This is a genomic window from Spirochaetia bacterium (genome assembly GCA_022482625.1).
GTDB lineage: Bacteria > Spirochaetota > Spirochaetia > Sphaerochaetales > Sphaerochaetaceae > Pleomorphochaeta.
In genome coordinates, this window is record JAKVOU010000001.1 from 922,747 (window position 1) to 1,038,089 (window position 115,343).

Consider the following 115,343-nt stretch of genomic DNA (forward strand, 5'->3'; position numbering starts at 1 on the left):
CAGCAGTGTATACAACTGCTCTTGTCTTTTGTTGTCCAGGCATGGGTAGGACAGACCACATAACAGGATCCACAATTGATGCAAAGTGTCTGTTTTTTTTCCGGCATATAGGGATCTTCCATAGGGGCAATGCCCTTACGGTAAGGCCTGTTACCTGGAATCTTACCGATTTCACCGCTTTTGCGACGCTCTTTGACTTTCTCTGCAAATTGTCTGATAACAGCCATATCAGCCGAAGAAGGACGATAGGTACCGACCTTGCTGGTAAAACTGTGTTCGGCAACTATTGCTATAGCCCCAATTACCCTGCCACCTTTTGCACTGACAAGATCAGATGCTTCAATCAACGCATCATCAAAGGCTCTGTTGCCATAGGTTGCCACAAGTGCCACATCAGCGCCTTTGAAATTTGCCTGTTCCTTCAGATATTCCGCAAAAACAGAGGGAACTCTCCCCGCATACACGGGAAACGAAACTACGGCAAGTTCCCTGTCAGTTGCAGAAAAGTTTTTTTTTCTTTCTTCGGGCAAAGTAACATTGAAGACTGATTCCTTGCAGATCAATGATGCCAAGTAAGAACCACAAAGCAGACTGGAACTTGTCGGCGAAAAAGAAAGATGTTTCACCGTACAATTCTTCTGATGTATCTGATCTACAAAGAATGCCTCAAATTTGGCAGCAGGCAGGGGTTTGGAAAAATAATAGCCCTGTGCATAAGGGCAACCGATCGAATTAAGATACTTTGCATCCTCCTCAAGCTCAACACCTTCCGCTATAACAGCTAGGTCAAGCTCCTTGGCAATGCCCATTATCAAGCGAAGAATAGCCCTTTTGCTCGTCCAGTTGGACCTGCGGTTGTTGACAAAAAGCATATCAAGTTTCAATGCATCCACAGGTACTTCACTGAGCATATTGAGGCTCGAATAGCCAGAGCCGAAATCATCCATTTCAATATAGAATCCCCGATGTCCAAGTTCATTTACGACTTCAATCAATTGGGTCTGGCTCTGCGTATAAGCTGATTCAGTGATTTCTATATGCAACATATCCGGATCAATCCCATACTGTTTGACCAATGCTGTCAATTGGTCACAAAGTCCTTCCTCATAGATGTCAAGCCTGGACATATTAACTGAAATCGGAACAACAGGAATTCCTGCTTTCTTCCATTGTGCCAACTGTCTGCAAGCTTCCTTCCAGACATATTTATCCAGTTCGATGATAAAACCATTTTTTTCGAACAATGGAATAAACATTGCAGGAGAAAGAAAACCTCTGGAAGGATTATCCCATCGGACCAAGGCTTCTGCACCGATGACAGTACCTGTCGAAAGTTCCCATTTGGGCTGATAGTATACAACAAACTGATGTTCTTTGAGTGCATTTTCCATCTGCAGGACAATTTCTTGTTCCTGGAGCATCTGTTCATACATTTCCGGAAGGAAGTGTGCAACATGCACATCATACTTGCCTTTGATTTCAGACAGTGCCATTTTTGCCAAACCGCACATGGTACTGATTTCCTGAGACACGTCATTGATTCCATAGATACCGAACTGTATATGCATTGGAATTGACAACAGCACCTTCTGATGACAAGTCTTTGCAATATCTTCCAAGATTTTTTCTATATTGCTGCAGTGTCGTATCAGAATAAAATAGCAATCTGCATATGACCGCGTCATGACAGCTGATGGCAGGTTTCGTTTCAGCAGTTCAGCCAGGCATTGCAATACATGGTCACCCGTATCTGTTCCATATATTTTATTTATCAGCTTGAACCTGACAATATCACAGTAAATCAAATCATAGGATCCGCTGGAATTGGCATCCAATTCTTTCCTTGCTTGCTGGTAAAATCCATCTTCATTGAGCAAACCGGTCAAAGCATCATGTTGCCCATCATTGACTGTCTTCTCATTTTCAGTAGCAGCGGTCAACATCGTCAAAGTTTCTGACAATGTATGCATATCGAGACAACGGTGAAACACATGCGTTTTTGTCAGATATTTTTCCAAATCCCCCACTGTCGATTCCAAAGTAGTCAGAGGGATAAAGGCGCCTACACCCTCTTTTTCCACTTTATCGAGGAATTCATAGACTTCAGAACAGGGACTCCGCAAGTCAAGCACTACGGCAGCAATATATTTCAAATGCCATTGAAGAAATGATAAAGACTCTTTTTCATACTGTACGACATGTGTCTGAAATATTTCCCCCAACACTTGTGACAGTTCGCGGCCTCTTTCAAGGTCATTGCTTACTATCAACACAAGATGTGCATTAGACAAAACCCCCCTCCTTGGTATCAACAATATCCTTGCTGCATGGAAAAAAATATCCAAACAGCAACCTTTTCCCTTACACTTCTTCCTTGATACCACAAGTTTGATTGTATATCAACTTAACATAAAATTACTTTTTAACCATTTGTTGATTATTTTGTAAGAAATCTGTGTTCTTGCACAAGGACGTACTTATATACTATCTTAGTAAATAAGGAGATATTTATGCAGATTACTACAGAAAACCTAGTCCATCCTCTAGACAGCCAAGCCCTTGAAGATTTAAAGTCACTTCCCAACTTCCGGGACTTCAGCTACGGCTTCTCCATGGAACTGAATGATGACATACTTCTGGCTTCTTCCCTGTCCAGTAAAATCAGACTTTCTGATTCTCAATTACCGACCCTTTATGTCATACTTAAGGATTTATGCAAACGCCTTGACATCAAGGTTCCTTATTTTTTCCTGGAGATCAGCACATTGCCATCCATCTATACCCTTGGCTTTGAACAACCTGCCATCACAATAACTTCAGGGCTGGTAGATCAATTGACTGAAGAGCAGACAGAAGCACTTCTAGCAAGGGAATGTGGACATATTCTCTGTGGTCATACCATGTACAAAACGATGGCACATTTCACATCTTCCTTGCTGGCCAGGCAATTCGGAACAAATATGCATCTGACTCCATCTCTTCTCAGAGCATTGAATTATTGGGATCACATAAGTGAAGCTACGGCTGACAGGGTTTGTGCGGTATTAATGAATGACCCCGAGCTGGTCCAACAATCCCTTGTAATCGAAGCTGGTGGCAACAAGGCAGGTGTCGTTACTGCAATTGATTATGACCAGTTGCAATACCAGGCAAAGGATTTTACCTCATTCATGCAACAGCGCCATGAAGAGCATAATTTCTCCCGTCTTGCCGAAGCAAATTCATTCCTGACCATCAGGTTGAAGTCACTTGCCGACTGGTGTGATACAACTGAATATAGACAGCTTGCGGAACGATGCTGTAAAAGATGAGTTACAACCCTGTAAACAGGAGTAAATCTTCCCTACCGCCGTTAACAACCAAATAGTTGTCTAAACCATAATACTCAGCATAACAGGAATCAAACTTGGCTGAGGTTGACGCATATAGGCTGTCAACGGTAATATCACCTCCGTCATTGGCGGGAATATCATCAGCAAGCCCTGTGAACGTCTTCCAATCCCAGCCGATTGCCTCATCCATGCTTCTGGTAAGGCATCCATGGGCAGGAGAGATATCCGTATCATCACCTGCTCTATGGGTTGAATTCGTGGCTGTCATAACGTATACATCATCATATTGCGTTGCCGTTGCCGACGAAAACAATTTGTCCCAGATTGATGAGCCATCATACTCATCATTCTGGGTATTGGTCGTATAGGTGTCTTCATCAACAGCAACGCCACTGAAGCAACTGTCAAGGATAATGAATTTCTTACCTGGAATAGATGATATACAATTAAGCAAGTCGCTACATTTTAAAAAATTATCTCTATATGAGTATCTATAATGTTCTGTAACAGAAACAAACTCCTGACATAAACAAAGTGAACCATCATCAGTGCCATGTCCGCTATAGTAGAAAATGACCAAATCGTCATCAGTTACAGTAATAGGCGTGTCCGTACCAACAGGTGTAAGATCAAGGGGAAAATCATCCAAATCTTCTGATGCATCACCTACAACATAACAATACTGAGAAATATCCGTACTATTCGAAACATTATCAAGCTTTTCAAGATTTCTTAATAGATTTTTAACATGCTTCTTCGTAGGGCTCAAAGCATCATTAATAATTGAATCATGTATGCCATCTCCGATTCCTTCACTCGTTTCTTCCAAAGTTTTTTGGTTCATAGGAATTATATACAAGGGTGTATTGTTCTTCGAAGCCAAAGCAGAAAAAGAATGTGCCACGTCTGCAGCATCATTCAATGGCCCTTCCAATGTTAGCCCATATTCCTCCACTCGTTGTGTGTTTAGATTACGAACAGGATAAACAATCTTATCATAATTCAGCGACACATCCACCAACACAATCTTTCCATAACCCTTATTTGTATCATGGGGAAGGATAAGGTCACAGGATGAAAGCATGAATACCAATATGGTAGCTAAGAATAACAGACAGTTGTTTGCTCCATGTTTCCTTTGACTTCGGTTATATCCATGCATATATGTATTCCCCTGATATCCAAAATCTTAGTTTTCGGATATATGCTAGCAGACATACATACATCGTAGCATGCATGTACTAACAAAAGCAATACGATAGGAAACGACTTTTATACCACAGTAAGCTTATCAATGATGGAAGTAAAGAATTCCTGCCCCCAAATTGAAAATTGATTTTGGTCTTTGACAAAAGGTCGGACATCTTCTACTGCCTGTTTGAAATCAACTTTCTCGAATTTCTCTCTAAGCATATGCTTCAGGTCCAATAGCCCAAAACTGTCTTTCCAATCTAGCTGTCCGGTTTGGATAAGACGGCACTGAAGATGAAAAAGATTTACTGGAATCCCTTGTGAAAGGTACCAAATGAAATCATAGTAATCACGACCTTTTACTCGATTTTGCCATCCTCGGCACAAAAGAGCATGTATTTTTCCTGCAAACAGTGACGGAGCATCATACAGACATACAGAATGTGATGAAGGCAGAAGTGTATATTTGTTTTCATAGGAAGCACCGTCTGGAGGATCTGTGTCTATTTCAAATTTAATTTTCAATTTCTCATTTGGAGCAATTCCTGAAATAGGAACCTCAGAAGGTATAATGTTAAGAATCTGTATCGAGGTAGTACCTTTGATAAAAGCAGAAGTAACTGCAGAAGATTTAGTTTTCTGTTTTGATTCCACAGTCATTGTGAATCCATTGGCAGTAAGTTCATCTTCTATGGAAGAAAAATAACGAGTCAAATCAAACGTACCGTCAGATTTCTTAAGTGAAAAATCCAAATCTTCTGAAAAACGATCCAGTCCATAAAAAATCCGCAATGCTGAGCCACCATAAAAAGCTGATCCATCAAAAAAATCTGTCCTACTTAACCCACACAAAGCTATTTCTTGGATAATTTCCTTCAAGGCATTACGATAATCAACAACATCCTTGCACTTATATTTCTTCAGCATTGTTGCTACAGCACTGGTCATATCAACTCTTTTCTCCTTCTTCAAGCAATTTCAAGAAAAGCATCAAGTTTCTCTTCCGATATCTGGGAGCCAAAAAATCAACATCTTTCCTGTTCAATGAAAGCACATTTTCTGGTTCCATACGCCAAGATATAAATAAAAGCGTCCTTAATTGTGCAACAGTCTGTACAGGCTGACTTTTATATAACATATCACAGAGTGCTTTTTCTGGCGTAGCCATTTGCCAGCTATAGCTGCCCCCTTCCAATATGGTAACATCACAAGGAAAAACAGTTTCAGGAATTGTACGATAGATGAATGTTCCAAATGGAGTCTGATAAGTCTTTATCTTGTTTTTCCTAAACACTGCCGAAGTGTATACATCTACACGCTCAGGGATAAGTCCATACCAAGCAAGTGCATATTCAAACGAAAGATAGGAGGGCCCGTAGATTGCAGATGCAAGGGCATAAGGAGGAGCATCCTTGTCAGTTTCAAAGAGACCCCGCCGAATTTGTACCAAATCCCCATGTTTGACCATCTGTGTCATTTTTGATTTCGGCGATTTGTAATCTTTTAATGAAGCTCTTATAATCCGTGTATCCTGTAACATTTTTTCTCCAGCAAGTATGATTATATCGTACTTTCTGGAGAAAATCAATTAAAGCATAAGGCAGAATCATTGAACAGCTATAATTGGGTAAACAAAAACCACAATTCTGCCATTGCTACTTCCTCCTTGAAATATGAGACTTGCAAGCCCCTATTGGAATTGCCAGCAAAGCCTCCGTGAGACTTTCACTCAAACTTGATAATACATATCTATACCCCTCATAAGAATAAGACAAACCGGAGCTTCTTCTGCAGAAGCTCCGGTAAACTAACGCGACCATGAAGGGAACACTATTTCTTTATTTTATACGCTTGGCACCTGCATCGAGCAGTTCCTTAAGCTTTGCACTTGGATTCTCGAACTTGGAAAGGAAAATCATTGCAGCAATAACGTAAGGCTTGTAGCTAGCCTGCTTGTAAAGAGGTACACGATACCTATCAAAGACAGAGGCATCGACCTCACCTTCCTTGCAGGAAACGCCGGAAATGTCAGCCGGAAGACAATGCAGATACAAGGCCTTGCCATCCTTTGTAGTCTTCATCAGTTCTTCTGAACAAGTCCAATCCTTGAACTTGGCATTGTTGGCCAGACACTTTTTCTCAAGGGTATCCAGTTCATCAAATTTTGCTTCATCAACAAGCTTGGTTCGCTCTTCCATGATGCTGAAAGGAGCCCAGCTCTTCGGATAGACGATGTCAGCATCCCTGAAGGCTTCTTCCATAGAATTGACCTTCTTGAAAGAACCACCGCTCTTCTTTGCATTTTCAGCTGCAATCTTCTCAACCTCAGGCATCACATCATAGCCTTCGGGATGAGCCAGGACAACATCCATGCCGAAACGGGTAAATAGACCGATGACTCCCTGAGGAACAGAAAGAGGCTTGCCATATGAAGGGCTATAAGCCCATGTCATTGCAACTTTCTTACCCTTCAGCTTGTCTTCACCACCGAAGTAATTGATTACGGAAAGGATATCAGCCATTGTCTGAGTCGGATGGTCTATATCACACTGAAGATTCACCAAGGTAGGTCTCTGCTCAAGTACGCCATCATCAAAGCCTTCCTGTACAGCATCTGCTACGGTCTTCTGATACGTATGTCCCTTGCCGATATACATATCATCACGGATACCGATGACATCAGCCATGAAGCTGATCATATTGGCGGTCTCACGGACTGTCTCACCATGGGCAATCTGACTTTTCTTTTCATCCAGATCCTGCACTTCAAGTCCCAGCAGATTGCAGGCACTGGAAAAGGAGAAACGAGTCCTGGTAGAATTATCCCTGAATATTGAGATTCCCAATCCACTGTCAAAGACCTTGGAAGAAATATTATTCTCCCTTAGACCGCGAAGAATCTCAGCTACCGTAAAGACAGCTTTAATCTCATCATCACTTTCCTTCCAAGTGTGATAGAAATCATTAAGATACATATTCTGCGTATCAAGGGACTTGAGCACCTTGATCAACTGCTCTATCGCAGCCTTGTCCTTCTTCATATACACTTTCTCCTCTACATAGGTACTATGGATACACGTATCATAGCATGAGCCGATATTCTTGTCTAGAAAGATGTTGCAGTATGTTGCAACATATTCTGTAGTTGTGTTTGTGCACGGTACATTCATCACTGGGACCGTACCTGTGGCACGGTCTCAGGAAACTTGATACTTTTTTATCACCTATACAATCTTACCCATGGCACGCAGAATCTTTTCACTGGTAAACGGCCACGAACGCATCCATACCCCTACTGCATCATGAATGGCAATGGCAATGGCTGGAGCAGCTCCGTTCGTAGCAATCTCACTGATTGACTTTGCACCGAAAGGCCCTTCCTCATCATTTACATCAATGAGCACTGCCTTGAAATCCTCAGGCATTTCACTGATCATCGGAGGACAATAATCGGTAAGGTTAGTGTTCAAAGGAACTCCTTCCTTGTTGAAGATCAAACCTTCATAAAGCGAATGACCGATTGCCTTGAGCGCAGCCGCATACATCTGGCATTGCGCCATCTCGGGATTGATAGGAGTCCCTGCATCCTGCAATGCATAGAACTTCATCACCTTTACTTCGCCTGTCTTGACATTGACAGCAACCTGGGCAAAGTGCGCCCCATAAGGAATGGAATTGACCATGGTAGTAAAGGATGCCTTGCCCATCAGCTGTCCATTGCCAGTACCACTGAGTGCAGTATGGCACAGTTCACCATAAGGCAATTCCTTGTTGCTCTTGGTACTGACTATCTTGCCGGGTAGTTCAAGAATGAGATCTTCTTCTTTCTCATTCATCTGAAAAGCAGCTTCCTTGAAAATTGCCTTCTTCAGATCTTCACAGGCAAGCCGTGATGCATTGCCGGAAAAATATGTACCGCTGGAAGCATAGGCCCCGGTATCAAAGGGACAGCTGTCTGAATCTCCGCTGATCACGGCAACCCTGTCCATCGGTACCCGAAGGATTTCACAGGCAAGCTTGCAGCTGATTGTGTCCAGCCCGGTTCCCAAATCGGCACCACCGGAAAACACCTGTACTGATCCGTCAGTCATCAGCTTTGCCCATGCATTGGCATGGTCCAGTCCGGGAAGTCCCGATCCTTGCTGAATCATAGCAAAGCCTTTCCCTATCTTCCAATCAGGGTCAGCAGACACCTCCTTCCTGCCCCATCCAATCATCTTGGCACCTTTTTCCAATGCCTCACCAAGCCCACAGGAACCGACAGGAACGACATTACCTTCCCTGCCTTCTCCCAAACCTCTGAGAATTTCAAGCATATATCCTTTGTGCACATGATTCTTCCGTGCTACTTCCAGATAATCGATACCGAGTTTCTCACTCAGTTCTGCCATGCAGGTCATCAGTGCAAAAGCACCTTTCGGAGCCCCATATCCCTGATAGGCACCTACAGAGGCTATATTGGAATAATAGGTAGTCACATCAAAACGCATATTGTCTACTGCAAGAAGCGGCAAAGTCTTGGAACAAGCATTCATCGGAACAGTCAGGCAATGATTGCCATAAGGCCCGGTATTTGCTCTGACATCCATGTCAACAGCAGTAATCTTGCCATCCTTATTCGCTCCCAGCTTGACCGTAATTCTCATTGGATGACGAGTCGCTGTCGTAATGAATTCCTCCGCCCTGGTATTCCTGTAATAAATAGGGAGTCCCGTCTTCCAGACAGCATAACCAACGACATCCTCTACCAGGATATCCTGCTTGGAGCCGTAGCCGCCGCCTACCCTTTCCTTGATGACATGGACTTTGTTTTCACTTACGGAACACAGACGGGCAACCACACGGCGTACATGGTAAGGTACCTGAGTCGAACAATGAAGCGTGAGCCGGCCCATCTCTATCAAGCCGAAGCACAAATGTGGTTCCAATGGTGTACATTGTATCTGATTGGTTCGATATGTCCGCTCGATTACGACATCAGATTGTGCAAAAGCCTTGTCGACATCTCCGATATGGCCCTTGGCTTCCGACGCAATGTTATGCCGTACATCCCCATGCAATGGAAATTGATAGATTACCTTACCATCCCTCTTGTCATAGTGCTTGTTGTATGCATCAAGGTCATCAGGAGCACCTACGACATACTCAACCAGACTGTCATGAATCAAAGGTGCGTCTTTTGCCATAGCATCCTCTACGGACATTACAGGCTTCAGTACTTCATATTCCACCTTGATTGCATCTCTGGCAGCAATGGCACTTTCCACATCAGTTGCAACTATTGCAGCAACCCTATCTCCGACGTGCCGGACCTTCTCATTGAACATTCTGCGGTCATGCGGAGATGGTTCCGGCGCACCTTGCCCGGCTTGGGTATAGTAGATATCAGGAGTATTCTTATAGGTCAGGATGATATCGACCCCGCTCATCTTTTCTGCCTTGCTGGTATCGAGTTTCTTGATATAGGCATGGGCATACGGAGAACGTAGGAAAATCATAATATGACTGTTCGCGGTTACCTTGTCTTCGACAAAGACCCTCTCTCCGGTGACCAAAGCCGGTCCGTCAATCTTTCCTTTCGGTTTTCCGACGAACTCCAGGTTCGGTCGGAAAGTCGGACTGATCGGCGTAACATAATGTCCTTCATCCCTCAGTTCACAGGCAAGCTGGACTGCCAGATAGTAGTTCTCGTATCCTGCGTCCCTGACGAATATGCCGCTGAGTATATCCTTGATTTCCTCCCGTTTAGGATGGGGTTTATGTTCAAGCAACCAGGTAAGCAGCAATGCCGCTGCAGGAGAATCATAGGCACTTTGGACAATACCGGCATCAATCATTGCCTGCTGTACATAGGAAAGATGGTTGCTGTCTCCCAAGCAACCAGGAGTTCTGATTACCGCCCCTTCAGCCTGATCTGCAAGCATCAATGTAGCAAGGACAGGTTTGTCGTTTATAAGTATGGTATCGGCTCCGATGAAACCTTCCCCATCATCCCCATCCCTGACGAAGTTAAAACCAGCAAGTACAAGGGCCTTCTGAAGCGTCATACCTTCTTCAAACTTCAGTATAGTGTTTTTTCCGTCTATGGTGCACTTGATGGTCTTCATTTGATCTCTCCCTTGGCCCTGCGATAGGCCTGTGCAACGGCAATTCCAGTAACATAGCGTTTATAGGCAGCCGAACCGAATTGGTCATCCACTGCACTGCATGCACTTGAAACAGCAAACTGCACGTCAGCGGCATCAGCATACGACTCGTTCTCAATGCCGTTTTCGATATCACCGAATCTCAAGATACCCGTACCTTTCACTGCTGCAAAAATCCTGACATCAGCAAATTTTCCGTCATTGACAGCAGCACCGAAGGAAACCGTAACTGCAGCATGGGCCTGGGCAGTCTTGGAAAAACGCGAAGAATCCACGAAACGATCTTCATCAGGAAGCAGAACGCCGACCAGCAGCGTAGAACTGAATTGCGAGTGATAGGCATGGTACTCCCGGATAGGAATATTGTCACTTGAATAGACTCCCTTCACTGGACAGTCCATAGGTAAGGAGCCTTGATTTTGAAGCAAGGAGTGTCGGCATAAGATAAGAATCATCTCGGCCAAGGGCAAGATTCCCACTGACTGTTGCCATATTCCTACGAGTCCTGGAAGCGCAGAAGTGTGCCGCCTTCTTAAGATAGTCAGGTACCAGCGGACTATCAATCAGTTGTTGAAATGTCACGCAACCACCGATCTTCACTTCACCGTTTACCTTTTCAATCTTATCGAGTCCGAGTTTACTCAGGCTGATGACACCTTCACACTGTATTGAAGAATCCAACCTGTTTATCTCAGTTCCTCCTGCCAAGAAGGCATAGGAAGGATTGTCCTTCATTTTTGACAAGGCATCCTTTACATCAGTTGCAATCAAATAATCTTTTTTCATGCTATCACCCCTGCTTCTTCGAGCAATCTCTGGCTGACAGCTCTTCCGTCAGCAGCAAGCTCATGTTCATCATATCCCACCAAATGGCCATCGTCCACGACGAGTTTGCCATCCACGATCGTATAACTCGCTTCATGATTTGTACCGCAGAATAACAAGGAAGCCACACTATCGCTATAGCTTCCGGCATACGGCAAGGCCGACACATCAAAGACGGCAAGATCAGCCTTCCAGCCTTCTTCCAGCTTGCCGACTTTTTCAAATCCGAGCATCTTGGCTCCGTTGATGGTTCCCATCGTAAATACTTCATCACTTGATAGTGCACAGGAACCATATCTGACTCTCTGAAGCAACAAAGCCATCCGCAGTTCACCCAGCATATCCGAACTGTCATTGCTTGCCGATCCATCAACGGCCATACCAACGGTTATGCCTCGGTCCAACATATCACGGACACGGCAGATGCCACTGCCAAGTCTCATGTTGCTGGAAGGGCAATGGGCAATCTGGCAACCGTTTTCGGCAAGCCTGTCCAATTCGGCATCATTGAAATGGATACCATGGGCAAAGAACACATCAGGTCCCAGCATGCCGCATTCTTCCATAAGGTCAAGAGGACGCATACCATAGGCCTGTTGGCAGAAATCAGCTTCGTCTTCGGTCTCACACAGATGTGTATGGAGTCTTACTCCATACTTACGGGCAAGCTCACTGGTCTGTTTCATCAAATCCTTGGTAACAGAAAAAGGAGAACAAGGGGCAAGGACAATCTTATGCATTGCATCTTCACCAGCCTGATGGTACTTGAGAATGCAGCGTTCGCTGTCTGCAAGGATTTCTTCCGTAGTCTGGACCACAGAATCGGGCGGAAGGCCTCCATCCTTCTTTGAAAGGCTCATTGAACCGCGTGTGGGAGAAAAACGGATACCAAGTCTGTCTGCCGCCTTGAATTGCAATCCCATAAGATCTCCATCAAAACCTCTCGGATAGAGATAGTGATGGTCAGTGGTACAAGTGCAACCGGTCTTAAGCAATTCACCGATAGCCATACAGCTGCTGATATACACCGACTGGGCATCGATGTGTTTCCAGATATCATAGAGATAGGTCAGCCAATCAAAAAGCTTGGCATCCTGTACAGCCGGAAGATTCCTAGTCAATGTCTGATAGAAATGATGATGGGTGTTTACCAATCCTGGTATGACAACTGAATTGCTGCAATCGATGACTCTGCAGCCATCCTCGGCTTTCAAGCCACCTTCCGGTGCTATTTTTACAACCTTTCCCTGTTCAATCAACAGGTCAGCACCTTCAAGCGGTTCTTCTTCAAAATTCTTTGCTAGACAGTGTATGTCTTTCAGTAAGACAGCATCCTTCACTTGGTTCTCCTCCTCTCCGTACATCAATCCATTCTACTTTCAAAAACAAAATGACTTTCTCTAGAACCATTCAGCCGCAGTTATTGCTAACTACGGCTGAACTACACGGCAGGTACAGATGTCCTTTTCGTAGACTTACTTTTCCAGCACGTATGGAAGCATTGCATAAAAAGCAGAACAGATCTCAAGATCCTTCACCCTTGTGATTTCATTAGGTGCATGAGCCTGAGCTTCATCTCCTGGACCAAATCCGATTGCAGGAATCTTATGGCGTCCGGTAGTCGCAACCATGTTGGTAGAGAAAGTCCACTTGTCAACGACAGGTTGTTTTCCAAACAAGTCTACGTAGTCCTTGATGCCAGCCTGTACCAACTTATGGCCTTCAGGAATCTTCCAAGTCGGAAAGTAAAGTTCCTGGGAATATTGTTTGTTGGTCCAACCGGTTTTCTCATAGTTAGGCATTTCAACGACAAAAGCATCAGGAGCATCGCCGGTAGCCTTGGAAACATATTCCCTTACCTGATTGAGGGCAAGTTCCTCATCTTCGCCCCAAGTCAAACGTCTGTCGCAGTAAAGCATTGCATAGTCTGCCACAGCACACTGGCTTGGTCCCTTGACATCCATCTGACTGACTGTGATGGTACCCTTGCCGAGGAAATGATCATCGTCAGGCTGGAGGTCCTTGTTGAGCTGCTCGATTGCAAGGGCTGCACGGCTTGCTTTGTAAGCTGCACTGACACCTCTTTCAGGGGCACTTCCATGGCAAGAAATTCCCTTGAGAATAATCCTGATTTCCATACGGCCACGATGGCCTCTGTAAATGCGGCAGGAAGTAGGTTCTGTAGATACGATGAAATCGGGCTTGAAATGTTCTTCTTCTATGAGATACTTCCAGCACATGCCGTCACAATCTTCTTCCATGACCGTAAAGGTAAAATAGCAGGTATAGGTACCGCCATAACCAAGTTCCTTCAGTATCCGGCCGGCTGTAATCATCGAAGCAGCTCCGCCCTTCTGGTCACTTGCCCCGCGTCCAAGAACCTTGCCGTCCTTGATTTCTCCGCTGAAAGGATCGAACGTCCAGTTGGCTATATTACCGACTTCAACGGTATCGATATGTGCATCAAATGCCAGTTTCTTAGGGCCATTGCCTACTCTTCCGACTACCGAGCCAAGGTCATCGATATACACTTCATCGAAACCAGCTTCCTTGCATAGTTTCACGATAAGGTTGCATACATCCTTTTCCTTGGAACTGTAGCTCTTGGTTTTGACCAGCTTTGAAAGATTCTCGGCCGTGTAATCCCTATACTCGGCTGCCTTTGCAGTAATTTGTTCCTTGATACTCATTCTATTCTCCATTGCCCTGAGGGCAGTATTCCAATTGATATTGCACCAGCTACGGTGCCAAGGTATCGACTTTGTCCCATACTTTCCGGGCAACTTCCGCAGCTTTCGCATAGATATAGTCTACGTCCAAACCAGGGAATCTACGGTCTATCATTACCATTTTTCCGTTTACCATTACCGACTGTACGCAGTTGCTGCTCATACCCCAGACAAAATGTCCTGCAACGTTGTCACTGACAAGTGGTGTCGGACAGTGATAGTCAAGAAGCGCAAGGTCAGCCTTATATCCTTCAGCCACCATGCCGAATTTTCCGGGGAAATACATCCCGATAAGATCATTGCCCCTGTTCATAGCTGCTACGAAGTCTGCCGGCCACCAAGGTCCCTTGGCATCACGGTGCTTGAAGAAAGCAATCTTGAGTTCTTCGAACATGTTGCCGCCGCACCCATCGGTACCCATCACCAGTTTTTCAATTTGGGGCAATTTGTCTGCATAGCCAACCTGGTTATTCATGTTGCTTCTCGGGTTATGGGCAAGGAAACAATGCCTGCGATTGATCAATTTGATCTCATCGTCATTGAGGTAGATTCCATGGACCATAAGTGCATTTTCCGTAAGCAAGCCATGCTCATCCAGCCGTCTGATTATATCCTTGCCATAGTGATGATGAGCATGGGCAACATCATAGTCTCCTTCAGCAACATGGACATGTACGCCACATCCGGTCTTTCTGACCGCTTCACCCATCATATCCAGGGCTTCATCAGGAAGTGTAAAAGATGCATGTCCGCCGATCATCGCCTTTACCATATCACTTGCACCGTCCATGGCAAAGTCGACATTCTCCTGTACGCCCTCCTCAACTTCCTGCATACCACGGTTTCTGTCCGTCACTTCATAACAGGTCATACCCCTGATTCCCACTTTCTCCATCCCGGAGGCAATGGTCCTTAGGGATCCCTTGATAAAGGAAGGACTGGCATGATGGTCAACCACACTGGTAGTACCGCTTGCTATGGCATCGATCGAGCAGATAAGTGACGAATAGTAGGTAGCCTCTTCGTCCAAGGCACGGTCCAGCCGCCACCACCATTCCCTGAGGATCTGAATAAGGTCCCGCTGTGGTCCAGCCTGTACCAACATACCTCGGGAAAGCCCACTGTAATAATGATGGTGAGCACAGACATTGCCGGGAATAAGTGTCTTGCCCCTTCCATCTATGATCTGTGCCCCTTCTGCTTCAATGCCTCTTGCAATCTTTGCAATCACATCACCGTGCACCAATACATCCATATCATCCTGAACGGTGAACGGAGGCCTGGTCTGCATGATCCTGACATGTCTGAACAGTGTATCCATCATTCCTCCACAGGTCCCAGCAGATAGCTATAGGACTGATAAACTTCTTCGATCAAGACCGCAGTTTCATCACTGACAGGACCGTCACCGTTAAGTATGCCGTCCCCATCCATATTTGCATGAATGATCTTACCGCCTTCCCTTATCGTAATGTCTCCACCTTCAGCAAAAAATCCTTGATTTTCACTGGATTCGAAATCTTCCATTGTAGAAAAGAGTGTAAACTTGTCTTTGTACGGTGCTCCTACATGAGGACAGAACGTAGCGCAGTTTCCGCATTCATTGCAGTAGGCATCCAGATGCAGGATCTGGAACGGATCCTCAAACATACCGGAATTCCTCATGTCAATGGCAACATTCGCACGATTCGGGCAAACTTCCACACACTTGTTGCACAGATAGGAACATTCAAGGCAACGCTTTGCCTCATTTGCGGCAAAGGCAGCTTCATCATCTTGAAGGGAAACCTGCAACCTTACCGTGTCTTTCTTGGAACGGATATCAGCAAAGTATGCATCCTCTTCTTCAGTCAGGTTTTCAGCTTCTTCATCGCTCAGTTCTTCTTCGTGTTCCTCGTGATCATCACAGCAGCAACATCCGTCATCATCGTCGTCGTCATCATCATCAGCAATGCCCTCTGCTTCATAAGTTGCATAGACCTTATCGATACAGGCATCTACCGCAGTTCTCGCAGAAGCAATGCACTTTACGACAGTCGATGGACCACTTGCCATATCACCGAGTATAAAGACATCTGAGACCTTGCTTTCAAGGGTCTTGCCATCGTGAAGCATGCGTCCCTTCTCGTCACAGGGAAGTCCATAGAAATTGACACTCTCAGCATCAACATGTGAAGCAATGGCAGCAATCACATGGTCACAAGGCAAGTCGTATGTCTCTCCTGTAGGCTCCGGACGCTTTCTGCCTGAAGCATCAAGCTCACCAAGTTTCATTTTCATGACTGTCAGCGTACCATCTGCACAACTCACCGGATTGGAAAGGAACCTGAAATTGATTCCCTCCGCTATAGCCAGTTCATATTCTTCTTTTTCTGCAGGCATTTCATTGATGCTCCTGCGATACACCACCGTAACATCGGTGACACCCGGTACCTTCATTGCAGACCTGGCCGTATCCATGGCAACGTCGCCGGCACCGACGACAATCACATGACCACTCAAAGCAGCAGATGCAGGGTTCTTCCTGAAGTTACGCAAGAAAGGTAAAGCGCCCTCTACGACGGCTTCTCCCCCTTTGAGCTTGAAGCTATTGTCTTTCTCCGTACCTATGCCATAGAAGATATAATCGAAGCCAGCAGCCTTGAGCACATCAATTTTCGTCGACTCCATGCTGCTGCCAAAGGCAAATTCCACGCCATTGGCCTTGATGAAATCGACATCGGCCTTGATAGCCTCTTCAGGAATACGGAACTGAGGGATTACATGGCGGACTACCCCACCGGCATCCTGTTCACGTTCAAAGACTTTCACCTTGAAACCTGCCCTTGCAAGCATCAGAGCCGCTGATAATCCGGCAGGTCCTGCTCCTATGACTGCAGCACTCTTGTCTGCAGGTTCTCCCGGTTTTTCCCATATTCACGTGATAAACTGTCTGTAGCCGTTTTCAGCCGCCAGTCGTTTCATCTCCCTGATCTGCACTGCACCTTCATAGTCCATACGGGTACAATGATACTGGCACTGATGGTCACAGATGTTGCCGGTAATATTGGGAAGAGGATTCTTTGAATAGATCAAGCCAAGCGCTTCTGCATACTGCCCTTCCCCGACCAATGCAATATAGTCAGGAATATCCTGATGAATCGGGCATGCTTCGATACAGGGTGCCACATAGCAGTCAAACAGTTCAAGCGGCGTATCCACCGATACGGTTTCTGTTCCTCTGAAAGACTTCTTCTGGAAATCACTTCCGGTACTTTTCCTTGCAAGTTCATCCAGCTTGGTTACATCAATCTTCTTCATATTCCAGGCACTTGAACGTTCCAAAAGCCTTGCCATCTGTGCGAGACGTCCATAACCACCTGGATGTAGCATATCCGTTGCCACTGTTATAGGACGGATGCCAGTTTCAAATATCTCAGTGATGTTCAGTGCATTGGCACCGCCGGAATAGGAAATGGGCAAATTCCCTTCAAATTCCTCAGAAAGCTTTGCGGCCACATTGATGCTGATCGGCATCAATGCCCTGCCGCTCATGTACATTTCCTCTCCAGGAAGCTGTCCCTGGTCATTGACAGACCCAAGGGTATTGGTCAATTTGACACCGAAACCTCTGCCGTTGGACTTTGCCAAGGCCAAAAGACGCCTAAGCATGGCAACGGCATCAGCATACTGCAGGTCTTTCTCAAAGCTTTCCCTTTTCAGATGCGTATAGTCATAGCCAAGTCCATCAAGGATGTCCCGTACCTTGTCATAGCCAAGCAACGTCGGGTTCAACTTGACGAAAGTATCGATTTTCTTTTCTGTAAGCATATAGCTGCAGATAGCCTCGATTTCCTTCGGAGGACATCCATGCATGGTAGACAGGGTGACACTCTTCACCATCTGCGGGGAAATCCGCTTTGAAAGTCCCGAGAGTCTTGCTTCTCGGCCTGCCCAAGGACTTCCTTCAAACAAATCACCCTCAGCAAGGAAACTGTCGAGTTCATCCAAGTATTCTGCAAAACGTCCGTCCTTGCGCCCGTCCATCATGGAATCGATAAACTGCTGCATCTTTTCTGTCTTGATACCTGCAAGGTCATAGCCGACGCTCATGTTGAAAATAAAATCAGGTTCCCCCTCTTTTTTCCCTTTATGCAAGGCCTCGAGCACATGGCAGATAATCCAAGCCTTTGCATACTCATCCCAGGCCTTGGAAAGCGTAAATTCAGTTGACCATTCAGTATTATATCCTTCATCCCTGGCGTCGATACATGGTTTTGCAATATCCAGATGATCCATTTGCTGGACAGTCTTCAATTCAATGAAACGTGCACCGGCAAGATAGCTGGTCACTATATTCTGTGCAAGCTGTGTATGTGGACCTGCAGCAGGACCGACACACGTTGTGGAAGTCTGTGAAAAAACCTTGCAACGGTGCTTGCTTTCATCTTGATAGAATTGATCCTCTGAAAAACCGAAGATTGAACGATGGTTACGGTATTCACCGATTATTCTGTTCAGCAATTCCCCGAACGGCACGGGACGCATGATATCTGACATGTTCTGCTCCTTGAAATATTTTCTTTCTGCCTAAGCGGTCCATCGCCATATTGTCAATTATATTGTAAAGAGTTTTTCCCTATTGTCAATATTATTCGCAACAAAATGCAACACTTATGGCCATAGTTACTATTTTCTAACAATATAATAAAAAGGTAAAAGTTAAAATCGGCATTGTGCAAACAATTTTGCTTTCGTGCTGTCAGTTTTGTTTCATGAAGGACCTTTCGTCAGTTTCTTCTTTCCAGCAAAACCTCAAAACCTTCAGAAGCAATCGACAGGAAAAGTAAAGTCTATATGGAAAATTTCCGAATATATAGACATAAACAGTAAGAAAAGGCAATATTGTAGACAATATTTGAGGCTGACGAACCTTATTTTTGATATTTGATACCATAGATTAATGTATATCACAATTATTTTGACTTAAAAATTAATTTACTGTAATTTTTGCTTTACATTTTTATCTTTTCAAATAATAATGAACTCTGAAATTACAGAAGAACCAATTTGGAGGAGCATATATGCTGATAAACTTACAAGTCAATCCGGAAATCAGAGAAAAGAACGCCAAAAGGTGCAAGGAAAAGGGAATCCTTCTACCGACGTTCAAGGAAATGATCAATCCTCAGCTGATCTCCGACGACATCAAGAAAAAACTTTCCACGACAGGCCTGTGGGATGTCAATCCGACAAACCTGTACAGGATAACATGGCACAATGAGCCCAAGGAAAAAGGCGGCCAGTACGGTGGAGTCAACTTCATTGAGGTTCCTCATGAAATCACCGGTACAAAAGCAAGGATATTTGCTTTGGTCGGCAAGTGGTTCCCCTGCGGTTGTCATAAGGTAGGTGCGACCTATGGATGCCTCGCTCCGGCTTTGGCTTGTGGCAATTTTGATGCAACCACACAACAAGCGGTATGGCCTTCTACCGGAAACTATTGCCGCGGCGGTGCTTACAATTCTGCACTCCTCAACTGCGATTCCATTGCAATCCTGCCGGAGGAAATGAGCCAGGAACGTTTCAATTGGCTGAAGACAGTTGCCGGAGAAGTCATTGCAACCCCAGGTTGTGAATCAAACGTAAAGGAAATCTTCGACAAGTGCCATGAGCTTGATGCTGAACGTGGCAAGCACATCGTCATTTTCAACCAGTTCGACCAGTTCGAAAACTATCTGTGGCATTATGAAGTAACAGGACAGGCAATCATTGAAGTCCTGCATAAGCTTGGCATCAAAGACAAGTCGTTCAGAGCTTATATTTCTGCAACCGGTTCAGGCGGCACACTCGCAGCAGGTGACCATCTCAAGAAGGAATATCCGCACATGAAGATTGTCGCAGCAGAAGCATTGCAGTGCCCCACTTTGCAGAGGAATGGTTTCGGCGGTCACAGGATTGAGGGTATCGGTGACAAGCATGTACCATGGATACATAACGTCAAGAATACAGACATGGTCGTTTCAGTCGATGATGAAGACTGCATGAACGTCTATAGACTGTTCAACGAAAAACTGGGAACTGAATATCTTGCAAGCAAAGGCGTAAGCAAGAAAGACATCGACAATCTTCCTCTCTTCGGCATCAGCGGCGTAGGCAACCTGTTGGCAGCCATCAAGACAGCCAAGTACTATGAAATGGATGAAGATGATGTACTCTTTACCGTACTGACCGATTCCAGTGCCATGTATACCTCCAGGATTGCTGAACTTGAGCAGAAGAAGGGAAAGTTCACCCATGATGATGCCGTAGCAATCTATAGCGGAGCATTGATGGCACAGGACATCGACAATGTTGCTGAGCTTTCCTATTATGATCGTCTGCGTATACACAACCTGAAGTATTATACTTGGGTCGAGCAGCAGGGCAAGACCTATGAGGAAATCAAACGGCAGTGGTATGATAAGGATTACTGGGAAGAGTTGCCAAGGCTCACTTCCGAAATAGACAAGAGAATCGAAGAATTCAACGACTTGATCCGTTCCATCTGATCTGAAGATGGATTCATGAGGGACATGCTACGGCATGTCCCGTTTTTACCTGCGGCAAAGGCTGCAGAAAGGACCAGACCATGCGATATACCTACAGATGCTGTGACTGTGGAAAAGAATTTGCCAGTGACGAGGTCGTGTACCAATGCCCTGACTGTTCCCAGCACCAGGACGAAGGCACATTTCCAAAGGGCAATCTGATCGTCGAACTCAACCAGGAAGATCTGGATGCACTGCGCAAAAAAGAACATGTTACGTTCTATGACTTCTTCCCCTTCCCCGTACCAGACAAAGACTGCTATCCTGTCGGAAATACACCGCTAGCACATCCACGGAGACTTGCAGAAAAGCTAGGGCTTCCTAACCTTACCTGCAAATTGGATACCCAGCTCCTGTCCGGTTCATTCAAGGACAGGGCTTCACAGCTAGTAGCTGCACAGGCACTCCACTATGGCACTAGAAAGATTGCACTTGCTTCAACAGGTAATGCGGGAGCAGCTATGAGTTGTGCGGGAGCAGCCTATGGGCTTGATATCATCCTGTTCGTCCCTGAAACAGCACCGATCAACAAACTGATGCAGAGTGTCCTGTACGGAGCTACGGTTGTCCCTGTCAAAGGGACCTATGATGATGCATTTGCCCTTTCCATTGCTTACACCAAGCATTTCGGAGGTATCAACAGAAACACTGCCTACAATCCGATGACTATCGAAGGCAAGAAATCAGTTTCCATTGAACTGTTTGAACAAATGGAAAGAAATGTACCCGATGTCATGTATGTACCGGTAGGAGATGGTTGTATCTTCGCTGGTGTGTTCAAAGGATTCTATGATTTGAAGAAAGCCGGATTGATTGATAGGATTCCACATTTGGTCGCTGTGCAGAGCAAGCAGAGCAATGCTATTGCAAAGGCTTGGAGAACACACGAAATGGAAGCCATAGAAAAAGCGTCGACCCGTGCAGATTCCATTAGTGTTGAAAATCCTGCCAATGGCAGGATGGCTGTAAAGTATATAGATGAAAGCAAAGGCTGGGCTGTTGAAGTCGAAGACAAAGATATCCTTGCTGCACAACTTGAACTGACCAGCAAAGCCGGTATCTTTGCAGAACCGGCAGCAGCCTGTGCTTGGGCAGGATTGGAAAAAGATGCTGAGTCCCTAAAGAAAAAATTCGGTGCAGATGTCAGCGTCTGTGTCCTGCTTACAGGAACAGGTTTCAAGGATATGGCGGTATTCCAAGGAAGAGCCACCATTCCTGCTGCCATTGAAAACAGTGAAGAAGCAGTCATTGCACGATTCTCCTAATAAATCGACAAGATGATTGCAGGGGATGGATGCCTGAGCATCCGTCCCTTTTTTCTGCCAAAAAGGAAATCTTTCAGCAACTGTTTCCAAATGTCTGCCTCTTCTATCAACATAGTAGCCCAAACGACCATCTGGAAACTCGAAACATTTTGACAGTAAAACAAAAATAAAGTACCTTAATGCTACGGAGGTCACCATGCAGAACTTCATCATCGGACTTGGTATCGGCATCGCAGTCGCTATCGTTACCTTGATTGCCATGGCCGTCAATAACCATAAAAAACTTTTGGAAAAGCAAACAGAAACAGATAAACTCAAGAACATGCTGAACGACAGGATGGATCTTGAAAATGAAGGCATACAGAAACTGAAAAAGGAAAATGAAACCCTGAAGAAACAGAATGAAAACCTGAGGATTACCGTAGCAACCTATTCTCAGAAACCAGGAAGGAAAGAAATCTCCAGACTGCATGTCTATCAGCTTGCAGCAGACCGTCTGATGCTCAACTCCCCTGGCTTCGGTGCCGCATGGCAGGCTTCTTTGAAGGAAAGTGAAGACGAGTTCCAAAAGACCTATATCGGCATCCAGCCGTTCATCAGGAAAATCATCCCTCTGAAGACAGATGCCACAGTCATAAACCAGATTCCGGAAGATCCAAACGGAAATTGAAAGAGCCTGCATACCTTCCAGACAAACAACGTACACACTTGTTTATGAGCAAAGGAAGATCCAGATTCGCCTGAATCCATTCAGTGACCTTTTTCCTTCAGGCAGATCCTTTCCAATAGTTACCGGTTCCTGGTCTATGGTGAATCCGATATACCAAAGAACATAAGAAAAGCCTTTTCCCTAGCGGGTAGACTGATATCGGATTGAGAAAAATAAGAACAGCTACCTGTCTGTACTGTCAAGCATCCTGCAACCATATACCACGGAAAACTGAAGATCAAATGCCTTGGAAAGAGCAAGTTTTCCTTCTGCATTGCTATAGCTATCGGAAAACAATAGGAAAAGATGCTCTTCCAGCGACGACTGATTTGGAAAGGAATACGCATGATGTATATAGCTTCTTAGAACTTTCTATTTCCCAAAATCAAGATTTTTTCAAAATTGGGAAATAGAAAACTGCAAATCCAAACAGGTCAATTTCTCTGAAAGAAAAATAATTGCTAGAAAAACAGGAATCCACACCATGTAACGGCATTCGGGCCAACAAATGTGTTACTACCAAACAGCTACATGTGCGGATGTGTTCTGATTTATGAATAGAAACCGAGGATCCAATCCGCCACATCCATGATTTTTATGCCTTCATATTGGTATTCCTCATGACCTGTACGGGCAATCAGCAATCGGGGGTAAGCATCCTTGATACTGAGAAGCGGAGCCACTTCCCTTTGAAAGGTATCCGCTTCCGCGATGGAATCAGAGACTTGGATGTAGAGCTTTTCGTTACGTTTGATGGCAACGAAATCAATCTCCTTCTTGTACAGTATCCCTGCATAAAGCTCATATCCCTGCCTCAGAAGTTCGATAGCAACAATGTTTTCTATGGCCCTTCCCCAATCCATGTTCTTTGTTCCAAGCTTTGCATAGCGAAAACTCTGGTCAACAAGATAATACTTGTCATCACTGGAAAGATATCGCTTGCCTCTGATGTCATACCGGCGTATCTTGTAAAAGGCATAGGCATTGCACAGATATTGTATGTACTTCCCCACGGTCCTGTGATTGACCTTGTAACCGCTCTTTCCAAGCGCATTCGCAATGCTTCTTGTAGAAGAAATATTAGAGATATTATCCAAAAGATAATCCACAAGCCGGTCCATCAAGGTCGTATTCCGAATATTGTATTTCTTCCTAAGGTCTCTCACAATAAGGATATCGAAAACATCCCTTACGTAGTCATATCGGTCCTCTGCTTCCTTATAAAGGTAAGAACCGGCCATTCCACCTTCCTTGATGTAGTTATCGAAAGCTTTCTAAGGATTATCATAGGAAAAATAGTCCATGTATTCACCAAAGGAAAATGGATATACCTTGATTTCGTGGGTACGACCAGTAAACAACGTAGCAAAATCAGAACTAAGTAAAAAGGCATTGGAACCGGTAATATAGACACAATCATCAAGGTTTTTACCAATATGAATGTGAACGAACTTCAACTCACAGGGTAAGCTCGGGTTCGAATCCGAGTTTCTTGAAATAGGCAAGGTCCTTCTTTCTTTTGTTGTCTATCCGCCATGTCTTGCCATGCTTCGATAGCTTCATGTACCTTGCGGCGATGATGGCGTCGAGGGTCGAGCAGGTCGTCCGTCCCGTTTTCTTGATTGCGGCCTTGAGGCTCTGATGCAGGAGCCCGACCACGAGCATGATGAAGGCAAAGCCCTGCTCCTGGTAATACCCCTCTATCCTGAGGTTCGTGAACCTCCTGTAATTCTTCACGTAGTCGTAATAGGTCTCTATCTTCCAGCGGTCCTTGTACCTGTCGTAGACCTCCTGCGCCGACAGCCCGGTGTCCGTGCGGAGCACCGAGACGCCCCACAGCTCCTTGTTCGCAGCAAGGCCTTCCTCCGTATATCCGCTTTTCCCTTCCTCCAGGCATCTGGTATAGTTGTACCGTGCCTTCCCGTTCTCCAGGAGGTCGCGGTAAACGAAAAGCCTCACACCGTCCTCCAGGTCGACCTGCCGGTACTGCACCATCGCGGTGACGGTCTTTCCCCGGGCACAGCAGAATTCGTCATCGAAGCAAAGGTTCGCGGTCGCCTTCCTGCATGCGGCCGTGTTCGATGGCTCCGGTGTGATGTAGGTGTTCCCATCCCGGGAAAAGAGGGAAAGGTTGTCCCGGGAGAAGAACCCCCTGTCGACGACGAAGAGCGTATCCCTGAACCGGTAGTCCCCCAGGAAATCCTTCACGCTCGCCTTGTCGACGCTCGATCCCCTGAAGACCCGGGTGCACAGCGGCCGCTCGCTGGCAAGGTCGAGGGCGACCAGCACGTTCACCTGGTCCGCCTTCAGTTCGCCGGCCTTGTACCCCGGTTCGGCGAGGCCGTTCCTTCCGGAACAGGAACGGATGACATGGCCGTCGATGCCGACGGTACCCGAACCCTTGGCGATCTGCGCACGTTCGAATGCCTCCACGCCGTTCCGCTTCCTCCCGAGCCCGTCCAGAAGAGAAGATATTGCGGCCTGCCCCATGCCGAAGGAGTAGTCCCTGTATGCGAGGGGGAGCCAGCTCTGGGCGTAGAGCATCCCCACCTGGTCCATGTGGGAGAACCCGTTCGCATAGAGGATCATCGAGTATGCCAGGATCTGTGCCGCCTTCCTGAGGGGGAACGCCGCCTTCAGGTCCGCGAAGGTTTCCCCGGCAAGCGACATGAGCAGCGCATACTGCCCGTATTCGAGGATGGTCAGCTCATCGTCATGGCAAGTCCCATAGTTCGCATTGGGGGCAAACCCCACGCCCGGTATGATCTTGCCGATGCACTTGCCGGTACTCGTCCCCCATTTCCCGTCCGCAAGCTTCCTGGCCTTGTAGGTGTACACATAGTACTTCCCGCCGATGGCCTTGACCACACTGTCGGAGGAGGGCTTCAGGCGCCGTATTTCCTCAGGAACCGCAAAACCGGGCATAATGGCCTCCATATCATATTGGTAATATACCTAATACAATACAGCTGATTCCTGCTTGTTGCAAGTACCCATCTTCAAAAATTACAAGTAATTACTGTATTTCCCTTTCTGTCATATTGGTAAAAACCTTGATGATTGTGTCTATACAACAGTACGAATGCTTCCGGCACGTTCACCGCACCATTGAAGCAATTTGCCTATGCCGGTGCCCTTTATGGCGACAGTACAGCCTATTTTCTTGGTTTTCCCTATGGCCCGGGAGCTTTCTTGACCCAGGCAATAATAACATATGAGAACAAGACACTAAAAACAAAGGCGATGCTTGGCATCCTGCTGAAGGACGAGGCATCAGTAGATGAGCCATATTCTTCTTCAAGCACGATGTCGGAATTTTCCTTGGCAGATTCGGATCTTCACATACTGCTCTCAGGAAAGGGTGAGCTCAAATTTACCGAAGCTGTCACTGCCACGGGACTTCTCCATGAAGACCTGAATCTTAACGACAGTACATCAGATTTTACTGCTTCGCTAGGTATCACCATTCACTTGTTCCAAGCAGCAAAGCAGTATTTGGAAACAGGCATCGGCAAGTAAATGACAAAAACACTGACAATCCATGACAAGGATAGCACATGAATAAATATTATATGTAGATATGTTTTGTTAGTATGAGCAAATCTATTCTCCATAAACTTGCCACATTTCTCCATTAAAAACCTATATTTCTTTTAAGTTTTCATATAGACAAAATCAATATTTTCATTATAAATGAGTATAGCTTTATTGATTCAAGAAAGGAGAATAAAATTTCTATGGCAAGGATACGCGGAATATTCGAAAGGATTTTCCTTTTTCCATGTCTCCTTTTGCTTTCTCTTACCGGCTGTTCCATGTCAACGACAAAATCACCTTCATATACTGTAACAGTCTCATGGAAATCCTATATGGCTGATACTGATTTGGAAACAGCTGGCACTACCACAGCATCAGGCAATACCGTCAGTTCATCAAGTCACTCAACTGCCGATGCTGCAAGTTCTGCCGTAGGATCCGTCACCACGTTCGTCACAGGTTCAAAATTCCCGGAAATACAGGATTCCACAAGATTCATCGTAGGCTATAGCCATGAAAATTCATCTTTTTCTGCTGACAGACTTGGCGACCTCCATACCATGGAAAACAAATTCCTGGACAATATGGGGATTACACGGTATACACGGCAACAACCAGAAAATACGATCCATCCGGCCCCGTTCGACCGTATGGAAGTTCCTACAGGAAAATTCAATTCAACCGAAGATATTGCGCAGGAAATGAACAAGAACTTCAAGGAACAAGGTGGTACGGGCACTGAGGTAGCTTATGTTGAACCTGATTATACCATACAGGCCTTTTCCACAGCACCAGATGATCCATCCTATGACATGCAATGGAACATGCAGGATAATTATATGGATATACCTGACCTGCATGAAATTACATCCGGAAGTTCCGACATCACCGTGGCAGTCATCGATACCGGTGTCTATGAAGACGGAGAAGACTTTTCATCTGACACCTTCGTCACTGGATATAACTTTTGCAGTACCACGCAATCTGATCATTCAGTTCCCGGCTCAGGGACCACGACAACAGACACCACGGACGACAATGGACATGGTACCCATGTAACTGGAACGATTGCAGAAGAAACTGATAACGGAGTCGGTGTTGCCTCCATAGCACCGGGAGTAAAGATCATGCCATTGAAAGCCTTGGATTCTGATGGTTCAGGCTACACTTCCGATATCTGTAATGCCATCGACTATGCTGTCAATAATGGAGCAGATATCATCAACCTTTCCCTCGGGAGCTCAAGCACTTCAAAGACACTCGAGACAGCCTGTGATAATGCCAGGGAAAACGGCGTACTTGTCGTCGCTGCAGCAGGCAATGACGATACAGAAGATGAAACATATCCAGCTGCGTATGATTCAGTCCTGGCTGTCGGTGCAGTAGGATATGATACTTCAGCAAAAGCAAGTTATTCCAACTATGGCGATTGGGTAGATGTCATGGCCTATGGCGGAGATGTCGATAGCGATGACACTATTCCTTATATTGAAGATGGCACTACAAGAAACGGTATCTACCAATGGACGATTGATCCAGATGCAACAGGAGAAAACGGGGGATACTATTACTATGTCGGTACTTCCATGGCAACCCCGCATGTAACAGCTCTGGCTGCATTGTTGCTTTCCAAGGATTCCTCAAGGACTCCTGATGAACTTTCATCTCTCATCTGTGATACAGCTACGGCAATGGACTGTTGCAAATACGGACTTATCGACCCAATGGCAGCAATAGAAAACGATGTCAATGACGTATCGGACACGGCAACCATATCATTTACCAGCGGAGAAAGCCAGTCGACCAGCTGGACGCTTTCTGCGGCGCCCGGTGATATTTCCGTTTCCGTTGATGTTGATGAGGAATACCTCAGCGATGTTTCCGTGACACTTTATGATGAGGATGATAATGAAGCCGCTGATGCAGATGCATCAGATGTTGCTGACGGGGCCATTTCCCTCTCTTATACCGTCGATGCTACCGATACAGGAACCTATACGCTGACTATTACTTACTCAGGTTCTTCTTCTTGATTCTGCCAAAGACATAGGTAGTCTCTTACTCATAATCGGATATTTCCCGAAAAGTTCCTTTACGCAATCTCTTACTAACTTCTGGTCCTGTGCTATCCTGGTTTACCTATTGCAATCCAAGGAAAAAACAATCCATATAATGATTTCCATTGTCTAAAAACAAACAGTCATTAACGATTTTGAAATAATTTATTATATTTTAGGAGTTACATAAAAGCTACATAAAGATGATGTACCTTTATAGAAAACAGATACGTCACCATCATGAACTATTTTCAGAGAGGAAAACATGAAAAGAAATTCAAAGAAATTTTTCCTATTGGCAATAGCACTTCTAAGTTTGACAAGCTGTAGGATCCTGTTGGTAAGTCCTGGGCCCGGACATCCTGGCAAACCTTTATCACAAAATATTGTCAAAATCCAAAGGGATAATGCAAACCCCCAGGACGACAACAAACCACCTGAAATACAAAAGGACAAAGATAAGAAACCTGGAGAACCGGTGCCGCCACCTGAGACTCCTTGATCATACCAGTCATACAGGCAAAAATTTCCTTAGCAGAAACATAGGAAAAGGGACCGTTGCATCTTTGATCTTGCAACGGTCCCTTATATCAAGAAAGATCAGTTAGACAAAGAGATTGACATCACAGCTACTGGCAGCTTCCATGTAGGTTGCTACGCCACCGACTTCGACTCCGTCAAGAAGTTCTGCTTCAGTCACTCCCATGATGTCCATTGACATCTGGCAAGCCACCATCCGGACGCCCTGTGCCTTGGCTTGTGCAAACATGGTCCTCAGCTGGTCGACTTGTTTCTTCTTCATCCTAGACTTCATCATCTTAGGTCCCATACCTGCGAAATTCATATGGGAAAGCTTCAGATGGTCCATGTCATCAGGAAGCATTGCCCCGAACATCTTGCCCATGAAATCCTTGCGGACTTTCTTGTTAGGTTTGCGTCGAAGTACTGACAATCCCCAGAACGTAAAGAACATGGTGACATCCTTGCCGCTTGCCGCTGCCCCATTGGCCAAGACAAATGCTGCAAGGGCTTTGTCAAAGTCATTGGAGAAGACAATCAAGGAAGCTCCGGATTTTGAAGAGACAATCTGTTGTGAATTCCCACTCACTTTGGCTCCTTTCTCAATGACTGCCTTGATGATGCCATCTTCCTTGTCAAGAGAGACAAGTTTACAACCGGTCATTTTGCACCAGGAAGCCACATCACGCTGGAAACCAGGATCCGTTGCCTTGACCTCAAGCAAATCTCCGTCAGACATGGTATCAATCTTTTTCTTGAGCTGTACGATCGGTCCAGGACACTGCAGCCCGCAGGCATCAAGCGTCAACGTTATTTTTTGTTTTTCAGTATGGTCTTGGTTCTCTGCTATTGGCTCACGCCGGGGAGCATCTCCATTATCAGCAGGCAATTGCTTGCTTGCTTCACGGTCAGCACGTACCGGTGCCCATGTCTTATAGCCACCCGTGACATTATAGACCTGGGTAAATCCACGTTGTCTGAGGATTCTGCCTCCTATATGGCCCCTCAGGCCTATCGCACACATAAGGACAATCGGCTTATCCTTCGGAAATTTGTCAAGATTTGCCCTGAATTGATCATGCGGAATATTAAGGCTGTTTTCGATATGCCCCAAATCATACTCATCCTTGGTTCTGACATCAACAAGTACGGCACCTTCCTTAATTTTCTTTTCCGCTTCATCGTACGTGACAAGTTCATCAAGTCCATCACGTTGGTTCTGGGCAATCATACCGACCATGTTGACCAGGTCCTTTGCGCTGTTGAACGGTGGGGCATAAGCCTGTTCAAATCCACTCAGGTCATCAACAGTTCCACCAAGTCCCATGACAGCAGAGATGACATCAAGCTTCTTGTCTACGCTCCTGCTGCCGACAGCCTGGGCACCGAGCACCTTGCCACTTTCTTTGTCATAGATAAGCTTGAGGGAAACCGGCAGGGCACCAGGATAGTAACCTGCATGGTCAACCCCATGGGTAATAGCAACGCCATAGCCTGTATTGCCGCTTTTCTTCAGCATTCTTTCACTGCAGCCGACACTGCCGCAGCTCAAGTCGAATACTTTTGCAATGCTGTTGCCGAAAGTTCCTTTGTAAGGCCTGCAGGTTCCAGTGACAATTGCATCGGCACAAAGCCTTGCCATCTTGTTGACAGGTCCTGCCAAGGCAATTGCATTGCTTCCCTCACCCATAGGAGAAGGATACTCAATGGCATCACCGATCGCAGAGATTGAAGGGTCACTTGTCCTGCACATCTGGTCAACGACGATATGTCCGCGTGGGCCGAGTTTCAACCCTGCATCTTTTGCCAGTTTGCTCTCAGGTCTGACACCTATTGAAAGGATGACCATATCCACGTTGGAAATGACTGCATCGGGAAGTTGCACAGCGACGGTAGTCCCTTTGCGTTCAATACCTTTGAGAGCCTGTGAAAGATATAATTTGATGCCGTTGGCCCTGAGAGTCTGATGTACGGGTGCCACCATATCGGTATCCAGTGTAAGCATCACCTGGTCAGCAGCCTCTACCAGAGAGACATCCAATCCCTTTTCCTTGAGATTCTCAGCCATTTCGATACCGATGAAACCACCGCCGACAACAACGGCCTTATGTGCTCCTGCGTCAAGAGCAGAAACGACTTTATCGATATCCGGAATGTTCCTGACTGTAAAGACAGCCTTGTCATCTACACCAGGAACAGGGGGCACAAACGGATTGCAACCGGGACTAAGGACAAGGTTGTCATATTTTTCCTTCCATGTCTTTCCGGTCTTCAGGTCCTTTACTTCCACGCTCTTGGCTTCCCGGTCTATGGACAGTACTTCCGTATTGCTCTTGACTTCGATACCAAAAGCATTGACGAATGTCGATTCGGGTGTGACAAGCAACCGATCCCTTTCTGCTATGGTACCGCCGGCATAGTATGGAAGACCACAGTTTGCAAAACTGACATAGGGTCCTCTCTCATACATCACGATCCTGGCATTTTCATCAAGTCTCCTCAGTCGGGCTGCAACACCAGCCCCACCTGCAACGCCACCGACTACCAAATACGTCTTATTACTCATTTTCCTGTCCTTTTATCAAAGCTTCCTCGATATATCGGGGAAGACAAGTATCACAATGGTGAAATTTGTCCAATACGTTCTTGCCTTTTGCCGTAAGCCCAAGGTTGACTACCCTCTTGTCATCCATCGAAGGACACCGGATCAACATGCCCTTGTTTTCAAGGGACATGATCAGGCGGCTCGCCCTTGAAGGCGACAAGCCCATGGCCGCTGCAATGGCTGCAGGAGCATCATTGCCTTTTTCTATGGCACACAGCGTGGAGGCTTCCGTAAAGGTCAACCCTACTTCTTTCTTCATGTGGTCCTCGACCTGCTGGAGATCCCGCAATAAAACTCGCAATGCGCACAAATCAATCATTATGTTTTCCTTATATTTGCTACTAACAATATTTGCTACTAGCAACTATTGCTACTGACAACTTATAACAATCCAGCCAAGATGTCAAGAAAAAATTATAAAAATATCGAATAAAATTTGATTGCCAGACAGACACTGTTTTGCTTAGTGTTGGCATTCTTTTGATGTTTTGGGCAAAATTTTCATATAATTGATACATATCATAAAAATTGTTATTGCAAGAACCGCAAAACCAAGGTACCATTTCAGCATGGAAAGAATATTGACGACTGAAGAAAACAATCCGGTATCGGTCGGCATCGATACAAAAAGCACCCTGGAAATCTGCAGGATCATCAATGATGAAGACAAGACGGTCCCTTATGCAGTAGAAAAAGCCTTGCCTGATATTGCAGCACTGGTAGATGACGTAGTCATAGCATTCAAAAAGGGCGGAAGGCTGCTATACATAGGAGCCGGAACCAGCGGACGTCTGGGAGTTCTCGATGCTTCGGAATGCCCACCGACCTTCGGCGTATCGCCTGAACTTGTCCAAGGCATCATTGCCGGTGGCGTACCGGCCCTTACAAGGGCCATCGAACATGCAGAAGACGATGGGCAGGCAGGTATCCAAGCTCTCAGGGACCTTGCTTTCTGCCCGGATGACGTATTGGTAGGCATTACAGCCTCAGGGGAAGCCGCTTTTGTCCTTGAAGCCCTGAAATATGCCAGGGATTTGGGTGCCGTTGTCGGTGCTATCAGCTGCAATGCCTCTTCCCGCGTGTTTGAGGCTGCAAAACACAGGATCTACCTACCGGTCGGTCCTGAAATCATTGCGGGAAGTACCAGGATGAAAAGTGGGACAGCCCAGAAACTGGCTCTCAACATGATTACGACCATCACGATGATAAAGATGGGAAAAGTCTATGATAACTACATGGTAAATCTGGTCCCGACCAATAGGAAATTAGTCAAACGGGCAAAGAAACTGATAAAAAAAATCTCCGACTGCAGTGACGAGGAAGTAGAGAGGGTATGGTCCCAATGTCATGACGATACCACCGTGGCCATACTGATGGCTATGAAACATGACGAATATGAACATGCCCGCCTGCAGTTGGAAAACTCAGACTGGAACTTGCATAAAGCTTTGCAGCTTTATGAATAAAAGAATCCCGTAAGGGAAAGGAGTGTCAGAATGAAAAGAAAGGTAATTGCTTTTGTTGCCGCAGCCCTATTGGCTGTAAGCTCCGGTTCTTTGTTTGCAAACGGCTCTGCCGAAGCTCCGGCCACAGAACAGAAAGTGACGGAACTGCAGCTATGGACATGGAGACCGGAGGATGTGGATTTCTACAATGGCCTGATCAAGCAGTTTGAAGCTGCGAATCCAGATATCAAGGTCACGCAGAATGCCATCAAGAACACTGAGTACAACACGGTACTTGCCTCTTCGCTTTCCGGAGGAAGCGGTCCCGACATCTTCATGGGAAGAGCATACGGCGGTCTGCTCACCTATGTGCAGTCCGGTTATCTTGAACCGATGGACAAGCTCTATCCTGAAGTAAAGAACTACAGCAAAGGAGCCTTGGGCGGAGCCTCTGACAGCGATGGAAACATCTGGGGACTTCCTGCTGTCGGACAGACACTGTGCGTATACTATAACAAGAAGATATTCGAAGAGAATGGGATTACCGTACCGGATACCTGGGACGAGTTCCTGGCAGACTGCAAGACGTTGAAGGCAAAAGGCATTCTGCCCATAGCCAACGGTACCAAGGATGGTTGGACAGTCGAGACATTGCTGGGAGTCATCGGACCGGCGTTCTACGGACCTGACTTCTTTGACGATGTAGTTGCAGGCAAGACCAACTTCCTTGACCCACGTTTCATCGGAGCAATCAACAAGATCCATGAACTTACTCCTTACATGCCTGATATGTACACCGGTATTTCCTACACCGACATGCAGACCTCATTCATCAACGAAATGAGCGCCATGTTCCTGGGCGGTTCCTATGAGGCAAGCTACTTCAAGACCCAGAACCCTGACCTCGACTTCGACATCTTTCCAATTCCTGGAACAAAGGCTTCCGATCCGAAACTTGTCTCTGTCTATGCAGACATGAACTGGGTAGTCAATGCCGCAAGCCAGCATATGGATGCAGACAAGAAGTTCATCAAGTTCCTGGCAAGCAAGGAAGTCGGACAGCAAATCATCGACAAGCTGCAGATGGTACCATGGACACCGGGAGTCGACGCAAGCAGTTCACCGTTCATTTCCAAGGTGCTTGAACTGCAGAAAACAAGCACGCCGTATCTGTTCCTCGTCGGTTTCAGATATCAGCAGCCGACAGGTTCCTCTCTCTGGCAGGCAGCAGGACAGGGCTTCATGTCCGGTGACCTGACTGCAGAACAAACCGCTGAACAGGTACAGAAAGGTATTGCATCGTACTACAAACCTTTCCAGAAATAGTACATCATCACAGATCCAGCACGGGCCTGTATGCGTGGATGCGCGTACAGGCCATTGAAGGAAGCCCATGCAAATCAAAAAGAAAACCCTGAGAAAATTCGGGACAGTCTCGTTTTTCGTATTACCGGCTCTGATCATCGTCATTACTTTGATCGTGGCCCCGCTCCTTATGTCCATGTTCAACAGCCTGTTCAGTTGGAACCAGATGGTCCGTCTTGATTTCATAGGTTTTGACAACTTCAAGGCATTGTTCACCAAGTATCCGTACCAGGAACGTTTTTTCAATGCCTTGAAAAACAACGCACAATGGTTTGTCATGACTATGGTCATCCAGAATGGTTTCGGATTGCTTTTCGGCTATCTGCTTTCACGCCGTATCGCAGGTTCAGAATTCTTCAAAAGGGTCTTTTTCCTCCCTGTCCTGTTTTCCATTGTAGCCGTCGGTTTTTTGTGGGGATTGTATCTTTCCCCCAATGGCTTGCTCAATGCCATACTCAAGGCCACAGGAAAACCAGAATGGCAGCAGGCATGGTTGGGAAATGCAAAATATGCAAACAATGCACTTATCTTGGTCAACATCTGGCGTTGGGTAGGTTTCCCTTCCCTTGTATTCCTGGCTGCAATTGACATGGTACCGGTAGAATCCATCGAGGCGAGTCTCCTGGACGGGGCAAATTCCTGGCAGACTTTCTGGAAAGTCATTTTCCCGTTGATCATCCCTTCGCTTACCATTGTCTTCGTATTGACCATCATCGGAAGTCTGAACGTATTTGAGCAAGTCTATTGTATGACAGGGCTGGATGGGTCACCGAATTTTGCTACCGATACCATCGGTACCCTTTTCTACCGTACTGCATTTGGTTCCGTTGATGCAGGAAATCCTGAGATTGGGATGGGCTCTGCGATTTCAGTAGTCATTTACCTGCTCACATTCTGTTTTTCTCTCATATCCATCGTCACAACCCGCAGCAAGGAGGTCGAACTATGATCACAGACCTGCGCTACAGGCATGCTTCCATAGGCCAGAAGATTTTCATCATCTGTTCCATCATCGTCATGAGCATCTATGTCGTACTTATCATCTATCCGATCTTCAATATGTTCATATCATCATTCAAGACAACAAGGGAAATCCTGCAGCATCCTTTCAGCATGCCTTCTTCCTACAGCTTCAAGAACATCAGGATACTCTGGATAGACAAACATTTCGGACTATATTTTGCAAACAGTTTCCTTATTACCGTCGTTGCCATGGTCTTTGTCCTTCTCTTCGGTTCAATGGCATCTTTCGGTATTTCCCGCTACACCTTCAAGGGAAACATGCTGCTGTATATGATATTCCTCAGCGGTATCATGCTGCCCCTCAAGGCTGCCGTCATTCCGCTGTTTATGTTGATCAAGAAACTGAATCTGGTAAACAACAGACTTTCCTGTATCCTCATCTTTACCGGAATGGGACTTCCATCCACTGTTTTTATCCTTGCAGGATTCATGAAAAGTATTCCTAAAGAATTGGAATATGCAGGAAGAATCGACGGTTGCAGCGATGTACGCATCTATTGGCAGATATTCATGCCCCTGTGTGCATCTTCGATTGCCTTGGTTACCATCTACAACGCCGTTCCCATATGGAATGATTTCTTCTTCCCTCTCGTGTTCCTCCAGAGAGACAGCATCAAGACGCTTCCTGTCGGATTGAGTTCATTCTTCGGTACAAACAGCACGAACTGGGAAATGCTTTTCACAGGACTGTCTGTCGCCATCCTGCCGATGATCATCCTCTACCTGTTCATGTCAAAGTATTTCATCAAAGGCATGACGGCAGGAGCCGTGAAGTCATGAACAGCTACGCATCATGGTGTACGATTTCCCAAGTAGAACGAAGCAGTTCCTTACCTTGGGGAATCTGTACGATAAGGTTTGTATAGAGTATGTCGACGATAACCAGCTGGCTGATACGGGAAAAGGTTGCTCCCTGCCTGAACAATGATTCGGACTCGGGGACTGCAAGGATAAGGTCAGAAAGTTTTGCCAGCCTGTTGTCTCCGATTTTGGTAACGGCAATGATCGTACACTTTTGCTTGGAGGCAACCTGTGCTATGCGAAGGATCGAAGGAGTGGCACCTGAATATGAAAAGACCATACACAGGTCTTTTGGTCCTAGGGTCTCTGCCTGTACCAATGACACATCGGTATCGGTAGAAAAACTGGGAAAGATACCCAACCGTATGAGTTTCTGCTGCAGGTCCATGGCAACAAGGCCGCTTGCTCCGACCCCGACCAGAAGTATCTTCCGTGCCGATTCGATAGCTTTGCAGGATTTCTCTATGGCATCCGGGTCAAGGACGGCCCCGATAAGCGATACATTCTGCCTGACCATGTCGACCATGGCATCGGTAATGGTCTTGGCACTCTCAAGCGCCTTTTCGTCGAACAGATCCAACGAGGTGTCTTCCCCGCTGTTGCTATACAGATCCTTGGTAAGATCAAGCTTGAATTTTGAAAAGCTTTCCACCCCGATCTTCTGGCAGAGTCTTGTGATGGCAGAAGTACTGGTATTGGCTTTCTGGGCAAGCTGCGTAATGGTAAGATTGATTACCTGTGAGGGATCTGCAATGATAAAGGAAGCAGCCTTCTGCTCCGAGGGCTTGAGTGTTGACAATGCTTGCTTGAGTAAATTTATGCTTCCGTCCATACTTATCAAGATACTCTATCTTGGGGCAAGATACAAGAAAAGGATGTGTTGAATGGAATACTTTTATGCGGGTATCGACGGTGGTGGCACCAACTGCAGGCTTGCAGTAGGCACTGAAGATGCCAGGATCGCCCATCAGATACAGGGTTCTGCTTCAAATATGTATTCGATTGGCTTCGAAAGGGCCTTTGCCTCCATGACAGACCTGTTGGATGAAGCCTGCAGGACTTGGCAGCTTGATCTGTCTGCCTGCAGATGCCTGTGTGTCGGGTCTGCCGGACTTGGCCGTACAAATGAAAAGAAGTTGTTCACAGATGCATTCAGGAAAAAATATCCTCACCTTCCTGTCTACATCTGCAGTGACGGAGAGATCCTCCTTGCAGGTAGTCTCGCAGGGAAATCAGGTATCTGTCTCATCGCAGGTACTGGTTCAGTCTGCTACGGAACGGATGGCAAACGACTACTTCGCTCAGGTGGTTTCGGATGGCGTCTGGGGGACGAAGGTTCCGGTTGGTACATAGCCAACAGTGCATTGGCACGGACGCTGAAAAGCAAGGAAGACCGGGACTTACCTACTTCATTGGAAAAGGCAATCATTCCTTTCTTCCAGCTGAACAACTTGGAAGAAATCATTTCCTATGCAAATGCAAATGAGCGAGAAAAAGCCCAGATTGCAGCCTTTGCCCCACAGGTAACGGCCTTTGCCGCACAAGGTGACCAATTGGCAGCAGATATTCTCACAGAAGCTGGCACTGATTTGGGCAAACTGGTACTTTCAGTCTACAACCGACTGCAGGCAAAAGAAGAGCTACTTCTTTCCTGCAGCGGAGCCGTGGTTAAAAAAGACCCCTTCGTACAAGAAAGCTTCCATGCTTTTCTGAAAGCAGAGAAGCTTCCTCTCCACATGCTGGACCAACCACTTGGAGGGCCATTGGAAGGAGCACTGCTTCTTGCAAGGGAGAGAACAAGGATCTAAAGGGGAAGCCAAGCCAGCAGATGCTGGACATACGTATCCCAGAAATCCCAGGTATGGGCGCCCTCGCCTTCTTCATAGGTGACAGGGATATGGTGTGCGAGCAGGAACTGGTGATAACTACGGTTTGCTGGCAAGAGTGAATCTTTTGTTCCTATGGCCATATAGATCTGCGGCATAGGGTCAGCTTTGAGAATCAGTGCTTCATAATCCTTGTCACTACCTTTCAATGCTTCAAGATTGCCGAAGACACGTATAAACATTTTCCTACGGGACAATGGATTTGGCTCATCATCTGTTGACTTCAGGGCCTTTTCAATTATCAAGGCTGCACTGAGCAATCCTATGTGGCTGAAAGTAGTACAGTACTTAAGTCCATTCACTATGGCTCCATAGCCTCCCATGGAAAGGCCAGCAATAAAGGTATCTTCATATTTGTCAGAAAGAGGCAGCAAGGCTCGTGTCTGTTGTACCAGTTCCGCTCCGATATAGGTACTGTATTTATCAAAAGGGCCAGGTCCATCGACGTAAAAGCTATTCTCTCCTGCCGGCATGATTACCGCCAGATTTTTCTCTTCTGCCCAGCGTTGTATTCGGGTTCCAGAAAGCCAATCATATTGGTTGCCATAGACGCCATGAAGCAAATAGAGTGTCTTGAACTTTTGTCCAGGTATCAGGCCTTCCTTGTCAGAAGGAACGATTGCCGTCACATTGACAGTCCTTTTCAATGCCTGTGAATGCAGTGATATTTCCAGTAAAGCCATGTTGTTTCTCCTTACTATCTTATGCAAAGACAATACTGCAGAAGGGCATTTTTTGAAAGTATATTCATGGTTTTGCTTGGTTGACTGTCAACACTTTCATTGCTACAATATGCTTCGTTGCCGAAATGGTGGAATTGGTAGACACAAGGGACTTAAAATCCCTTGTCCGCAAGGACGTACGGGTTCAAGTCCCGTTTTCGGTATGTATGTCTTCGCTGTAACGATCCTCGACAGGAGGTTGGCCTTTGTTTCCAGCGTCTTGATATCGTCCTTAGCCGCAAGGTCAATCTGCATGGGAAAAAGGGCGTTTATATGTTTAAGAATTAAGGTTCTTATGAGTGGTTTTTGGGGCTTCATTTTCTTTTAGTCATTTTTCGAAACAATTAGTTACTTTTTTGTTATAACAAGACGAACTTTTTTCGTTATTTTTATTTCGTTCTGTACATTCATAAAATCAGAATATTTTGTATGTGCATATCATCAAGTAAAAAAATATACACAAATACATTTTTTTCCATACTTTCTAAGTCCAAGAGGAAATAATAGAAACGTTTTATAATCGGATAAAATCATTGGTAAAAGAAAAGAATATTACAATTGATTCGATGGAAAAGGAATCAATTGGTTCAAGTAAAAATGTATTTGAAGGGTGGCAATCGAGAGGAACAATGCCACGAGTTGATGATTGTATGAAAATCGTTACATTTCTTAGAACTACTATAGATTATTTAATGACAGGAAAGTTTAACTCAAAAGGATATCCGAAAAGAATCAAAAAATTTCAGATAAACTTTGCAAAATATCAGAAAGTAACCTTATAATAGTCAAAAGAATGGTTGACTTGATGCCTGTTATGAGACAGGCTAAGGACAAGGAACATACAAAGTCTATCGGATAAAGGAATGGAACAAACAGTGAAACAAAAAGCAAAATTGATAATTTTGTTATTTATGATTGCCTGTATGAATCCTATTTTTGCAAGTCAATATGACAATATTGTATATTCTGAAATAAATCCACCAGAATGGCTTATTGGGACATGGAAGGATGCAAATGATCCTTTATTTACTATTACATTTACAAAAAATGACATGGAACTTGCATCTGGATCTGATGTTGTTTATTTTTCAAGCATGATTTCAGCTTCCAATAGAAACATAAAAGCAAATTGTTATATTGTAGATGCTTGTGACTATAAAACATTTCAATATTTTATTTTGGTAAAATATCTTAATTCTTCAGCTTGGATTATACAAGTTATATTAGAAAGAAATAATGTAATTGAATTATACTCATCTAATAAAAAAAGAGATACTTCAATGATACTAACAAAAGTTATATAATCATAAAAAAAATATTTATATGCTTCCTTTGTTGTCTTCTGTTTTTTTCTTGTTCATTAGATGTGCCAACGGATAATACAGAAAATTCTTCAGATGAAGATAGCAACCAATCAGATGTCAATTCTTCTTGGGCCTATTCTGAATTTTCTCCGCCACAATGGATACAAGGTACTTGGAGTTATTCCTCTGGCGGTACTATCAAATATTATATATTTACAGAAAACAATGTAATCCGTACAGGAACTACAAGAATTTCTTTCCAAGATCAAGCTGATTGGTACAATAAATATAAAGGAAAAAATGGATATTTTAAAGAGATTGAAAATACTTCTTCAGCCTATCGTTTTGAAGAGGTTAACAAAGATGGCCTCGCCAATTATTATACATTTGAAAAAAAAAGCGATACACAGATGTTAGTTACTGTAACTTATTATTTTTCAACAAGCAATACTCCTTTTACTTATACCAAATTTTCCGATGAGTAAACTTTCTGTTACAGTTCTATTATCGTCTACATAGATATGGAGAGTCTAGATTAGGCAGAAAGGTATATTATTTCTGCCTTTTTCGTCATTTAAATATATTACGTATATTTAAAATGGTAGCAAATCTCTGTTTTCGGTATAATTTGTAACAGGATATTTACTTACCATATACTAAATTAAAATTAATCTTAGAAACTATTGGATACCATTGAGGATACCAAATTCTGTAACCATTATATATAGCTATATAATCTTGGTATGTAAAACGAAAAAATCTATCAAAGAAGCAGAAAGTATCAGTATTATTTTGGATATAACCCAATAAAATAATTGGAAATCCTGTTGAATGTATCAAGATATAACATCATGTGTGGTGTCATGTGTGGTGTCATGTGTGGTGTCATGTGTGGTGTCATGTGTGGTGTCATGTGTGGTGTCATGTGTGGTGTCATGTGTGGTTTGATCAATCCATTCATAGCTACAGTATCCAATGGAACAGTTGCCCTGAGCACTTTTCTACTTTTAAAATCAACAAGGACTGTTATCTTAGAACTTTGCAACAAGTTTCCTTTTGTATCGTCTGTTACTCGAATGCCTAGTTAAAGCTAAAAAAGGACCTGTCTCAGGCAAGTCCCATAGAAATTGACTATAACGTCTATAATTCAAATGCAACTCCTATTGTCGGAGATACCACAAAACTGCATGGGAGAAAAAATTATTTTTATCAACCAAAGAACTATTGGTAATGAAAGGATTATAAACAACCATGCAGTTTGCAACAACATCAATGGAACGGGATGCTTTGAAAGACAAACCGAGATTACCTTGAATACCATATGCTACATAATCGTCCATACCAACATCACCAGAATAACCATACTGATAGAGAACATCAGGTCCCAGTGATAATTCAAGCGTCGTGTGTGATGAAAGGACAAACGGATATTGAATTCCCAAGGAACAATTGATCCAATTGGCAGCCGTTTCCAAATCCTCACTGTCTTGCCATTCCGAATGCTGATATCTTTTTATAGAATTTTTTTGTACTAACCCGAAATCCACACTGGCATACAGTTCTACATTTGTTGCCTTACTACAATCAGCTGTTATCTTTGCTCCCAAAAGCAAGCCTTGTTCTGCAATGGAAGCTTTTTCAACGTCCGTATTGGGTTCAAATCGAAAATTGTCGTATCCGTACCCTGCATGAGCTTCAATGCTGTAATTGGATGGCAAGGCAAACAGTGCAGATGAGCAGGCAGACAATGCTACATCAAGAGAATAATCCTTTTCATTTTTCATTACCTCACGTTTGTGTAAAATATCTGTTTATTATAATTACAATACAGTTATTACACAATTGTCCCATAGCACAAGTGCTTGACTAAATCATAAAAATCAAAACTCATGCACATAAATAGAACAAAATCTCCCCTGACCAATTAGAATAAAGAATATCTTTGACTCAAAGACATTTAAGATAAAGATTACACTATTATCCGTCATGATTGGCTTTTCCCTTGTAAATTATTCATCTGTCTCTATTTCTGACTTGCAACAAGAAAGAACTTCAGATAAACTTGCTGAAATTCATCCATTCGTGAAATTAGGATCAGGACAAAGCAAGTCTTTGACTGGAATCAGCGGCCAATGGAGAGCTCATATGATATACACATGTACGGAAGCAGACAGAACGGCACTTTTGGAATATTGCTCGGCAGACAGACCGATGAATCTGTTTATCATCGGCGACATAGACCTATATGGTTTTTCAAGCAGTATCCAGACCATCTATGCAGACAAGGATGATGCAAGCTCCATCTGTTCTGTCTACTTGGCACATAGGACCAATCTCGTCATCAATTCAAAAAAGAAATCCATTGACAATGAGTTCATCAAGACAATAGTCGAAAAACATGGCATCACCGATATCAACGGTGACTATGAGGTAATCAAACAGATAAAACTGGAAGGTTTCACTACTAAGAAAACAACCATTGCAAGCCTGACCAATATGAGACACCTGTGTAACTATGATGAAGTGCCATTGCTGGAAAAAACAGATCTTGAAGAGTTTGAAATAGACGCTTCTGTAGTTTTCGGCCGTCCAGGACATATAGACACAATGAAAAGTGATTATGACAAGGGTTGCTCACATTTCTATGGTTGCAAAGCAGAAGGAAAACTGGTAAGCGGTGCCATGACAGCAGCAGAATCAAAGAGTGTTGCCATGATCGTAAGTGTATTTACCCTTGAAGCTTACCGTGGCAGACATTATGCACTCAAGACGGTAAGTCGTCTCTGTGCGGATATGCTTGCACAAGACAAGCTTGTCTGCCTGTTCTTTGATAATCCCAATGCAGCACAAATGTATCATAAGATTGGTTTTGTTGACTATGGTGCCTATGGTATGATGAGAAAAGATAGCTGATAATCGGACATTTTACCTTTCCCCTATGCCAGGATATTACAGCACTGATCCTAATTGAACATTTGATCTAACAGCGAGTATCAAAAAAATACAAAATTTTAGATTCACAAACAAATATATAACAATGCTATATATGCTTCAAAACTTATGATAACATATATAGGACAAAAACATATACGTTGAGTCAGCATATATTTTTGTCCATGAAAAATTATTTCCAGATTTTCTTTTATCTCTTTTCGGTATATAGTATAGATAACAGAAAGCAATCTATGTATAGAAAAACAGAAAATAATTCTGATTTTACTCTTTCTGGATTGTTGTAATCGGCACAAAGGAAAAGAGAAGGCAAAAAAATGACTTCACGACAAGAAACATTGCTTAAAAATGCATTGCTAAGTCTCGAACATGACCCGGATGGAATTTTTTGGGTCGATATCTATGGACAAACAGTCTATGTCAATGATGCTGCCTGTAAATTGCTTGGTTATAGCAAGGAAGAATTACTGCACATGAGAGTAAGGGATTTCGATCCGAATGTAACGGAAGAAGATTTCGGCCCAGATGGCAGGATCCCACGTATGGTCCTTTCAAAACAAACGACACACTTGGAAACGACCCAGCAACACAAAGACGGACATCTTGTTCCTGTTGAAATTTCCATGAGTATCCTCAACAAAGGAGGCGAAGTTTATTTGGTAAGTTGTTTTGTACGGGACCTTACAAGTCAGAAAGAAGCTGAAAAACGCCTCAAAGAAGAGATAGAGGAAAGAAAATCAACAGAACAAAAGCTGGAAAACCTGAACAAGCGTCTCGGGAAAATGGTCTATACGGACCAACTTACCGAACTTTGGACCCGTAGATATTTCTTTGCCATCATCAACAAAAAAATCAGCAAGGCAAACAGACATCAGATGAATCTCTCAATGCTATTGCTGGACATAGATCATTTCAAGGCAATCAATGATACTTACGGACATTTGATAGGTGATGCCGTATTGGTCGAGCTTGCAACGCTGCTTAGGCATCATGTCGCTGCTACCGATTCCATCATTCGATGGGGAGGCGAAGAATTCATCGTCATCCTTTCGGAAACAGACCAAGAGCATGCATTCGACCTTGCGGAAAACCTACGGTCACTCATCGCCCAAAATGATTTTCATACCGATCTGCCGGTAACTGTCAGCATCGGAGTGGCACAATTCATACCTTTGGAAACGGTAGATACATGGATTACAAGGACAGATAAAGCTCTGTATGCAGCAAAGAATGCAGGACGAAACAGAATCTCTACAGCAGAACGACCTCTCATCGGAACCACTGCAACTGAAATACAGGTTGAGGAAGGCGATATCAATCCAGAAAATTGATTATTAGCCTTTTTATTGGCACAAGTACTCCTTGCCAAGTAAAGACTGCGGTGCCGTAAGTCTCAAGTATATTTCAAGGATAGATAATTCATGTATAAAAAGTATTTGCAAAAATCAGTTTGCCTGCACACAGTCAAATTTCAAAGATCAGGATATAGCACTCTGTTTTTAATTTGAAACTTACACCCTTCTGTTCTACTGTTTATCAAGACAAAGCGACATCACTTCACAGCTCAGGCTAATTGGAATTCTTATTCTTTGCTTGGTGTTGTTTCTTCCATCGGTCAATGAACGCTGTAAAAGCGTCGATCTGTCCATCAATTTCCGAGTTCATGATTTCACCACGTCCCGTCTGGTCCTGGCCTTCATAGACAGTCAAGTAGTAAAGTTGTTCTTCAATGTCCTCAATACGGAAATCGGGAGATGCTGCCCTTTGGTCCAAGTATTTCAATGTATCTTTGAATGCTTCATCGGCTACCTGTTCTTCTATGGTCATTTCATCCTGCATTGCATTTTTCCCTTTGTCAGTTCATAGAATACAAAAAGCGTGACAAATATATCGTTCTTGTGATTTCTTCACATATTCTGTGAGAAGAAATCTATAAACGATGTTTTCCGAGCAATGGTACTGTTTTTCAAGCAACGTTCAGTGCAATTGTCGAATCGACATGCTCTTTGCGGCAAGGATACCCGAATACGGGGAATCCTTGCAAGGCCATTTCCTATAGATAACAGACAACAAATTTAAGAGAAGAAGTAAATTCTCAAACATCTTTGCAAAACCATTGCCATCCATATCGTATAATCTGAGATATCTACTCCCCTATTTTAGTAAATAGGTAAAGAAAGATATTTTCAGTACAATGATAGAATCAGTTCATTATGACAAGATAGATTTTCATGCCATTTTGGTTGAACCGGCTATCATATCGAATTCAGTTTCCTTAATTCAAGTTATATGCTACACTTGAAACAAGAAAAAAGCTTCATGAATATTAAATTTGAATTACATTGGACAAATGTATCGTCGTCCCCCTCTAAGGAAAGGAGATTGCAATCATGAACGTAGGTATTATTATTCTTTCAAATACTGGCAATACATTGGCAGTAGCCCAGAAGCTCAAGAATAGCTTCACAGCAAAAGGACAGACAGTATCCCTGGAACAGATAACCGCTGAGAGTAATGATCCGAATACTCCGGCAGGGAAACAGTTGAAAGACTGTCCTGACACAAAGCCTTATGATGTCCTTATCTTCGGTAGTCCAGTATGGGCTTTTTCCATACCTTCTGTAATGAAAGCATATCTATCCCAAGCCTCTTCCATGGAAGGCAAAAAGGTCGGTTGCTTCGTCACCCAGCATTTTTCAAAGGCTTGGATGGGTGGAAACCACACCATCAAGCAAATGAAATCTCTCTGTATGGCAAAGGGTGCCACAATCTTTGCAACAGGAGTAATCAACTGGTCCAACAAAGCAAAAGAGGATCAAATTACAGAATTGATAGAAAAGATGACAAAGCTATGAAATCAAACCTTTTCAGAAGAAAATTATACTTTTCAAGTTAGCCTTATAATGTAAGTGCAAGGAGTTTTTGTGACTAATATGTTCATAACAAACTGATCAGTAATCCCGGTCTTGCCAGTAAAACGTTCAATTTGAAGAAAACAAAAAATTTTTCTGACAAAGAGAACCTGCTTGGCCTAATCAATGGATACTTCAGTTTACTTCAAGTGTCTCTCAAGGCTCATAAAGATTTCATCAAGAATAATATTTCAGAACTCTCTGAGCCTGTCTTGCTTTACCAAGAATTTGTCTCATGATAAGTTCGCAAAATCAAACTACTAGTAAATAAGACAATGTAATTCCGTAAAACGCTCAAATATAGGAAAAAATTTTGTGAATAGAACTTCTATATGCAGAGTGTCAATAACACTGTGTAGTTTGGAATTACATATGTTTGCTAATTATAATATGTTTAAGCTTTTCCCTTTTAAATAGTATTTTCCAACATTTTGGATTATACTAATATCCATAAATTTATAAGGATATTCCTATGAAACGTATATTTGAATTCCGAAACCAATTAATAGAGAATTTTACTAACTTCTCAACAAGCTTTACAAAAGTAAAAGCAGAAGATATCAGAAAAAAGCTTAATGATAGTAAAACAACAAATAAGTTTTGGCCGGAGCCACTTATACAAATCAATCCTCATTATAGGAAAGGTCACACCATTGCAGAATTAGTTACATCAGGGATGCTACAACCTGAATGTAATAAGATATTTCGCTTCGGTAATATCAGTCTAAAATTGTTTGCTCATCAAGAACAGGCTATACTTTTTGCTGAACATAAAGAAAGTTTCGTCGTAACTACAGGAACTGGTTCTGGCAAAAGTTTAGCCTTTTTTGTCCCAATAATTGATACAATCATTCGGGAAAAGAAAAATAAAGCGGCAAATAGAACCAGAGCAATCATTGTGTACCCAATGAATGCTTTAGCAAACAGCCAATTAGGAGAAATCAACAAATTCCTTCACAATTATCCACAATGCAATATTACTGTTTGCCGTTACACCGGGCAGGAAAACACAGCAGAACGAACAAGAATTGCAAATAATCCACCTGATATCCTATTGACAAATTACATGATGTTAGAATTACTTTTGACACGGTCCGAACCAAATGATAGAAATATCATAGAACACAGCAAACATTTGGAATTTCTTGTGTTGGATGAATTGCATACCTACAGAGGTAGACAAGGCGCAGATGTTGCAATGCTTATAAGACGAGTCCGTCAACGGCTTGAAGCTACAGATTTGGTATGCATTGGAACTTCTGCCACTATGTCAACAATTGGAGAAGGAAATGATAGAGAAAAAGCAGTAGCGGAAGTAGCTTCACTGCTGTTTGGCATAACAATTCCCCCTTCAAAAATAATTACGGAAAAATTAAAACGGGTTACACCGGAAAATCAATCAATTCATCCTCAAAAACTACATGATAGAATTATCAGTAACGTACCTTTTTCAAATAATTATGATACCCTTGCAAAAGATGAATTATCAATCTGGATTGAACTGACTTTAAGTATAAATTTAAGTTCAAAAGAAGCTCCCAAAAGAGCAATTCCTTTATCTTTATCAGAAATTACCAAACGTTTATCAAAAACTGCATCAATTCCAGAAGAGCATGCAAAGAAAGTATTAATCGAATTCCTTACCCATTGTGAACACGTAAAAAAAGACAATGAGCCCCTTTTTGCATTCAAACTTCATCAATTCATTTCTGGACCAGGTTTTCTACTTACAACCCTTGAACCCCAAGGTAAACGAATTATTACAGTTGAAGAACAACAATTTGCTCCAGGAAAATCCAAAGATAAAATCAGATTGTTCAGAACCTATTTTTGCAGAGATTGTGGACAAGAATTCATTCCTGTTTGGTTTGATTCTCATTCGAATAAATTTACACCTCGTCCAATTGACGAAAAACCGACACAAGACGACGGCCCTTCTTTCGGATATCTTATACCTTGGGATGACAAACAGCTCTTTCAAGGAACCACAGATGGTCTTCCTGATTCTTGGCTTGAAACAAAAACAAATGGCACTGAATCCGTTATACATAATAAAACACATTTCATTCCAATAGATAGAACTGTTGCTCCAGACGGAACTATTTCCACATCAGGAACACGATATTGGTTTATTGAAGGTCCAGCACGCTTTTGTCCTTCATGCGGTATAGAATTTGAACCTCGGGCACATGAAAATAACAAATTAGTGGGTTTATCAGGCGAAGGCAGAACAACAGCCACCACAGTAATTACCATTAACCTTCTTTATCAATTATTTTCAGAAGAACAAGATAGAGATAAGCGGAAATTATTGGGTTTTACTGACAACAGGCAGGATGCAGCTCTTCAAGCTGGACATTTCAATGACTTTGTTTATCTTGTAATGATACGAAGTGCTTTGTTAGCAGCATTGGAAAAGGAACAAGGGCCTTTAACTATCGACAACATTGCTCACAGGATGTTTGGCGTCTTGGGATTTTTGGATACTGACAATACTGAAGTTTTATCAGAATATTTACTTAATCCAAATATTGCACCGAATATTCAAGAAGGAATTGAAGAAGCTGCAGAAGGAATTCTTACTTATCGCGTGTTACATGATTTGGAAAGAGGCTGGAAATACAGTAATCCCAATCTTATACAATTGGGATTATTGGAAATTAATTACAACAATCTAGATATTTTGATAACAGACGAAAATCTCACTAGTAACTATCCTTTACTTGGCAAACTTGCCCCAACTGTCCGAAAAAAACTATTTTTAATCCTATTTAATACGCTAAGAGAAACTTTCTGTATAAGTTCAAGATATCTTGACAATATTTTACTAACAAAATGTAAAAACCAAACCTATAATCGAGTTACTGATCGTTGGGAATTACAAAATCAAGAAAAACTACATTTAGGAAATCGACTGGTATGCGGGAAACGACCTTCGGCACAGCAAACAGGAGCTTTGTTCAGATACTATAGCGGAAGTTCATCATCTCGATTAGGCCAACGTTTAAGAAAAGTTCTTGCAGAGAAAGATAGTCCCTGGAGCAGAGAGACTGGAACAACAATCAACAAAGTAGCAAAGCAACTTATTGGGGAACTTTTGGAAACAGCAGAAGTATATGGACTAGTAATAAAACAAAAAGAATTCCAAAAGAAAAAAGAAATTATCAGCTGGCAATTGTCTGATACTGCCATGAGTTGGAATCTAGGAAAACCAAGTAATGAAGGAAAATGGGCTAACCGTTTCTTTTCTACGCTTTATCGAACCTTAGCTAATCAATTTCAACAAAAAAATTATATGATATTTGGGTTTGAAGCTGCAGAACATACAGCACAAGTAGAACAAGAACGAAGAATTGAATTAGAACAACGCTTCAGATTTTCAAAAACTGATAAAACTGCATGGGAAACACATCATCAGGGCAATCACCTCAAGCCATTACCAGTGTTATACTGCTCTCCTACAATGGAACTTGGCATCGATATTTCCTCGCTAAATACAGTATATCTACGTAATGTACCGCCAACACCTGCAAATTATGCCCAACGATCTGGACGAGCAGGAAGATCAGGACAAGCGGCTTTGGTTATTACATATTGTGCAGCACAAAGCCCTCATGACCAATGGTTTTTTCATCATAGTGAACAAATGATACATGGAATCGTAAAAACACCATCCTTAGATCTTTCAAATAGAAATCTCATTGAAAGTCATTTCCTTGCTGTTTGGTTTGCCTGTGCAAACTGTCCAATTATTTCTTCTGTTAATGAAGTCTTGGATAATGAAAAAGTCGATCAAGGATTACCAGTCAAAGAAGAAATCAAAGCAAAATTAGTGGATCCACAAACCATCAAAAATGCAAAATCTATGGTCATTGCTTTAGCAAAAGACCTACAAGATACTCTGAGCAATCAACAAATACCTTGGTTGGATACTGTCTACGTCCAACACATAATTGACGGAGCCTTTGAACGCTTTGACCATGCCTTTGACATGTGGAGAAATCTGTATATCTCAACTAAAAAACAAATTGAAACTGCCGCTAAAGTAATGGTAAATCCTATGACGACAAAGAAGAAAAGAGATACTTACCAACGAATCAGCATAGATGCTAGCAAACAGTTAAATTTATTATTAGGATCGAATTCTGCTAATGGCCCTTCTTCAGATTTTTATATTTACCGTTATTTAGCCGGACAAGGTTTTCTACCAGGCTATAACTTCCCTAGACTTCCTTTGCTCGCTTGGTTACCCAGCCCTACTCAGGAAGATAACAAAGATAATCAAAACACGATAACAATAAGCCGTCCAAGATTTCTTGCTTTATCCGAATTTGGTCCAGATAGTCTAATCTACCATGAAGGTAAAATCTTCAAGGTTGTAAAAGTAAAATTCAATGCCACAGAGACAACTTCTTCTTCTACAGGCAACTTTAAACTTTCGACTTCGAATATTACCATTTGCAATAAATGTGGTTATGGAATTCTTTCTACAAACGGCACGGAAACCGTCATTGATCGCTGTCCTAGATGTAATGCTCCTTTGGATGACTTAGGCCTAATTACCTCATTATATCGTATTGAAACGGTGGAAACAAAACTTACAGAACGTATCTCTCTCAACGATGAAGAACGACAACGTCAAGGTTATGATATGCAAATTACATTTGCATTTGATAACAAACAGACGAAAAGCCATTTAGAGTGGTCTGTTACATCAAAAGAAGGAAAAGATTTTGTTCAATTTCTCTATGCCCCTGATGCTACACTTTATAAAATCAATAAAGGTTGGAAACGTAGAACTAATAAAAATATTATGGGATTTCTCATTGATCCACAAACAGGCCTTTGGCTACGTGAATCTAACAGTTTGGAATCCAATGCCAATAATGAAATCCCTGCCATTGACCATGTTGAATCGCAACGAATTGTCCCATTTGTAGAAGACTACAAAAATATATTATTATTTGAACCTCTGGAGCCACTTTCTCAAACTACTATGGTTACATTGCAAGCGGCTTTAAAGCGAGGTATTGAAGAAGTCTTCCAATTAGAAGAATCTGAATTAGCAGTGGAACCCTTGCCTTCTGCAGATATAAGGAAACAAATTTTGTTCTTTGAAGCTTCAGAGGGAGGTGCAGGTGTTCTTAGTCAAATTGCAGGTAATGATAAGGCAATATCTGATATTGCAAAGAAAGCATTGGAAATCATGCACTATAAACCAGATTTATGCAACGAACTTACTGTTAAAGAAATTGCGTCAACAGATGCAGATGCCCCCTGTGAAACAGGTTGTTACCATTGCCTACTATCTTACCAAAACCAAACTGATCACCAGTTTATCAATCGAAAAGACCCTGATACTCTTCGTATTCTTATTGCATTAATAAATGGAACAAGGAAAACATCCGTAAAAACATCTGATAGTTTTAATAATCAGTCTTCAAGTTTTTTACATCTTCTTGAAACGCTTGGTTATCCTTCAAAAGAATATAAAAGAAAAGTATTACATAATGGTACAGAAATTCCTCTTTATAATGCGTCAAGAAGACTTTGTCTTTTTTTTACTGCGCCAGAAGAAAAAATCATCTCCTATCTGAAAGAAAAAGTATTGCTAGTTATTATACTTGGAAACAACCCTGATGACTGGGAAGAAAAGATCCGGCATAATAAAACCATATTCGCAGTTGGAGAAAAAGTCGAATGAACGAAAATTTATTTACACCTGGTAATCTTGTCTGTGCGAGAGGAAGAAACTGGGTAGTACAATCTGGTTCAAACATACAAGAACTTCGGTTACGTCCTCTGACCGGTTCAGAGGATGAAGAAATATTTCTTTCACCTGCACTTGAAACAGAAAAAATACAACAAGCATTTTTTCCTGATCCTTCTCCTGACCAAATAGGCAGCCTGCGTTCTGGAATATTATTCAGAGAAGCAACAATGATAAAATTGATAAATGGAGCCGGTCCTTTTCGCTGTTTCGGGCATATTGCAATCGAACCACGCGCCTATCAGTTAGTTCCGTTATTAATGGCCTTAAAGATGGATACTATCAGATTATTGATTGCAGATGATGTGGGAATTGGCAAAACAATAGAAGCTGGTTTAATTGTAAGGGAATTATGGGATCGCTTTGAAATTACTCAACTTGCAGTGCTGTGTCCCCCTCATCTTGTCAGCCAATGGGTAAAGGAACTCAATGAACATTTCCATCTCCCTGCCATAGGTCTGACAGCTTCATCCGTTTTTGCCTTAGAAAGAAATCTGCCAGTCGGTGCATCACTGTCTGACAAATATCCTGTTTTGGTTGTTTCCTTAGATTATATAAAAAATAATCGGCATCTGAACAATTTTCTTTCATCTGCACCAGATTGCATTATAGTCGATGAAGCCCATACGTGTACATTGAAAAGCAATGAACGTAATCTTCGATATGAATTACTCCAACAATTGTCAAGAAAAAAGACAAGACATATGATTTTCCTTACTGCAACTCCTCATTCAGGTGATGATGAAGCATTTTATAATCTGCTTGGTTTACTAGATGAAAAGTATAACCTGTTGGCTGATGGTAAAAAACATATAGAACTAAGATCTGATCTTGCATTGCATTTTGTGCAACGACGTCGGCAAGATATTCTAGAATATCAAGAAAATATGTCATTCCCACAGAAAGTACAAAAAGAAGTTGCGTATAAGCTGACTACTCAATGGGAAGCTTTTTTTGAAAGTGTACGCAGATATTGTGCAAAACTAGGAAAACAGTATGAAGAAATGGGAAAGCAAAATACCATGATTTGGTATGCAACGCTTGCACTTTTCCGTTGTGCAGCATCGAGCCCTGATGCTGCTATACAAGCACTGACAACAAGAAAACAGCATGAAGAAGAAGTCCCTTTGGCTGATGAAGATGTCCTTGATATGGATGAAGTTGCAGACGATGGCAATGTATCTGGTTTCTACAGCAATAATGATTCTGCAATTAGGGCGCTGCTCCATGATGCAAAGGCTTTGAAACGTGAAGAAGATTCTAAATTAAATTGCCTCATACAAAACTTGAAACATGATATATTGGATGAAGGTTATCATCCTGTTATTTTTTGTCGGTATATTTCAACAGCCAAGTATGTAGGCAACGCCCTAAAAGACTACTTACCTAAAAAATATGAAATCAGCGTCATTACCGGAGAACTTACACCTGCAGAACGACAAGAGCGAATTGAAACTCTCAAGGATGTATCTTATCCCATCCTTGTATCGACTGATTGTCTATCTGAAGGAATTAATTTACAAGAAAATTTTAATGCAGTCATTCATTATGATTTGGCATGGAATCCGACACGACATGAGCAAAGAGAAGGACGTATAGACAGATTTGGACAAAGCTCGTCTCAAGTACGTTGTCTCATGCTTTATGGTGAAGATAACCCAATAGACGGTTTTATACTTCGAGTCATTGTAAAGAAAGCAAAAACTATTAAGGATACTTTGGGTGTATTAGTGCCAATTCCTGAAAATAATGCAGCTATCAGTCACGCCTTGCTTCGAGCGATGTTTTTAAAAAAATCTATGCAGACAGACAAGCAACTTGAATTTGACTTCGGAGAAATTGATGAAGCAGCAAAGATTCTCGAGACACCTTGGGAAGATGCAATGGAAAAAGCCAAGAAAAACAGAACAATCTTCGCTCAACATTCTTTGCATCCTGAAAATGTTTTACCAGAATGGGATCGTCAGAAAAAAGTTTTAGGAATTGCTATAGAAGACATAGAAGATTTTGTTTCCTTTATTCTTAAACGTTTAGGTTGTGGTTTGACAAAAGAAGGCAATAACCGATGGCTATTCAATCCAACCGACATGCCACAATCGCTTAGAAAAATGTTCAAATCAATAGGAATAGAAAAACCAATGAGTATATCTTTTAAGTTTCCTGCTCCTTTTGGAAGTACATTTATCCATCGCAGTCATCCTTTAGTACAGTTGCTAGCAACTTATTTTATGGAATCGATTCTATCAGAAAATTCTCAACAGGCCCTTTTTACGGGGCGTTGTTCGGTCGCCGAAACCTCTGCAGTGAAAGAAGTGCATACTTTGTATCTCGTTCGTCTGCGGCATCAGGTTACCACTCAACTCAATACAACCATTCGTTGTGTTATGGCCGAAGAAATAGTTTTGCTCGCTTGTAAAGGCTATACATCCCCACAATGGTTAGAAGAAGATTCAGCACTTCCTTTACTTAACCACAACAGTGAAGTAAATCTAAACGAAAGATTAAAAAAAACACAAATTGAACACGCCTTGGCTTTCTACCATAAAGAAAAAAATGCAATCACTGAAATTTGTATGAGACACTCTGGCGACCTCCTTGAAGATAACCGAAGAGTACGCAGTGCAGCAGCAGGGAAAGGACAAATGAGTGTAAAACCATGTATACCACCGGATTTACTTGGAGTCTATGTTCTGCTTCCTAGCAACAAGGAGTTATAGTATGGCAAGAAGTACTACGCATTTATGGCAAAATATTCATCTCGAAGGTACAATTTTTTCAAATGACCAGCTTGAAGCAATTTCTTGTGAGAACGCAATAGCACAAAAAAAAGAGGATTATCAAATACCTCCAGGATTATCCTTGCTTGATGAAATCGGTCGATCATACCAGATTGCTCGAGCTCTTTCCAAACAATTTGAGATAAAAATAACAAATAAAGAAAATAATATACGTCTGGTTACACAAGAATTTGTACGTAGATTCTTTACTATGTGTCTTGGCTGGGATTTGCAAGCAGTCAGATCAAAACATATAGAACAATATGGTTACCCATTACAACGTATTGCATATGATTTGGTACCACTGACTGTTTGTCCTGCTAATCTTACACTTGATTTTTCTGACAGTGCTTTCTCTGTAAGCAATGGAGGTTCTTCAAAGCTTACAGTAACCCAGATGGTACAAGAGTATCTAGATAGTGTCGGACGAGAACGATGGGGGGTAGTTTCAAATGGTAAGTCAATTCGTTTACTTAGATCGTCTCCAACGCTTTCTCGTCCCCAATATCTGGAATTTGATCTTCTAGCTATCCTTGAAGCTGATTCTTATAATGAATATGGAATCCTTTGGAGAATATTCCATGTCTCAAGAATTCATGATGCAATTAATGACATCCCTTTGCATATCTGGGAAGAATGGAGAAATACAGCTATTGAAGGTGGAGAACGGATTAGAGAAAGATTACGAAAAGGTGTTACAGAAGCCCTCTGCATCCTTGGTTCAGGTTTCCTAAACAATCCAAAAAATTCATTACTTTATGAAAAACTAGCCACAGGATCATTGACAGAACAGACTTATCACCAACAGTTGCTTCATTTAATTTATAGACTCTTGTTTATATTTGCAACAGAAGAAAGGAAAAGCGACAAAGGACTAAGGCTTATTTTTTTGCAGGATCCTTTACTGACGAAAGAAAGAGATCTATATGATAAAGGTTATAGTCAAGCCCGATTACGTATCATTTTGAATTCTATATCCAATTTCAATGCGTACAATGATCTCTGGGAAGCACAGAAAATTGTATTCCGTTGTTTGGAAAAAGGAGAAAGAAAACTTGCTCTTCCAGCGCTCGGAGGATTATTTCTTCACACTCAGTGCCTCGATTTAGATACGGCAAAATTATCAAACGAGGCTTTTCTATCTGCTTTATATTGTTTGCGGTGGTCCCAAGAAGATAATTATAGTCATTGGGTAGATTATGGTAATATGGGAACTGAAGAACTAGGTTCTGTATATGAAAGTCTACTTGAACTGATTCCCCATGTAGATTTGGATACAAAATCTTTTCGTTTCATCGGGATTTCAGATGAAGAAGATACAGCAGGTAATCTGCGAAAGACAACAGGTAGCTATTACACACCTCACTTTCTCGTTGAACATTTGATAGAAACAACACTTGTACCTGTTCTTGAAAAGAAAATTAAGGAGAATTCTACTGATCCTGAAACCGCAATTTTGTCATTGAAAGTAGTCGACCCTGCTTGTGGAAGTGGGCATTTCCTTCTCGCTGCAGCTCGTACAATAGCCGTACGACTAACAAAACTGAGAAGTGATGCAAATACCCCTGATGGTTATCGTGATGCTTTACGGTTAGTAATCAAAAACTGTATCTTCGGAGTAGATATTAACCCAATGGCCGTAGAATTGACAAAAATGTCCCTTTGGTTGGAAGGATTTGAACCTGAAAAACCTCTTGGTTTTCTAGATTCACATATCCTTTGCGGTAATTCATTGCTCGGTGTCTTTAATCTTTCCATATTGGATTATGGTATTCCATCTGATGCTTATAAAAAACTTACAAAAGATGATACCGAGATCTGCAAAGAACTTCGAAAATGTAATAGTGCTGAACAAAAAAATCTTCAAGTTTATAAAAATGATAAAACAATTCGACAAGGAACTTTATTTGATGAGACAGAAGAAGAAAACCCGCTTTCAGAAATCACCAATTTACCAGAAGATTCATTAGAAGAAATCACAACAAAAACAAAACGTTATAAAGAACAATTAACTAAGTTGAATGATATGGTAGATATGATTGCTGCAGATACTTATATAGGTGCATTTCTGACGGTCAAAGACAATTCTTCAATCGTTCCTACGACAAGACTACTGCGACAAATAAGGGAAAATCTGAAAATTGATGAAAAAGATAAAAATGCAATTGAAACCAGCAGGAAAACAGCAAGAGAAGCAAAAGCTTTTCATTGGCCTTTGATGTTTCCAAATGTCTTTTCTTCTGGTGGATTTGATGTCGTCCTTGGTAATCCCCCATGGGAACGTATAACACTGCAAGAGAAAGAATTCTTTGCATCGAGAAGACCAGATATTGCAAATGCTATGAATGCTGCACAAAGGAGAAAGAAAATCTCTAAGTTAGGAAAATCAGAAGTGAATACCCCTGATCAACTTCTCTACCAGCAATTTTTATCAGCTTGTCATACAGCAGAAACACAAAGTACATTCTTCCATGTCAATAACAAAAACCAAGGTCAATACCCACTTTCAGGTAAAGGCGATGTCAATTTGTATGCTCTTTTTACCGAACTATTTTCTAAACTAAAGAAAAAGGAAGGATCTGCAGGTATAATTGTTCCAACAGGAATTGCAACTGATGATTCCACAAAGGAACTATTCGCTTCCTTTATTAATAACGAAGAATTGCAATCCTTATATGATTTTGAAAACCAAAATATTTTCCCAGCAGTACATAAAAGTTATAAATTTTGCCTACTTACCCTTTCCAAGACTAAAACTGCAGACTTTGCCTGTTTCTTGCACACAATACAGGATTTGGATGATGATCGACGACATTTCCAAATGGAAGCTTCTGATTTTGATCTAATAAATCCCAATACGCATTCCCTTCCTCTGTTCAGAAGCAAGGCAGATGCAGAACTGACAAAGCAAATGTACCGACATTCGCAAGTAATTTGGAATGAAAATGATACAAAATCAGGAAATCCTTGGAATCTATCTTTTTCTCGATTATTTGATATGTCCAATGATTCCAAACTTTTCCAGACACAAGCAAATTCCAGTTGTTATCCCCTGTATGAAGCAAAAATGATACACCGATATGACCACAGATGGGCAACCTTTGATGGTGCTACCGATAAAAAAGGAAATCTGATTACGAGAAATGTTACTCCTGAAGAAAAACAAAACCCCGGTTTTGAAATCAAGCCTCGTTATTGGGTTGATAAAAGACAAGTTTTAGCAAGAATTGCACAAAACGTACCTTCAAAAGTAATCAAGGCATGGCTTGACCATGATGAAACACAGCTAAGGGAAGAACTTCTTTATTCAAACAACGCTATTCTTTCCAAGCTAGGAGATTCTACGCAGATCTGGCAAGATATGGACCAATTTATGGACCAGCAAAGTCCTAAATGGTTAATGGGATGGAGAGATATTACTAATTCGACAAATATGAGAACCACCATTGCTACAATAATTCCACGATCTGCAACAAACGATAAGTTTCTATCGATTATGAATTTAGATACCACACAAGCAATGATATTTCTTTCATGTGTAAACAGCCTAATTTTCGACTATATAGCACGCAAAAAAGTTGGTGGAACCGATATGAAATATTTTATTTTCAAACAGCTTGCTTGTATTCCCCCAAAGGCTTTTTCTGATATACAAAAACAATTTATTGTAACAAGAGTTCAGAAATTGCTAGCAACTTCAACTGCAATGGCAAAAGCTCTGGATTGTAATTTACATCCATATAATGAAGAGGAAAGAGCAATACTACAAGCTGAAATAGATGCTTTTTATGCTAAAAAATATGGCTTATCACAGAAAGACCTAGAATATATTTTAGATCCCCAATCTATAATGGGCAAAGATTATCCGACCCAAACCTTTCCAGGGCTAAAAACCGACGAAGAAAAACAATATGGTGAATATCGAACTAAACGACTCACACTTGAAGCTTGGAATCGCTTGGAAAAGGACCCTGCCCTATGGACATAGATTATTATACCTTCATGCTTGTAGATAATATTGCAATAACATCAGGTTGGGAAAACGTTAGCAAGCTCAACAATACATGCATTGAAATATCCTCTGCTTTACATCATTTCAGAGGATTTATCCAATTAGTCAAAAAGGAACAATATAAGTTATCATTTTCGTCTTCTACTCTGTCAGAAGAACTTGCAAAGCAATATAGTGAGAGTTCCCTTGCACAAATTGATGGAATTGATACTCTTCGGCTTATCCTAAAGAAAGCATCTGTTTTGGCGTCTGTATTGCCAGATACACCATTACAAATATATTTAGAAAAAATCAAGAATCTCAATATTGATGATACAACGATAAAGAACGAAGTTACACAAAGAATTGGCCAAACATGTTACAGAGATGCCTTGATAAAATATTGGAATGGCAAATGCGCCCTTACAGGTTTAGATATTCCCGAATTGCTCTATGCTAGTCATGCAAAACCATGGGCTGATTGTACCACCGCAACAGAACGGCTCAATGTATTTAACGGCTTACTTTTGGAAAGTCGTTTTGACAAGCTTTTTGATCAGGGTTATATTTCATTTGCTAACGATGGACGCATTTTGATCTCTCCTGTTCTTACTCCTTCCCAATTGCAATTACTCGGACTCTATCCCTCCTTGCAGATAAGGAGACTAAGGCCAGAACATTTTGTCTTTTTGCAATATCATAGAGAACATATATTCAAGAAAAATAAATTAGTCAGCACTTAAACATAGATATATTCCCAATTAGATATGGAAAAGCGTGATAATAAAAATTGATTCTCTATTTTTGGCATAGCAATAACAAGAAGTTTTCTTGGTCTTGTCATTGCAACATAGGCTATTCTCATTAATTCAGTATCTAATGAGCCTTCACAAAGAAATCGTGAAGTAATCGTATTTCCTTTGTTGTTTCCTACAAGTAACATCAAAGCATCATAAGTTTGTCCTTTTACACCATGTACAGAAGATTCTGTATATGATGATTGATTTATAGTTTCAAAATAACTTTTCAAAGGTATTGTCTTGAAATCTTTAACTTTTTGATCCCGTTTCTTAATTTTTATAACACCTTGAATAGTTTTATCTTTTAACAATGTAAGGTTATATTGACAACATAATTTATTTATCTGTTCTATTAGTCTTTTAACCCAATCTGATAGTGGTAAGTTTGCAGATGGAAGTTTTATTAATAATTCAACTACAATAGAGTGCCAAAATTCATAAGGCATGCAATTTTCAATTTCTACTCTAAAATCATCTTGAATATCTTTATATCCCTTAATAATTAGCCCAAACAAACCTTTTTCACAAAATTCATAAGCTTTTTTCCTTGATCCTGCCATCCATTCATATGAAGCATTTGCAAAGAATTTGACTTCAGGGCTTTTCCAAAGGCCAGAAACTTCCCTATTAGAACTAATTCTTCCACGAGTGACAATGGCAACATGTGAAGCATCAATAGTAATTGCATGTTCAATACAGATTTCTCTAAATTTTTCTATTATCTTCCCTTTATTATTTTTTATATTTCCTTCATACAATAACAATATAGGTTCTTGAGAGTAAGCAACATCTGAACCAATAGCTTTGCTTGGTTCTGTCCCCTCTAAAGATTTTGAAAAAAATCTCGTAACATTACAGATCAATTGTGAACTTCGAAAATTGCCAGTTAACCGTAATGTACGCCACTTATCACTATCGATTTTATCTCTAAAACATTTCGGAGTTGCATTTCTCCATTCATAAATTGATTGATCAGGGTCACCTATCAAAAACATAGATTTTGTTCCCGCCTGATTGATTAAATCCAATACAGCCATCTGTTCTGCAGAAGAATCTTGTGCTTCATCAACAATAATTACAGGGAAACGTGTTGCAATAGCCGCTGCAATATTAGGATGTTTTTTTAGTAATAAATAGGCAAAACTTGCTGTTTCACTTTGAAATATAAGTCCTTTTTTTAGCAACAGTTTTTTGTATTGTTCACATGGAAGCGCAGCTCCTTTTTCTTTTTTACAACGAATATTCTCATTATTATATAACAATCTGCCATTTTTATCCCATCTGAAGCTACTTATGTTAGTAACACATCCTTTACGATAACACTCAGATTTCCATTGGAAGAAGGGAAGCAAAAACAAATCATCCAGAGAAATAATAGGACGTTTTGGTTCAGGATAGAGCAAATATCCAAATCTTAGTAAAATATATTTATTGATAAAACTATCTAAGGTCCCTAAATAATGTGGATAGCCAGTATCGAATCCTGGTAAAATCATTTCTTGTACTTGTTGCTTAACTTCTTCGCTGGCAACATTCGTGAAAGAGAGAATTGCTACCCCCTGGTGAGGTTGTTTCCAATTTTCCACATACTGTACAAATTTTTTTGCAATACTTGTGGTTTTGCCACTACCAGGGCAAGCTTGGAGTACAATATTGCCCTCAGCCTTAAGAAAAATATTTTGTTCTTCTGTAAAGTTATACATAAGCATTATCGAGTTGTTGTTACAGAATAAATGGCATTCTTGATATATTCAGGCACAACAAATGGAGAAGTTACAGTTTCATCCTCTGCAATTTTTTTAAGTTGCTGCTTGATTATTCTGCTTAATGATTGTGCAATCTGTGCTTTTGATGCATCCCTCTTACGTATAAATAGCCATATCATAATTGCCTTATTATCCAAAGAAGAATCTTGTTCAACTTCCTTTTTAAGTTCAACACCAACTTGAGGAAATACATCAACAATAGCTTCAAGCATGTATTGAATATTATCCTTTTCCAAAGCCAATTCATATTCAAATGTTTTTCTTGCCTGATAAAAGCCAATTCCATAATTTGAACACAATGCTTGAATTTTTGCACATCTATCAGAACAGGTACCTTTATCTAACTTGTTCAAAATATCAGTTAAATCAGTTTTAAAATCAGTTTTAAAATCAAGATCTTTTGAGATATAAGTATCCAAAGAATTAGCATCTGAACATCGATCATCATCTGTAACAATTGCGGTTTTTGCAAAACTTCCCTTTTCCCCTGGTAAAGTTGCTATTTTAGCAAAAGGAGTAAATGCAGTTCCATTGATATTGACTAATTCAACTGCATACTTATCAAATTGCCGATTTAACAAAGCCGCGAAATCAGGAAGAAGTATAGCCTCACTAATTCCCTCAACAAATAGAATACCCTTAGCAAAGAACATTTGAGACTTAGTAACATCAATATATTTTTCTAAATAATCTTTCTCTTTTTCCTCTAAGTTTGCATCTTCCAAAGGATAGCAACAGACTGCATGATTTTTCTCATATAAAAGATTAATAGCATTGATATCAATCCTAGATACCAAGGTCGGAGAATGTGAAGTATAAATTACTTGTATCACAGAAGAGGTATTGTAACGTTTCTCAAAAAAACTATGTATAAGTTCCTGTAATTGGGGATGTAAATGGGCCTCAGGTTCTTCAACTACAAATAGATTTAAATATACGCCTGATTTTTCCAGTGACATATCTCCTAATACAGTAGCCATAAATAAAATATTATTATATCCCAAACCATTCTGATATAACTCAAATGAATGATTCCTCAGTAATCTCAATGAAGACTTTAGTGAATCGTCTGAATCCTCAGAAACCTTTAAAAATTCATCAATTGCCAAATACATACCGTCATCTGTTTGCTGAATAAGACGCGAAAACTTCGGATCAATACACTTTGAAATAATTCTATCATAATACTCATAATCTTTTTGAATAAAATACCATTTAGGAAGAATCCAAGATCGGAGTGAAGAGGTAATTGACTCAAAACGAGGTTCTACAAGACCAATATCTATTTGCTGAGATAACAGCTCTTGTTCAATTTCCTGAAGATTAGCATTGATTATATCTTTAATTTGTATAATTGGCTCTGCTTGCAATAATTGAGTATTTGATTGTTGTAATATATTTACTAAATCTGCTTTTTTATCATCATCTTCAACAACAGTATCTAATAAAGTAGCAAGCTTACTTGAACGAGACGGCTTCATTTCATTTTCTGCATCACGCAAGGCACCTAAGTAGGCTAAATTAATTGCATAAAAAGTTTCTGCAGAAAGTTGATTCCCTTCCTCTTTGTCACCCCAGGCCTTATACTTCACTTTTCTATTTCCATAAGAAGAAGAATCTATATAAAAGTGAATATGGAACTCACCTAGAGACTCACCTTGAGGATCCCAAATTTCAATTAATTGCTTAGGTACATCTTCAAGATAAACATCAAACTGAGAAGTTTCTGCACGTTTTCCTTGGGCATCAATATGAAAATCTGCTTTACTGAAAAAAATATCTTTTCGATAGAGTACAGCACCAAAGGCAATCCTGATTGCATCAATGACTGCCGATTTTCCAGTGTTATTTTCTCCAATAATGGCATTAACACCTTTATTAAACTTTACAGTTATACCTTTTGCATCAAAAATACGAAAATTTCTAATTACTATCTTTTTCAAGTACATAATATTTTCCTATTAGATTCACTGCGCTGCAATTTTTATAGCAAGATATATTAATTATATTAACAAATAGCATAATTATAAAATATATTCAACATAGAAATACATCGCAACTCACTTATATATTCACAAAGCTAATTTAACTTTTAACATTTAACTAACTATTATGTTGCTTTGAAACTATGTTTGCAAGGTCACATTGTTTTACTGCCTGCATAATGCTATTTTATGAAATCCACATAACAAAAAATAAAATATTACTAAAATAATTTGATTTTCATTATCAATAGTTCTTTAATTTTGTTTTCGTTATTTTTCCCACTGCAAGGTAGGATAAGAATTTCCTTCATCAATATCCCAGATATCTATAAAATCCCAACTAGAATATGTACTTTTTTCTTTCATCTGTTCAGTCGTCTTGGGAGTTCCCTTAATAGAATCATTTTGTCCAGAGGTTTCACTATCATAATAGCAATCCGTAATAGTTGCTTTACTTGATTTTATACCAATCAGACCACCTAGATATTCTTCTCCTGTCACTTTGCCTGCTGCGTAGCAGTATTCAACAGCAATATCATCACCATTTCCAATCAGTCCTCCTATATATTCACTACCTGTCACATCACCGACTGCATAGCAATTTACGAGAGAGGCTATCTTACCATTACCAATTAAGCCTCCTACATATGAATTTCCATCTACACTTCCAGATACATAACTATTCATTACTTTGGTAGCAACGGTTCCATAGCATTCGCCGATAAGTCCTCCAACATCTTCTTTTAAACCTGTAGTATTCCCTGTAACATAACAACAATCAACTGTTGTATTCCCAAAACCTGTACCAAGAAGGCCTCCAACACAACTTTCTCCTTTAACTTTTCCAGTGACATAGCAATTTGAAATTGTCGACCCATCACTAAAGCCAATCAATCCACCGGTAAAAGGATCCGTAGTTTTTACAATACCCGAAGAAAAACAAGAACTTATTTCATCACTAGTAGATTCTCCAACAATTCCTCCAGTCTTAGTACCTCCGTAACCATTGGTTATTGATCCGCTAAACGTACAATTTGAAATTGTTCCGTAACTACTACTGCCAACAATCCCTCCTGTAGTATTATAGCCATATATAATTCCTGTAAAAGTACAATCTTTTATTATACCACAATTTCCTTTATCATTTTCACTAGAAATATTTTCTCCTATGATACCACCAACGTCCCATCCCAAACCATTATTAGAAATAAACATAGAGCTATCACAATCAATTACTGTACCATAATTTATACCAATAAGCCCTCCAATATGCGCTTCACAGGGTGAATTGCTATTTGTAATTGAACCAGAACTAGAACAGTTTTTAATCAAGCCATTATTTTGATTGACAATAGCTCCCGTACAGCGTTCATTCTTAATATCTAATGACTTAAGTGTAATATTTTTCAGTACTGCATCTTTCGTTATTGCACCAAATAAACCTGACCCGGTTGATTTTAAGCCTGAAATCGTATAGCCATTACCATCATACTGCCCTTGGAACATATAATCCTCATAGCCATCTCCCAGATATTTTCCGACAGGTACCCAACCATCATTTTCACAAAATACACTTATATTGATATCTGCTGTCTGAATAAAATAAGAATCCAAATACTTGCGTGCCAGACAGAGTTGGGCACCAGTTGCTATTTTGTATGGATTTTCTGCACTGCCATCTCCCCCTGCAAATTCTGTTGCTACAACAGTTTTCCACTGAGCATAAAGCACTACAGAACAATCATCTATCGCTATGGTGTCACCTTCTTTATAATTTGTACCATTTCCATCTGCACTTGTATTCCATCCAGAAAATTCACAATCATCTCTGGCTAATTCTCCACTGTTACCTAATACAGAAACAGTATTACCCGTATAATATTTGGTAGTATCTGTTGGCACAGTTCCACTGGTTGCCTTATTTGATTTATAATAAACAGAATATGTTTGTAGCCAAATCGCATACAATGTTAAATCAGAAGCAGGCATTGTAAAAGTTGAATTAAGTTCATATGTAGTTCCAGAACCATTACTCACAGTATTCCAATTTTCTAAGTGATAACCGACATTACTATGGAAAGCACTACCAAGGACAGAGACTTCATCGCCTGCATGATAGGTCAAATTTCTAGAATATCCCCGGTCAAAATAAGTAAGGGTGTATTCTTTACTAGATTTCGATCCCAATTCCAAGCTACAACTTGCAAGAAAAACAATAGCCACCATGTTAAATATTAGTAATAAGCGTTTCATTTTATAATTATTTACCTTTTAAAGGAAAAGACTACGTACCTAATTAGTTTATGTCAATCTTCAAGAGAATAGACATACACCGCAATCACTAGCATTTCTTTTAAATAAATATTTGTTTAGTAATAAAATATTTAAAATTAATAAACAAAATATAGAATTTTGTTAAAATTAAAAGCAAATATTAAATAAACTTACATAATGAATGAAATATATTTCCTCAAAACTTACAAACAAGTTAAAGAAAAAAATCTTTACTCAAAAAAAGAAATTTGCTTTTTTACAAAACCAGAATATTGTCAAAAATTGACACAAGGATTACATAAAATCAGTGACAAAACATTTTTAAAAATTTATACTAATAGGCAAATAGTATAGTAAACTTATATTAATTACTTGTTTATATCAAATTGCTCTTTTTAAGGGTTCCAAATTGTTCCTCCATGTGTATCAAAGGATAACCCATGGTGCTGGCAATGCAACACGCTTTTCATTCTGCAAAGATTTTTTCTTATTATTGGGCCTGTATTTCTGTTTTGTAATGCAATAGGATAATAATTTTTTTCCCATAATCTCATCATCATTGGCTCTGTATACTACTTGTTTTACATGTATCAGATAGGTTTCCATTCGACGTTCATAACAAAGCCTTTTCACAAAGGTCTGTTTGGCAAATAATCCTTTAATCCTTACAGACACCAGATAATCAGCATATACAATTCAACCTTTTTTATATGATTTCAAAAAAACAAACCATACTTTGCGTAAAACACAAACATCCTATTATTTTAAATCGTTTATAAAAGACCTGCCACCATGCCATAATATGCTGACTTCCAATGTCGTAGAGGAATCATCCAAAACAAAGAAAAACGAAAAGACCCTAGGACAAATCCTTCATTTTCCACCTCAGAAAACTGACAGAAACCACAAATGTTCCTGCTTCTGCAAACGGCAGTGACAGCCAGATTCCCTCAAAGCCAGACAAATGTGGCAATACTATAATACCAAAAGCAAGAAGTACCAGGCTCCTCAGCAAGGAAATAACCATGGAACATTTCTCATCTCCAAGTGCAGTAAAAAAGACCGAAGCAAAAACATTCACTCCACTGAAAAGAAAAGCCCATGCAATGAGGCTGAATCCAGTTTTTGCAATCCCATATACAGCAGACCCTTCAGGAACGAACAGACCTGTTACAGAAGATCCGCAACACAGAGCCAGAAGAAATGCGGAAATCGATGCAACCGCAATGAAACCGATACAGTGCCATACCAACTGCTTCACTTCCCCATAAGCCTTTTTCCCAAATGCATAACTGACAAGAGGAACAACTCCCATGGAAAACCCGATGAAAAGTGTATCAAGCAAAAACTGTGCATAGATGATGATAGTTATTGCAGCAACACCATCGACTCCAACCAGACGGAGCATAGCCCCATTGAAAAGAAAGGTAGTAACGGCAACAGAAAGTTGTCCGACCAGCTCGGAAGCTCCGTTACCACAGCTTTCTGCAATGAGACGGAAATCCCGACGAAAACGGGTAATGTATAACTCAGAACCGGTACCATGCAGAAAGAAGACCACCCCGCCTACAGCAGGAACGAGGTAACCGATCCCAGTAGCCAGGGCAGCACCTCTGATACCCATCCCAAACGGTCCCATAAACAAAAAATCCAAACAGGCATTCATTGTTCCAGCTACAGCGACCAATGAAAAACCCAGTTTCGGGCGTCCGGCCGTCACAAAGAAAAAAGCTGAAAAGAGTCTGCAGTATATTTGCAGGAGAGAACAGACTAAGCAAGAGAAGATATGCGGCCGCATAAGCTTTCAATACACCTGTAGGCTCCAAGAAAACTGACTGATGCTATCCATAAACATACTGCCTGACAAAGCAATCGCTATCCCAAAAACAAAACCTACAAAGACAATAAAGGAAAAATCTTGCCTTGCTTCCTTCTCATTCCTTTCTCCGAACTTACGGGCAACAATTGCACTGCCACCGGAAGCAAGCATTGATCCCAGTCCCACGATGAGGTTGATCACCGGTGTTACGATATTGACGGCAGACAAGGCATCGCTCCCTACAAGCCTAACTATGCATATTGTATCCACGAGCGTATAAAGACCGGAAAAAAGCATCATGAATATTGTCGGAGCAGCGAAGGCAACAAGGGAACCTATCGTCCGATGAGCTACATTGATACCCTTCTCAGACATTTTTCCCCGGGGACCTGCAAACAGGACAAGTGCATCCTTCATGGAGTTTCCTGTCAAACAGAAACTTCTGGGTAGGATAGCCAAATTCAACCGACAAGTCAGAAGGGACAAAACCGGAATCAAGAAGAAACTTTCTATAGCCTGTATCAGATCTGTCACCATCTCTGTACGTCGTCATACAGACGGTATCGCTTCCCTGCAACAGTCCGTGCACAGCCTTTGAAAGAAGCAAGGAAGCAAGCTCAGTCTTTCGGCATAACGGATGTATGCCGAGAAAATCTATGAATCCCCTGTCTGGAGATACCAATAGCGCCCCGACAAGAATATTTCCCTTATAGGCAAGAAGCGCCTGCCCTGCTTTGATATATTTTTCAACAGCACTGATATGTTCTCTTTCATCAAAACAGGGATATCCATCGACAGCTAAACCAGCCAGTCGCAGCCATCCGGAAATATCAGTCATTTCTGCATTATCAAATTCCAAGGAAACTGAATTTGCCTTCCCAGACAGAAAGGCAATTTCCTCAGAAAAATCCCATCGTTGCTGCAATGGATAAAACAGCTGCCTTTTCCTGAAGCTCCCAGGCGCATACTTATATCTCGACCGGAATGCATTGCTGAATGCCTGCTGGTTTTCATACCCTGCTGACAATGCTATGTCCATGATCGGCAAGTCAGAAAACGAAAGCAACCGGGCAGCTTCCGTGAGCTGACGCCGCTTCAAGTAAACATGGAGTGGCAATCCGGTCATCATGGAAAAAGTTCTGTCCAGGTATGCCATCGACAGGCCGACACAATCGGCAACAGCCTCTAGGCCAAGCCTATGCGTCAGGTTGTCTTCAATATAGTCAATGGCACGTAATATCTTTCCTGTCGTATCCACTTTTCATCTCTCTGTCCAAGTATAAGATTCCATGGATATCTTGTTTTATCCATTCTTGACCTTTTTGCAAGATTTTTCCACCTTCCGATGGAACTATGCTATGCGGCAAGTGCCAGATCACCAGGTTGTATCCAGCCCTTTTTCCGCATTGCTTCACTGAAGACAAAAGAAAGGGCCGCAGGAAGGACAAAATGAAGCAATACCATCGGGACAAATGCCGACATGCCCATAGTAGCAATCGTATTGAACTGTCCCACCAGTCCACTTGTTCCCATTCCTGCTCCGGCAGCATTGTTCGTCATCTTGAAAACAAGCGTAGACAGCGGTCCTACGATAGCGGCAGTCAATGTCGGTGGAATCCATATCCGCCAGTTATGGACAATATTCGGTATCTGCAGCATGCTGGTTCCCAGTCCTTGGCTGATCAAGCCTGAAATACCATTTTCCCTATAGGAAGAAACGGCAAAACCGACCATCTGCGCGCAACACCCCACCGTAGCTGCACCTGCAGCAAGCCCGGAAAGATTCAGACTGATGCAGATAGCCGCCGATGAAATAGGAAGCGTAAGGATCATACCGACCACAGTTGCAACCAAGATACCCATCGGAAGCGGATAGAGTGTAGTAAGCTGATTGATGAACATGCCCAAGGCCTTCATCATAGCAGAGACAAACGGAGAAAGAAACTTGCCGACCAAGCCTCCGGTCAGGATAGTGACAAAAGGTACGACGATGATATCTACCTTCGTTTTTCCGGCCACTCGCTTGGAAGCTTCGGCAGCAGCCAATGAGGCACACAAGGCACCGACCGGTTCCCCAAGAGTCAGTTTGATGAACTCTCCGGAAGGAGAAAGTACAATAGTCCCTGCACCGATAGCCCCTGCTACCGCAGAACAAAATACACCGAGCGGGCTTGCCCCGACGCTCATGGCGACACCGACACCGATAGCAGGACCGGTAAGATACTGGGCAACCTGTCCGAATTGGACAAGCAGTGGAATCGAAGCATAGGTTCCGATTTGTTTGATGATAAGACCGATGATGAGAGACGCGAACAATCCCTGAGCCATACCATTGAGGAACGTGACAAAATAGTCAGCTACCCCTTTCCGCCCGCTGGTTTTTCTTTTGGTTTCCATGCGAAGCTCCTTAGTACTGTAGTAAAATTATGAGTGTAATTCGGATGACAGAACATGACAGTAATCCATCGCTACTGGCACGGCCTCCAAGATTGACAAAGGCATGATACCTGTTTCCTGTTTTTTGTACAAGCAGGTCAGTAGAATAGGTGTAATTCATCTTTTCACTCAAAAAATAGTATCATAATTCAAAATATAGTACCTATTAAGGAATATTAATATTATAGATATATCAAAGCTCTTCTTTAAGTCTAAATAAAAACGACTCAGAGTTCAGAAACAATCACACGAAAAATAATGTCATCTGGAACAGTCAGGAAATAAGACCTTTCCTGCGGGCTTCCTACACGGCCATAAGACGGGAGGACACCCCAAGCTTTCCGAAGATACTCAGTACATGTGTTTTCACTGTAGCCAAGGATATGCAAAGCCTATCCGCAATTTCTTTGTTGGTGATACCCAAGGCCAGTTCTTCCAGTACTTCCTGTTCCCTTACAGACAGCTGTTCAGGAAGCCGTCCACATATACCATCGTATCCACAGACTTGCCATACCCTTCTTAGGAATGTCAATTCACCTTTCGACATCGAGCGATCCGCTGATGAAAAGGCCGACAATGGAACCAAGAGTACTGACCTTTCCAAATAAAATGGCAAAAGGATACAATCTGCACTTGCATAGTGAATGGCTTCCCTGAGCAGGTTCATCACTTCACGTTGCTCGCTAGTCAGCTTTTTCCCAACTGTCAGCAGATGTATCTTGAGCAATCCGGCTTCTACCAGGCGAAGTTTGTTTTTTTTCAGACGAGAAATAGCCAACACATCATCAACTTCTTCCATTGCTTCAGCTTCTTTGCCCTGACCGGCAAGCAGACGGGCACGAAGAAGGCGCAGGAATGGCTGCAGGTATTGACGTCGGTCAGTTCCTAGTTCACGTAGAAAAGTAGAAGACATCGAAGGATCAAGACATCCTTCACAGGCAAATTCCCAAACCAAACGACCAAGATTGAACAATGACAGCGTAGGATAGGTATTCAGCAGTTTTTCAAATCCAGCCTGTCCCTCTGCAATATTCCCGGACAACAACAATAGTTCTGACTGATGGAACTGCAAGGTAATATCAGCAATATCCAGATGGTACCGTTGGTTCCGTAATATCGAGGCAGCCTTTTCTATGTTTTCGCCTGCCTCCAGGAGCTCCATCCTACGCATCAGAACCCCGGCCAATCCAAAGAAATAGTTTATCTTGATACCGGAAATCATTGCTTTGGCATTGCAGAACCGGAAAGTCTGGGCATAACATGACAGACTTTTGTTAAGATTTCCAGTTTCTTCATAGACCTGTGCCAGCTGATTATAGGCAAAGAACGTAACAAACATATTGGCCCCGGAGCAAGTCTGCACAGCAAGCTCAATCCCATATTCTGCTTCGTCATAAAGCATTTTCTCCATCTGTATTGTAGAATTACCGACCAATATCATTGCCTGTGATACAGGCCCGAGCCCAACATTCTTGAGCAAATCCACCGGTAGTACACGCATGGATGGTTGAATGCCGTTTTCTGCATTCAGATACACATCCAAAGCCTGTATGACCTGCAATAAGCCAGGGTCATTGCATTCCTCCTGGTATCTCCTGCTTATCTGCCTGCAACGTTCACTGTCCAGATTGGCAAGATTATACAGGAAACACTGGACCGTAAGATCAGTATGCTGTACGAGCAAATCAAGGGGAATCCTGTTGAGATAGCTCCATGCCCCAGTCTGTCCTTCCATCGACTGTGCCAAGCGGAGTACATCTGCATATTCTTCAGCCTCACAATACTCATCCATAGCCGATTCCTTGTCTCCCCGCTTTTCAAACTTTCTTGCAGCATTGCAACGCAGTGCCCTACGTTCCTGTCATGGCAATTTACCGAACAACTGTGCGAGATAAGCTGAAAGCATATTGTGATAACGATAAATGCCTTTTTTTACATCTACACAGACAATAAAAAGATTCTTATGGATAAGCTGGTCTACTATCTGGACAATATCCGCTTCGGTAAACTGCGGCAACAGTGCGACACAAAGGTCGGCATCAAAGTAAGAAAGGAATCCTGTCCTGACCAGAAAGCTCTTTTCATCCTGACAAAAGGATAGTAAACATCTCCCGTGTCAGATAGGAAGCCGCAATGCCTCCGCCTGCACGAAGCAAATGTCCGAAGGAAGAGCCGATAATACCGGAAGCTGCAGCAAGCTGCAGACCTCCCACCCATCCTTCAGCATAGGTATTGAGTCTTGTCAGTTCTTCATCATCCGCCTGGAGTTTCAGAGTATGCTTCAGGAAAGCAATGCCTTCGTCCGGTGCAAACTGCATTTTCTTTGCATCAATGAAAAACAGCTTGCCGGACATAGCCAAGGACCCAAGATATACCGGCGGATCTTCCCGTGACAGCATGAACAGATGAAAGTTAGGCGGCATGGCACTGAAAAAAAACTCAAGCATCCGGATCAAGGTCGCATCATGAATACAATGGACATCATCCAGCACGAGGTAATATTCGACGTCATTTGCACAAATCCTGTTGATAAGAAGCGTGAGCAGATTCTCCATATGTGAAGCATCAGGATTGGCACGCATCAATGCCAATAAATTCCCATCATCTTCCCAAAAAGCACTGACGGCAGCGGTAATATACAGCCAGAACGTATAGGCATTGGTATTCGAAGCATCCAGAGAAACCCATTCTACCGGTGCCAATCCTGTTTCCTTGATAAAGGAAGAAAGCAATGTCGTTTTGCCTGTACCTGTACCACTGCATATAAAGATCACACTCTTGTCAAGGTTGTGTGAAAGCTGGGAAAACAATGACGTCCTTACGATATAGTCCTCACGAGGAGCCGGCACTGTCAGTTTTGTCGAAAGAAGCAATGCCCGTGAAGATCCTTCCATCCTGTCTCCTCCTTGGAATCCTGATACGGACAGCATACCACACCTGTACCCATGGCCCAATGGTTCCTAATCAGCTTTTATGTACGATTTTCCAAGGATATACCAAGAAATTCCAAACAATGTACAGGAAACGACAACGACATATCCCATAGATATCCATGATACAGGAAAACCACCGGCCAGTTGTCCTGCAAAATCCATCAATGCCTTCTGTGGCAGAAATCTGGTTACCGTATCAAGTACGGCATGGGAAGTTGCCTTGGCTGAAAACCCTCCGGCCAATATCGAAGCCAAGACCGTCACGGCATTGCCAAGCATATTTGCATTGTCAGCTTTCCTGAACAATGTATGAAGCAACAGGGAAAAAGAAAGCCCCAGGAAACCAAGGACCAACATGAAACCTGCATAGGCACCAAGGGAAAAACCGATGTTGATACCAGCCAGTTTCAGGATACACAAAAGACAATATTCAGGAAAAAACAGTGAGAAGCAATAGACACAATGCGCAGCAAGATACTCTCCGAAGGAAACAGGAGCAGCTATAATTCGTCTCAGGATACCAGTTTCATTGTCATCAGCAAAGACAAACATAAAGGAAGAGGAGAGCATAAGCAAAAACATCATCATGAAGCCGATGATATTCACACCAACATTCCGCATGGTCTCCATCGTCACCGTCGTTTCCGGGTCTTCAAGCAACTGAAGCAATTGGTTACGAAAGGATGTGCCATAGAGTGTATCGACATGGATACCTCCTGCTGCATCGACGGTAACATAGGCATCATACTTCTGTTCCATGAACTGTGACCGGGGTGGTTTTTCCCCTACGACAGTCACTGACAGTTGTTTTAGGTTTTCCGACAAGGGAATAGCCTGTGCAGCTTCGGATGAAAAGGCAACATGAGCTGCAGGCCGGGGACTTTCAGTCAGATAGACAGCAAGCAGAATCGAGCAAAGGGCAAACACCGTCATGACAATGAAAGAAACAAGTTCCGGTATGGTATGCAGATAATCATTTTTCAATATGGCAAAAAAATTTTTCATAAGTAATCCTCCGTTCTGAATGTCAGCTGACAACCGATTACAAGCAGCAGACCTACAAGCGCAGCCATCCCAAAAATAGGAAATGTATAGCGTAAGCTACCGTCGCTGACCAAAGTAAAGAATCCCTCGTTGATCCATCGCACAGGGGATACCCTGGAAATGGCCGCAATGGCAGATCCCAAGCCATCCGTCGGGAAAAAGGTCCCCCCATGATACATAGCAAAGTGATTACCGTGCTCAACAGCGAACTTGCCGACTCTTCACTATGCAACACACAGCAAAAGACCCCCCCCAACGCAGCCGAAGCAAATTCAACAGGTCCCATAAGCAGGATTACTGCCACCGGATGACTGCCAAGGTTCACCCGCAGCAGGGGACATAATACAGCAAGCAAAAGCAGGTGGAGCCCCCAGTCAAACACGAACGATGAAAATATCTTGGAAAACCAAAGTGAAAAACTGCCTGCAGGTGAAAAGATTATACGCAGATTCGGGCGCCTGATATCCCGTTCCATAAAGCAGTTGGAAGCTGTCATTGCCCCGTCCAGCATTGCAAAGACAAGCATGGAAACCAAGTAATATTGGTATGCATCCTGCATGTTCGCATAACTTCCTCCGGCAAGCAATCCCATGATGATGATCAGCATTGCTGCAAACAAGGTATTTGCAAAGACCAGGACCGGATTTTTCAACAGGTTGGTCAGGTCCATACGAAACAGTACGGTAAAGCGTCTCATACGTATCCTCCTCAGTCCCTCAGCCTTCTGCCGGTCAATTCAAGGAATACCATCTCCAGACTTGCATCTTCACTGGTAATGTTTCGGATCTTCTCCCCATGATCAGCAAGCAGTGCAATGATCTTGTCAAGATTCTCTACACCCGTAAGGGAAGTAATTTCAAAAGCATTGCCTTTCATCCTGACATCCTGTACCCCTTCTATGGCAAAGAATGCATCATGGGATACCTTGCCGTTCCCATCTACTTCAATAGTGTACTTTTTCTTGTTTGCCAAATGCTCCTTGAGACTTTCCTTGGTCCCTTCTGCAATGAGTATCCCATGGTCCAGGATAATGATCCGTGAGGAAATAGCCTCGACTTCCTCCAAGTAGTGGGTAGTATAGATGACCGTCATGCCATCATCTCGCAGTTTTCTAATGGAAGACAGAATATAATTCCGGCTCTGGGGGTCTATCCCGACGGTAGGTTCATCCATGATTACCAATTTCGGTGAATGTGCTATGGCACAGGCAATGTTGAGCCTTCGTTTCATTCCACCGGAAAAAGTCTTGACCTTGTCATGCCGTCTTTTCTCAAGTCCGGCAAATATCAAGGCTTTGTCCACGGCTTCTAAGAGCAAACGTCCATGCAATCCATAAAGTGCAGCAAAGAAACGGAGATTCTGCTCTGCGCTCAGCTGTTCATATAATGCTATATCCTGGGGAACAATTCCTAAGGATTGTCTATATGATTTCAGCTCTTTTCCTATAGGTTGTCCCTCAAAGCGAATATCACCACGGTCATAGCCAAGTGCAGCAGTCAGTATATTGATTGTTGTAGACTTGCCGGCCCCATTTGGTCCCAGGATACACAGTATTTCCCTGCTATGTACGGCAAAGCTGAAATCATTGAGCACAACAGCATCGCCGAAACTTTTCGTAAGATGCTTTACTTCTAAAAGTTCTGTCATTTTTTTCTTCCTGCAGTCATCGTATGCAACAGGGAGAAAAAACAAATCAACCGAACGGTTGATATCTTACTGTTTTTTCTCGAACAAGGCTTCCTTCAGGAAAATCATCAGGAATGCACCGACAATTGCAGTCAGCATGCCGGCGAGAAATACGTCTTTCACTGCAGCAAGCAGGACATGATCTGCCTGTTGTAACAATGCATTGAACTGCTGCAACACATCCTGTGGCAAATATGCCTGCAGTTTTTCAACAGCTCGGACATTGACCAAACCGGTAGGATTATGGACAAAAGCCTGAAGGGTAGCAGGCAGATGGTCCATATCGAGCCGAGCCAGTCCTACGCGCATTGCATTCGCAAGGATTGCTCCATAGACTGCAGAACCTACTGTCCGCCCCAAGTTCTTACAGAACATAACAGACGAAGTAATACTGCCGATTCTTTCACGTGGGACAGCATTCTGGGCATTTACATTGCTGATCGGCATGTTGATTCCGATTGCAAACCCCGTCAAGACTGCATACAACACGACGGTTCCATAGGTTGCATTCGCTCCCAAGGTCGACAGCAGGAACATCCCCCCAGCCGACAGGAGAAAGGCACCGATGGAAAGCAACTTGCATTTTCCGATCCGAGAAATCAACTGCCCGGAAAGATTGCTTGCAAGCAATAGGCCGATCATCATAGGAGTAATGGCAATGCCGGACACTGTTGCCGAGGACCCCATTACCACTTGGACAAAGTATGGCAGGAAAAGAATGACGGCAAACATAAGTGCCTGATTGAGAAATGCCATGACCAACGACATACTGACTGCTCTGTCCGAAAGGCAAGACAGAGAAATGACAGGATCTGCAGTCTTCGTTTCATGCCATCCGAACAGGACAAATCCGAGAGCAGCAAATATCAACAACCCCTTGAAAAACCAGGAATTCCATGGAAAGCAAGTCTCCACCAGACTGAATGCAAGAAGAAACGGCAACAAGGAAACAACCAGCAAGACAATGCCATTGCCGTCAATATCCTTGGACTTATCTTCCTTACAATCAGGAAGATTCACTGCGATGAATACTGCGGCGACAATGCCAAGCGGAAGATTCAGGAAAAAGATCCATCTCCACCCCAAGTAGTCAGTGACCAATCCTCCGACCACAGGACCGATGATGCTTGCAACGCCGGACGTTACCAAGCCTGTATACTTCCCACGCTGTTGCGGCGGAAACAACAATGCAACGGTAGTAAAAACACTGGAGACGATACAACCGCCTCCAAGTCCCTGGACACTGCGGGCAACTACCAGCCACAGCAGGTTCCGAGAGCAACCACAGAAGACAGAACCAAAAAGAAATACAAAGATTCCTGCAAGGAATACCGGTTTGTCACCATAGGCATCGGAAATCTCACCACAAATCGGAATGATTATCGTCGATCCGAGCATATAGGCAGTAAATGGCCATGCATAGTACTGCATGCCATGCAACTCACCTATAATTTGTTTCATGGCAGTACTTACGACCGTAGTATCAAGTGCGTAAAGCAAAAGGCTTGTCATCAGACCAATGAAAATTCCCACCACTTTCTTCTTGTCAATCAATCCATTCATCGTTGTTTCCTTCCTGAAATAAAATGGTATTGCTATTGTTTCAGTTGTTACTATTTGTTATATTAGTATATATTATACCATAAAGAGCAAAAAACGAATCAGCAGTTCACTGATCCAGATGAAAATCACAGGCCCAGCGATAGAACAGCTCATACATCCTGACATAAAGCGTAATGATTGCCTTGGCCTCGTTGGATTTACCGCCTTCCTGCTCCAATACAAGCTCCATATATTTCAGTTTCACGTAGAGTTTTCCCTGCAAATCATGGAGCATTTGTTCTGCTACAGGTTTTTCCAGATGGTGCAGATTACTGATGAAAGCCGTAAAATCAATATAAACGAACCCCGGTTTTTGGCTATAGGTCTCCATCAATGCCTGAAAATGTTTCTGTCCTTTTCCATTGACTGAATAGATGGTCTTTTCAGGCATCTCACCTTCCTTGACTACCTTGGTATCGAGATAACCGCGTCCGGCAAGCTGAACCAAGTTCTTGTAAACTGCAGGAGAGCTTATCTTTACCCAATTGCTGACCCGTGCAATTTCCATCTGCTTTTTCAGTTCATAGGCATTCATCGGATGGTCAATCAAGGAACCAAGCAACATAAGGTCAATGGCAGACATAGATGGCATCTCCTATTAGTATAAAATATACTAATATCATATATCCCAGTTATAGAGTTGTCAACAACCTTTACCTTAAAAGGACATCTTTCCCTTTTAAGAATGGAAATTCACCAAAGAATTTTCTACGGATTTCTCATTTCGTGCAGTCAGGTAATCCAACGGATCAATCGTCGGCATCCCGCAAGGGACTTTGAGACTCGGCGCATAGAAGACAAATTCCTTCCCTTTTCGCCTCGTGGCAGAAATACTGTAATTAAGTATCTGTTCAGTACATCTGAAATCACCATACAGTACAGCAATCGGATAGCAGACATCATAGGAAATAATCCAGTTCAAGTCACTGAATTCCGTATGCAGGAAACTGGAGACTTCTGCATGGTCCGTCGGTTCATAAGCATTCAGGTAAAGGCTACGACCTTTTTCATAGTATGGAGGATCAAGATAGACAAGGCTTTTCTGTTTTCTGAAGACAGGAACTTTCTCCCTGAGGAAATCCAAGCAGTCCTCGTTGGTAACAGTAATGGCATCACGGTAGCTAGCTATCACCTCAATACGATGCGCAAGATTCGCATGATGATACCTGGCACCAATTTTCCATCGTCCGGACTGCTTTTTACCACCGATCGGGCCAGCCTTGATGATACCGGACCTGTTGCATCTATTCAAAAAAAATGTCGCAAAGCCTCGCTCCAACAAGGAAGCATGATCTTCTGGAGCAGCAAGTATTGCACGCTGAAGATACCAATTTTCAATAGTTGCTTCTGTAGTCGCAAGCAATGAAAGAAAATCATTAGTATCATGAAGCATAGAATACCAAAAGGCATAAATATTCGGATCCAAGTCATTTATGTATATATGCTTGGCATACCCAGAAAAAAGGAGATCAAGAGCAACACCAGCTCCACCGGCATACGGCTCTGCATACACGCCCCCACAGAGATCGTTCTCCAGCATAAGTTCCTTGATATACCCACTGAGCCGACATTTACCTCCTGGGTATCTAAGTGGTGATAGAAAATTATCCATTATAGTCTCAAATATAGCATGAAAACAAAATTTTGCACATTAATAATCTTAAGTTATGTGATTAAAAGTTACTTTATTGTTCTGATAAAAATTGTAAAACAATAAAACAAGCTCAAAACAATTGAATTTTAGTTAGTAAATAACTAATTTAAACAGATAATTAACTGACACATAATTACTCATATCTATGGACTTAAATAAATCAGTTGCGACTATTCCTATTTTCAAAAAAAATTCAATATATGATTAATATTAATAAGCCATTATTTGCACCATATAGTTATTATGCTTATTATATTATATTTTTTCAAAAATTATAAGTTATTTTCCTACACAACAATATGTTATTATATTTATATCTTTAAGTAACCTATCATCTGGTTTTCCATTATCATCAGTCTTTAAGCATAAAAATAAATCATTCGGTGTTGGCCACATCCAGTTCCTTTGATAAAATACAGTTACTTTAAAGTAATTTGCAGAGTTTTCCGTGTATAGGGAAAAATCGGAATTCATCTGTTACCTTAGAAATATCTTTAACCGATATAAAAAGGAACATGCTATGGGAAGAATCATTCTTGGAGTAACTGCCGAGGAGCAGACAAAACTTTTGCATTTGCTGGATACATATGATACCCAATGCATTGCTTCATTCACAGAGCTACAGTCTGTACTGAATGATAAAGACATCTTTCTTCTTATTATTGACCCCATATTTCTACGACTCAAAGTTACTATACTACCTGAGTTGCTCAAAAGACATAAACCCTTCCTCCCCTGTATAATTATCTTGGATCAAAAGTATAGACTCCCGCCTGAACAAAATCCTCTGGATTTCACAATCATTGATACCGTTGCCAGACCTATCGATAAAACCATCATCCGGCTCAAAGCCAATATATACAATAACCTCAGAATCAGCGAAAACCAAATTTACTCTCATGACATCATAGGGCATCCTCAATTTATGACGACATGGACAGGCAATTCCATTGAAGCCCTCAGCCATCTGGTCAATAGCCATACAATGTACTTGTTCTCACACATGCAGAGGACCTCTTCGATGATGGAATTGCTTGCTACAAAAATAAGCTCATTGGACCTGCCTGGTTACAGGCTGTCAACCGTCCAATTAGAAAATCTTGCTATGATGGCCCCATTGCATGATATCGGGAAATTCTGCATCCCCGAACCGATTCTCAACAAAACGGATAAGTTGACCTGTGAAGAATTCGAAATAATGAAACATCACGTTGTCTGTGGCATGGCCCTCCTACTCCTTTATAAATGGGATATACCGACAATGATACAAAAACTCTCAGTTGCAAAGGACATCATCCTTTTTCATCACCAATGGTATGACGGCAAAGGCTATCCATATTTTGAAAAAGGTCAAGATATCCCCTTGGCAGGAAGATTGATGGCAGTAATCGATGTCTATGATGCACTGACCAGCAAACGTCCGTATAAACCAGCCTATCCATCGGCTGATGCAATTGAGTTGATAGCAAATGAAAGCAACACACATTTTGATCCAATTATTGTTGATGCCCTCATCGGCATCCGCAAGGAAATACATGAAATTGCTGAAAAAGAATAACGCCAACAAATAATTTTCATCAGAATTCCTCTTCCTTGATATCAAGGCAAAAGTTTTTCTATTTAAACTTTTCAACTCACAGGACTTGCAAGTCTAAAATAATTCCCATATGGTAATATAATGTATGTATCGGGATATACATATTTATTTTATTCCATGATGTACAGGGGAAAACATGCACAAAAAGACAGTCTTGATCCAGACAATACGCTTTGTACTCATCGGCTGGGCTATTCTTGCAGTGGTCCTTTGCGGTACATACTTTTTTCTGAGCCACGAAAAGCTCTCTGTTTTCAGTCAGAAAGAACTAGCAGGACTTGAGATCATCAGCAATCGGCTTCTCGAAGAACAGAACAAGACAATAGAAGATCTCTTCCTTTTCACAGATATGCAGGAAACCAATCTTGTCCTTCATGAAGATCAGAAAGCAAAGGATTTAGTCTCCTACGTTGCAACACTGATCCTCCGTTCTCGTACTTGCTATGACCAGATCCGTATCATGGACTGTAAAGGAAAAGAGCGTATACGAGTCAACTATAATGGAGGAGTACCAAAGGTTATTACAAATACTGAATTGCAAGACAAATCAGCCAGATATTACTTCAATGAAACCAAAAACCTCAGGAAAGGCCAGACATACATATCACCATTCGACCTCAATGTCGAACAAGGTAAAATGGAAACTCCTTACAAACCGATGATCAGATATATAGTAGGGCTCTACGAAGAAGAAAAGAGCGAACCAGTCGGTTTTGTCATCATCAATTACCTCGCTGACCACATACTGGCATTGCTTGACGATTTTGCACAGCAAAAAAACAGCGACCTCTATTTACTTGATGACAAGGGATACTACTTATATGGTCCGGATCCAAACGTACTATGGGGATTTCAACTTCCAGATCATGCTTCCCATAACCTTGCAACAGAAAACCCTGAACTTTGGGCCAAAATGCAAGATTCACCCGAGGGTTCCTTCAGTAAAAATGGACATCTGCAGTTCTTTGTAGCTGTCGATCCAACCACGGCTGCAATAAAGCATATGACCACGCTCGGCAACAAAAAAAACAACCAATTGATTGCCACAGACAGACAAGATACCTTGTGGTTCCTCCTCACCGATGTAAACAAGCAACAATGGCTACAGTATATCGACCTGCTGAGAAAAATACTGCTGGTAATAGGACTATTGGGAGTGCCTATCATCGTAATTACAGGGTATAGTTTTGCAAAAAAAGATGATATGAACAAATCGTTACATCAACAACTTGTCGAGGATGCTACAAAGGACCCGCTCACAAAAGTCTATAACAGAAAAGCTGGTCTTGAACTGATGGAAAAAGCCATCAAAAACAAAGAATCAGAACAAAAGTCTCTATCTCTTTGCTTTTTTGATCTCAATAATCTTAAGGCTGTAAATGATCAGCTAGGACATGATCAGGGAGATCTTTTCATCACGACATTGGCAACATGCCTTGTAAGAATTTGTCCAAAGGAATCGCTGATCTGTAGGTTGGGTGGTGACGAGTTCCTAGCTCTTATAAAGGATTGCACGCCGGAAGAAGCAGAAGACAAGCTAGGGCAATTGAATGCTATCCTACAGGCAAAGGGCATGACATACGCGTGTCCTATTCCGTGGAGCGTCAGCTTCGGTTGTGTTGCAGTCATAGCCAACGGGACTATGAATCTGGATGAACTTATCAGCAAGGCCGACCTGTTGATGTATCAACGAAAGACAAAGATGAAAGAAGAATTGCAAGGGACAGATCCTCTGTATAGACAGTGATTCCATATTTATAGGCAAAGAAAATCGGTTTGGTACCAATATATTTTCCAAAATGCTTGATTTTTCTTCTTCAATGGATTTACAGAAGGCAAAACAGTATATTAAGATAGTTCCTGCAACAATGTGAATAGAGGATATCACACCAGAAACAGTAAGACTTTATAGGGAAAAGAGCATATATGGTGTAATTTTTTATGCTTGTTTTTTATCCTTTTGTCTTTTTACTTGTTATGTAGGGTATCACAGAGACGGTTTTCGTCTACATTGCAATAGGTTAGGAGACACAGCAAGTGCATTTCAAAAAAGTAATCATGATGGTAGCCGTCTGTTCTGGCTTATGCATGGCTTCCCTCGTTGCCATCTCTCCCAAAGGAACTGTCATCCAGTACGACACAAGTGACTACCTGGGACTTGATACTTTCCCTACCTATATCATTGCCCGTTATTCCCTATGGAAATTCCCTACTATCAAAGATATGCCGCTTGCTTCATATTTTGACATCGGTGGCGGATATATGGATTATGAAATCCTGCAGAACCCAGTAACGGGCCTGCAAGATGGCGATTCAAACGATGACTACGATGACTACGATGACTATATAGATACTTACTTCGGTACGGTATTCTCCATCTGGAACCTGCGCTTCGAACAGCCGGTTCCTGTCCCCGACAACTTCAAGCTAAAGTTCTTTGCTGAGTACGGAGGACGCTGGCAACAGGCAATGGACAATCTATTTACCCAAAGGAATACCGCTGATGCACCTTCCATTTCAGCTCTCTCTGAGGAAGCTACCCTGTATGGCGTTCCAGACTTACAGGGCAACCGATTTCTGCTGGCTACTGCTGTCAATGCAGGATTCTTTCTTGATCTTCCCAAGATAGCGGGCATTACATCCAACATTAGTGAAACGGCTTCCTTTGCACCCTCAGGTATGTCAAGCATAAATCCCTTTGCTTTTGTAGTCAGCGATGATGCATATAATGGAGCAGATGTCAATTACTTCAGGAATATCCTTACTCTTTCTAATTGCAAGGTATTGCTTTCCCATGATTATACTGACATATTTACGGGAACCCGTATGACAAAGTACCGTCTGTCTCTTTCCAATACACTGAGTTATAAGTACCTCAACGGTACTGTTGTCCCGGCCTTTGTCCAGGTAAATGATGATTTGCGAAACGGTCTCTATGAAGTCCTCACATTGAAGTTAGAAGGGCCGCACGCTTTGACCGATGATACTTACCCATATATTGCCCTGAATCTGTACAACAAGTTCATCTGGGGAGAACTGAACAATGTTAATCCTGAGTATGGAGTTCCATCTGATTCCATTCATGCTGCAGACAGCTATATCGGCTATGAACTACATTACCGCATCTTCGGCATATTCCATCTGCAGTTTTACCAAAGATATTATTTTGCAAAAAATTCAAAAATCGACATGTCCTGGCATAACAGCCTGTCATTCTATGTTTCCATCTGAGTGTACCTTGATTTCTTTGGCACAATGCCTTTCAATTGAAGGACAAAAAGAAAAAAAAGGTTGAAACAGACTGATGAAACATCTTACTACATTCTTCAAATTTCAAGAAAAGCATAGGCTTTGCATTCTTGCCGTGATATTCATTCTGACAGCCTTTTTTGCCTTCGAAGCTTCAAAGATAAAAGTCAATGCTGATTTCAGTGTCCTGTTCAACCAATATCCTTCAAAGACATATATGGGAGGAGAAGGCACTTTCGACAGCAAAGAAACCCAGCAGCTATTGGATAGTTTTCCTTCTTCTGCACGGATTGATACGACAGCAATAGCGGCACAGCCTATACCGGCGGACATGGATGAACATGCTGATGTAACCTATCCTGCAAAAATAACTTCCGAAGGGAATGCAAAAGGCAGTGGAAACCTGCTCCTGATGATTCATAGCAAATCATTCTTTACACCAGTGTTCCTCAATACATTGGATATCTGTCTGGAAAATCTAAAGGCGCAGCCGGATGTCCATGATTACACCTCCGTATTCAATTATTTTACAGTCATAAAAAAAGGTTCAAGGCTCTCTTTGGTACCACTGTCTTCCCACCAGGAAGGTACGCCATGGACTGATGCACAGGTCATGGAGCTCAGACAACGTCTCAGCACTGACCCAACCGTAACCGGTTATATGGTCAGCGCCGATTTACAGTCGGTCATATTTCATTTGGACACCGCAAAACTGAGCGAAGAAAGAATATATGATCTCCTTACCTACCTGCAGCCATTGGAACAATATGGAGCTACTTTTTCCATAACAGGATCAGCTCCCATTACCTACAGGATCATGTACTACCTCACCCATGATCTCACACTGCTGCTGGGGCTGTGCCTTATTGTCATCCTCATCACCTTTTACCTTTCTTTCAGGGCAAAACGCAGCATGCTATTACCATTTGTGCTTTCGATTATCGGCCTGATATGGACATTCGGTACCATGGCATTGCTTGGATATGAAATTACCTTGATCAACATAGTTACTCCCTGCATGGTACTTGTCCTTGGCAGTTCCTATGCTGTTCATCTGCTCAGTGAATACTATCGGATGCATGTCGAAGGTTTTCCTGCAAAAGCCATACCGTTCAAAGCCGGAGAGCGCATCCATACTACAATATTCCTAGCTGCAATCACCACTATCATCGGATTCCTCAGCCTGCTGGTCTCAAAGGTTTCAGGTCTCAGGGAATTCGGTCTGAGTGTCTCTATAGGCATTGCCTACTGTGCAATCCTATCCCTTACCTTTCTGCCGATAGCACTTTCGTTCCTTGATGCACCGAAGCAAAAGCAACAGGAAATCTTTGAGCATGGCATACTCACCCGCACCATTCATAAACTGGCTACCTTGGTTACGGAACATTGGAAGATTTTCTGTCTGGTCTTTGTTGCCGTATTCGTCGGTTTCTTCCTGACAAAGGACAAAGTCATGGTTGATACCAACTACATGGCTTATTTCCCTGAATCTGACCGAATCGGTACCGATACACGGTTCATTGCAAAGGAACTGGGCGGAGACATGCCTTTTGAGGTGGTCTTGACCGCTCCAAGTACATCTGCAGGCTTCTTCCTTGACCCTGTAAACCTCGGAAAAGTCTATGCATTTGAGCAAGAAGTAGAAAAAAGCCCTGATATCCTCCAAGATATCTCATTTGCATCTTATGTTGCATTCCTCAACAAGACCTATAGCGGAAAAGAAGATATCCCTTCACAAAAGGCATTGCTCAATCTCTTCAGCAGACTAGTTACATTGCTTCATGACAAAGGTGCCGGATTGATCGGCAAAGTCATCAGCAAGGATGGAAATACCTTGCACATTTATCTTCAAAGCTATGACAGCATCAAGAAAGATGTTGCAACGACTTCCAGCAGTGCAAGGATTGAAACCCTCCTGAGATCTTCCCTCCCCTTATTGCCAAAAGGAGTTTCAGTCCAGTTCAAAGGTACGAATGCACAAGCCTTGAGTTTCAGCAGGCAACTGATGAAAGACCAGCAGGCATCACAGATGGTCTCCTATCTGCTTGTTTTCATTCTTGCTGCCTTCGCATTCTGCTCGGCCATACGAGGACTCCTGACGCTGATTCCGGTAGCTACGGCCGTTGCAGCAAACTATATTTTCATGTACCTGCTCGGAATTCCTTTTGATATGGTCACTGTAAGTTTCGCAAGCGTCGCCATAGGCGCAGGCGTCGACGATGCAATACATTTCCTGCTTCATTATACCCAGCACAGGAAAGAGCATCCCCAATCTCCGGTAAAACAGACCGTCCGCCTCACCATGGAAGAGACTGGCCGTGCCATTGTCATTACGACACTGTCAATTGTCTTGGGCATGCTGATGCTATCCTTCGGCAGTTACACGCCTATACGTTTCTTTGGCATACTGATGAGCATCGCACTGATGGATTCCATGCTCGCAACCATATTGATACTTCCTGCAGCCATCGTAGCCTTGGATGCATTCAAAAACAGGCAGAGACGAAGAAAACTTACATCAACGGAGCAATGAAGCGCAGGACTCCACGGACAAATCTCCTGGATAGAGAAACGTTTCTGACAGTTTCCTGAGTAATGAGGGTAGACTGCATCAGCATATCCTGCATATCCTTTTTGACTTTTCGTATAACTGAAGTCCCGTAGAAAGCTACCCCGCATTCAAAGTGAAGGTAAAATGAACGATAATCCATATTTATGGTACCGATAATGGACACCTTGTCATCTGAAACGAACATCTTCGCATGCACAAACCCAGGAATGTATTCATAAATCTTGACGCCACATGCAATAAGTTCCTTGTAATATGAACGAGAAACTTCAAAGATTGATTTTTTATCAGGAATACCCGGCATGATGATACGTACATCTATGCCACTTTCTGCCGCCAGGCACAACGTACGGGCAATCGTATGGTCCAAGACCAAGTAAGGTGTCGTAATCCATACATAGTCCTTTGCCCTGTTGATTATCTGGGTGTAGGCATTCTCAGCAAGTGCAACTTCATCCAACGGATTGTCTGCAAAAGGCTGTACGAACCCATCACTGGCAACGGAAGACAACGTCGGCTTGAAGGGCACAAGGTCATCATCTTCTCCTGTCTGCAATGCCCACATTGACAGGAAGCAAGTAGTAAGGTTCCATACGGCATCTCCCTTGAGCATCACTGCAGAATCTTTCCATTGGCCAAAACGTACGGTCCTGTTGATATACTCATCAGACAGGTTAAGTCCTCCTGTGAAACCGATGTTCCCGTCAATGACACAGATCTTCCTATGGTCACGATAATTCAGCCGTATGTTGACATGAGGTCTGAATCGATTAAAAGCCTGAGCTTTGAAACCTTTCGCCTGGAGTTCACGGTAATAGTAGTCAGAAACCCGCCCAAGGGAGCCGAAATCATCATAGAGGATGCGGATCTCAACTCCTTCTTTCAGCTTCTGTTCCAAGATAGCAAGTACCTGGCTCCACATCTGACCTTCGGAAATCTGAAAATATTCCAAGAATATGAAAGACCTTGCCTTCTTCAGTTCTTCCAGAAAACAGGAAAAGAAATCATCACCCAAGGGAAAGTAATCAGCCTCAGTATGTGCCCACACAGGGCTGTATGCCGCCCGAGCAATATATTGGCTCATGCAATAGCAATCCCGGTCTTCATGTTCAAGTTCCAAAGCATGTTCTTTCATGGTTGCCGGAAAACGGGTACTGTATTTTGAATACTCGTTCATGTAGGACTCAGTACGGTGTCTTCCTATGATTGTCAGGCGTTTCTTACCGAACAGCAGATAAAAGATACTGCCATAGACAGGCGCCAACATGATAATCATGACCCATCCTATGGCATACTCAGGTTCATGTTTGTTGAACAGCACCCACAGACATACACCAAATGAAAGATAGGTAAACAACTGGTAAACAAGAGGGTATCTGATGGTATAGCTGAATACCCTGAAGATAATTGCAATTTGTATGGCAATCAACAGAAGGGAAATAAAAAACCTGCTCAGTAGAAACTTCAGTAACTTTTTCATGGCAATCCGATATAGTTCCAGCGGCAGTCACCCACTTTTCCCCCTAAAGGCGCGTAGAACTCCTGGCATTGACCCAGAAATCAAGGGGATAGACAGTGTAGCCGACTTTTGCAGAAAGCGTACTTGCATCAACCTTGAACAAATCAGGAATTTCATGGATATACTTGCCTTTCTTGATGGCTTGGGCAAAGTAAGTATCAGGAATAAGAATTTCCAACGCCAATGTATCTATCTGTTTTTCAAGAGGATCTTCAAGGGCCGACATAGTCCTGAACCTTACACTGTCACTGAGCAAATTATAATGGCTAAGATCCGTCAGGACAAACTTTGCGATGAGATATGCAAGGCTTTCCTTGATGGCACCCATCGGCCGGTCTCGGTTCATCAGCAGATACCAGCCTGACCCTTTGTCAAATTTCTTTGCATCTTCCGTCTTGATACGAATCAGCTTACCGGAAATGGCAGGGTTGAGCATAGGTGAAGAATAGACACCGAGCTGCAGTTCCCGGGCAAGGGCAATAAGATTGGTGGGCCCCTCCTTCTGGTATTGCTTCAGTATCAATAAGAAAGCATCTCTATCCATCATATCCCGACTCCTTCCTTTGTAGTATATACGATTGTTGGCATTTGTACAAAGCTAAATCAACAGTTGTGCTTTTTTTTCTGTTCCGCTGCCTGCGCATAAGAAAACTCACAGCCACAATATTGCTGTCTATACAGCCCGAGCTCCTTGCTCAGGCGGATACTTTCCTCATATCCGCCTTTTTTCTTGAAATCAAAAGCAAGGAAACCCTCCAGATTCTCACCGACAGCAAATATCTTATGACTGTCCTTATATCGGCTCACTGTCAGCGTTGTAGTAAAATAAGGTATGTCTAGTTCCTTCGCCTTGGCTGCAGCAATAGCAAGATTATAGGCAAAACAGGCTTCACAGCGTCTACCGCCTTCCCTCTCCCGTTCAAGCCCTGAAATAGCCTGCAACCAAGCATCATGGTCATATGTTCCCTTGATCAGTTCCAGCCCATGATGTGCTGCCACAATCTTCAGGTTGTCATAGCGTTTTTCAAATTCCTGAACGGGATATATATTGTCATTTCCATACCAAAGTACAGGTTCATATCCTTCTGCAAGCAACCGCTTGATACAGGTCGTGCTACAGGGACCACAACAGCAATGAAGAAGCAATTTCTTGTTTTCCTGATGCATATCCATATGTCTGCAATTCTCCCTTCACGATGTCAGTATGCTCATACTCTACCTTGCCTTCAGGGAAAAAAACAAGTACAGTTATGGCGACAAAGAGAAAAATATGACTTGTCGGCACCTCAGGGATTGTCGCATTGTCCGTCTATTGCTTTGCCGTACATCCTGCCCGGAGCTTCGTAACTCGCTCCGGTCTGTCACCCCAGTGAACAGCTTACTGCCATCGTTGCGGTACTGCTGAATTGAAATAAGGAGGCCGGTGGGTTTTTCATGCTCCGAAATCAGGAGAAAAGAGCCTGCCAGAATCTCATGAAACTGACAAAAGGTACTGTTTCTTTCCTTGTTGCACTTGTTCTATCCATAATTGCTACTTTTTTGCCTGTTCCTATCTGGAACAAGCTAATCGTAATTGTTCTTGTCATAGCCATTGCCCTTTTTATCAACAAGGCAACTTTGTATTTTATCAGAGGGAATCTGCTTCTCTCCAGCAAGAAGGAAGCAGACCATGACAAAAGTTGGAATTATTATCGCAAGGCAATGGAATCTGGCAAGCTTTCCTACAAGTATATGACTACGGCAGCCAGTTTCTTCATTCAACAGGGAGATGCAGCATACGGGCTCAAGGCCTTGGACAAAGTCATCGAAGGAACAAAAGACAATGAAACCCTGCAGATTGCAAAGATACAGAAAAGCATGGGTCTGCAACTTACAGGCAAACTGGACGAGGCTATCAGTATACTTGAAGAAGTAAGAGCATCAGGATTTGACAACCGCTTCCTGTTCATCAACCTCAGCAGCTATTACTTGTATGCCGGCAAGTATGAAGAAGCTGGGATTTGCCTGAAAGAAGGCAGGAAATATATCAATGAAAGTGCCGGGATGGCAGACAACGAAGGTTGGCTGGCAATCGTCCGGGAAGATTGGAAAAAAGCCGAAGAGGTCTACAGTGACATGATGGAACGCAGACCACGTTTTCCAGATCCGTATGTCCATGCTGCCCAAGTCAAACTTCATTATGGCAAAATAGATGAAGCAATTGCCATGTTCAATATTGCCATGACAAAAAAATGGAATTTTACGACTCTCCTGAACAAAGAGAAAGTTGAAACTTATATCAAAGGCCTGTCTGATGAGACAACGAGGGATCAGCTTTGTGTCACGCTCAATGCAAGCCCTGTAGAAGTTGCAAGAGGAGCTGAGCCTAAACAGCTTTCTGAGGCACAAGTCAGCAAACTGATCAAGAAAGGTTTCCCAAAAGAGCCGAAGGCTGCAATAGATACACAGCACCTTGCCCAAAAGTCTGCCGCAAACGATCTCCCTGAAGAAAATGCAGGAGCAATAAAAAAAGTTGCAGATCAAGAACTGCCGAATACAGATCTGACCGAGGATGACCAGCGATGGCTGGAGGAACATTCTGACGACTGAACCCGTAGATGATTGGAATCATAGGAATTGATTCGAAAATGCTCTGGACCTCTAGGAAAAAAGAAGTTGCCGTAGCTTGGCGGCAACTTCAGTACAAACGAAATTTTCCATGGAGAGATACATGCAAAATGTCATTTTTTCCTAGAAATAGCTTTTCTTGCAGCTTCTGCAATATCAACGGCTGTCATATGGTATACTTTTTTCAAGTAATCCACTGACCCTACCTGTCCGAATAAGTCCCGTGTACCGATGCGTTCCATCGGTATCGGGATAGTCTCCACCAAGACCTCCGCAACAGCAGACCCCAGACCATTGATGATATTGTGGTTTTCCACTGTTACGATTGCTCCGGTCCTGCGTGCAGCTTCAACTATAGCATCACGGTCAATCGGTTTTATCGTAAACATATTCTGCACATCTGCTGAGATTCCTTTTTCAGCAAGCAAATCCGCTGCACGCAAGGTCTCTGCGACACAAGCACCTGCACAGAACAGCGTGACATCACTGCCCTTACGCAACTTGGCTACCCTGCCGATTTCAAACGTAGAGCCTTCATCAAAGATATGGTCAGTCTTTTTCCGTGCAAGACGAATATAAAATACACCATACATATCCTTCGTCTGCCGAATGACATCACGTAGCATGGCACAGTCCGTTACATCAATAATCGTAATGCCTGGTACAGCGCGCATCATTGCAATATCTTCCAATGGCATATGGGTCCCTCCATTGGAAGATGCTGTTATCCCTTCATCCGATCCCAGCATACGGACATTCAGTTTCGCATATGCAGCAGAAATAAAGACCTGGTCCATGACACGACGGGAAGCAAATGTCCCGAATGTATGTGTAAACGGCTTCAAGCCGACAGCAGAAGCTCCAGCGGCAACAGAAATCATATTTGCTTCCTGTATACCGCAGTCTACAGCTTTCCTAGGATGTCTCTTGGCGAAATCTGCCATGCCAATGGAATTCATAAGGTCACAATCGAAGTATACGACTGCGGGATCTTCCCTGACCAGTTCCTCCATTGTCTGTGCAAATACAGTCTTCATATCCTCTTTCTCAGGATGAATTTCTTTTGTCACTGTATACATTTTCCATCCTCGCTCTGCAGAGCTTCAATCTTCTTATCCAAGAAAGCAATTGCCTCCTCATACTGCTCCTGTGTGAACCGAATGAAGTGATTATAGAACATATGCTCTGCAAAACAGCAATCCTGCCCCTTCATCGTATGAAGTACAATCATAGAGGGACGGTCATCTACGGCTTTTGCTGCATCGACAGCAGAAAGGATTGCTGAAATGTCATGCCCGTTTACTTCCTGGGCATACCAGCCGAAATCCCTGAATTTTGCACCTAGGTCCCCCAAATCACAGATATCCCTGGTATAGCCATCCAACTGCTTTCCATTCTGATCAATGAATGCAATAAAATGATTCAGCTTCTTGCTGGCTGCAAACAAAGCAGTTTCCCAGACCTGTCCTTCATCACATTCTCCGTCACCTAGGATGGCATACACATAATTGGGCATACCCTTATATTGCATTCCCCATGCGATACCACAGGCAGATGAAAATCCTTGTCCTAAGGAACCGGTGGTCATGTCGATTCCCGGTGTCTTGTTCCGGTCACAATGTGACGGTAAACAAGTTCCACCTTGGTTCAATGTCAGCAATTCCTTTTCAGGAAAATAGCCGCACAAAGCAAGGACAGCATATACGGCAGGTCCGCAGTGTCCCTTGGAAACTACCAGCCAATCCCGCTTGTTCCATTGTGGATCCTGAGGATTGATCCTCATTATCTTCCCATATAAAGCGGCCAGCAAATCCGCCATGGACATGGAACCACCCAGATGGCCGCCATGAAATGAATTCATGGCAGCAAGGGCAGCCTTGCGAATCTGGGCGGCAAAAATATCAAGTTCATCAAGTGTCTTTTCCATACGCTATGCTCTCATCTCCAACCAGGCTCAGATATCCGGAAAATACTTTGCATCCGGAGCTGTAACCCATTGATGTTCCTTAACAAATGTCGTTACGATATTTTCCTTATCACGCAGACGGATACACCAAAGGTAATATTCAGCATATCCCGGGGCAGCAACCTGGGAATGGGTAACATTTGCAGGCATGCCCATCAAATCATTGTTACGGATCTTGTAGGCATCATCTCCATATTCAGCAAGACCATAGCCATTCTCAGGCAAGAACTTATAGAAATACATTTCCGGTTCCACATGCTGATGTGGTGGATATGACGACCATTTCCCCGGAAAATGTACGACTTCCCCGATAAAGAAATTTGTATCTGGACAACTGGAACGGTCAAAGAACGTACGGACGATACGTGTAGAGCATTCATTCATCTGTCCGGCACCACGTTCTTCATTGGCACAGAGACAATCGTCAGGCTTGAGCAAGCGTGCTTGGAAATCCTTGGCATTTTCAGTACGGCAGACTGCAATCTCTGCCTTTTCGGACCAACATTCTACATAGACCGTCGTACCATGCGGCACATGAAGCAAAGTTGCACCATGATGGAAACAATCACTACGTTCAGCCTCTTCGCTTCTGTCTTCCCATGAAAATGTAATTCTTCCCATCACCAGATCATACACGACTTCCTGATCATAACAGAAGCGCATCTTATCACCGCTGGTCATGGAAACTACTCCAAAATCCAGCCCCATCATCTCAGGGTTCAAGACAGATGAGACAATTGCATTGTATCCTTTTTCAAAGGATTTCCTGTTTGTATATTTCACAATAAAATTCCCTCCGTTGGCAGATGCATCCTACCTTAAGAAAAGGCATCTGCCGAAAATACGACAGAGGAACAACCTGTTGAAGGGCCGATACCCAAAAGAAATGTGAGCAGTCCACATAACTTATCCAACAAATTGCCTCTGTCAAAGTCATCAGACATCCTGGACCGTCAGCATCTCACCCGACAGAAACGATTCCTTGCACCGAAATGCAATATTCGTACTCTTTGTGCCGTCATATACACCGACGCCAGGTTTCTTTCCGGTCTGCACACAGTCTATGAAAGCTTCCATCTCTGCAACATAGGCATCGTGCCAACGTGTCAGGAAATCCTGGTAGCATTCCCTGCAAACTCCATGGGAACTCATCACTTCCAAAAGGGAATCTGTAGGAACTGAACCGATACGCAGAGTGCCTCTCGTTCCAAGGATTTCCGTTTCCACATGAGAACCATGTGCAGCAGCCCGACCTGCATACATGAAGGCCATTGCATCATTTTCACATTGCATCAGCGTTGAGACATTGTCTCCATCATCCCAATCCTTATATTGCTTGAATTCGTAACACCCCCCGATCGACCAAAGCTTTTTTGGTTCAGATCCCGTCAGCCAACGGATCAAATCAATATCATGGATATTCATGTCAATGAACTGTCCTCCCGAACGAGGAGCATATTCCAACGTACCTTTGATGATTGAAATAGGATCTTGGGAATAGCAACGGACAAGGAAGACCTTACCGATGTCCCCATGGTCAATCTTCTGCTTTGCAAGCCGGTATGAATTGTCATAGCGGCGCATGAAACCAAGCTGGAAAGTTAATTCAGGATGCGCTTCCACGACCTTTTCTGCCGCTTTGCATTTTTCAACCGTATCACACAGTGGTTTTTCACAGAATACATGCTTCCCAGTATCCATTGCAATCTTAATCAGATCGGTATGTGATGCTGTGTTGGAAACAATTGCCACTGCTTCTACCTTCTGATCGGCACACAGTTTTCTGGCATCCGTATATACTGCATCCACTCCTAGGTCACCGGCTACTTTCTCAGCACATTTTCTATCAGCATCACATATGGCAACAAGTTCTGCACTACCAATTTTGTTTGCAATGTTGTTCGCATGCTCATACCCTAAGCGCCCTACACCGATGATTCCCATCTTCAGTTTTCTACTCATTCCTTTTTATTATCCTCCAACTTATCTTCAGTTTTTTATCATTGCCTTATACCGATTCCCAAAACAAGATTACAGACCTGTCTGTTCACGCACATATGCACGTGCCAACCTTGCATAATCCAGCGGGTTTGCAACAGATGGATCCTGTTCTGCTTCCACGACCAACCAGCCCTCATAATGATATTGGTCCAGTAAGCGGAAAACCGTAGGAAAGTCCACCATTCCTCCGCTATCACCAGGGACATTGAATACTCCCTCGGGTATAGAATGAAGGAAACTCAGTTTATCGGCATAGCATTTTTCCCTGATGCTCTTCCGCACATCCTTCAAATGGACATGCTTGATCCGGTCGTGATGTTTCCTCAAGATTTCCACTGGATCCTCGCCGGAAAACGCCAGATGTCCCGTATCAAAGATAATATTGACATACTTGGCATCAGTCATCTCTAGCATCCGATCAATTTCCCCTGTCTTCTGTACCGTCGTAGTCATGTGCGGGTGATAGATAATATGCATACCATTGTCATAGGCAATCTTTCCCAGATGATCCAACCCTTTTGCAAGTACTTCCCACTGATCATCATTCAGGACATGCTTTGCAGTAAAAGGTGTATCCCAGCAATGCTGTACGGAAAAACTCTGGTCAGATGTATTGATCAGCGTAGCACCGATTGATTTCAAGAAATTCATATGATCGACAAATGCACGTTCATTCCACCACATCGGACGTTCATTGATATAGGTACTTATCCAACCTGTGATTGCAGACAGTCCACGACGGCCAAGCTCTTTGTTCATGATTTTGGCATCATGGGGAAACTGACAACCTATTTCCGTTCCGGTATAACCGGCAAGTGAAATCTCGCTGATGGTTTGTAGAAAGCTGTTTTCTGCTCCCATTTCCGGCATATCATCCTCTGTCCATGCAATCGGAGCAATACCGACATGGACTTTTTTCTTATCAAGCATTTTTTCCTTCCTTTTCTACCAGATATAAAATCAGATCCTATACTTCTAATACATCCTGGCTTCTGCCAGTTTGTCATCAATACGTTTACGGGCTTCCTGTACATCCCTTGACTTGGAAAACGAAGCTACGCCGATATGCCACCAACTCTCAAAGCCCTCTGCCATGGTTTTCGGCAATACCTTTACGTCGATGATACAGGAACATTTTTCCTTCTTGGCTTCATGCAAGGCCTGCACGAACTCATCAGTAGTCTTGGCAACAAATCCTTTGAGTCCATAGCCTTCACCGATCCTTGCGAAATCTGTATACACATAATGGCCATCCATCTTTCCAGTCTTTTCATTGCGGTAACGCATTTCAGTCGCAAGGGAACTTATGCCATTGCCCATCTGCAGGTTGTTGATGCATCCGAAAGCTGCATTGTCAAAGACCACGACTGTAATCTTTGCACCTTCCTGTATGGAAGTTGCCATATCAGCATTCAGCATCATGAAGGAACCGTCGCCAAGCAATGCATATACTTCCTTATCAGGTTCAGCCAGTTTTGCACCGAAGGCCCCTGCAATCTCATATCCCATGCAGGAAGCTCCATACTCCATATGATAGCTGTCTTTCGCATCGGTCACCCACAGCCGTTCCATATCAGCAGGCAATGATCCTGCTGCGGCAACGACGATGGCATCGGCATCAATTTCACGGTTCATCAGCGCAACTGCATTGGATTCCGTAATGGTCCCGCCGATATCTTCCAGATAGTCGTTGATAATCTTCGGTGTCCAGCTCGGTACGCAAGGTACAAAATCCTTGCCGGTGTATGTCATATCACATACAGCTTTGCGGGTCTTTTCCCATTCTGTCTTGATTTTTCTGATTTCATCCGTATAGCCGGACCTGTACCCTCGTATCTTCAGTTTCTTAGCAATGGCTTCCAAGGTTACCTTTGCATCACCGACACACCGCTGCGCATCCACCTTCTCGGCATGGTACTCAGATGTATTGATGGCAAGTACCCGTATATCGGGATTGCGGAAAAGCACCCATTTGGAACCAGTGACAAAATCATTGAACCGGGTTCCGACACCAATGACCAGATCTGCATCTGCAGCCAGATGATTGGCAGCCAAACCACCGGTAACCCCGATTCCACCTACACAAAGAGGAAAAGAATCAGGCAATGCAGAGTGACCTGCCTGTGTCTGGGAAACAGGAATATTGAAAGACTTGCAGAAATCCATTACCGTTTGCCCAGCTTCGGAATATCGGACGCCACCGCCGGAAACTACCAACGGTTTCTTGGATTCACAAATCATTTCTACGGCCTTGTCAATTTCATACGCATCTGCAAGGCGACGTGCAATATGATGTACTCGTTTCTGGAAAAAACAATCAGGATAGGCAAAGCTCTCACCCTGCACATCCTGAGGAAGGGCAATGCAGGCGGTTCCGCAATTTGATGAATCAGTCAATACCCGCATTGCATTGATCATTGCAGTCATCAGTTGTTCCGGACGGGAAATACGATCCCAATATCGGCATACAGGCTTGAAACAATCATTCGCAGTCATTGAAAGATCATAAGGTTGTTCCATCTGCTGCAGCACGGGATCGGGCTGACGGGTTGCAAAGCTATCAGATGGGAACAGCAACAACGGCAGCTGGTTGATGGAAGCAGTCAATGCTGCAGTCACCATATTGGTCGCTCCGGGGCCTATGGATGATGTACAGGCTATGATCTTTCGACGATTGTTCTGCTTTGCATATGCAATTGCGGCATGTGCCATGCCTTGCTCGTTACGTCCTTGGTACACCCGTAGATGTCCAGGGTTTTCCTCAAGGGCCTGTCCAAGCCCTACTACCATACCATGCCCAAAGACAGCAAAAATCCCGTCAACAAAAGGCTCTTCCTTACCATCCATCTCGACATATTGCTGGTTCAAGAACTTGACCAGTGCCTGTGCAACCGTCATCTTTGTTCTATTCATTATTTAGTTCCTCCTCAGATAGCATATACAACAAACTACTCACAAAAATTTACGAGTTTTTATAGCTGCCATTTGTATGACTTTTTCAGCATCCATTTTCCAGTATTCAGGGCGAAACAGTTCAACACAAGCAGGTCCATCATATCCCACTGCCTGCACCCTACGTATAATTTCTGCAACAGGAATGCATCCATCACCAGGCATCAATCGATTACATTGCTCAAGTAAACCAAGTGGCAAATCCTCGCAATCATTGATATGAAAAACAAAAAGCTTTTCTTTAGGAATTTGACGAATAAATTCCAAATCAGCACATTTGTCATGCATATAAAAATTAATGCAATCCACCGTTAATCCAACATTTTTCTTATTTACTGCTTGTATAATTTCCAATGCTTGGCGTAAACTGTTACAACACCAGTGTCGATCACCGATTGGTTCAAAAGAAAGTCCCACTCCATATGGTGCTGCCAACTCTGAAAGTTTTCGTAAGACGTCAACGGAATCACCGAGGACTTCTTCTTCATTCTTTTTATTGATATCTTTTCCTACGGTTGGTACAACGATTAGATAAGGGATTTTAATTTCTTTTGCAATTTTACAACCAAATAAAAATAAATTTACTAAATCCTGCCATTGTTTATCTGTAGTAAAGTTAATATTTTCAATAGAGTTCAAGGCAAATGGACATAAATGGCTTTTTGCAAAAAAACTTTTTAAACTGTTAAGTGAATGATTTCTAAGGTAATCCTTTAACATATCCAAACGAAGTTCTATGGCATCATATCCATATTTTTCACATAGTTGTAAATCTTTGATAACTGAAGAATTTTCCATGCAGGTTGCTTCATTATAACCTAATTTAAGCATATCCAAACGATACCTCCATTTTTATTATTCAAATGTCTTTTTCCGTTGAACTAATTCATGTATAATTTGAGGATAAATTTCATCCAATTTATAAAATATAAGGACAATAACAGCAAAAATCCAAATTATAAGCGGTCCCCATATATATATATTCTGAATAGTTTTCAACGCTCTGATTGGTTGTTGTATCCGTACTCCTACAGATGCTATATATCCAGCATAACTCATCATTGCCGTAACTATAGCACTTGTAATACCTGTACCGAGTTTGAATCCCATACTGCCACCGCCAAAAACTAACCCCTCTTGTCGAAATCCAGTTTTCCATTCACCGAAATCTACAACATCACCCAAAATACCAAAAATCAAAGCAGTAAGTGGAACTTCTCCAATTGCACGGATAACACTTGTCCCAGCAACCCATACAAAACTATTTGGATTTATTATTACCAAAGCTTGTCCAGCAACTGCTACGACAGCCCCTACCAATGAAATTGTCCTCTTTGTAAATCTATGCAAGAATAACGGACAAACAAAAGCACCAGAACACAATATACCAGTTTCAAGTAAATATAATAAACTGTACATCCAAGAATCATTATGAAAAATATACTTACAATAATATGGCAAAACCGTTCCCACAATCGTAGAATGTACACAAGTTATTGTCCATAAAACCAAGCCAACCCAAAAGTATTGATTTTTAGCCAATGCTTTAAGATTTTTTCCAATTGGTACTTTTTTTGTTGATGGTGCAGTCGGCTGTACTTTTTCCTTGCAATTAAAAAAACAAATAAGCAGCAAAACGAGTGCAATACTTGCCCATATACCCATTGCCTTAATCCATGCAACTTGTGTATTTCCAAATAATTTAACAACAGGCATCGTAAAGGTAACTGCTATAATACGACCCATTGGAGCAAGCCCCATACGAAAAATTGAAAGCAAGTCCTGTTCATGAGAACTATTCGTCATCAATGTAGACAATGAACCATATGGAACATTAATCGCTGTATAAAAAACAGTCGTACAAAGATTGTAAGTAACAAAAATATAAATCCCTTGCAAAAATTCTGTTGTATGAGGTACTGCAAAAAGAAGTACTGCAGCAATTGCATACGGAACCGACATCCACAAAATCCAAGGACGCGCCTTACCATATTTTGAGTGGGTTTTTTCTACGAAAAATCCCATAATTACATCTGACGTACCATCAAACACCCGAGAAACCAACATAACCAAACCAATTGTTATTGGGTTGATACCAACATAATCTGTATAAAACAACGTCAATAAAGTTGTAATCATCCCAAATACAATATTGCAGGCCGTGTCACCACAACCATACGCCATTTTGGTTCCAAACCTTAGACGTGAAGCTCCAGTCAGCGATATATTTTCCTCCTCCCTTTTCAAAATAATATTCCTCCTAGTTTCCTTTCACTATTTGCTTCTACCTAATATTTGACTCTGAAAAAAAACATTGTTCTAAAAATAAGACAGCATAGTATCTTTATTCAAAATCCATAAGTATGTCTTTTACTTGACTATAGTAATTGCTTACGGCTCTTTTCCGTAACTAAGTAAAATGGATTTACACAGCAACCGATACTATTGCTATAATAGGAAGGCATGACAAAAAAGCGAGGCATCCTCAAGGCCTTAGTCGTTCCCAGCAAGAGACCGGTTACAGTGTAACAAATTATAAACCGAAAATTTTCACACCAATACTGTGTAAAGTCTCCAATAACTAAAATATACAAAAAGAGCCTTGATTATTAATGAACTTCTGAAATCTTTACAGAACGTCCTTCTTTTAAGGACTTATGCGCTGCAATTGCAATTTCAACGGGACGTAAGCCATCTATCCCACTTACAAGAGGCTCTTTGTTAGACTGTACGGCTTCAACAAACGCACGATCTTCTGCAAGGAAAGCATCTTTATACCTTTCCAAGAAAAACCAAGTAGGTTTTGCAAGTTGAACATTCTCTGCAGAAGAAATAAGTGCAGTATTTTCCAAATCATTTGAAACTTGTACACATCCTTTCTGGCATTGTACTTCTGTACGTTGATCATAACCATAATAGGAAGCTCTTGTGTTGTCGATTACACCAAGCGCTCCATTCTCAAACTTTAACAACACAATAGCTGTATCGACATCATCATATTTTTTATAGTCTGGATTGTCACATACAGCACCGTACGCAGTTACCTCAGTTACCTCGCTACCCGACAAATATCGGGCCATATCAAAATCGTGAATTGTCATGTCAATAAATATTCCGCCGGATGTTGCAATATACTCCATAGATTGATGAGCTGGATCTCTTGAAGTAATTTTCACAATACAAGGATTACCCAATCTGCCTGATGCAACAACATCGTGTACTTTTTTATGATTATGATCAAAACGGCGAACAAAACCAACTTGTAATTTTACTCCTGCTTTTTGCACAGCATCAAGTGCTTCGTGAATTTTTACAAGATCCCAATGGATAGGTTTTTCACAAAAAATATCTTTACCGTTTTTTGCAGCTTCTTTAATTAAATCAGCATGTGTCCCGGTAGAAGAACAAATGTACACAGCCTTAATAGTAGAATCTGCCATAATTTTCTTTGTTTCTTTATAACATTCTGTTATATTAAGCGAACTAGCCCATGATTTCATTTCATCATTCAAACATGGATCAGCTATGGCGCACAAATCCGCATCTGGTATTGCTTGTGCTAAATTTTCTCCATGCAATCTTCCAATTCTTCCTGCACCAATCAAACCAATTCGTACCTTTTTCTTCATTTTTTCCTCCTATTGTCATTGTCATTTTTCCGTATTTTATTGATATATTTTTATTTTTTTACAAAAAATCTCTTTCACTGATTAAAAAACAAAAACCCTCCATACAGAAAAAGAAAAGTAATTGCCAAAAAAATAACAAATGTAATTTCTATTGCAAAAAGAATCATTACTGTTATTGAAACTCAATATAGTTCTTCATAAATCTTCAAGACGCGGGCAGCATCCAGCGGTACAAAGCTGTTACGCATCAACCGCCCCTGTGTTTTCATGACATCATCCGTAAAAGTCCTGAGATCTTCCCTTTTCATTCCATACTCATGCAATGCTTTCTTTGGCAGAAGCTGATCCAACAGTTTTTCAAGCTGGTCATATACCACCTCAATCCTGCAGTCAAGGATTTTTGCAAGGAAGGCATTAAGCTTTGCAATCTCCCCGTCTGATTTGATTTCCATGTAATTTTTCAATACGCCGGTAAACATGGCATAGTTGCTTTCTCCATGAGCTACATGGTAGGTACCACCAAGAGGATAGCTCAATGCATGGACTGCGGCACAGCCTGCCGTTCCGAATGCCAACCCTGCAAAATTACTGGCAGTCAAGAAATCATCCATAAGTGGTTTTCTGGCTTCTCTAGCTGGAATACCTTTGCTGATAGCAGCAATGATTTTCAGATAGCCAGTAAGGATCATTTCCATACTCTTGTAACCAAACAGTCTTGTATAGGCCGTTGCCTTCGGAGAAAGGCTGGATTCAACAGCATGTACCAATGCATCAATGGAACTTGTGGCAAATACATAGTCCGGCAGGCTTTCCAAAAGTTCCGGAACCAGGACCGCATAATCAGCAAACATAGCCTTGCCGGTCAACCCTACTTTTACACCAAGACGTGTACGCTTGAGAATGGCAATATCCGTCACTTCGCTACCTGTGCCGCAGGTAGTCGGCAAGATAACCAACTCTTTTTTCTTTGACAATGTCTTCTGTGCATAAAGCTCATCAACTGAATTTTCTCCTGCCACTGAAAGCACTTTGGCAAGATCGATGATAGTACCGCCACCGATTGCAACCACACGGTCAAAATCAACTTTTGCAGCATCCGCCAAGATTGCATCTGCCATTACATCCGTAGGTTCACCGGCTCCATATTTTTCTTGGTAAATGACATGGACAGGTGCACCCGACTTTGCAAAATAAGGATCAAAGATATATTTGTTCGTAAGGACCAAATCCTTTTTTCCCAATTGAAATGCTGTCACGAACTCCCTACAGGTATCAAATTTGTACAACGATGGTTCCATGATGATTTCCTGCATCGTAGGCCTCCAATTCTTACTGTATCAACATATCCAGAACATTCTGGCATCTTTAATTGACAGTAGTAATTGTAGCATTCACCTTCAGAAACACGGTAATCGAATCTTGCTTTTTCTCTGGCCCTGAAACTGTGAATTCCTGATATTTCTTTCTCTTCACTCCATGATTTTTGCTTTTTCATCTGGCAAAGGGCACCTTGCTTCTGCTCATGTTTCTTCTAAAAACCAGGATAGGTAACGCAAGGGAAATATCTGCAAACCCTATCAGAAAACGGCATAGGACAAGGACTCTGCATGATATTCCCCTTCGCAAGCAAATTGCTTGCAGCAGAGGCTCCAAGATCAGCTACAGATAAATATAAGGAACCGACTGTCCGATGCTATCAGCAGTCATATGATCTCATATGCACATGGCATACGCAGAAAGGCTACTTCGGATTCTTTTTTGTAGTTTTTTTCTGAAATGAAAGACGATACTCGCTGGGTGACATACCGACATTCTTCATAAAAGCTGCATCAAAACGGGAAGGTGTACTGAACCCAAGACTATCAGCAATTTCTGCTATCGGAACATTGGTAAACCGAAGCTTGGTCTGCGCTTCTCCCATACGCATCTGGATAACGTACTGCATAGGAGAACAGCCTGTCTTGTATTTAAGGATATGTGACAAATAATAAGGGTTGATATGCAAGGCTGCAGCAACCCCTGACAAAGTCAAAGGCTCATTGAAATGTTCAGTCAAGTAATCCCTGATGCGATTGGCAAGGAAATCAGTTTCACCTGCCTCCGTATTTTGCCTGTACGTCTTCCGAGCTATTTCATGAAGCAGGACCAATAGGGATACGGCAAGACTGGAACATACGGTATTGGCCAGTTTTTTTTCCTTTGAAAATCTACAAAGCAAAGACAAAAGGCTTTCGATTTCCTTTGCATAGTCCTGGCAATGCAAAAGCGGAAGTTGGTCTTTGTCAACCAACCAGTTGAGTGGCAGGGCAGTCATCTTTACATTCGTCAGGCCACAGCAGATGGAATGCAGCCCACGTATACGGCGAGGGCTCTCACCATGCAGAACCCCAGCATTGCAAATGAGCAAATCTCCGGCAGTAATGGTATAGAATACCTTATCTACAGAATACTCACTGTTGCCTGACAACACATAGAACAGTTCCAACATATCGTCATGCTTATGTTCCAGATGTGCATGGTGGCTGCTGAACTCTTTGTCTATGATCACAATATTATCAACTACCGGCAAAGTATTATCTGTAAATATACGTGTATACGTAAGCTGTTTCATCTGGTTTTCCAGATTAATCATTTCAACCATTTCATTTACCTACTTAGCTGCAGCATTAAACTTTCCCTATCCTGGCAGAACAGGAAACAAGAAGATATGGCAGATTCCATCGGATACCGATATAGCTTTTATGTCTGTCCTTTTCCCTGCGTACTTCCAATAGTAGCATAAATTCAGAATTACAGTATGGAAATCCGACTGTTTTCCATAAAAAGAACCAGGCTTCTGGTATCAATCTGATCCAGGCATCCCTGTCTTTCCCCCATCCAAAGCTATGCAGCTATAGCCCTCACGACAGACAAGACGGTCAGAAAGGCTTCCCTGTCTGACCGTCTTTGAGACAAGGACCAAAGACACTCTTGTCCTCATATCTCCGACATCCACAGCCATAGTCATCCAGCACACAAGCGGACAATTGACTTACCATTATGTATTGTCTTCTTGTGCTCCAGGAAAAGACTCAATCCACCCAGAGCCTGATTATACCATCCGTCAAGGACACCCAATATCCTGAAGTGATGGCAAATCCTCTACATCTGACCAGCTTCTTCCCTTTTTCGCAGATCATTGACAATGATAGGATATATCTTGTCCAGCTTATATGACAGCAATATGAACAGGGCAATGCCCCAGACAATGATAGGACCATACTTATAGATATCCATGATCATGGATTTTGTCGCCAAGCTCTGTATAGCACCACCATTGTCAGAACTAACATACCCGGCAATGGTAAGCAACAGGCTGATCAAGGCACTGGCTACGCCGGTCCCGATCTTGAACCCCATGCTCCCGCAACCGAAAATCAGACTTTCCTGACGTATATGTGATTTCCACTGTCCATACTCCACAGTATCACCGATCATGCCGAAAATAACAGCATACAGAGGTGCTTCTCCGAAAGCACGAAGAATGCTTGTCACGACCATCCAATAGAAATTATCGGGATTCAGCAAGAAAAGGCATTGGGTTACGATGACGATAATACATCCCCTCAGTGTCAAATCGCGTTTACCCATATGGCGCAGCAACATGGGACAAAAAAGTGCACCGATACAAAGCGTACCGATCTCACTCACAAACAGGATACTATACATCCAAGTATCATTTCCAAAGATATATTTACAATAATAAGGAAGAATAGTACCTATCAAAGTCGTATGTATGCATGTTGCAGTCCAAAGAAACAACGTAGCCCAAAAATACTTATTTGTTACCAAAGCCCTTGCTGATTTCCCAGCAGGAACTTTCACCGATGACCTTACTTTTTCGACATTGACTGTTTCCTTGCATCTTGCAAAGCAGACCAGAAGCAAAATAACAGCCATAATGGACCAGATTGTAATGGCTTTTACCCATGCCATCTGATCATTACCGAAAAGCTTGACCAAAGGCATCGTTGACATGACCGTCACAATCTGCCCGCAACGTGCAAGTACTAGTCTATATATCGACAGCATATCCCGTTCGTGCGAGGAACGTGTCATATGCGTAGAAAGGGCACCATAAGGCACATTGATTGCAGTATAGACGACAGTAGTACACAGATTATAAGTAACGAAGATATACCAGAACTGCAGTTCTGCCGTAGTCTGAGGTACGGTGAACAATGCAATTGCTGAAATTGCATAGGGAATTGCCATCCATAGCAGCCAAGGACGGCAACTACCCCATCGAGAATGTGTTTTCCCGACAATAATGCCCATAAGGAGGTCCGAAGAACCATCAAAGACTCTTGAAACCAGCATAACAATGCCTACAGCAGCAACAGAAACTCCGACATAGTCAGTATAAAACAATGTCAGCAGCGTCGAAATCATTCCATACACGACATTGCAGGCAGAATCACCGCAACCATAGGCAACACGGGTACCAAATGACAATTCATCTGCCTTCTGCATCTGAATTTTGCAAGACAATACTTCCTCTCTACAGTTATCCACTTTACGTCCTCCCTTTGCTTCATGAATCCTTTTGTTTGTTATCAAGCCTTGGAAATTTCTCAATTGAACCGAAATCTCAAATTGTTTGCTATCCAGTGTTTTGCCCATGCCTTTTGAAAATTGAAAAAAACGACAAAGTATCTTTAGGCAACACCATCTTCTACTTTTGTTGTGCACTGACCTGAGAAGGTTAATATGTTTTATAAGATATTTTACTAACAATAAGTGATACCAAGGGCTACCAAATCCAGTCTATCGATTTACGTACAGAAGCTATAAGACCTCAATGACATATCCATAGCTAAATAATATAAAGACAGGATGAATCAAAACTTCCCATCTATTCTACATTTTATGATGTAAAATCCATATCAGGAGTTTTCAGTAAACACTGATTGAACCATCCATAGGAAATTCAATCAGTGTCCGTCTCAACTATCTATTCAGCAGTACAATGCCGGTTTTTCAATTGTCTGTACCTTCTCTCTTTTTCCTGTAGTACGCGATTTGATCAGCGCATTCCCTGTAGCACAGGCCATATACCCGTCCCAAGCAGTTGGGCCTGTCAGAGTTCCTTCCAAGACAGATCTTGTCCACAGCTTCAATTCCGTATCATAAGCTTCTATGAAACGCTTGGACCAATCAGTCATAAGTTCCTGCTGGATGCATGCATCAGAACGTGCAATGACAGCAGCAGGATCCGGTAGGCTGACAGTGCCGTTTTCACAAACGACCTGGCACTGGATATCATAGGCATATGCACCATCAGTCTGCACTTCAACATCAATCTGCTGTCCCGATTTTGTCGTGAGCAACATAATCTGAGGATTCAGCCAATTGCCTTTCGTTGCACTGCTTTGATGGACCGGAAGAATCTGTACAGATTCGTACTCGTCATCCAACAACCATCGGGAGATATCAATCTCATGTATTGCAACACGGGTAACAGCATAATCTGTAGTAAATCCAGATGCCTGTGAAACATTACGATGGCAGCAATGGATGATCAACGGCTTACCGAACTTGCCTGAATCAATCTTTTTCTTGATATCCATATACCCGCGGTCATAACGACGCATAAAACCTACCTGGACCAGACAGCGACCAGCTTTCTGCTCTGCCTCCATGATTTTCTTGCAATCATCTACCGTCTGTGCCATTGGTTTTTCACAAAATACAAACTTGTTATGTGCAATGCCATCCAATACATAAGTTGCATGTGATTCATCAGAAGACGTAATGATAATTGCTTCAACCTCCGGCGCAGCAATCAGTTCTTCTCCCGTCTGATATACTTTGATTCCTTGATATCTGTCCGCTAATTCTTTGGCTGCCTTTGGAAAATAATCTGTGGCTGCAACCACTTTTCCTTCAGGTACCAATTCCTGTATACGGCGCACATGTTCATGACCGATTGCGCCACAACCAATTATACCGATCTGCAGTTGTTTCATTCCAAGACTCCTTTTCCCTGTCACTTCCGAATTCATTTGACTTCCAACAGTTTTCCTGTTTCGAAAGATTCTTTGCAGCAATATGCTGCCCGAGAAGCTGCAGTCCCATCATAGACGGTAATCTTCGGCTTACGGTTCTCACGTACGCAGTCAACGAAATTCGCGACTTCGTCTACATAGGCCTGATGCCAACGGGCCAGAAAATCCGGATAATATTCTTCCCTGGCTCCATATCGGTCGACAATCTGAAGCAAATTCTTGCTGCCGACATTCGCAATACGCAAGGTCCCATTGGTACCGATTACTTCGGTTTCGACATTGCATCCTGCACCATGCGTACGGTTTGTAAACATAAAACCCATTGCCCCGTTTTCACACTGTACGGTAGCTGCTGCATTGTCTGCATCATTCAGTTTCTTATAAAGCGGAAATTCAAAGACACCTCCCATACCCCAGACACGTTTGATTTCAGAACCTGAAAACCAGCGGACCAAATCAAGGTCATGTACAAACATATCCAGGAATTGCCCACCGGAATGCGGAGCAAATTTCAACGTACCTTCAATAGTTGTACGTGGATCCTGCGTATATGAACGGACAAGTACGACTTTGCCGATCTCACCATTATCGACCCTAGTCTTTGCTTCTGCATATGATTGGTCAAAATGACGCATGAACCCCAATGTAAAAATCTGATCAGGATGCGCTTCAACGGCATTTTCCGCTTCCTTGCACTTTTCAATCGTAGTATCCAGAGGCTTTTCACAGAAAACATGCTTTCCTGCGTCCAGCGCAATTCTAATTTGGGTTGCATGATACATGGACGGTGATACTATTACTATTGCATCCAGATCAGGATTGCTGCAAAGCCTGGATACATCCGTATAGGTATCTTTGACTTCCAATTCTTTGGCTACCTTGGCAAGTAACTTTTCATTTGTATCACAGATGGCGACTAGTTCTGCTCCAGGTATGTACTTGGCAATATTGCAAGCATGTTCATATCCTAGCCGCCCTAAACCAATTGAACCAATTTTAATAGTTTTTTTCATTATTTTGCACTCCATTTAATATTAAAAATATTAATTTTTAAAATAATACTATTACAGTTTATTTTAGATGTCAAGAAAATATTTTAATTTTATTACTCATATATCAAAAATATGTCCTGATACGTTTCAAATTTGGTAAAATATCTATAAAATAATTAAAATTCATATATTATATTAAATGAAATAATATTAACATAGTTGTCATTATTCTTAAATTCACTCTTTACTTCAATAGGATATATCTATAATTATAATTTATTATTATAAATATATTTATAATATAAAATGCTTAAATTTCACTACAGTAAAACAGAATATCTGCTACTATGTAGAATTACTCCGAAATCTTAATTTTTAGTATTAAATAATATTAATTAATATTATTTTATTTGAAAAAAATTTATTTACTCTTGAAATTTGTGATATTTGACTATAATATCGATAGAAGAGATTATTCAGATAAGGTGAAAGGAAGAAGATTCCGTGCGCATTACCCTAAAGCAAATTGCCGAACAGGTCGGCGTTTCAGTCAATACAGTGTCACTTGCCCTACGTAACATGCCTGGTGTAAATGCCGCTACAAAAGAACAGATTTTTTCTGCTGCCAATCAGTTAGGCTATGTCTTTCCGAAAGAAAAACTCAAGAACCCGAAGAACCTCTGCCTGGTATCTACACGTCCCCATTTGGAAGACTCTTATTTTTATATGGCATTCCAGCAATTGATAGTAGACCATGCACAGGAATGTGGTTATCACATGCTAGTAAAAGACAACGACTTTTTTGATACCGACCAAGCAGAACTCAGGCAACGACTTAATACAAACTCCATCTGTGGCGTGCTGATCCTCGGGGATATTGAAGAAAAGATTGCATTGCATATTCTGCAATGCAGTGTCCCTGTCGTTGCAACCGGAACCCGTTATATCGGCTTAAATATCAGTACCTATATCGAAGACAATGACCAGGTAGCATATCAGGCAGTCCGATATTTGTATGACCAGGGACTGCGCAAGATCGGGTTTATCGGGGATCCTCTCTATAGCGTCTCTTTCATGGCTAGGTATCAGGGATACTGCGGGGCCCTGAAGACATTGGATTTGCCCTATGATGAACAGTTTCTCTTTTTAAAGATGCGTCCAGGCATCATGAACAGCCTTGACAAAGCAACCGGCATGTTCAAAGCCATACAACAGCTTCCTGAAGCTTTTTTCTGTGCAAATGATTACCTTGGGCTCATTGCTATCAAAGTATTCCATAATCTCGGTATCTCTGTGCCAAAAGACATATCATTGGTCGGCGTAGACAACAGTCCTCTCGGAAAGATTGCAATCCCATCAATTACTTCCGTAGACGTCCATTGCCACCGTCAGGCCTTTCTCAGCGTCAACAAGCTGATTTCCTTTGTAGAGGGGACACCTTATGATTCACTCCAAGTGCTGGTACCCTCTTCTCTTTGCATTGGAGAATCCGTACGGCTTGGAGCAGGCGAATAAATTCCTAATCTAATTGATACATCTGAAAACCCTATAAGTTTCGCACCATCATGATGTTAGTTTATTATCCAAAACCAAAAGAAAAGTTTTCAACAGTCAAACAAAACCAGCCTAATGTCCAAATCACCATAGGCAAAGCCTGTGGCTTTACCCTGCATTCTTCCCCACCCTCACAATCTCAATGAAACAAAACAGCAAAATGGTAAACATTTTGGTATACGCAAAAAAATTGCAACATAACGAATCGTTACGTTGCAATCAATTGTTTCTTGAGTTTCTTACCGGCGATCGGACTTGAACCGATACAGAGTTGCCTCCGATAGATTTTGAGTCTATTGTGTCTACCAATTTCACCACGCCGGCGAACAATGGCAACCATAACAAAACCAAGCAGTTTATTCAATCCCTTCTGATATCTTTTTTGCATTTTCAGCAGAATACTGCAAGTACAACATCAGTTTTTGCCATAAGCCTCCTGGTTGTTTGCCAAACTATCCAGAAGGGAATTCATTGCAGAGTCATCCTGTCCTTCAGAAGTCTTTGAACCCGTCCCGTTGATGACGCTCTTCTGCAATGCTTCAAATGATTTCTTCTTTCCGGCAAGCTCCTGATTTACCTGCTCAGACTTGACTGTCTCAAAGACTTCAATCATCTGTGTAAACCGTGGGGCATTGCCGAGAGTAAAGGCTGCCTTGCCCGTTTCTGAGAAATGTTCGGCATCCCTTGCCTTTCTGTTTTTCAATGCAATCTTATAAAATCTGCTATAATGCTTGGTGGTAATGACATTGTTTTGCTCACCACCTTTTCCACCATAGCCATAGCCACCATACCCATACTTCTTGGAACCGTATTTCCCATACCCGTAGTTGCCATACCCATACCGATTGCCATAGCTCCTTGAATACCTGCTGGATGAATGTCCGGCTTCCGGGGTACAGGCATTGAGAACAACACCACGGATCTTGAATGACACACCTTCCAGAGCCTCGATAAGGTCATAGAGACTGGCCTTCGTCGAAATCCCGGCTCTGACGTTGATCATAACAGAATCAACCTTGTTGGAAATCAATAGCAACTCAGATGCGTTTATAAGCGGAGGTGCATCGATGAGAATGTAATCATAGTAAGAAGAAAGTGCCTTGATCATGCTATCGAACCTAGAATTGGAAAAGACAGTCGTCGTAACCAACGGTAATCGCCCTGGCGGAAGAATATGCATGTTCGGTACATCATCCAGAGGTCGAATGATTGAGTACTCAAGGTTTTCACCGGTCATGATACAGTCAACCATACCGACTTTCACACGTTTCAGCTTAAAGCTGTTCTCTACCTTGGGAGCCTTCAGGTCGCCGTCAATCAGCAGGACTTTCTTACCAAGCTGAGCAAGGCAGAGAGCACAGTTGAACATCAGGGTAGTCTTACCCTCGCTCATACCGCAGCTTGTTACGGCAAGTGTCTTGTTACCCTGCTGATGTCCACCGTACAGCAGATTGGAAACAATTGTCTTGTATCGTTCTGATTCAAATGAGTTCGGATCATTATAGACGGAAAGCAAAGGAAACTTATGGGGCTTGCCGGTCTTAGGATCAAGACTGTCCTCATTGAGGAAAGTCTTCAGCATCGGAACCCAACCAAGGACAGGAATTTCGTTTCCTACGATTTCCTTGATCTGGTCTACGTTTTTCACTGTATTGTCTTCATGGTCTATGAACAGGCAAAGCAAAAGTCCCAATGCACACCCCAACAAAAATGCAACAGCAAGAACAAGCAATTTATTGGGACTTACGGGATGTTCAGGAAGCACTGCCTGGTCAATGATGGTGACATTGCCATTTACAGCAGCTTCAGTAAGCTTGACTTCCTCCAGCATCTGTCTGAGTTGGACACCTACTGTCTGCAGGACCGTTACGTTCCGTTGCAGGTTGGCCAAGTCTCTTTCCATGGCAGGCAATCTGTCAAGATTATCCTTGTACTGCTGTCCATTTGCATCCAGGACCTCAAGCTTGATCTGGCATGTAGCATACGTGACTACAGCAGTCACATAATTCCTCAAGTCTGCTTCTGGGACTCCGGTTGTCTTTGTATCTACGAAATGGCGTATATCGTCAAGCATGGAATTGTAGAACTGAGTTACCGCAGCAGACAACGTAGCAGAACGTGTCATTACATCAGAAACAGCAGCAGTCTCTGCTGTCCCTGTCGTCTGGTTCGATACCAGTACTTCATACATAACCAGTTCTCTGTCAGCAGAACGATAATTCTCTTCCAAAGCCTTGAAGGATTGCGTTGTCGTAGCATTTCCCAGCAAATCGGCTGTCACACCTTTTGAACTGTAAGCTTTGACCAGCTTGTCTATCTCATCCTTTGCCTGAGTTTTCTGATACTCAAGAGGATGCTTACGCAAATCAAAATAAGCAATCTGAGTGACCAATGTCTGTGCCTGTTGGGTCAGCTGGTCAATTCCGGTGCTTTCCTTGTAAGCTGCAAGCTTGTCGGACGCAGTTTCCAAATCAGCCTCGTTGGCAGGAATCTGTTTTTCAAGAAATTCCCTTTGGACCGTCTTGGAACTCTTTGCAATACTGGTCAGCAAGTCATCATAGCTCTTTGCAATCGCATTGGCAAAATCCCTGGCAAACTGAGGATTTTCATCTGTAACACTTATCTTGACGATATTGGTATCAGAGGCATTCGAAACTGAAATGATATGGCTGACATCATCAGGAAGTTTATAGAACGTAGCATAGCTTTCTCCATCAGCATTGGTATAGGAAGAAAGATCAAGCGTTGCCAAAGCAGAAGACAAGGTTTTCCTGCTGGTAAGCAAGGCTACTTCCGTTTGTATCTTCGTTGAGGATCCTCCCGTCAGGGAACTGCTCATCAAGTCTTCCAGGGATGATGATTTCTGCACCGGATCAACAAGAACAGAAACGGTAGCCTGGTATGTCGGAATGACAAAATACAAGTAGGCAACAGCTGCTCCCATGCTCAGGATCAGTACAAGCAAAAACCAACGGAAACGTTCACGGAATATATGAAACAACTCAGAAAGGCTGATGCCCTCTTCCTCTATATTGTTTTCAACTGATGGTATTGGTTGTATATTCTCATTCATAAGAAATTCCTATTTTATTGTCTCATGCGCATAATAGACGATGTTGACAATCGTTGATACAATTCCGATTGTAGTCGCAACAAGTGCAAGATTCCTGTTAAGCAGGCTCTTCTCAACCTTGATGGTAGCCTGTGCAGGCACTTCTGATTTCGTACTGATGTGTCTGCCGTTCTTATCAATTACGTCGACGTGCCCGGTAGCATCCTGCGTCTTTCCTCCGGCAAGGTTTATGTAATACTGTGCATCTTTGCCAGGGAGATACGCAAAGACACCACCATCGGTTACAGCCCCCTGGACTGCAACAAACTTATTATTGAACGGAATGAAGAACTGGTCACCATCCTTGACCTGCAGATTGTCTTTGGCAGACTTGTCAGACAGCAAGGACAATACATCGATCTCGGTCTTCTTGCCACCTCGCACAAGGTAACAGGAAGACAAATCAGCACTTGACAGCAACCTTGACGAGATGGCTTCAATCATTTCCCTGACAGTATCTCCGGGATAAAGCTGATAAAGCAACTGTCCGCTGGTTGTTGCAAGGATAGCGGTAGTCGCATTTGAATCGGTAATCTTATCCGAAACAGAAACGGCCCCTACAACAGAAACCGTTCCGAAATTCGGAAGGACTTTCGAAACGGTGATCCTATCCATATCCTGTAGCTGCAAAGCATCATCAGCCTTGCAGACAATCAAGTCATACGAAGCAGTCTTCGAGTTATAGCGCTCAATCCTTATGGCTGACTTGTCAGCTTCCGCGGCAAGCGCAGAACCATAATTGCCATCAAGCAATTGGGCAACAGTATCTCCTTGCTTGAGCTGGTAGGTCCCTGGCTCAAGGACGGCACCCGAAAGCGTAACAAGGACCTTGGCCTTCCCCAATCTGATGGAATCTCCGCAGGAAATCAACGGATCCTGTCCTGCCATTCCCCTTCTCAGCCCTCTGTACAAGTCATAATGCGTTTCTTTGCCTACGGCGTCAATGACAGAGATGTCCCTGCTGTCAGCATAAGGGGACGAGTTCCTCACCAACTGTGAAAGTCGGGAGAGTCCCCATGCAGAAACATAAGTTGTACCCCCGACGGCACTGGTCACTTTCACAGTAAACTGACCGACACCGACAAGTGTAATCTGAGGATTCGAATAGGAATGATAATTAAGTACCAACTGGGAAATCTGATTGATGAACTGCGGCAATTCCAAGCCTTTTGCATTGAGGTTGCCCAGACCAGGAATAACGACCTTGTAGTCACTGCCGACCTGAAGCTTGAACTGAACTTGCTGCGAACCATCAAGATACACAAGGGAGAAGGTATCACCAGGTGTAATGGGGTAATAACCGCTGCTTATTGCCTGAAGGACTTCATTTGCCATCAAGGATGCAGCATCTACCTGCATCGGGGGCTGAATGGATAGCTGGTCAGCAAAGCTCTGGATACCAGATGGAGATGGAGATGCAGATGGCAGCATGTCAGCTACTGCCGATAAGTGGGTAGATTTTACAATGAACCCCTCCGTTGCTACATCTGCAGCGGCGAAGGCATATTGCAAAGTCAATGAAACCATGATTGCCGCTACAGTAAAGGCACGGGCAAAAAACATGTTTTTCTTCAACATCGGTTCTCCTATCTCTTTCCAGCCTCCGCAGGAAAAGATCTATGCTTCAGCTTCTCAATCCCATTTCCTCGGCAATCCGTATCACCATTGCAGGATTGTCACTTATTATTGAATCAACGCCGAAGGAAAAGAGCTTATGGACCTGTCGTGCATCATTGATGGTCCATACCATCACAATTATATTTCTGCTATGCATACTTGCCACAAACTCTTCAGTAACGATAGGAAAACCCCGAACCTCCATTGGTATCTGAAGAATCCCAACCGCCAGTTTTTTTATTCCTTTTGGTAGAATATGCAGTTTCTGACAGAAAAGCAAGGGCACCACTTCAATTGTTGAAGCACTTGTCTGGATACTTGGGCATCTTCTCCTTAAGTTCCTAATCGAATTCATATGGAATGAAGCACCGCACACTCTGGACTCAGCATTGCAATGCCTGACGGCACTGATAAATGCCTCGACCATTTCAGTGCCACAATCCTTCATATCCACATTGAAACGCTGTTTCGGACAAGCTGTCAAAGCCTCTTCGAGCGTACACAGTTGCACACCTTTGCCTCTGAAAGGAAATGTCTGCCCCCCATCCTTCGTAAAATTATATCCGGCATCAAACTCCTTTAGTTGACGTACTGTATACTCGTTGATCCTCCCTTTCCCATCGGTCATATGGTCCAAGGTAGCGTCATGCCAAACAACAGGAATACCATCCCGTGAAAGATGAATATCAGTTTCAATGACATCAACACCCATCGCTACGGCGGACAAAAAGGCAAACAACGTATTACCCGGATAGTTACGGCTATCTCCACGATGGGCTATGGCCCTTGGAAAAGGATTCAGGAAATCTGCAGCAGCCATCCTAGTCTTCAATGCTCCTTGTAAAATGCTATTTTGCTCATCTTTGAAAACAGCTTTTCAAGCCTTTTCAGCTCACTTTCGGTAAGTTGAGCTCTTTCAAAGACATCATCAAGAAACCTAGATGTCCACATCTGCTCCTGATCGAGCTTGAAATAACCTATGTCATCAAGATTCTTTACACAGTTGCTGACTCCCTGCTTTATTCTCGTCTTGTCCACAGGAGTAGCCTCGACAGGCCAAGGCTTCAGACGGTCATACAGACAATAACAGATAACCTGGACAGCCTGTGAAAGGTTAAGGGAAGGAAAAGCATCACTGGTAGGAATGGTCACGATCTGGCTACATGCATTGACCTCATCATCAGTCAGTCCGTCACTTTCCCTGCCAAAGACTATCGATACAGGGCCTTCGCCCAGAACGGAAACCTTGTCACATAACTGCTGGGGAGACAGGGCATCGGCTTTCCTGAACTTTCCCCTTCGCCTTGTGGCACCGACTGTGTAGATACTGGAAGCAAGAGCCTCTTCCAATGTTGCAAATCTCTGTGCATGCTCCCACAGGTCACTTGCATGCAACGCAAGTGTCCGTACCCTGTCTTCGTCATACTTGCTGTCGGTCACCAGAACAAGATGTGATAGTCCCATGGTCTTCATAGCCCTGCAGACGCTGCCGATATTGGCA

The 115,343-nt window shown here is 42.5% G+C and carries 84 protein-coding genes, 2 tRNA genes and 2 pseudogenes (2 of these 88 only partly in view); 30 read left to right on the plus strand and 58 right to left on the minus strand.

Going from position 1 to position 115,343, the window contains the following annotated elements; genetic code table 11:
* Window positions 1-2,291, minus strand: partial view of an EAL domain-containing protein gene (locus LKE40_04185; GenBank protein MCH3916658.1) — the 5' portion only. Its footprint begins 118 nt before the window's first position; the window shows 2,291 of its 2,409 coding nt (coding positions 1-2,291); it begins with the start codon at window positions 2,289-2,291; its stop codon lies beyond the left edge, outside the window.
* A 219-nt stretch (window positions 2,292-2,510) separates the two neighbouring features.
* Between LKE40_04185 and LKE40_04190 the strand changes: the two genes are divergently transcribed.
* Entirely contained in the window at window positions 2,511-3,311 is an 801-nt protein-coding gene (locus LKE40_04190) for a M48 family metallopeptidase (protein ID MCH3916659.1), read from the plus strand.
* 1 nt (window position 3,312) lies between these two features.
* Here the strand turns inward: LKE40_04190 and LKE40_04195 are convergent, their stop codons facing one another.
* From LKE40_04195 to ygfK, 11 genes and pseudogenes are all read right to left on the minus strand, one after another.
* The gene (locus LKE40_04195) at window positions 3,313-4,494 is read right to left on the minus strand and encodes a caspase family protein (protein MCH3916660.1); all 1,182 of its coding nucleotides are present in this window, start codon (window positions 4,492-4,494) and stop codon (window positions 3,313-3,315) included.
* A 110-nt stretch (window positions 4,495-4,604) separates the two neighbouring features.
* On the minus strand, window positions 4,605-5,471 hold the full coding sequence (locus LKE40_04200; GenBank protein MCH3916661.1) for a nucleotidyl transferase AbiEii/AbiGii toxin family protein: 867 nt from the start codon (window positions 5,469-5,471) through the stop codon (window positions 4,605-4,607).
* A 1-nt stretch (window position 5,472) separates the two neighbouring features.
* Entirely contained in the window at window positions 5,473-6,063 is a 591-nt protein-coding gene (locus LKE40_04205) for a hypothetical protein (GenBank protein ID MCH3916662.1), read from the minus strand.
* 298 nt (window positions 6,064-6,361) lie between these two features.
* Window positions 6,362-7,564, minus strand: a complete 1,203-nt coding sequence (gene ygeW, locus LKE40_04210; GenBank protein ID MCH3916663.1) for a knotted carbamoyltransferase YgeW — start codon at window positions 7,562-7,564, stop codon at window positions 6,362-6,364.
* 183 nt (window positions 7,565-7,747) lie between these two features.
* Window positions 7,748-10,630: a molybdopterin-dependent oxidoreductase Mo/Fe-S-binding subunit gene (locus LKE40_04215; GenBank protein ID MCH3916664.1), complete on the minus strand. Its 2,883-nt coding sequence runs from the start codon at window positions 10,628-10,630 to the stop codon at window positions 7,748-7,750.
* Window positions 10,627-11,070 (minus strand): hypothetical protein, encoded by a 444-nt coding sequence (locus LKE40_04220; protein ID MCH3916665.1) that lies wholly within the window; start codon window positions 11,068-11,070, stop codon window positions 10,627-10,629. Before LKE40_04220 ends, LKE40_04215 begins: the two co-directional genes overlap by 4 nt.
* Entirely contained in the window at window positions 11,036-11,455 is a 420-nt protein-coding gene (locus LKE40_04225; protein ID MCH3916666.1) for an FAD binding domain-containing protein, read from the minus strand. The genes LKE40_04220 and LKE40_04225 overlap by 35 nt, the downstream gene beginning before the upstream one ends.
* Window positions 11,452-12,834, minus strand: coding sequence for an 8-oxoguanine deaminase (locus LKE40_04230; protein ID MCH3916667.1), 1,383 nt, complete (start codon window positions 12,832-12,834; stop codon window positions 11,452-11,454). Before LKE40_04230 ends, LKE40_04225 begins: the two co-directional genes overlap by 4 nt.
* Before the next feature lie 135 nt (window positions 12,835-12,969).
* The gene (locus LKE40_04235) at window positions 12,970-14,184 is read right to left on the minus strand and encodes a YgeY family selenium metabolism-linked hydrolase (GenBank protein MCH3916668.1); all 1,215 of its coding nucleotides are present in this window, start codon (window positions 14,182-14,184) and stop codon (window positions 12,970-12,972) included.
* 49 nt (window positions 14,185-14,233) lie between these two features.
* The gene (gene ssnA / locus LKE40_04240) at window positions 14,234-15,547 is read right to left on the minus strand and encodes a putative aminohydrolase SsnA (GenBank protein ID MCH3916669.1); all 1,314 of its coding nucleotides are present in this window, start codon (window positions 15,545-15,547) and stop codon (window positions 14,234-14,236) included.
* A pseudogene (gene ygfK / locus LKE40_04245) lies at window positions 15,544-18,762 on the minus strand (putative selenate reductase subunit YgfK). The gene ssnA and the pseudogene ygfK overlap by 4 nt, the downstream one beginning before the upstream one ends.
* Before the next feature lie 524 nt (window positions 18,763-19,286).
* On the opposite strand from ygfK, the gene LKE40_04250 reads away from it, so the two are divergent.
* The 3 genes from LKE40_04250 to LKE40_04260 all read left to right on the plus strand — a co-directional run bounded on the left by LKE40_04250 (window position 19,287) and on the right by LKE40_04260 (window position 22,727).
* Window positions 19,287-20,753 carry a pyridoxal-phosphate dependent enzyme gene (locus LKE40_04250; GenBank protein MCH3916670.1) on the plus strand — a complete coding sequence of 489 codons (1,467 nt, stop codon included), beginning with the start codon at window positions 19,287-19,289 and terminating at the stop codon, window positions 20,751-20,753.
* Between the two features lie 80 nt (window positions 20,754-20,833).
* Window positions 20,834-22,057 carry a pyridoxal-phosphate dependent enzyme gene (locus tag LKE40_04255; protein MCH3916671.1) on the plus strand — a complete coding sequence of 408 codons (1,224 nt, stop codon included), beginning with the start codon at window positions 20,834-20,836 and terminating at the stop codon, window positions 22,055-22,057.
* Window positions 22,058-22,253: 196 nt separating this feature from the next.
* On the plus strand, window positions 22,254-22,727 hold the full coding sequence (locus tag LKE40_04260) for a hypothetical protein (GenBank protein ID MCH3916672.1): 474 nt from the start codon (window positions 22,254-22,256) through the stop codon (window positions 22,725-22,727).
* 590 nt (window positions 22,728-23,317) lie between these two features.
* Here LKE40_04260 and LKE40_04265 read toward each other — a convergent pair.
* A pseudogene (locus LKE40_04265) lies at window positions 23,318-24,178 on the minus strand (ATP-binding protein).
* A gap of 46 nt (window positions 24,179-24,224) precedes the next feature.
* Entirely contained in the window at window positions 24,225-25,691 is a 1,467-nt protein-coding gene (locus tag LKE40_04270) for a transposase (protein MCH3916673.1), read from the minus strand.
* A gap of 135 nt (window positions 25,692-25,826) precedes the next feature.
* Here LKE40_04270 and LKE40_04275 point away from each other — a divergent pair, with 135 nt between their 5' ends.
* Together LKE40_04275 and LKE40_04280 are read left to right on the plus strand one after the other, a co-directional pair.
* Window positions 25,827-26,285, plus strand: a complete 459-nt coding sequence (locus LKE40_04275; GenBank protein ID MCH3916674.1) for a hypothetical protein — start codon at window positions 25,827-25,829, stop codon at window positions 26,283-26,285.
* Between the two features lie 218 nt (window positions 26,286-26,503).
* Window positions 26,504-28,336 (plus strand): S8 family serine peptidase, encoded by a 1,833-nt coding sequence (locus LKE40_04280; GenBank protein MCH3916675.1) that lies wholly within the window; start codon window positions 26,504-26,506, stop codon window positions 28,334-28,336.
* A 628-nt stretch (window positions 28,337-28,964) separates the two neighbouring features.
* Here LKE40_04280 and LKE40_04285 read toward each other — a convergent pair.
* Window positions 28,965-31,445, minus strand: coding sequence for an FAD-dependent oxidoreductase (locus LKE40_04285; GenBank protein MCH3916676.1), 2,481 nt, complete (start codon window positions 31,443-31,445; stop codon window positions 28,965-28,967).
* Complete coding sequence (locus tag LKE40_04290; GenBank protein ID MCH3916677.1) at window positions 31,438-31,803, minus strand: MarR family winged helix-turn-helix transcriptional regulator; 366 nt, start codon at window positions 31,801-31,803, stop codon at window positions 31,438-31,440. The genes LKE40_04285 and LKE40_04290 overlap by 8 nt, the downstream gene beginning before the upstream one ends.
* 250 nt (window positions 31,804-32,053) lie before the next feature.
* On the opposite strand from LKE40_04290, the gene murQ reads away from it, so the two are divergent.
* From murQ to LKE40_04310, 4 genes are all read left to right on the plus strand, one after another.
* Window positions 32,054-32,950, plus strand: a complete 897-nt coding sequence (murQ, locus tag LKE40_04295) for an N-acetylmuramic acid 6-phosphate etherase (GenBank protein MCH3916678.1) — start codon at window positions 32,054-32,056, stop codon at window positions 32,948-32,950.
* A 30-nt stretch (window positions 32,951-32,980) separates the two neighbouring features.
* Window positions 32,981-34,255, plus strand: coding sequence for an extracellular solute-binding protein (locus tag LKE40_04300; protein MCH3916679.1), 1,275 nt, complete (start codon window positions 32,981-32,983; stop codon window positions 34,253-34,255).
* Between the two features lie 67 nt (window positions 34,256-34,322).
* Window positions 34,323-35,243, plus strand: a complete 921-nt coding sequence (locus LKE40_04305; protein MCH3916680.1) for a sugar ABC transporter permease — start codon at window positions 34,323-34,325, stop codon at window positions 35,241-35,243.
* Window positions 35,240-36,097: a carbohydrate ABC transporter permease gene (locus tag LKE40_04310; GenBank protein MCH3916681.1), complete on the plus strand. Its 858-nt coding sequence runs from the start codon at window positions 35,240-35,242 to the stop codon at window positions 36,095-36,097. The genes LKE40_04305 and LKE40_04310 overlap by 4 nt, the downstream gene beginning before the upstream one ends.
* A gap of 4 nt (window positions 36,098-36,101) precedes the next feature.
* Here the strand turns inward: LKE40_04310 and LKE40_04315 are convergent, their stop codons facing one another.
* Window positions 36,102-36,950: a MurR/RpiR family transcriptional regulator gene (locus tag LKE40_04315; GenBank protein ID MCH3916682.1), complete on the minus strand. Its 849-nt coding sequence runs from the start codon at window positions 36,948-36,950 to the stop codon at window positions 36,102-36,104.
* A gap of 52 nt (window positions 36,951-37,002) precedes the next feature.
* On the opposite strand from LKE40_04315, the gene LKE40_04320 reads away from it, so the two are divergent.
* A complete protein-coding gene (locus LKE40_04320; protein ID MCH3916683.1) occupies window positions 37,003-37,926 on the plus strand; it encodes a hypothetical protein in 924 nt (307 codons plus the stop codon).
* Here the strand turns inward: LKE40_04320 and LKE40_04325 are convergent.
* Window positions 37,923-38,687 (minus strand): alpha/beta hydrolase-fold protein, encoded by a 765-nt coding sequence (locus LKE40_04325; protein ID MCH3916684.1) that lies wholly within the window; start codon window positions 38,685-38,687, stop codon window positions 37,923-37,925. The two genes, LKE40_04320 and LKE40_04325, sit on opposite strands and share 4 nt — an antisense overlap.
* Before the next feature lie 119 nt (window positions 38,688-38,806).
* Between LKE40_04325 and LKE40_04330 the strand changes: the two genes are divergently transcribed.
* The 5 genes from LKE40_04330 to LKE40_04350 all read left to right on the plus strand — a co-directional run bounded on the left by LKE40_04330 (window position 38,807) and on the right by LKE40_04350 (window position 41,118).
* Window positions 38,807-38,890, plus strand: a tRNA-Leu gene (locus LKE40_04330).
* A gap of 402 nt (window positions 38,891-39,292) precedes the next feature.
* Entirely contained in the window at window positions 39,293-39,508 is a 216-nt protein-coding gene (locus tag LKE40_04335; protein MCH3916685.1) for a hypothetical protein, read from the plus strand.
* Between the two features lie 81 nt (window positions 39,509-39,589).
* Window positions 39,590-40,030 carry a hypothetical protein gene (locus LKE40_04340; GenBank protein MCH3916686.1) on the plus strand — a complete coding sequence of 147 codons (441 nt, stop codon included), beginning with the start codon at window positions 39,590-39,592 and terminating at the stop codon, window positions 40,028-40,030.
* A gap of 62 nt (window positions 40,031-40,092) precedes the next feature.
* Window positions 40,093-40,515: a hypothetical protein gene (locus LKE40_04345; protein ID MCH3916687.1), complete on the plus strand. Its 423-nt coding sequence runs from the start codon at window positions 40,093-40,095 to the stop codon at window positions 40,513-40,515.
* A gap of 342 nt (window positions 40,516-40,857) precedes the next feature.
* Window positions 40,858-41,118, plus strand: coding sequence for a hypothetical protein (locus tag LKE40_04350; protein ID MCH3916688.1), 261 nt, complete (start codon window positions 40,858-40,860; stop codon window positions 41,116-41,118).
* 72 nt (window positions 41,119-41,190) lie between these two features.
* On the opposite strand, the gene LKE40_04355 is transcribed toward LKE40_04350, so the two are convergent.
* Window positions 41,191-41,814: a hypothetical protein gene (locus tag LKE40_04355; GenBank protein MCH3916689.1), complete on the minus strand. Its 624-nt coding sequence runs from the start codon at window positions 41,812-41,814 to the stop codon at window positions 41,191-41,193.
* Window positions 41,815-42,175: 361 nt separating this feature from the next.
* Between LKE40_04355 and LKE40_04360 the strand changes: the two genes are divergently transcribed.
* Window positions 42,176-42,943 carry a GNAT family N-acetyltransferase gene (locus LKE40_04360; GenBank protein MCH3916690.1) on the plus strand — a complete coding sequence of 256 codons (768 nt, stop codon included), beginning with the start codon at window positions 42,176-42,178 and terminating at the stop codon, window positions 42,941-42,943.
* 356 nt (window positions 42,944-43,299) lie between these two features.
* A complete protein-coding gene (locus LKE40_04365) occupies window positions 43,300-44,313 on the plus strand; it encodes a sensor domain-containing diguanylate cyclase (GenBank protein MCH3916691.1) in 1,014 nt (337 codons plus the stop codon).
* A 238-nt stretch (window positions 44,314-44,551) separates the two neighbouring features.
* Here the strand turns inward: LKE40_04365 and LKE40_04370 are convergent, their stop codons facing one another.
* Entirely contained in the window at window positions 44,552-44,821 is a 270-nt protein-coding gene (locus LKE40_04370) for a hypothetical protein (protein ID MCH3916692.1), read from the minus strand.
* Window positions 44,822-45,372: 551 nt separating this feature from the next.
* Here LKE40_04370 and LKE40_04375 point away from each other — a divergent pair.
* From LKE40_04375 to LKE40_04395, 5 genes are all read left to right on the plus strand, one after another.
* Complete coding sequence (locus LKE40_04375) at window positions 45,373-45,837, plus strand: NAD(P)H-dependent oxidoreductase (protein ID MCH3916693.1); 465 nt, start codon at window positions 45,373-45,375, stop codon at window positions 45,835-45,837.
* A 529-nt stretch (window positions 45,838-46,366) separates the two neighbouring features.
* The gene (locus LKE40_04380) at window positions 46,367-51,598 is read left to right on the plus strand and encodes a DEAD/DEAH box helicase (GenBank protein ID MCH3916694.1); all 5,232 of its coding nucleotides are present in this window, start codon (window positions 46,367-46,369) and stop codon (window positions 51,596-51,598) included.
* Window positions 51,595-54,381 carry a DEAD/DEAH box helicase gene (locus LKE40_04385; protein ID MCH3916695.1) on the plus strand — a complete coding sequence of 929 codons (2,787 nt, stop codon included), beginning with the start codon at window positions 51,595-51,597 and terminating at the stop codon, window positions 54,379-54,381. Before LKE40_04380 ends, LKE40_04385 begins: the two co-directional genes overlap by 4 nt.
* Before the next feature lies 1 nt (window position 54,382).
* Window positions 54,383-58,429 carry an N-6 DNA methylase gene (locus LKE40_04390; protein MCH3916696.1) on the plus strand — a complete coding sequence of 1,349 codons (4,047 nt, stop codon included), beginning with the start codon at window positions 54,383-54,385 and terminating at the stop codon, window positions 58,427-58,429.
* Complete coding sequence (locus tag LKE40_04395) at window positions 58,420-59,175, plus strand: HNH endonuclease (GenBank protein ID MCH3916697.1); 756 nt, start codon at window positions 58,420-58,422, stop codon at window positions 59,173-59,175. Before LKE40_04390 ends, LKE40_04395 begins: the two co-directional genes overlap by 10 nt.
* On the opposite strand, the gene LKE40_04400 is transcribed toward LKE40_04395, so the two are convergent.
* The 8 genes from LKE40_04400 to LKE40_04435 all read right to left on the minus strand — a co-directional run bounded on the left by LKE40_04400 (window position 59,172) and on the right by LKE40_04435 (window position 71,304).
* The gene (locus tag LKE40_04400) at window positions 59,172-60,935 is read right to left on the minus strand and encodes an ATP-dependent helicase (GenBank protein MCH3916698.1); all 1,764 of its coding nucleotides are present in this window, start codon (window positions 60,933-60,935) and stop codon (window positions 59,172-59,174) included. The two genes, LKE40_04395 and LKE40_04400, sit on opposite strands and share 4 nt — an antisense overlap.
* A 5-nt stretch (window positions 60,936-60,940) precedes the next feature.
* A complete protein-coding gene (locus LKE40_04405) occupies window positions 60,941-62,947 on the minus strand; it encodes an AAA family ATPase (GenBank protein MCH3916699.1) in 2,007 nt (668 codons plus the stop codon).
* Between the two features lie 306 nt (window positions 62,948-63,253).
* Complete coding sequence (locus LKE40_04410; GenBank protein ID MCH3916700.1) at window positions 63,254-65,236, minus strand: InlB B-repeat-containing protein; 1,983 nt, start codon at window positions 65,234-65,236, stop codon at window positions 63,254-63,256.
* Window positions 65,237-66,116: 880 nt separating this feature from the next.
* Window positions 66,117-66,977 (minus strand): MATE family efflux transporter, encoded by an 861-nt coding sequence (locus tag LKE40_04415; protein ID MCH3916701.1) that lies wholly within the window; start codon window positions 66,975-66,977, stop codon window positions 66,117-66,119.
* Between the two features lie 84 nt (window positions 66,978-67,061).
* Window positions 67,062-67,493: a hypothetical protein gene (locus LKE40_04420; protein MCH3916702.1), complete on the minus strand. Its 432-nt coding sequence runs from the start codon at window positions 67,491-67,493 to the stop codon at window positions 67,062-67,064.
* A complete protein-coding gene (locus tag LKE40_04425) occupies window positions 67,444-68,334 on the minus strand; it encodes an AraC family transcriptional regulator (GenBank protein ID MCH3916703.1) in 891 nt (296 codons plus the stop codon). The genes LKE40_04420 and LKE40_04425 overlap by 50 nt, the downstream gene beginning before the upstream one ends.
* Window positions 68,335-68,432: 98 nt before the next feature.
* Window positions 68,433-69,473 carry a PTS sugar transporter subunit IIC gene (locus LKE40_04430; protein ID MCH3916704.1) on the minus strand — a complete coding sequence of 347 codons (1,041 nt, stop codon included), beginning with the start codon at window positions 69,471-69,473 and terminating at the stop codon, window positions 68,433-68,435.
* 343 nt (window positions 69,474-69,816) lie between these two features.
* A complete protein-coding gene (locus LKE40_04435) occupies window positions 69,817-71,304 on the minus strand; it encodes a LuxR C-terminal-related transcriptional regulator (protein ID MCH3916705.1) in 1,488 nt (495 codons plus the stop codon).
* Window positions 71,305-71,475: 171 nt separating this feature from the next.
* Between LKE40_04435 and LKE40_04440 the strand changes: the two genes are divergently transcribed.
* Window positions 71,476-71,613, plus strand: coding sequence for a hypothetical protein (locus tag LKE40_04440; GenBank protein MCH3916706.1), 138 nt, complete (start codon window positions 71,476-71,478; stop codon window positions 71,611-71,613).
* Here the strand turns inward: LKE40_04440 and LKE40_04445 are convergent.
* From LKE40_04445 to LKE40_04475, 7 genes are all read right to left on the minus strand, one after another.
* The gene (locus tag LKE40_04445) at window positions 71,594-72,406 is read right to left on the minus strand and encodes a hypothetical protein (GenBank protein ID MCH3916707.1); all 813 of its coding nucleotides are present in this window, start codon (window positions 72,404-72,406) and stop codon (window positions 71,594-71,596) included. The two genes, LKE40_04440 and LKE40_04445, sit on opposite strands and share 20 nt — an antisense overlap.
* 66 nt (window positions 72,407-72,472) lie before the next feature.
* On the minus strand, window positions 72,473-73,450 hold the full coding sequence (locus tag LKE40_04450; GenBank protein ID MCH3916708.1) for an ABC transporter permease: 978 nt from the start codon (window positions 73,448-73,450) through the stop codon (window positions 72,473-72,475).
* A 52-nt stretch (window positions 73,451-73,502) separates the two neighbouring features.
* Window positions 73,503-74,186 (minus strand): ABC transporter permease, encoded by a 684-nt coding sequence (locus tag LKE40_04455; GenBank protein ID MCH3916709.1) that lies wholly within the window; start codon window positions 74,184-74,186, stop codon window positions 73,503-73,505.
* An 11-nt stretch (window positions 74,187-74,197) separates the two neighbouring features.
* Window positions 74,198-75,136 (minus strand): ABC transporter ATP-binding protein, encoded by a 939-nt coding sequence (locus LKE40_04460; GenBank protein MCH3916710.1) that lies wholly within the window; start codon window positions 75,134-75,136, stop codon window positions 74,198-74,200.
* Between the two features lie 66 nt (window positions 75,137-75,202).
* Complete coding sequence (locus LKE40_04465; protein ID MCH3916711.1) at window positions 75,203-76,738, minus strand: MFS transporter; 1,536 nt, start codon at window positions 76,736-76,738, stop codon at window positions 75,203-75,205.
* A 106-nt stretch (window positions 76,739-76,844) separates the two neighbouring features.
* The gene (locus tag LKE40_04470) at window positions 76,845-77,360 is read right to left on the minus strand and encodes a PadR family transcriptional regulator (protein ID MCH3916712.1); all 516 of its coding nucleotides are present in this window, start codon (window positions 77,358-77,360) and stop codon (window positions 76,845-76,847) included.
* A 96-nt stretch (window positions 77,361-77,456) separates the two neighbouring features.
* Entirely contained in the window at window positions 77,457-78,389 is a 933-nt protein-coding gene (locus LKE40_04475; protein MCH3916713.1) for a DNA adenine methylase, read from the minus strand.
* 562 nt (window positions 78,390-78,951) lie between these two features.
* On the opposite strand from LKE40_04475, the gene LKE40_04480 reads away from it, so the two are divergent.
* The 4 genes from LKE40_04480 (at window position 78,952) to LKE40_04495 (ending at window position 85,810) form a co-directional block, all read left to right on the plus strand.
* Complete coding sequence (locus tag LKE40_04480; protein ID MCH3916714.1) at window positions 78,952-79,989, plus strand: HD domain-containing protein; 1,038 nt, start codon at window positions 78,952-78,954, stop codon at window positions 79,987-79,989.
* Window positions 79,990-80,164: 175 nt separating this feature from the next.
* Window positions 80,165-81,775: a sensor domain-containing diguanylate cyclase gene (locus LKE40_04485; protein ID MCH3916715.1), complete on the plus strand. Its 1,611-nt coding sequence runs from the start codon at window positions 80,165-80,167 to the stop codon at window positions 81,773-81,775.
* A 290-nt stretch (window positions 81,776-82,065) separates the two neighbouring features.
* Window positions 82,066-83,259, plus strand: coding sequence for a hypothetical protein (locus LKE40_04490; GenBank protein ID MCH3916716.1), 1,194 nt, complete (start codon window positions 82,066-82,068; stop codon window positions 83,257-83,259).
* Window positions 83,260-83,332: 73 nt separating this feature from the next.
* A complete protein-coding gene (locus tag LKE40_04495) occupies window positions 83,333-85,810 on the plus strand; it encodes an efflux RND transporter permease subunit (GenBank protein MCH3916717.1) in 2,478 nt (825 codons plus the stop codon).
* Here LKE40_04495 and cls read toward each other — a convergent pair.
* The 3 genes from cls to LKE40_04510 are packed head-to-tail and all read right to left on the minus strand — an operon-like array spanning window position 85,791 to window position 88,538.
* Window positions 85,791-87,326 carry a cardiolipin synthase gene (cls, locus tag LKE40_04500; protein MCH3916718.1) on the minus strand — a complete coding sequence of 512 codons (1,536 nt, stop codon included), beginning with the start codon at window positions 87,324-87,326 and terminating at the stop codon, window positions 85,791-85,793. The two genes, LKE40_04495 and cls, sit on opposite strands and share 20 nt — an antisense overlap.
* 43 nt (window positions 87,327-87,369) lie before the next feature.
* On the minus strand, window positions 87,370-87,912 hold the full coding sequence (locus tag LKE40_04505) for a hypothetical protein (GenBank protein ID MCH3916719.1): 543 nt from the start codon (window positions 87,910-87,912) through the stop codon (window positions 87,370-87,372).
* Window positions 87,913-87,968: 56 nt separating this feature from the next.
* Window positions 87,969-88,538, minus strand: coding sequence for an epoxyqueuosine reductase QueH (locus tag LKE40_04510; protein MCH3916720.1), 570 nt, complete (start codon window positions 88,536-88,538; stop codon window positions 87,969-87,971).
* A 261-nt stretch (window positions 88,539-88,799) separates the two neighbouring features.
* Between LKE40_04510 and LKE40_04515 the strand changes: the two genes are divergently transcribed.
* Window positions 88,800-89,954 (plus strand): hypothetical protein, encoded by a 1,155-nt coding sequence (locus tag LKE40_04515; GenBank protein MCH3916721.1) that lies wholly within the window; start codon window positions 88,800-88,802, stop codon window positions 89,952-89,954.
* A 131-nt stretch (window positions 89,955-90,085) separates the two neighbouring features.
* Here the strand turns inward: LKE40_04515 and LKE40_04520 are convergent, their stop codons facing one another.
* The 15 genes from LKE40_04520 to LKE40_04590 form a co-directional block, all read right to left on the minus strand.
* A complete protein-coding gene (locus tag LKE40_04520; protein ID MCH3916722.1) occupies window positions 90,086-91,051 on the minus strand; it encodes a transketolase family protein in 966 nt (321 codons plus the stop codon).
* Window positions 91,039-91,899 (minus strand): transketolase, encoded by an 861-nt coding sequence (locus LKE40_04525; GenBank protein ID MCH3916723.1) that lies wholly within the window; start codon window positions 91,897-91,899, stop codon window positions 91,039-91,041. Before LKE40_04525 ends, LKE40_04520 begins: the two co-directional genes overlap by 13 nt.
* A gap of 27 nt (window positions 91,900-91,926) precedes the next feature.
* On the minus strand, window positions 91,927-92,721 hold the full coding sequence (locus LKE40_04530; GenBank protein MCH3916724.1) for a 5-deoxy-glucuronate isomerase: 795 nt from the start codon (window positions 92,719-92,721) through the stop codon (window positions 91,927-91,929).
* Between the two features lie 153 nt (window positions 92,722-92,874).
* A complete protein-coding gene (locus tag LKE40_04535; protein ID MCH3916725.1) occupies window positions 92,875-93,900 on the minus strand; it encodes a Gfo/Idh/MocA family oxidoreductase in 1,026 nt (341 codons plus the stop codon).
* A gap of 69 nt (window positions 93,901-93,969) precedes the next feature.
* Complete coding sequence (gene iolE / locus LKE40_04540; protein MCH3916726.1) at window positions 93,970-94,869, minus strand: myo-inosose-2 dehydratase; 900 nt, start codon at window positions 94,867-94,869, stop codon at window positions 93,970-93,972.
* 45 nt (window positions 94,870-94,914) lie between these two features.
* Window positions 94,915-96,852, minus strand: coding sequence for a 3D-(3,5/4)-trihydroxycyclohexane-1,2-dione acylhydrolase (decyclizing) (gene iolD, locus LKE40_04545; GenBank protein ID MCH3916727.1), 1,938 nt, complete (start codon window positions 96,850-96,852; stop codon window positions 94,915-94,917).
* Between the two features lie 39 nt (window positions 96,853-96,891).
* Window positions 96,892-97,722 carry a sugar phosphate isomerase/epimerase gene (locus tag LKE40_04550; GenBank protein ID MCH3916728.1) on the minus strand — a complete coding sequence of 277 codons (831 nt, stop codon included), beginning with the start codon at window positions 97,720-97,722 and terminating at the stop codon, window positions 96,892-96,894.
* Between the two features lie 24 nt (window positions 97,723-97,746).
* Entirely contained in the window at window positions 97,747-99,138 is a 1,392-nt protein-coding gene (locus LKE40_04555) for an MFS transporter (GenBank protein ID MCH3916729.1), read from the minus strand.
* 362 nt (window positions 99,139-99,500) lie between these two features.
* Window positions 99,501-100,520 (minus strand): inositol 2-dehydrogenase, encoded by a 1,020-nt coding sequence (gene iolG, locus LKE40_04560; protein ID MCH3916730.1) that lies wholly within the window; start codon window positions 100,518-100,520, stop codon window positions 99,501-99,503.
* Window positions 100,521-100,702: 182 nt separating this feature from the next.
* Window positions 100,703-101,833: a 4-hydroxybutyrate dehydrogenase gene (locus LKE40_04565; GenBank protein MCH3916731.1), complete on the minus strand. Its 1,131-nt coding sequence runs from the start codon at window positions 101,831-101,833 to the stop codon at window positions 100,703-100,705.
* A 428-nt stretch (window positions 101,834-102,261) separates the two neighbouring features.
* The gene (locus LKE40_04570; GenBank protein ID MCH3916732.1) at window positions 102,262-103,161 is read right to left on the minus strand and encodes an AraC family transcriptional regulator; all 900 of its coding nucleotides are present in this window, start codon (window positions 103,159-103,161) and stop codon (window positions 102,262-102,264) included.
* A gap of 201 nt (window positions 103,162-103,362) precedes the next feature.
* On the minus strand, window positions 103,363-103,536 hold the full coding sequence (locus tag LKE40_04575; protein MCH3916733.1) for a hypothetical protein: 174 nt from the start codon (window positions 103,534-103,536) through the stop codon (window positions 103,363-103,365).
* 125 nt (window positions 103,537-103,661) lie between these two features.
* Window positions 103,662-105,032: a glycoside-pentoside-hexuronide (GPH):cation symporter gene (locus tag LKE40_04580; protein ID MCH3916734.1), complete on the minus strand. Its 1,371-nt coding sequence runs from the start codon at window positions 105,030-105,032 to the stop codon at window positions 103,662-103,664.
* 485 nt (window positions 105,033-105,517) lie between these two features.
* On the minus strand, window positions 105,518-106,528 hold the full coding sequence (locus LKE40_04585) for a Gfo/Idh/MocA family oxidoreductase (protein MCH3916735.1): 1,011 nt from the start codon (window positions 106,526-106,528) through the stop codon (window positions 105,518-105,520).
* A 32-nt stretch (window positions 106,529-106,560) separates the two neighbouring features.
* Complete coding sequence (locus LKE40_04590) at window positions 106,561-107,580, minus strand: Gfo/Idh/MocA family oxidoreductase (GenBank protein ID MCH3916736.1); 1,020 nt, start codon at window positions 107,578-107,580, stop codon at window positions 106,561-106,563.
* A gap of 483 nt (window positions 107,581-108,063) precedes the next feature.
* Between LKE40_04590 and LKE40_04595 the strand changes: the two genes are divergently transcribed.
* Complete coding sequence (locus LKE40_04595) at window positions 108,064-109,074, plus strand: LacI family transcriptional regulator (GenBank protein MCH3916737.1); 1,011 nt, start codon at window positions 108,064-108,066, stop codon at window positions 109,072-109,074.
* Between the two features lie 279 nt (window positions 109,075-109,353).
* Here the strand turns inward: LKE40_04595 and LKE40_04600 are convergent.
* The 5 genes from LKE40_04600 to LKE40_04620 all read right to left on the minus strand — a co-directional run.
* Window positions 109,354-109,437: transfer RNA gene (locus LKE40_04600), tRNA-Leu, on the minus strand.
* A 91-nt stretch (window positions 109,438-109,528) separates the two neighbouring features.
* Window positions 109,529-112,186: a polysaccharide biosynthesis tyrosine autokinase gene (locus tag LKE40_04605; GenBank protein MCH3916738.1), complete on the minus strand. Its 2,658-nt coding sequence runs from the start codon at window positions 112,184-112,186 to the stop codon at window positions 109,529-109,531.
* 9 nt (window positions 112,187-112,195) lie between these two features.
* Complete coding sequence (locus LKE40_04610) at window positions 112,196-113,803, minus strand: SLBB domain-containing protein (protein ID MCH3916739.1); 1,608 nt, start codon at window positions 113,801-113,803, stop codon at window positions 112,196-112,198.
* 46 nt (window positions 113,804-113,849) lie between these two features.
* Complete coding sequence (locus LKE40_04615; protein MCH3916740.1) at window positions 113,850-114,674, minus strand: glycerophosphodiester phosphodiesterase; 825 nt, start codon at window positions 114,672-114,674, stop codon at window positions 113,850-113,852.
* Window positions 114,671-115,343, minus strand: the 3' portion of a protein-coding gene (locus tag LKE40_04620; protein ID MCH3916741.1) for an RNA methyltransferase. Its footprint extends 59 nt past the window's final position; only the last 673 of its 732 coding nucleotides appear in the window; the start codon falls outside the window, past its right edge; it ends in the stop codon at window positions 114,671-114,673. The genes LKE40_04615 and LKE40_04620 overlap by 4 nt, the downstream gene beginning before the upstream one ends.

Excerpts from the sequence above, each read along its gene's own strand:
- LKE40_04450 (MCH3916708.1), bottom strand. The coding sequence starts at position 73,450 with ATGAAAAATTTTTTTGCCATATTGAAAAATGATTATCTGCATACCATA.
- LKE40_04325 (MCH3916684.1), bottom strand. The coding sequence starts at position 38,687 with ATGGCTTTACTGGAAATATCACTGCATTCACAGGCATTGAAAAGGACT.
- LKE40_04375 (MCH3916693.1), top strand. The coding sequence starts at position 45,373 with ATGAACGTAGGTATTATTATTCTTTCAAATACTGGCAATACATTGGCA.
- LKE40_04495 (MCH3916717.1), top strand. The coding sequence starts at position 83,333 with ATGAAACATCTTACTACATTCTTCAAATTTCAAGAAAAGCATAGGCTT.
- LKE40_04360 (MCH3916690.1), top strand. The coding sequence starts at position 42,176 with ATGATATACACATGTACGGAAGCAGACAGAACGGCACTTTTGGAATAT.
- LKE40_04565 (MCH3916731.1), bottom strand. The coding sequence starts at position 101,833 with ATGCAGGAAATCATCATGGAACCATCGTTGTACAAATTTGATACCTGT.
- LKE40_04460 (MCH3916710.1), bottom strand. The coding sequence starts at position 75,136 with ATGACAGAACTTTTAGAAGTAAAGCATCTTACGAAAAGTTTCGGCGAT.
- LKE40_04585 (MCH3916735.1), bottom strand. The coding sequence starts at position 106,528 with ATGAAACAACTGCAGATCGGTATAATTGGTTGTGGCGCAATCGGTCAT.
- LKE40_04480 (MCH3916714.1), top strand. The coding sequence starts at position 78,952 with ATGGGAAGAATCATTCTTGGAGTAACTGCCGAGGAGCAGACAAAACTT.
- ssnA (MCH3916669.1), bottom strand. The coding sequence starts at position 15,547 with ATGATGGATACACTGTTCAGACATGTCAGGATCATGCAGACCAGGCCT.
- LKE40_04485 (MCH3916715.1), top strand. The coding sequence starts at position 80,165 with ATGCACAAAAAGACAGTCTTGATCCAGACAATACGCTTTGTACTCATC.
- ygeW (MCH3916663.1), bottom strand. The coding sequence starts at position 7,564 with ATGAAGAAGGACAAGGCTGCGATAGAGCAGTTGATCAAGGTGCTCAAG.
- LKE40_04190 (MCH3916659.1), top strand. The coding sequence starts at position 2,511 with ATGCAGATTACTACAGAAAACCTAGTCCATCCTCTAGACAGCCAAGCC.
- iolG (MCH3916730.1), bottom strand. The coding sequence starts at position 100,520 with ATGAAGAAAAAGGTACGAATTGGTTTGATTGGTGCAGGAAGAATTGGA.
- LKE40_04270 (MCH3916673.1), bottom strand. The coding sequence starts at position 25,691 with ATGCCCGGTTTTGCGGTTCCTGAGGAAATACGGCGCCTGAAGCCCTCC.
- LKE40_04355 (MCH3916689.1), bottom strand. The coding sequence starts at position 41,814 with ATGAAAAATGAAAAGGATTATTCTCTTGATGTAGCATTGTCTGCCTGC.
- LKE40_04445 (MCH3916707.1), bottom strand. The coding sequence starts at position 72,406 with ATGGAAGGATCTTCACGGGCATTGCTTCTTTCGACAAAACTGACAGTG.
- LKE40_04290 (MCH3916677.1), bottom strand. The coding sequence starts at position 31,803 with ATGATTGATTTGTGCGCATTGCGAGTTTTATTGCGGGATCTCCAGCAG.
- LKE40_04610 (MCH3916739.1), bottom strand. The coding sequence starts at position 113,803 with ATGTTGAAGAAAAACATGTTTTTTGCCCGTGCCTTTACTGTAGCGGCA.
- LKE40_04305 (MCH3916680.1), top strand. The coding sequence starts at position 34,323 with ATGCAAATCAAAAAGAAAACCCTGAGAAAATTCGGGACAGTCTCGTTT.
- LKE40_04465 (MCH3916711.1), bottom strand. The coding sequence starts at position 76,738 with ATGAATGGATTGATTGACAAGAAGAAAGTGGTGGGAATTTTCATTGGT.
- LKE40_04475 (MCH3916713.1), bottom strand. The coding sequence starts at position 78,389 with ATGGATAATTTTCTATCACCACTTAGATACCCAGGAGGTAAATGTCGG.
- LKE40_04435 (MCH3916705.1), bottom strand. The coding sequence starts at position 71,304 with ATGGATGAGTATTGTGAGGCTGAAGAATATGCAGATGTACTCCGCTTG.
- LKE40_04320 (MCH3916683.1), top strand. The coding sequence starts at position 37,003 with ATGGAATACTTTTATGCGGGTATCGACGGTGGTGGCACCAACTGCAGG.
- LKE40_04365 (MCH3916691.1), top strand. The coding sequence starts at position 43,300 with ATGACTTCACGACAAGAAACATTGCTTAAAAATGCATTGCTAAGTCTC.
- LKE40_04430 (MCH3916704.1), bottom strand. The coding sequence starts at position 69,473 with ATGGAAACCAAAAGAAAAACCAGCGGGCGGAAAGGGGTAGCTGACTAT.
- LKE40_04515 (MCH3916721.1), top strand. The coding sequence starts at position 88,800 with ATGCTCCGAAATCAGGAGAAAAGAGCCTGCCAGAATCTCATGAAACTG.
- LKE40_04285 (MCH3916676.1), bottom strand. The coding sequence starts at position 31,445 with ATGAGTAATAAGACGTATTTGGTAGTCGGTGGCGTTGCAGGTGGGGCT.
- LKE40_04510 (MCH3916720.1), bottom strand. The coding sequence starts at position 88,538 with ATGGATATGCATCAGGAAAACAAGAAATTGCTTCTTCATTGCTGTTGT.
- LKE40_04280 (MCH3916675.1), top strand. The coding sequence starts at position 26,504 with ATGGCAAGGATACGCGGAATATTCGAAAGGATTTTCCTTTTTCCATGT.
- LKE40_04370 (MCH3916692.1), bottom strand. The coding sequence starts at position 44,821 with ATGCAGGATGAAATGACCATAGAAGAACAGGTAGCCGATGAAGCATTC.
- LKE40_04205 (MCH3916662.1), bottom strand. The coding sequence starts at position 6,063 with ATGTTACAGGATACACGGATTATAAGAGCTTCATTAAAAGATTACAAA.
- LKE40_04420 (MCH3916702.1), bottom strand. The coding sequence starts at position 67,493 with ATGAAGGATGCACTTGTCCTGTTTGCAGGTCCCCGGGGAAAAATGTCT.
- LKE40_04195 (MCH3916660.1), bottom strand. The coding sequence starts at position 4,494 with ATGCATGGATATAACCGAAGTCAAAGGAAACATGGAGCAAACAACTGT.
- LKE40_04220 (MCH3916665.1), bottom strand. The coding sequence starts at position 11,070 with ATGGACTGTCCAGTGAAGGGAGTCTATTCAAGTGACAATATTCCTATC.
- LKE40_04235 (MCH3916668.1), bottom strand. The coding sequence starts at position 14,184 with ATGAGTATCAAGGAACAAATTACTGCAAAGGCAGCCGAGTATAGGGAT.
- LKE40_04300 (MCH3916679.1), top strand. The coding sequence starts at position 32,981 with ATGAAAAGAAAGGTAATTGCTTTTGTTGCCGCAGCCCTATTGGCTGTA.
- LKE40_04520 (MCH3916722.1), bottom strand. The coding sequence starts at position 91,051 with ATGTATACAGTGACAAAAGAAATTCATCCTGAGAAAGAGGATATGAAG.
- LKE40_04340 (MCH3916686.1), top strand. The coding sequence starts at position 39,590 with ATGGAACAAACAGTGAAACAAAAAGCAAAATTGATAATTTTGTTATTT.
- LKE40_04395 (MCH3916697.1), top strand. The coding sequence starts at position 58,420 with ATGGACATAGATTATTATACCTTCATGCTTGTAGATAATATTGCAATA.
- LKE40_04250 (MCH3916670.1), top strand. The coding sequence starts at position 19,287 with ATGCTGATAAACTTACAAGTCAATCCGGAAATCAGAGAAAAGAACGCC.
- LKE40_04315 (MCH3916682.1), bottom strand. The coding sequence starts at position 36,950 with ATGGACGGAAGCATAAATTTACTCAAGCAAGCATTGTCAACACTCAAG.
- iolE (MCH3916726.1), bottom strand. The coding sequence starts at position 94,869 with ATGCTTGATAAGAAAAAAGTCCATGTCGGTATTGCTCCGATTGCATGG.
- LKE40_04405 (MCH3916699.1), bottom strand. The coding sequence starts at position 62,947 with ATGTACTTGAAAAAGATAGTAATTAGAAATTTTCGTATTTTTGATGCA.
- LKE40_04200 (MCH3916661.1), bottom strand. The coding sequence starts at position 5,471 with ATGACCAGTGCTGTAGCAACAATGCTGAAGAAATATAAGTGCAAGGAT.
- murQ (MCH3916678.1), top strand. The coding sequence starts at position 32,054 with ATGGAAAGAATATTGACGACTGAAGAAAACAATCCGGTATCGGTCGGC.
- LKE40_04410 (MCH3916700.1), bottom strand. The coding sequence starts at position 65,236 with ATGAAACGCTTATTACTAATATTTAACATGGTGGCTATTGTTTTTCTT.
- LKE40_04535 (MCH3916725.1), bottom strand. The coding sequence starts at position 93,900 with ATGAGTAGAAAACTGAAGATGGGAATCATCGGTGTAGGGCGCTTAGGG.
- LKE40_04380 (MCH3916694.1), top strand. The coding sequence starts at position 46,367 with ATGAAACGTATATTTGAATTCCGAAACCAATTAATAGAGAATTTTACT.
- LKE40_04255 (MCH3916671.1), top strand. The coding sequence starts at position 20,834 with ATGCGATATACCTACAGATGCTGTGACTGTGGAAAAGAATTTGCCAGT.
- LKE40_04505 (MCH3916719.1), bottom strand. The coding sequence starts at position 87,912 with ATGATGGATAGAGATGCTTTCTTATTGATACTGAAGCAATACCAGAAG.
- LKE40_04225 (MCH3916666.1), bottom strand. The coding sequence starts at position 11,455 with ATGAAAAAAGATTATTTGATTGCAACTGATGTAAAGGATGCCTTGTCA.
- LKE40_04385 (MCH3916695.1), top strand. The coding sequence starts at position 51,595 with ATGAACGAAAATTTATTTACACCTGGTAATCTTGTCTGTGCGAGAGGA.
- LKE40_04440 (MCH3916706.1), top strand. The coding sequence starts at position 71,476 with ATGGATAAGCTGGTCTACTATCTGGACAATATCCGCTTCGGTAAACTG.
- LKE40_04590 (MCH3916736.1), bottom strand. The coding sequence starts at position 107,580 with ATGAAAAAAACTATTAAAATTGGTTCAATTGGTTTAGGGCGGCTAGGA.
- LKE40_04470 (MCH3916712.1), bottom strand. The coding sequence starts at position 77,360 with ATGTCTGCCATTGACCTTATGTTGCTTGGTTCCTTGATTGACCATCCG.
- LKE40_04390 (MCH3916696.1), top strand. The coding sequence starts at position 54,383 with ATGGCAAGAAGTACTACGCATTTATGGCAAAATATTCATCTCGAAGGT.
- LKE40_04525 (MCH3916723.1), bottom strand. The coding sequence starts at position 91,899 with ATGGAAAAGACACTTGATGAACTTGATATTTTTGCCGCCCAGATTCGC.
- LKE40_04215 (MCH3916664.1), bottom strand. The coding sequence starts at position 10,630 with ATGAAGACCATCAAGTGCACCATAGACGGAAAAAACACTATACTGAAG.
- LKE40_04550 (MCH3916728.1), bottom strand. The coding sequence starts at position 97,722 with ATGCTTAAATTAGGTTATAATGAAGCAACCTGCATGGAAAATTCTTCA.
- LKE40_04605 (MCH3916738.1), bottom strand. The coding sequence starts at position 112,186 with ATGAATGAGAATATACAACCAATACCATCAGTTGAAAACAATATAGAG.
- LKE40_04570 (MCH3916732.1), bottom strand. The coding sequence starts at position 103,161 with ATGGTTGAAATGATTAATCTGGAAAACCAGATGAAACAGCTTACGTAT.
- LKE40_04400 (MCH3916698.1), bottom strand. The coding sequence starts at position 60,935 with ATGTATAACTTTACAGAAGAACAAAATATTTTTCTTAAGGCTGAGGGC.
- cls (MCH3916718.1), bottom strand. The coding sequence starts at position 87,326 with ATGAAAAAGTTACTGAAGTTTCTACTGAGCAGGTTTTTTATTTCCCTT.
- iolD (MCH3916727.1), bottom strand. The coding sequence starts at position 96,852 with ATGAATAGAACAAAGATGACGGTTGCACAGGCACTGGTCAAGTTCTTG.
- LKE40_04455 (MCH3916709.1), bottom strand. The coding sequence starts at position 74,186 with ATGAGACGCTTTACCGTACTGTTTCGTATGGACCTGACCAACCTGTTG.
- LKE40_04580 (MCH3916734.1), bottom strand. The coding sequence starts at position 105,032 with ATGCAGAAGGCAGATGAATTGTCATTTGGTACCCGTGTTGCCTATGGT.
- LKE40_04260 (MCH3916672.1), top strand. The coding sequence starts at position 22,254 with ATGCAGAACTTCATCATCGGACTTGGTATCGGCATCGCAGTCGCTATC.
- LKE40_04310 (MCH3916681.1), top strand. The coding sequence starts at position 35,240 with ATGATCACAGACCTGCGCTACAGGCATGCTTCCATAGGCCAGAAGATT.
- LKE40_04335 (MCH3916685.1), top strand. The coding sequence starts at position 39,293 with ATGGAAAAGGAATCAATTGGTTCAAGTAAAAATGTATTTGAAGGGTGG.